At 72.8% G+C, this 115,343-nt stretch carries 102 protein-coding genes, 1 tRNA gene, 5 pseudogenes and 1 riboswitch (1 of these 109 running past the window's edge); of the genes and pseudogenes, 48 read left to right on the top strand and 60 right to left on the bottom strand.

All coding sequences use genetic code 11. From position 1 onward, the window contains the following. Together Athai_RS00530 and Athai_RS00525 are read right to left on the bottom strand one after the other, a co-directional pair. Positions 1-2,530 carry the 5' portion of an MFS transporter gene (locus Athai_RS00530; RefSeq protein ID WP_203959630.1) on the bottom strand. 74 nt of this gene lie to the left of the window's left edge, so only the first 2,530 of its 2,604 coding nucleotides appear in the window; the start codon lies at positions 2,528-2,530; the stop codon falls past the left edge of the window. Beyond that, the gene (locus Athai_RS00525) at positions 2,527-3,054 is read right to left on the bottom strand and encodes a MarR family winged helix-turn-helix transcriptional regulator (RefSeq protein ID WP_203959629.1); all 528 of its coding nucleotides are present in this window, start codon (positions 3,052-3,054) and stop codon (positions 2,527-2,529) included. Before Athai_RS00525 ends, Athai_RS00530 begins: the two co-directional genes overlap by 4 nt. Before the next feature lie 452 nt (positions 3,055-3,506). Between Athai_RS00525 and Athai_RS00520 the strand changes: the two genes are divergently transcribed. Beyond that, entirely contained in the window at positions 3,507-5,000 is a 1,494-nt protein-coding gene (locus tag Athai_RS00520) for a peptide MFS transporter (RefSeq protein WP_239156624.1), read from the top strand. A gap of 70 nt (positions 5,001-5,070) precedes the next feature. Here Athai_RS00520 and Athai_RS00515 read toward each other — a convergent pair whose 3' ends face one another. The 7 genes from Athai_RS00515 to Athai_RS00485 form a co-directional block, all read right to left on the bottom strand. After that, complete coding sequence (locus Athai_RS00515; RefSeq protein ID WP_203959627.1) at positions 5,071-6,414, bottom strand: ABC transporter substrate-binding protein; 1,344 nt, start codon at positions 6,412-6,414, stop codon at positions 5,071-5,073. Between the two features lie 2 nt (positions 6,415-6,416). Further along, a complete protein-coding gene (locus tag Athai_RS00510) occupies positions 6,417-7,232 on the bottom strand; it encodes a carbohydrate ABC transporter permease (RefSeq protein ID WP_203959626.1) in 816 nt (271 codons plus the stop codon). Beyond that, positions 7,229-8,179, bottom strand: coding sequence for a carbohydrate ABC transporter permease (locus tag Athai_RS00505; RefSeq protein ID WP_203959625.1), 951 nt, complete (start codon positions 8,177-8,179; stop codon positions 7,229-7,231). The genes Athai_RS00510 and Athai_RS00505 overlap by 4 nt, the downstream gene beginning before the upstream one ends. 209 nt (positions 8,180-8,388) lie before the next feature. Then, the gene (locus Athai_RS00500) at positions 8,389-12,225 is read right to left on the bottom strand and encodes an ABC transporter ATP-binding protein (RefSeq protein ID WP_239156623.1); all 3,837 of its coding nucleotides are present in this window, start codon (positions 12,223-12,225) and stop codon (positions 8,389-8,391) included. A gap of 35 nt (positions 12,226-12,260) precedes the next feature. Next, positions 12,261-12,485 (bottom strand): hypothetical protein, encoded by a 225-nt coding sequence (locus tag Athai_RS00495; protein ID WP_203959624.1) that lies wholly within the window; start codon positions 12,483-12,485, stop codon positions 12,261-12,263. An 82-nt stretch (positions 12,486-12,567) separates the two neighbouring features. Further along, positions 12,568-14,058, bottom strand: coding sequence for an MFS transporter (locus tag Athai_RS00490; protein WP_275422354.1), 1,491 nt, complete (start codon positions 14,056-14,058; stop codon positions 12,568-12,570). A gap of 80 nt (positions 14,059-14,138) precedes the next feature. Then, positions 14,139-14,327: a hypothetical protein gene (locus tag Athai_RS00485; protein ID WP_203959623.1), complete on the bottom strand. Its 189-nt coding sequence runs from the start codon at positions 14,325-14,327 to the stop codon at positions 14,139-14,141. Between the two features lie 165 nt (positions 14,328-14,492). Here Athai_RS00485 and egtD point away from each other — a divergent pair, with 165 nt between their 5' ends. The 7 genes from egtD to Athai_RS00450 all read left to right on the top strand — a co-directional run bounded on the left by egtD (position 14,493) and on the right by Athai_RS00450 (position 20,822). Continuing rightward, entirely contained in the window at positions 14,493-15,467 is a 975-nt protein-coding gene (egtD, locus tag Athai_RS00480) for an L-histidine N(alpha)-methyltransferase (RefSeq protein ID WP_203965237.1), read from the top strand. Positions 15,468-15,687: 220 nt separating this feature from the next. Beyond that, positions 15,688-16,524, top strand: coding sequence for a hypothetical protein (locus Athai_RS00475; RefSeq protein WP_203959622.1), 837 nt, complete (start codon positions 15,688-15,690; stop codon positions 16,522-16,524). A 128-nt stretch (positions 16,525-16,652) separates the two neighbouring features. Next, positions 16,653-17,975 (top strand): protoporphyrinogen/coproporphyrinogen oxidase, encoded by a 1,323-nt coding sequence (locus Athai_RS00470; protein WP_239156621.1) that lies wholly within the window; start codon positions 16,653-16,655, stop codon positions 17,973-17,975. 95 nt (positions 17,976-18,070) lie between these two features. Next, the gene (locus Athai_RS00465) at positions 18,071-18,787 is read left to right on the top strand and encodes a hypothetical protein (protein ID WP_203959620.1); all 717 of its coding nucleotides are present in this window, start codon (positions 18,071-18,073) and stop codon (positions 18,785-18,787) included. Positions 18,788-18,883: 96 nt separating this feature from the next. After that, on the top strand, positions 18,884-19,165 hold the full coding sequence (locus tag Athai_RS00460; protein WP_203959619.1) for a hypothetical protein: 282 nt from the start codon (positions 18,884-18,886) through the stop codon (positions 19,163-19,165). Between the two features lie 260 nt (positions 19,166-19,425). Further along, positions 19,426-19,501, top strand: a tRNA-Thr gene (locus Athai_RS00455). Between the two features lie 229 nt (positions 19,502-19,730). Beyond that, the gene (locus Athai_RS00450) at positions 19,731-20,822 is read left to right on the top strand and encodes an ABC transporter ATP-binding protein (RefSeq protein ID WP_203959618.1); all 1,092 of its coding nucleotides are present in this window, start codon (positions 19,731-19,733) and stop codon (positions 20,820-20,822) included. 285 nt (positions 20,823-21,107) lie between these two features. Here the strand turns inward: Athai_RS00450 and Athai_RS00445 are convergent, their stop codons facing one another. The 4 genes from Athai_RS00445 to cysS all read right to left on the bottom strand — a co-directional run bounded on the left by Athai_RS00445 (position 21,108) and on the right by cysS (position 26,492). Then, a complete protein-coding gene (locus Athai_RS00445) occupies positions 21,108-22,481 on the bottom strand; it encodes a hypothetical protein (protein ID WP_203959617.1) in 1,374 nt (457 codons plus the stop codon). Further along, positions 22,445-23,875: an Hsp70 family protein gene (locus Athai_RS00440; protein WP_203959616.1), complete on the bottom strand. Its 1,431-nt coding sequence runs from the start codon at positions 23,873-23,875 to the stop codon at positions 22,445-22,447. The genes Athai_RS00445 and Athai_RS00440 overlap by 37 nt, the downstream gene beginning before the upstream one ends. A gap of 137 nt (positions 23,876-24,012) precedes the next feature. Next, on the bottom strand, positions 24,013-25,077 hold the full coding sequence (rlmB, locus tag Athai_RS00435; RefSeq protein WP_203959615.1) for a 23S rRNA (guanosine(2251)-2'-O)-methyltransferase RlmB: 1,065 nt from the start codon (positions 25,075-25,077) through the stop codon (positions 24,013-24,015). Further along, a complete protein-coding gene (gene cysS / locus Athai_RS00430; protein WP_203959614.1) occupies positions 25,077-26,492 on the bottom strand; it encodes a cysteine--tRNA ligase in 1,416 nt (471 codons plus the stop codon). The genes rlmB and cysS overlap by 1 nt, the downstream gene beginning before the upstream one ends. Positions 26,493-26,691: 199 nt before the next feature. Between cysS and Athai_RS00425 the strand changes: the two are divergent. Beyond that, positions 26,692-27,329: pseudogene (locus tag Athai_RS00425) on the top strand (helix-turn-helix domain-containing protein). An 821-nt stretch (positions 27,330-28,150) separates the two neighbouring features. On the opposite strand, the gene Athai_RS00420 reads toward Athai_RS00425, so the two are convergent. Further along, a complete protein-coding gene (locus tag Athai_RS00420) occupies positions 28,151-29,542 on the bottom strand; it encodes a class II fumarate hydratase (protein ID WP_203959612.1) in 1,392 nt (463 codons plus the stop codon). Positions 29,543-29,669: 127 nt separating this feature from the next. Further along, on the bottom strand, positions 29,670-30,134 hold the full coding sequence (locus Athai_RS00415; protein ID WP_203959611.1) for an Lrp/AsnC family transcriptional regulator: 465 nt from the start codon (positions 30,132-30,134) through the stop codon (positions 29,670-29,672). Between the two features lie 385 nt (positions 30,135-30,519). Between Athai_RS00415 and Athai_RS00410 the strand changes: the two genes are divergently transcribed. Then, positions 30,520-30,765, top strand: coding sequence for a BldC family transcriptional regulator (locus tag Athai_RS00410; RefSeq protein ID WP_203959610.1), 246 nt, complete (start codon positions 30,520-30,522; stop codon positions 30,763-30,765). A gap of 169 nt (positions 30,766-30,934) precedes the next feature. Here the strand turns inward: Athai_RS00410 and Athai_RS00405 are convergent. The 4 genes and pseudogenes from Athai_RS00405 to Athai_RS00390 form a co-directional block, all read right to left on the bottom strand. Continuing rightward, positions 30,935-31,561: pseudogene (locus tag Athai_RS00405) on the bottom strand (UbiX family flavin prenyltransferase); the annotation flags it as partial. A 193-nt stretch (positions 31,562-31,754) separates the two neighbouring features. Further along, the gene (locus Athai_RS00400; protein ID WP_203959608.1) at positions 31,755-31,943 is read right to left on the bottom strand and encodes a hypothetical protein; all 189 of its coding nucleotides are present in this window, start codon (positions 31,941-31,943) and stop codon (positions 31,755-31,757) included. A gap of 280 nt (positions 31,944-32,223) precedes the next feature. Beyond that, entirely contained in the window at positions 32,224-33,171 is a 948-nt protein-coding gene (gene mqnP, locus Athai_RS00395) for a menaquinone biosynthesis prenyltransferase MqnP (protein WP_203959607.1), read from the bottom strand. Next, a pseudogene (locus tag Athai_RS00390) lies at positions 33,171-34,639 on the bottom strand (menaquinone biosynthesis decarboxylase). The gene mqnP and the pseudogene Athai_RS00390 overlap by 1 nt, the downstream one beginning before the upstream one ends. 202 nt (positions 34,640-34,841) lie before the next feature. Between Athai_RS00390 and Athai_RS00385 the strand changes: the two are divergent. Continuing rightward, on the top strand, positions 34,842-35,636 hold the full coding sequence (locus tag Athai_RS00385) for a TMEM175 family protein (RefSeq protein WP_203959606.1): 795 nt from the start codon (positions 34,842-34,844) through the stop codon (positions 35,634-35,636). 379 nt (positions 35,637-36,015) lie between these two features. Further along, positions 36,016-36,741, top strand: coding sequence for a hypothetical protein (locus Athai_RS00380; RefSeq protein WP_203959605.1), 726 nt, complete (start codon positions 36,016-36,018; stop codon positions 36,739-36,741). A gap of 671 nt (positions 36,742-37,412) precedes the next feature. On the opposite strand, the gene Athai_RS00375 is transcribed toward Athai_RS00380, so the two are convergent. After that, the gene (locus tag Athai_RS00375; protein WP_203959604.1) at positions 37,413-38,483 is read right to left on the bottom strand and encodes a UDP-N-acetylmuramate dehydrogenase; all 1,071 of its coding nucleotides are present in this window, start codon (positions 38,481-38,483) and stop codon (positions 37,413-37,415) included. 131 nt (positions 38,484-38,614) lie between these two features. Here Athai_RS00375 and Athai_RS00370 point away from each other — a divergent pair, with 131 nt between their 5' ends. The 3 genes from Athai_RS00370 (at position 38,615) to Athai_RS00360 (ending at position 41,352) form a co-directional block, all read left to right on the top strand. Further along, positions 38,615-39,385 carry a maleylpyruvate isomerase N-terminal domain-containing protein gene (locus tag Athai_RS00370; RefSeq protein ID WP_203959603.1) on the top strand — a complete coding sequence of 257 codons (771 nt, stop codon included), beginning with the start codon at positions 38,615-38,617 and terminating at the stop codon, positions 39,383-39,385. A 191-nt stretch (positions 39,386-39,576) separates the two neighbouring features. Further along, positions 39,577-40,338: a maleylpyruvate isomerase family mycothiol-dependent enzyme gene (locus Athai_RS00365; protein ID WP_203959602.1), complete on the top strand. Its 762-nt coding sequence runs from the start codon at positions 39,577-39,579 to the stop codon at positions 40,336-40,338. Positions 40,339-40,443: 105 nt separating this feature from the next. Next, positions 40,444-41,352, top strand: coding sequence for a MerR family transcriptional regulator (locus tag Athai_RS00360; RefSeq protein WP_203959601.1), 909 nt, complete (start codon positions 40,444-40,446; stop codon positions 41,350-41,352). An 18-nt stretch (positions 41,353-41,370) separates the two neighbouring features. Here Athai_RS00360 and Athai_RS00355 read toward each other — a convergent pair whose 3' ends face one another. From Athai_RS00355 to Athai_RS00325, 7 genes and pseudogenes are all read right to left on the bottom strand, one after another. Continuing rightward, positions 41,371-41,883, bottom strand: coding sequence for an O-acetyl-ADP-ribose deacetylase (locus Athai_RS00355; protein WP_203959600.1), 513 nt, complete (start codon positions 41,881-41,883; stop codon positions 41,371-41,373). 7 nt (positions 41,884-41,890) lie between these two features. Continuing rightward, on the bottom strand, positions 41,891-44,056 hold the full coding sequence (locus Athai_RS00350; protein ID WP_203959599.1) for an endonuclease/exonuclease/phosphatase family protein: 2,166 nt from the start codon (positions 44,054-44,056) through the stop codon (positions 41,891-41,893). Between the two features lie 90 nt (positions 44,057-44,146). After that, positions 44,147-44,923, bottom strand: a complete 777-nt coding sequence (locus tag Athai_RS00345; protein ID WP_203959598.1) for an EI24 domain-containing protein — start codon at positions 44,921-44,923, stop codon at positions 44,147-44,149. Positions 44,924-44,928: 5 nt separating this feature from the next. Continuing rightward, positions 44,929-45,738, bottom strand: coding sequence for an alpha/beta fold hydrolase (locus Athai_RS00340; RefSeq protein ID WP_239156620.1), 810 nt, complete (start codon positions 45,736-45,738; stop codon positions 44,929-44,931). Further along, positions 45,735-46,064, bottom strand: a complete 330-nt coding sequence (locus tag Athai_RS00335) for a DUF2516 family protein (RefSeq protein ID WP_239156619.1) — start codon at positions 46,062-46,064, stop codon at positions 45,735-45,737. Before Athai_RS00335 ends, Athai_RS00340 begins: the two co-directional genes overlap by 4 nt. A 236-nt stretch (positions 46,065-46,300) precedes the next feature. Beyond that, complete coding sequence (locus tag Athai_RS00330; protein ID WP_203959597.1) at positions 46,301-46,807, bottom strand: hypothetical protein; 507 nt, start codon at positions 46,805-46,807, stop codon at positions 46,301-46,303. 255 nt (positions 46,808-47,062) lie between these two features. Then, positions 47,063-47,620 (bottom strand): annotated as a pseudogene (locus tag Athai_RS00325) (helix-turn-helix domain-containing protein); the annotation flags it as partial. Positions 47,621-47,795: 175 nt separating this feature from the next. Here Athai_RS00325 and Athai_RS00320 point away from each other — a divergent pair. Next, positions 47,796-48,581: an SDR family oxidoreductase gene (locus Athai_RS00320; protein WP_203959596.1), complete on the top strand. Its 786-nt coding sequence runs from the start codon at positions 47,796-47,798 to the stop codon at positions 48,579-48,581. A gap of 198 nt (positions 48,582-48,779) precedes the next feature. Here Athai_RS00320 and Athai_RS00315 read toward each other — a convergent pair whose 3' ends face one another. The 4 genes from Athai_RS00315 to Athai_RS00300 all read right to left on the bottom strand — a co-directional run bounded on the left by Athai_RS00315 (position 48,780) and on the right by Athai_RS00300 (position 52,583). Then, positions 48,780-49,613 (bottom strand): beta-keto acid cleavage family enzyme, encoded by an 834-nt coding sequence (locus Athai_RS00315; RefSeq protein WP_203959595.1) that lies wholly within the window; start codon positions 49,611-49,613, stop codon positions 48,780-48,782. Positions 49,614-49,851: 238 nt separating this feature from the next. Beyond that, the gene (gene ygfZ, locus Athai_RS00310) at positions 49,852-50,958 is read right to left on the bottom strand and encodes a CAF17-like 4Fe-4S cluster assembly/insertion protein YgfZ (protein WP_203959594.1); all 1,107 of its coding nucleotides are present in this window, start codon (positions 50,956-50,958) and stop codon (positions 49,852-49,854) included. A gap of 82 nt (positions 50,959-51,040) precedes the next feature. Further along, entirely contained in the window at positions 51,041-51,475 is a 435-nt protein-coding gene (locus tag Athai_RS00305; protein WP_203959593.1) for a Fur family transcriptional regulator, read from the bottom strand. Then, a complete protein-coding gene (locus Athai_RS00300; RefSeq protein WP_203959592.1) occupies positions 51,465-52,583 on the bottom strand; it encodes a family 43 glycosylhydrolase in 1,119 nt (372 codons plus the stop codon). The genes Athai_RS00305 and Athai_RS00300 overlap by 11 nt, the downstream gene beginning before the upstream one ends. A gap of 232 nt (positions 52,584-52,815) precedes the next feature. Between Athai_RS00300 and Athai_RS00295 the strand changes: the two genes are divergently transcribed. Beyond that, complete coding sequence (locus tag Athai_RS00295; protein ID WP_203959591.1) at positions 52,816-53,655, top strand: aminotransferase class IV; 840 nt, start codon at positions 52,816-52,818, stop codon at positions 53,653-53,655. Positions 53,656-53,695: 40 nt separating this feature from the next. On the opposite strand, the gene Athai_RS00290 is transcribed toward Athai_RS00295, so the two are convergent. The 3 genes from Athai_RS00290 to Athai_RS00285 are packed head-to-tail and all read right to left on the bottom strand — an operon-like array spanning position 53,696 to position 55,263. Continuing rightward, positions 53,696-54,313, bottom strand: coding sequence for a heme-binding beta-barrel domain-containing protein (locus Athai_RS00290; protein WP_420829813.1), 618 nt, complete (start codon positions 54,311-54,313; stop codon positions 53,696-53,698). A gap of 32 nt (positions 54,314-54,345) precedes the next feature. Continuing rightward, a complete protein-coding gene (gene mtfM, locus Athai_RS34650) occupies positions 54,346-54,444 on the bottom strand; it encodes a small membrane protein MtfM (protein ID WP_030449476.1) in 99 nt (32 codons plus the stop codon). A 27-nt stretch (positions 54,445-54,471) separates the two neighbouring features. Continuing rightward, positions 54,472-55,263 (bottom strand): hypothetical protein, encoded by a 792-nt coding sequence (locus tag Athai_RS00285; RefSeq protein ID WP_203959590.1) that lies wholly within the window; start codon positions 55,261-55,263, stop codon positions 54,472-54,474. A 204-nt stretch (positions 55,264-55,467) separates the two neighbouring features. Here Athai_RS00285 and Athai_RS00280 point away from each other — a divergent pair, with 204 nt between their 5' ends. Beyond that, complete coding sequence (locus Athai_RS00280; RefSeq protein ID WP_203959589.1) at positions 55,468-57,051, top strand: cation:proton antiporter; 1,584 nt, start codon at positions 55,468-55,470, stop codon at positions 57,049-57,051. A gap of 224 nt (positions 57,052-57,275) precedes the next feature. Here the strand turns inward: Athai_RS00280 and Athai_RS00275 are convergent, their stop codons facing one another. The 3 genes from Athai_RS00275 to Athai_RS00265 all read right to left on the bottom strand — a co-directional run bounded on the left by Athai_RS00275 (position 57,276) and on the right by Athai_RS00265 (position 59,130). Continuing rightward, the gene (locus Athai_RS00275; RefSeq protein WP_203959588.1) at positions 57,276-57,581 is read right to left on the bottom strand and encodes a DUF1416 domain-containing protein; all 306 of its coding nucleotides are present in this window, start codon (positions 57,579-57,581) and stop codon (positions 57,276-57,278) included. 161 nt (positions 57,582-57,742) lie between these two features. Further along, positions 57,743-58,597: a sulfurtransferase gene (locus Athai_RS00270; protein WP_203959587.1), complete on the bottom strand. Its 855-nt coding sequence runs from the start codon at positions 58,595-58,597 to the stop codon at positions 57,743-57,745. A 32-nt stretch (positions 58,598-58,629) separates the two neighbouring features. Further along, positions 58,630-59,130, bottom strand: a complete 501-nt coding sequence (locus tag Athai_RS00265; RefSeq protein WP_239156618.1) for a DUF4395 domain-containing protein — start codon at positions 59,128-59,130, stop codon at positions 58,630-58,632. Between the two features lie 482 nt (positions 59,131-59,612). Between Athai_RS00265 and Athai_RS00260 the strand changes: the two genes are divergently transcribed. Both Athai_RS00260 and Athai_RS00255 read left to right on the top strand, forming a co-directional pair. Next, on the top strand, positions 59,613-59,822 hold the full coding sequence (locus Athai_RS00260) for a hypothetical protein (RefSeq protein WP_203959585.1): 210 nt from the start codon (positions 59,613-59,615) through the stop codon (positions 59,820-59,822). After that, positions 59,822-60,118: a hypothetical protein gene (locus Athai_RS00255; protein ID WP_203959584.1), complete on the top strand. Its 297-nt coding sequence runs from the start codon at positions 59,822-59,824 to the stop codon at positions 60,116-60,118. Before Athai_RS00260 ends, Athai_RS00255 begins: the two co-directional genes overlap by 1 nt. A gap of 18 nt (positions 60,119-60,136) precedes the next feature. Here the strand turns inward: Athai_RS00255 and Athai_RS00250 are convergent, their stop codons facing one another. The 3 genes from Athai_RS00250 to Athai_RS00240 all read right to left on the bottom strand — a co-directional run bounded on the left by Athai_RS00250 (position 60,137) and on the right by Athai_RS00240 (position 64,128). After that, positions 60,137-60,610, bottom strand: a complete 474-nt coding sequence (locus Athai_RS00250; RefSeq protein ID WP_239156617.1) for a TlpA family protein disulfide reductase — start codon at positions 60,608-60,610, stop codon at positions 60,137-60,139. Positions 60,611-60,710: 100 nt separating this feature from the next. Beyond that, complete coding sequence (locus Athai_RS00245) at positions 60,711-61,493, bottom strand: LmeA family phospholipid-binding protein (protein WP_203959583.1); 783 nt, start codon at positions 61,491-61,493, stop codon at positions 60,711-60,713. 262 nt (positions 61,494-61,755) lie between these two features. Beyond that, positions 61,756-64,128 carry a hypothetical protein gene (locus Athai_RS00240; RefSeq protein WP_203959582.1) on the bottom strand — a complete coding sequence of 791 codons (2,373 nt, stop codon included), beginning with the start codon at positions 64,126-64,128 and terminating at the stop codon, positions 61,756-61,758. Between the two features lie 193 nt (positions 64,129-64,321). Here Athai_RS00240 and Athai_RS00235 point away from each other — a divergent pair, with 193 nt between their 5' ends. The 8 genes from Athai_RS00235 to Athai_RS00200 all read left to right on the top strand — a co-directional run bounded on the left by Athai_RS00235 (position 64,322) and on the right by Athai_RS00200 (position 71,675). Beyond that, positions 64,322-65,068 carry a winged helix-turn-helix transcriptional regulator gene (locus Athai_RS00235; protein ID WP_420829753.1) on the top strand — a complete coding sequence of 249 codons (747 nt, stop codon included), beginning with the start codon at positions 64,322-64,324 and terminating at the stop codon, positions 65,066-65,068. A gap of 58 nt (positions 65,069-65,126) precedes the next feature. Then, on the top strand, positions 65,127-66,044 hold the full coding sequence (gene mshD, locus Athai_RS00230; protein ID WP_203959581.1) for a mycothiol synthase: 918 nt from the start codon (positions 65,127-65,129) through the stop codon (positions 66,042-66,044). A gap of 151 nt (positions 66,045-66,195) precedes the next feature. After that, positions 66,196-66,708, top strand: coding sequence for a SigE family RNA polymerase sigma factor (locus Athai_RS00225; RefSeq protein WP_203959580.1), 513 nt, complete (start codon positions 66,196-66,198; stop codon positions 66,706-66,708). A 79-nt stretch (positions 66,709-66,787) separates the two neighbouring features. Further along, the gene (locus Athai_RS00220) at positions 66,788-68,014 is read left to right on the top strand and encodes a hypothetical protein (RefSeq protein WP_203959579.1); all 1,227 of its coding nucleotides are present in this window, start codon (positions 66,788-66,790) and stop codon (positions 68,012-68,014) included. Between the two features lie 147 nt (positions 68,015-68,161). Continuing rightward, entirely contained in the window at positions 68,162-69,082 is a 921-nt protein-coding gene (locus Athai_RS00215) for an ABC transporter ATP-binding protein (protein ID WP_203959578.1), read from the top strand. Beyond that, positions 69,079-69,810 (top strand): ABC transporter permease, encoded by a 732-nt coding sequence (locus Athai_RS00210; RefSeq protein WP_203959577.1) that lies wholly within the window; start codon positions 69,079-69,081, stop codon positions 69,808-69,810. Before Athai_RS00215 ends, Athai_RS00210 begins: the two co-directional genes overlap by 4 nt. Before the next feature lie 21 nt (positions 69,811-69,831). Next, on the top strand, positions 69,832-71,073 hold the full coding sequence (locus Athai_RS00205) for a sensor histidine kinase (RefSeq protein ID WP_203959576.1): 1,242 nt from the start codon (positions 69,832-69,834) through the stop codon (positions 71,071-71,073). After that, positions 71,070-71,675 (top strand): response regulator transcription factor, encoded by a 606-nt coding sequence (locus tag Athai_RS00200; protein WP_203959575.1) that lies wholly within the window; start codon positions 71,070-71,072, stop codon positions 71,673-71,675. Before Athai_RS00205 ends, Athai_RS00200 begins: the two co-directional genes overlap by 4 nt. 73 nt (positions 71,676-71,748) lie before the next feature. Here the strand turns inward: Athai_RS00200 and Athai_RS00195 are convergent, their stop codons facing one another. Genes Athai_RS00195 through Athai_RS00170 form a run of 6 tightly spaced genes read right to left on the bottom strand, consistent with a single transcriptional unit; the run spans position 71,749 to position 75,010 of the window. Beyond that, positions 71,749-72,918, bottom strand: a complete 1,170-nt coding sequence (locus Athai_RS00195) for a methyltransferase domain-containing protein (protein ID WP_203959574.1) — start codon at positions 72,916-72,918, stop codon at positions 71,749-71,751. Continuing rightward, a complete protein-coding gene (tgmB, locus tag Athai_RS00190; RefSeq protein ID WP_203959573.1) occupies positions 72,911-73,897 on the bottom strand; it encodes an ATP-grasp ribosomal peptide maturase in 987 nt (328 codons plus the stop codon). The genes Athai_RS00195 and tgmB overlap by 8 nt, the downstream gene beginning before the upstream one ends. Before the next feature lie 2 nt (positions 73,898-73,899). Beyond that, positions 73,900-74,214 carry a putative ATP-grasp-modified RiPP gene (tgmA, locus tag Athai_RS00185; protein ID WP_239156616.1) on the bottom strand — a complete coding sequence of 105 codons (315 nt, stop codon included), beginning with the start codon at positions 74,212-74,214 and terminating at the stop codon, positions 73,900-73,902. A 57-nt stretch (positions 74,215-74,271) separates the two neighbouring features. Next, positions 74,272-74,514: a hypothetical protein gene (locus tag Athai_RS00180; protein ID WP_203959572.1), complete on the bottom strand. Its 243-nt coding sequence runs from the start codon at positions 74,512-74,514 to the stop codon at positions 74,272-74,274. Next, positions 74,502-74,750: a hypothetical protein gene (locus Athai_RS00175; protein WP_203959571.1), complete on the bottom strand. Its 249-nt coding sequence runs from the start codon at positions 74,748-74,750 to the stop codon at positions 74,502-74,504. Before Athai_RS00175 ends, Athai_RS00180 begins: the two co-directional genes overlap by 13 nt. After that, positions 74,750-75,010, bottom strand: a complete 261-nt coding sequence (locus Athai_RS00170; RefSeq protein ID WP_203959570.1) for a hypothetical protein — start codon at positions 75,008-75,010, stop codon at positions 74,750-74,752. Before Athai_RS00170 ends, Athai_RS00175 begins: the two co-directional genes overlap by 1 nt. On the opposite strand from Athai_RS00170, the pseudogene Athai_RS35010 reads away from it, so the two are divergent. Beyond that, a pseudogene (locus tag Athai_RS35010) lies at positions 74,898-75,524 on the top strand (helix-turn-helix domain-containing protein); the annotation flags it as partial. The gene Athai_RS00170 and the pseudogene Athai_RS35010 sit on opposite strands and share 113 nt — an antisense overlap. 849 nt (positions 75,525-76,373) lie before the next feature. Here Athai_RS35010 and Athai_RS00165 read toward each other — a convergent pair. After that, on the bottom strand, positions 76,374-77,327 hold the full coding sequence (locus Athai_RS00165; RefSeq protein ID WP_203965229.1) for an IS481 family transposase: 954 nt from the start codon (positions 77,325-77,327) through the stop codon (positions 76,374-76,376). Positions 77,328-77,605: 278 nt separating this feature from the next. Here Athai_RS00165 and Athai_RS00160 point away from each other — a divergent pair, with 278 nt between their 5' ends. Beyond that, complete coding sequence (locus tag Athai_RS00160; protein WP_203959569.1) at positions 77,606-78,076, top strand: hypothetical protein; 471 nt, start codon at positions 77,606-77,608, stop codon at positions 78,074-78,076. Between the two features lie 110 nt (positions 78,077-78,186). Here the strand turns inward: Athai_RS00160 and Athai_RS00155 are convergent, their stop codons facing one another. Together Athai_RS00155 and Athai_RS00150 are read right to left on the bottom strand one after the other, a co-directional pair. Then, positions 78,187-80,838, bottom strand: a complete 2,652-nt coding sequence (locus tag Athai_RS00155; protein ID WP_203959568.1) for an FHA domain-containing protein — start codon at positions 80,836-80,838, stop codon at positions 78,187-78,189. Next, the gene (locus Athai_RS00150) at positions 80,835-82,733 is read right to left on the bottom strand and encodes a serine/threonine protein kinase (protein ID WP_203959567.1); all 1,899 of its coding nucleotides are present in this window, start codon (positions 82,731-82,733) and stop codon (positions 80,835-80,837) included. Before Athai_RS00150 ends, Athai_RS00155 begins: the two co-directional genes overlap by 4 nt. Before the next feature lie 110 nt (positions 82,734-82,843). Between Athai_RS00150 and Athai_RS00145 the strand changes: the two genes are divergently transcribed. Then, positions 82,844-84,967, top strand: a complete 2,124-nt coding sequence (locus Athai_RS00145) for a S9 family peptidase (protein ID WP_420829752.1) — start codon at positions 82,844-82,846, stop codon at positions 84,965-84,967. Between the two features lie 258 nt (positions 84,968-85,225). Here the strand turns inward: Athai_RS00145 and Athai_RS00140 are convergent, their stop codons facing one another. After that, the gene (locus tag Athai_RS00140; protein ID WP_203959566.1) at positions 85,226-85,678 is read right to left on the bottom strand and encodes a MarR family winged helix-turn-helix transcriptional regulator; all 453 of its coding nucleotides are present in this window, start codon (positions 85,676-85,678) and stop codon (positions 85,226-85,228) included. An 85-nt stretch (positions 85,679-85,763) separates the two neighbouring features. Here Athai_RS00140 and Athai_RS00135 point away from each other — a divergent pair, with 85 nt between their 5' ends. Together Athai_RS00135 and Athai_RS00130 are read left to right on the top strand one after the other, a co-directional pair. Next, complete coding sequence (locus Athai_RS00135) at positions 85,764-86,453, top strand: dienelactone hydrolase family protein (RefSeq protein ID WP_203959565.1); 690 nt, start codon at positions 85,764-85,766, stop codon at positions 86,451-86,453. 137 nt (positions 86,454-86,590) lie between these two features. Further along, the gene (locus Athai_RS00130) at positions 86,591-87,523 is read left to right on the top strand and encodes an NADP-dependent oxidoreductase (RefSeq protein WP_203959564.1); all 933 of its coding nucleotides are present in this window, start codon (positions 86,591-86,593) and stop codon (positions 87,521-87,523) included. A gap of 1 nt (position 87,524) precedes the next feature. On the opposite strand, the gene Athai_RS00125 is transcribed toward Athai_RS00130, so the two are convergent. After that, positions 87,525-88,478, bottom strand: coding sequence for a threonine ammonia-lyase (locus Athai_RS00125; protein WP_203959563.1), 954 nt, complete (start codon positions 88,476-88,478; stop codon positions 87,525-87,527). Positions 88,479-88,615: 137 nt separating this feature from the next. On the opposite strand from Athai_RS00125, the gene Athai_RS00120 reads away from it, so the two are divergent. Genes Athai_RS00120 through Athai_RS00110 form a run of 3 tightly spaced genes read left to right on the top strand, consistent with a single transcriptional unit; the run spans position 88,616 to position 91,553 of the window. After that, positions 88,616-89,170 (top strand): PadR family transcriptional regulator, encoded by a 555-nt coding sequence (locus Athai_RS00120; RefSeq protein WP_203959562.1) that lies wholly within the window; start codon positions 88,616-88,618, stop codon positions 89,168-89,170. Then, entirely contained in the window at positions 89,167-89,919 is a 753-nt protein-coding gene (locus Athai_RS00115) for an ABC transporter ATP-binding protein (RefSeq protein ID WP_203959561.1), read from the top strand. The genes Athai_RS00120 and Athai_RS00115 overlap by 4 nt, the downstream gene beginning before the upstream one ends. Beyond that, positions 89,916-91,553: an FtsX-like permease family protein gene (locus Athai_RS00110; protein WP_203959560.1), complete on the top strand. Its 1,638-nt coding sequence runs from the start codon at positions 89,916-89,918 to the stop codon at positions 91,551-91,553. The genes Athai_RS00115 and Athai_RS00110 overlap by 4 nt, the downstream gene beginning before the upstream one ends. A gap of 93 nt (positions 91,554-91,646) precedes the next feature. On the opposite strand, the gene Athai_RS00105 is transcribed toward Athai_RS00110, so the two are convergent. Beyond that, positions 91,647-92,888, bottom strand: coding sequence for an aminotransferase family protein (locus tag Athai_RS00105; protein ID WP_203959559.1), 1,242 nt, complete (start codon positions 92,886-92,888; stop codon positions 91,647-91,649). Between the two features lie 69 nt (positions 92,889-92,957). Next, the gene (locus Athai_RS00100; protein WP_239156615.1) at positions 92,958-94,136 is read right to left on the bottom strand and encodes an aldo/keto reductase; all 1,179 of its coding nucleotides are present in this window, start codon (positions 94,134-94,136) and stop codon (positions 92,958-92,960) included. Between the two features lie 431 nt (positions 94,137-94,567). Continuing rightward, positions 94,568-94,739: riboswitch (cyclic di-AMP (ydaO/yuaA leader) on the top strand. 11 nt (positions 94,740-94,750) lie between these two features. On the opposite strand from Athai_RS00100, the gene Athai_RS00095 reads away from it, so the two are divergent. After that, complete coding sequence (locus tag Athai_RS00095; protein ID WP_203959558.1) at positions 94,751-95,749, top strand: C40 family peptidase; 999 nt, start codon at positions 94,751-94,753, stop codon at positions 95,747-95,749. A gap of 294 nt (positions 95,750-96,043) precedes the next feature. On the opposite strand, the gene Athai_RS00090 is transcribed toward Athai_RS00095, so the two are convergent. Further along, positions 96,044-98,338 carry a putative bifunctional diguanylate cyclase/phosphodiesterase gene (locus tag Athai_RS00090; protein WP_203959557.1) on the bottom strand — a complete coding sequence of 765 codons (2,295 nt, stop codon included), beginning with the start codon at positions 98,336-98,338 and terminating at the stop codon, positions 96,044-96,046. A 379-nt stretch (positions 98,339-98,717) separates the two neighbouring features. Here Athai_RS00090 and Athai_RS00085 point away from each other — a divergent pair, with 379 nt between their 5' ends. From Athai_RS00085 to Athai_RS00075, 3 genes are all read left to right on the top strand, one after another. Next, positions 98,718-98,927, top strand: a complete 210-nt coding sequence (locus tag Athai_RS00085) for a DUF5999 family protein (protein WP_203959556.1) — start codon at positions 98,718-98,720, stop codon at positions 98,925-98,927. A gap of 274 nt (positions 98,928-99,201) precedes the next feature. Next, positions 99,202-101,844: a DEAD/DEAH box helicase gene (locus Athai_RS00080; RefSeq protein ID WP_275422353.1), complete on the top strand. Its 2,643-nt coding sequence runs from the start codon at positions 99,202-99,204 to the stop codon at positions 101,842-101,844. Next, a complete protein-coding gene (locus Athai_RS00075) occupies positions 101,841-102,734 on the top strand; it encodes an SWIM zinc finger family protein (protein WP_203959554.1) in 894 nt (297 codons plus the stop codon). The genes Athai_RS00080 and Athai_RS00075 overlap by 4 nt, the downstream gene beginning before the upstream one ends. Before the next feature lie 133 nt (positions 102,735-102,867). Here Athai_RS00075 and Athai_RS00070 read toward each other — a convergent pair whose 3' ends face one another. Beyond that, positions 102,868-103,449: a sigma-70 family RNA polymerase sigma factor gene (locus tag Athai_RS00070; protein ID WP_239156614.1), complete on the bottom strand. Its 582-nt coding sequence runs from the start codon at positions 103,447-103,449 to the stop codon at positions 102,868-102,870. A 148-nt stretch (positions 103,450-103,597) separates the two neighbouring features. Here Athai_RS00070 and Athai_RS00065 point away from each other — a divergent pair, with 148 nt between their 5' ends. From Athai_RS00065 to Athai_RS00055, 3 genes are all read left to right on the top strand, one after another. Next, positions 103,598-104,335: a zf-HC2 domain-containing protein gene (locus Athai_RS00065; RefSeq protein WP_203959552.1), complete on the top strand. Its 738-nt coding sequence runs from the start codon at positions 103,598-103,600 to the stop codon at positions 104,333-104,335. Between the two features lie 175 nt (positions 104,336-104,510). After that, positions 104,511-105,203, top strand: coding sequence for a hypothetical protein (locus tag Athai_RS00060; protein WP_203959551.1), 693 nt, complete (start codon positions 104,511-104,513; stop codon positions 105,201-105,203). 266 nt (positions 105,204-105,469) lie between these two features. Beyond that, on the top strand, positions 105,470-106,321 hold the full coding sequence (locus Athai_RS00055) for a hypothetical protein (protein WP_203959550.1): 852 nt from the start codon (positions 105,470-105,472) through the stop codon (positions 106,319-106,321). 43 nt (positions 106,322-106,364) lie between these two features. On the opposite strand, the gene Athai_RS00050 is transcribed toward Athai_RS00055, so the two are convergent. The 5 genes from Athai_RS00050 to Athai_RS00030 all read right to left on the bottom strand — a co-directional run bounded on the left by Athai_RS00050 (position 106,365) and on the right by Athai_RS00030 (position 112,001). Then, positions 106,365-107,036 carry a glycerophosphodiester phosphodiesterase gene (locus Athai_RS00050; RefSeq protein ID WP_203959549.1) on the bottom strand — a complete coding sequence of 224 codons (672 nt, stop codon included), beginning with the start codon at positions 107,034-107,036 and terminating at the stop codon, positions 106,365-106,367. A gap of 87 nt (positions 107,037-107,123) precedes the next feature. Then, positions 107,124-108,479, bottom strand: coding sequence for an ABC transporter substrate-binding protein (locus Athai_RS00045; RefSeq protein WP_203959548.1), 1,356 nt, complete (start codon positions 108,477-108,479; stop codon positions 107,124-107,126). Positions 108,480-108,537: 58 nt separating this feature from the next. Then, on the bottom strand, positions 108,538-109,401 hold the full coding sequence (locus Athai_RS00040; protein ID WP_203959547.1) for a carbohydrate ABC transporter permease: 864 nt from the start codon (positions 109,399-109,401) through the stop codon (positions 108,538-108,540). After that, positions 109,398-110,360, bottom strand: a complete 963-nt coding sequence (locus tag Athai_RS00035) for a carbohydrate ABC transporter permease (RefSeq protein WP_203959546.1) — start codon at positions 110,358-110,360, stop codon at positions 109,398-109,400. The genes Athai_RS00040 and Athai_RS00035 overlap by 4 nt, the downstream gene beginning before the upstream one ends. Before the next feature lie 351 nt (positions 110,361-110,711). After that, positions 110,712-112,001 carry a Gfo/Idh/MocA family protein gene (locus Athai_RS00030; RefSeq protein ID WP_203959545.1) on the bottom strand — a complete coding sequence of 430 codons (1,290 nt, stop codon included), beginning with the start codon at positions 111,999-112,001 and terminating at the stop codon, positions 110,712-110,714. A gap of 335 nt (positions 112,002-112,336) precedes the next feature. On the opposite strand from Athai_RS00030, the gene nth reads away from it, so the two are divergent. The 5 genes from nth to Athai_RS00005 all read left to right on the top strand — a co-directional run. Continuing rightward, positions 112,337-113,026, top strand: a complete 690-nt coding sequence (nth, locus tag Athai_RS00025) for an endonuclease III (RefSeq protein WP_203965226.1) — start codon at positions 112,337-112,339, stop codon at positions 113,024-113,026. A gap of 50 nt (positions 113,027-113,076) precedes the next feature. Next, the gene (locus tag Athai_RS00020) at positions 113,077-113,676 is read left to right on the top strand and encodes a TlpA family protein disulfide reductase (protein ID WP_203959544.1); all 600 of its coding nucleotides are present in this window, start codon (positions 113,077-113,079) and stop codon (positions 113,674-113,676) included. Between the two features lie 43 nt (positions 113,677-113,719). Next, the gene (locus Athai_RS00015; RefSeq protein ID WP_203959543.1) at positions 113,720-114,367 is read left to right on the top strand and encodes an NUDIX hydrolase; all 648 of its coding nucleotides are present in this window, start codon (positions 113,720-113,722) and stop codon (positions 114,365-114,367) included. 93 nt (positions 114,368-114,460) lie between these two features. After that, positions 114,461-114,856, top strand: a complete 396-nt coding sequence (locus tag Athai_RS00010; protein WP_203959542.1) for a cupredoxin domain-containing protein — start codon at positions 114,461-114,463, stop codon at positions 114,854-114,856. A gap of 73 nt (positions 114,857-114,929) precedes the next feature. After that, positions 114,930-115,343: CvpA family protein (locus tag Athai_RS00005; RefSeq protein ID WP_203959541.1), on the top strand; the 414-nt coding region annotated here is incomplete at its 3' end.

Here is a 115,343-nt window from a genome sequence, read left to right as displayed (position 1 = left end):
CCGGCGCGTACCCGGACGCGACGACCGTGTAGTCGCCCTCCGGGACCTCGGTGAACGCGTACCGCCCGGCGTCGTCGGTGATGGTCGCCGCGATCTCCGTCCCGTCCGGCCGGCGCAGGCTGACCCGGGCGCCGGGCACCAGCCGCCCGTCGGAGGACCGGGCCACACCGCGCAGCTGGGCGCCACCGGCCAGCTCGATGTCCTGCCGGACCCGGCCCACGTCCGGCACCGTGACCAGCAGCGCCACCGGCTGGTACGACGGCGCGCTGACGGCCAGCGTGTACGACCCGGCGACCAGCTCGACGAACTCGTAGGAGCCGCCGGTGTCGGTGGACTGCGAGCCGACCACGTTGCCGTCGGCGTCCGCGAGGATCACCGCGGCGCCCGGGATCGGGCGGTCGCCGGTCTGCTTGACCGCACCGACCAGGCCGGCCGAGCCGGCCAGCGTCAGGTCCAGCTGCACCGGGTTGCCGTTCACCGTGACCATCGTGGCCTGCGGCTGGTGCGCCCGCGCGCGGGCGATCAGCACGTAGTTGCCGGGCCGGTCGACGGCGATCTGGTAGCCGCCGTCCTGCGCCGTGATGCCGCGGCCCATCTGCTGGCCGGCCGGGTCGATCAGGGTCAGCGCCGCGTCCGTGACGACCGCCCCGCCGGCCTGCCGGACGTACCCGCGGATCGGCGTGCCGATCACCGGTGCCGGCGCGGTCGGATCGGCGGCCAGCGCCGGGGCCGGGTCGGCCGGTGGCTCGGCGGCGGCGTCGGCGGCGTGCCGGCCGCCGGCCGAAACCGGGTCCTCGGTGTCCGGCACCATCGCGGTCGGCTCCGCCGCGGCGATCGCGGCCGGGTCGGCGCCCGCCTCCGCGCTCTCCGCGGACAGCCGCGCCGCGGTGCCGGACTGGCTGCGCAGCGGCACCTCCTTGGTGAACAGGAACACGAAGAACGCGATCGCCGCGACCCCGGCCGCGAGCAGGAACACCAGGTCCATCGAGTTGGAGAACCCGACCAGGAACGGCCGCGCCAGCCGGTCGTCGATCGCCGAGAGGAACGACGAGTCGCTCACCACCTTCTTCGCCGCCTGCGCGGGGTGCTTCAGCAGCTCCACGTTCAGCGGGTTCTTCAGTACCGACGGGTCCTGCGCGGCCTGCGCGATGCCGTGCTGGATCGACTTCTCCTTGAACGCGTTGGTGATCTTGTCACCGACCGTGCTGAACAGCACCGAGATGAACACCGCGGTACCCAGCGTGCCGCCCATCTGCCGGAAGAACGTGCTGGTCGCCGACGAGACGCCCATGTCCTTCGGCGGCGCGGCGTTCTGCACCGCGAGGGTCAGCGTCTGCATGCAGTTACCGAGGCCGAGGCCGAGCATCGCCATGAAGATGTTGACCTGCCACAGCGCGGTGTCCGCGCCGATGGTGTGCAACAGCAGCAGGGCGGCGACCATCAGCGCGGTACCGATGATCGGGAAGATCTTGTACCGACCGGTGCGGGCGGTGATCTGGCCGGACACGATCGAGCCGACCATCATGCCGAGCACCATCGGCAACATCAGGAAGCCCGACTTGGTGGCCGACGCGCCGTGCACGATCTGCAGGTACTGCGGCAGGATCGCGATGCCGCCGAACATCGCCATACCGACGATGAAGCCACCCACCGACATCAGCGAGATCACCGGGTTCCGGAACAGCCGGAGCGGGATCAGCGCCTCGTCCTTGGCGAACTTCTCCGCGATGATGAACGCGACGATGCCGAGCACGCCGATGCCGTAGGCGGCCAGCGACCGGGTCGAGGTCCAGCCCCATTCCCGGCCCTGCTCGGCCACGATCAGCAGCGGCACCAGCCCGACGATCAGGAACAGCGCGCCGGCCCAGTCGATCTTGTGCCGGCGCCCCGCGTGCGGCACGTTGAGCACCTTGGTCACCACGATCAGCGCGATCGCCGCGATCGGCACGTTGATCAGGAACACCCAGCGCCAGCCGGTCAGGCCCAGGATGCTGTGCTGCCCGGCCAGGTAGCCGCCCAGCACCGGCCCGAGCACGCTGGAGGTGCCGAACACGGCGAGGAAGTAACCCTGGTACTTGGCACGTTCGCGCGGGGCGACGATGTCACCGATGATCGCCAGCGCGAGCGACATCAGGCCACCACCGCCGAGGCCCTGGAACGCCCGGAACGCGGCCAGCTCGTACATCGAGGTGGCGAACGTGCAGGCGACCGAGCCGGCGATGAAGATCAGGATCGCGGCCAGGAAGAACGGCTTCCGGCCGTACATGTCGGACAGCTTGCCGTAGAGCGGCGTCGCGATCGTCGACGTGATCAGGTACGCGGTGGTCGCCCACGCCATCTGGTCCAGACCGTGCAGGTCGTCGGCGATCTTGCGGATCGCGGTGCTGACGATCGTCTGGTCGAGCGCGGCGAGGAACATGCCGAGCATCAGGCCGATCAGGATCGTCATGATCTGGCGGTGCGTCAGCACGCCGTTGGACGGGGACGCAGCCGCCTTGCTCGGTGCCGCGGCAGCAGCGGTATGACTCATCCGACCTTCTCTCCCCGTTGCTGTTTCTCGCCGCAGCCCTCGTGGACTCGCAGCAGGTATTCCTCGAAGTCGTCGTTGAGGCGGTCGAGCAGCGTCAGCAGTGCACGCCGCTCGTCGTCCCGCCAGCCCGCGAGCACGCAGGCCATGTGCTCGTTGCGCCGGCCACGGATGCGCCGGTAGACCCGCCGGCCCTCCTCGGTGGGCGCGAGCAGGTGGGCCCGGCCGTCCTCGGGGTCCTGGGTGCGCTCCACCCAGCCCTGTTTGACCAGCGCGGTGACCTGCCGGCTGATCGTCGAGATGTCCGAGTGCACGGCTTCGGCCAGGGCCGTGGTGCGTTGCGGGCCGTCCGCGGCGAGCCGCCACAGCAGCACGTAGCCGACCTTTTCGATGCCCGCCTGGTACAGCTCGGGCAGGTTGGTGTGGTTGCGACCCACCAGGCGCAGGAACCGGACAAGCTGATCGCCGAGGCGGTCGGCCAGCGCAAGCTCCTCGTCGGGCGGAGTCGCCGGCGTCGATCCGGACATGATCTCCAAGCTGCCTGCCGGCTCGACAGCCGGGCAGGCCCCACCGAGGATGGATAGTTGTTCCCTACAAGCATCAGTTTTGACGGCCGGCCAGGCAAGTTGATTAGCTGTGACGAAGAACCCAATTACTTGCCGGCCGGTCAAATGCGCCCGACAAACCACTCGTACGGTGACGAGACGGTGACGAGATCGCGCACCTGACCGGCGATCCCCGGTCGAGCCGGCCTCTTCGCCGAACCAGACACCGGTGCCGCGACCAGGGCGGCCGGCCCCGAGCTGGGCCCGCCCCAGCCTAAGCGCGACCACACCGACGGCTGGCGGCACCCCGCGCCGTTCCGAACCCACCGGTTCGCAGCTCGACGCTCGGTCGGGTCGGGGAAAAAAGCGGCAAATGCCCACCAAGCGGGTCGGTAGCGATGCAGCCTGAGAGGATCCCGGGGAAAGGGGCCACGGTGGCGCAGGCAGTCGACGACGACGCGGTACCGGACGCACCGCAGTACGGCTTCTTCGGCCATCCGCGCGGCCTCGCCACGCTGTTCTTCACCGAGCTGTGGGAGCGGGTCAGCTACTACGGCATGCGCGCCATCCTGCTGTACTACATGTACACGGCGGTCAGCAAGGGCGGCCTCGGCATCCCGCAGGGCACCGCGGCGTCGCTGATGTCGATCTACGGCTCGGCCGTGTTCATGTCCGGCATCATCGGCGGCTGGATCGCCGACCGGCTGCTCGGCTCCCGCCGGTCGATCTTCATCGGCGGCAGCCTGATCATGTGCGGGCACATCTGCCTGGCCATCCCCACCGGCGGCCTGCTCGCGCTCTACCTGTCGATGATCTTCATCGTGCTCGGCACCGGGCTGCTCAAGCCGAACATCTCCAACGTCGTCGGCGACCTCTACAGCCGGCGCGACGCCCGCCGGGACGCCGGCTTCTCGATCTTCTACATGAGCACCAACATCGGCGCGTTCATCGCGCCGATCGTGGTCGGCGCGCTGGCCAACGGGTACAACTACCACGCCGGGTTCAGCTTCGCCGCGTTCGGCATGGCACTGGCCCTGGTGCTCTACGTCGTGCTGGGCAGCTGGATGGGCACCGCCGGCACCAAGGCACACAACCCGATCACGCCCGACGAGCGGCGCCCGATCGCCACCCGACTCGGCATCGGCGCGATCGTCGTCGTCCTCGTGCTGGGTGGGATGGTGCTCGGCGGGGTGTTCACCGTCGGCTGGATCATCGACATCATCTCGCTGCTGTCGATCGCACTGCCGGTGGCGTACTTCGTGATCATGCTGCGCAGCCCGCGCACCACCGCGGACGAGCGGTCCCGGGTCCGGGCGTACATCCCGCTGTTCGTCGGGTCGATGTTCTTCTGGATGATCGAGGAGCAGGGCTCGGTGGTGCTCGCGACGTTCGCGAAGCAGCGCACCGACCTCAAGCTCGGCAGCTTCGACATCCCGCCGGCCTGGTTCCAGTCGATCAACCCGCTGGCGATCGTCCTGTTCGCGCCGCTGTTCGCGTTGCTGTGGACCAAACTCGGCGACCGGCAGCCACGGACGCCGCGCAAGTTCGCCGCCGGGATGTTCCTCGCCGGCCTGTCCTACCTGCTGATGACCGGGCCCGGGCTGATCAACGGAACCTCGGTACCGGCCAGCCCGTTCTGGCTGGTCGGCAGCTTCGTGCTGGTCATCTTCGGCGAACTGTGCCTGTCCCCGGTGGGGCTGTCGGCCACCACCAAGCTCGCGCCGGTCGCGTTCGCGTCCCAGACGATGAGCCTGTGGTTCCTGTCCGACGCCGCGGCGCAGGGCATCAGCGCCCAGATCGTCCCGGTGTTCGATCCGAGCACCGAGGTCGCCTACTTCGCCATCGTCGGCAGCGTGGTCGCACTGCTCGGCGTGGTCATGTACTTCGTCTCACCGCTGATCACCAAGCGGATGCGCGACGTCACCTGATCGGCTCCGGCGCGGCGAACCGAACACCACCCGGACGCCGCACGGTCCCCGCGCGGCGTCCGGGACAGCGTCAGTGGTAGTGCGAGTCGTAGGTCTCGCGGATCAGATCGGCGAGCGAGCTGAGCTTCTTGTCCAGCCGGCCGAAGACGTCCGGCACCGACGCGCCCGACGAGTACAGCTTGGTCAGCTGCTCGTCCATGGTGTCACCGGCGCTGGACACGATCAGTCGGATCAGGTCCTGCGGCTGGGTCTTCGGCAGCTGGTTCAACGCGGTCAGGTAGTTCTTGTCCTTGGTCGCCTTGACGAGTTCCTGCTGCTGCCGGGCCGCCTTCACCACCGGCAAATACCCGGTACCGACCGTCCAGTGCGCCGAGTTCACCGGCTGGGCCAGGAACTTCAGGAACTGCCAGGCGGCTTCCTTGCGCGACTTCGCCGCGTACTTGAGGATGCCGATGCCCGACCCGCCGGTGGGGCAGCCGAAGTTCCCGTCGTGCTGCGGCAGGAACGCGGTGCCGACCTGGTACTTGCCGCCCTCCGCGTTCAGGCTCGCCTGCTTCAGCCCGCCCGTCGAGGACAGGTAGCACGCGGTGATGCCGCTGCCCATGTCCTGGTCCGGCTTCTGCGACAGGTACGCGGCCCGGTGCTTGCGGATGAAGTCGACCATCCACTGACCGGCGGCGATCACCGGCCTGGTGTCGAACGTGACGTCCAACCCCTGCGAGTAGTGGCCGCCCCAGGTCCAGATGTTGCTCTGGAAGTACCAGCTGGAGTAGGTGCTGCCCAGCGCGAGCACCTTCGGATGCCCGGCGGCGGTCTTCTGCCGCATGATGGCCGGCGCCCACTGCTGCAGCTGCTCCCACGACTCGGGCCCGTCCGGGGACAGCCCGGCCTTCTCGAACAGCGTCTTGTTGTAGTAGAAGAGCGGCGTGCTGCGCGCGAACGGCAGCCACCACAGCTTCCCCTGGACGGTGCCTTCCTGGATGAACTGGTCGATGAACTGGTCCGGCCGCACGTCGCCGTCGAAGAAGTCGTCGTACGGCTCCAGCGCGTCGGCCAGGTGGATCTTGCGCCAGGTGATCTCGGACAGTACGCAGATGTCCGGGACCTGCTTGGCCACGATGGCGGTGGCGAGCTTCTGCATCGTCATCTCGTAGCTGCCCTGGAACTGGGCCTCCACGTAGATGTCCGACTGGCTGTCGTTGAACTTCGCCACCAGCTCGGTGAGCACCGCGAGCGGGGTACCGCCGAACGAGTGCCAGAACACCACGTGCTGCCGCTTGGCGTACTTGCCGGGGACCGATCCGGCGGTCTGCCGGAAGTCGCCGGCGCAGCCGGACATCGCCGCGGCGCCGGTCAGTCCCAGCGCGGCGAGCAGGGTGCGCCGGCTCAACGCGGCGCGTGCGTTCGCGTTCATTCTCAGCCCTTCGTCGCGCCGGCGGTGAGCCCGGCGATGATCTGGCGCTGGGCGATGAAGAAGACGATCAGCACCGGCACCACGATGAACACCGAGGAGGCCATCACCGCGCCCCAGTTCGTGAAGCCCTGCGCGTCCTTGATCATCAGCAGCCCGACCGGCAGTGTCCGCATCGAGTCGGTGCTGGTGGACACCAGCGGCCAGACGAAGTCGTTCCACTTCTCCACCAGCGCCACCACGATCACCGTGACCACCATCGGCCGCGACATCGGCAGCACCACGTGCCAGAGGATGCGCAGGTGGTTCGCCCCGTCGACCTTGGCCGCGTCGGTCACCTCGGAGGACAGCGTCAACATGTGCTGCCGCAGCAGGAACATCGCGAACACCGAGCCGACCCCGGGGATCACGATGCCGGCGTAGCTGTTGACCCAGCCGAGCGCCGCGATGGTGAGGAAGTTCGGCATCAGTACGACCGTGCCGGGGACCATCATCGCGCCGAGGAAGACCAGGAACACGATGCGCTTGCCCGGGAAGTCGAGGAACGCGAACGCGTACGCGCTGAGGATCGCCACGCAGATCTGGATCAGCGCGCCGGCCAGCGTGACGATGATCGAGTTCTTGTACATCGCGCCGAACGGCGCCGACTTCCAGCCGTCGACGTAGTTCTGCCAGTTCAGCCCGTCCGGGAACCACTGGAACTGGAAGATCTTCTCCGGCGAGGTGACCGAGGTGGACAGCAGCCAGTAGATCGGCACCGCGGCGAGCACCAGGACGACGATCAGCCCGAGGTATTTCAGGCCGGCACCCAGGGTCTTCATCGGTAGTGCACCTTCCGCTCCATGAACCGGGCCTGGGCCGCGGTGATCGCGATCAGGATCACGAACATCACGAGCGCACCGGCGCCCGCGTGGCCGGCGTCCAGAGCCTGGAAGGCCTCTTTGTAGATGTACCAGGAGATCGTGGTGGTGGCGTCGCCCGGACCGCCGTCGGTCATGATGGCGATGACGTCGAACGCCTGGAACGTCGCGACGATCGTGACCACCACGACGAAGAACGTCACCGGCGACAGCAGCGGGAACGTGATCTTGCGGAACAGCGTCCAGGCACCGGCGCCGTCCAGCTTCGCCGCCTCGTACAGGTCGGTCGGCATGCCCTGCAAGCCGGCCACGTACACCACCGCGACGAACCCGATCGTCTTCCACAGGTAGACGATGATCAGGCCGGCGAGCGCCCAGTTCGAGTCGGTCATCCAGGCCGGGCCGTCGGCGCCGATCTTGCCCAGCACCATCTTCATCAACCCGATCTGCGGGTCGAAGATGAACAGCCAGACGGTACCCATCGCGACGCCGGACAGGATGTGCGGCGCGAACGCCACGGTGCGGACCACGTTGCGGCCGCGCAGCTTCTGGTTCAGCAGGATCGCGACCGCCAGGCCGGCCACCACGCAGCCGATCACGACGGCGCCGGAGAACAGGATCGTCCGCAGGATGACCCACCAGAAGTCGGGGTCGGAGAACATGTCCCGGTAGTTGGCCAGACCAACGAACGGGATGTGCGGCGAGACCATGTCCCAGCTGGTCAGGCTGAGGATCCCGTTGAACACGATCGGCCAGTACGCGAAGGCCGCGAGCAGCACCGCGTTCGGCGCGATGAACAGCAGGAACAGCAGGTACTCGCGCCGTTTCCGGCGCGTCCTGCTGGCCGACCGCACCACCGGCGGATCAGCCTCGGCGGTAGCCGCCGATGATCGGTCAGTGACTGTCAACGTTCCCTCCCACCACGGCAACCGGCACGACGCCCAACGCGGTCGATGAAAGATATTTACGACAGCGTTCACGGGAAGATAGAGCAGCGTCTTGCCGTGCCGCAACCCGCAATACAGATGCCGTTAACCTGCCGGACACCTACAGGTCGCCAACGCGCACGCAGCGCGGCGGGGCGAGTACCGATCGCGATCGCGGCGGCGCGCTCGCCTCAGCGCGCGGCGGACGTGGTGCGGCCGGTGGTGAAGACTTCCCACTGCCGCGCGTAGTGGCCACCGGCGGCGAGCAGCTCGGCGTGCGTACCGGTCTCGACGACGCGGCCGCGGTCGAGCACCACGATCCGGTCCGCCCGCGCCGCGGTGGTCAGCCGGTGCGCCACCACCAGCGTGGTTCGCCGCCCCACCAGGCGATCGGTGGCCCGGGTGACCTCGGCCTCGGTGGCCAGGTCGAGCGCGGCGGTCGCCTCGTCCATCACCAGGATGTCCGGCTCCACCAGCTGCGCGCGGGCCAGCGCGAGCAGCTGCCGCTGACCGCTGGACAGGTTGCGGCCCCGCTCGGCCACCTCGTGGTAGTAGCCGCCGTCCAACCGGGCGATCATGTCGTGCGCGCCGACCGCCCGTGCCGCCCGTTCGACCTCGGCGTTGGTCGCCGCCGGCCGGCCGTAGGCGATCGTGTCCCGCACGGTGCCCGGGAACAGGTACGGCTCCTGCGGTACCACGCCCATCCGGTGCCGGTAGCCGGGCAGGTCGTAGTCGCGAACGTCCACGCCGTCGACCAGCACCGCGCCGCCGGTCACGTCGTAGTACCGGGAGACCAGTTTCACCAGCGTCGACTTGCCGGCACCGGTCTCCCCGACGACCGCCACCGTCTCCCCCGGCCGTACCGCAAGGTCCACATCGGACAGTGCCGGCGGCAGGTCCGGCGAGTAGCCGAAGGACACGTCGGCGAACGCGATCTCGCCGCGCAGCCGCGGCGGCACCGGGACCGGGTCGGCGGCCTGCGGCGTGCTGGTCGGCGTGCGCAGCAGCTCGACGATCCGGCGCAACCCCACCGCGGCCTGCTGGTAGCCGTCGAAGACCTGGGACAGCTGCTGCACCGGAGCGAAGAACATCTCGATGTAGAGCAGGTACGCGATCAGCGCGCCGGCGCTCAACGATCCACTGTGGACCAGCTGGCCGCCGACCACCAGCACCAGGGCACCGGCCACAGTGGACAGGAACTGCACGAACGGGAAGTAGGTGGCGATGTAGCGCTGGGCCCGGGTGCGGGTGCGCCGGTAGTCGTCCGAGCGGGCCGAGAACCGGGCCCGGTTGTGCCCCTCCCGCCGGTACGCCTGGGCGACCCGCATGCCCGCGACGTTCTCCTGCAGGTCGGCGTTGACGATGCCGACCTTCTCCCGCGCCTCGGTGTAGGCCCGCGACGACCGCGACCGGAACACCAGCGTGGCCAGCACCATCACCGGCAGCACCGAGCAGACCACCAGGCCGAGCTCGACGTTCAGGTAGAGCAGCGCACCGAGGATGCCGAAGAACGTCAGCACCGAGACCACCGCCTGCACCAGCCCGGTCTGCAGGAACGACGAGAACGCGTCCACGTCGGTGGTCATCCGGGTCATGATCCGGCCGGACAGCTCCTTCTCGTAGTAGTCCAGGCCCAGCCGCTGCAGGTGCGAGAACGTCTTGACCCGCAGCGCGTAGAGCATCCGCTCACCGGTACGGCCGGTGATCCGGGTCTGTCCGATCTGGACGATCCAGTCGATCAGCACGACGCCCAGGCCGAGGATCGACACGGTCGCGATCACCGTCATGTCCCGGTGCTGCACCCCGGAGTCGACGCCCGACCGGATCAGCGCCGGCAGGATCAGCGTCGCCGCCGCATCCACCGCCACCAGCAGCAGCGCCACCAGCAACGGGGTACGCATCGGGGCGATCAGCCGGCGCAGGCTGAACCGCGGGTCGGCCGCGCGGACCGCGTCGTCGTCCACGTCCGGGGTGTCGGTGGCCGGCGGCAACGCCGCGACCTTCGCCAGCAGGTCCGGCGTCGGCGGCATGCTGGCCAGCGCACCGCCCATCCGGCCCATCCCGCCACCACCGCCACCGCCACCACCGCCGCCACCGCCCCCGCCGCGGCCGGCAGCAGCGCCGCGCGACGCCGCGGCCGGATCGCCGGCCAGGCCCGGCAGGTACTCCGGCTCCGGCGCCCGGCTCGGATCCCACAGCCGCGCGGTCGTCCCGTCGTCGTTCAGCTCGTCCGCCGCCGAATCCGGTACCACCGGCGCCGGCTCGGCCGGCAGTTCCCCGGCGTCGATGCCCTCCGCGTCGTCGCCCGGCCCGGACAGCAGCAGGTTGTACAGCGGGCAGCGCCGGGCCAGCTCGTCCTCGGTACCGATGTCGACGACCCGGCCGCCGTCCAGCACCGCGATCCGGTCCGCCAGCGCCAGGGTGGAGCGGCGGTGCGCGATCAGCAGCGTGGTGCGCCCCTGCATGACCCGGTGCAGGGTCGCGTGGATCTCCGCCTCGACCTGCGCGTCCACCGCCGAGGTCGCGTCGTCGAGGACCAGGATCCGCGGATCGGTGATCAGCGCCCGGGCCAGCGCCACCCGCTGCCGCTGGCCACCGGACAGGGTCAGCCCCTTCTCCCCGATCATCGTGTCGTACCCGTCGCGCAGACCGAGGACGAACTCGTGCGCCTCCGCCGCCTTCGCCGCGGCGACCACCTGCTCGTCGGTGGCGTCCGGCCGCCCGTACGCGATGTTGTCCCGGATCGACTCGGAGAACAGGAAGCTGTCCTCCATCACCAGCCCGATCGAGGCGCGCAGCGAGTCGATGGTCAGCTCCCGGACGTCGTGCCCGGCGACCCGCACCGCGCCGCTCGCCACGTCGTAGAACCGGGGCAGCAGCAGCGACACCGTCGACTTGCCCGACCCGGACGAGCCGACCAGCGCGATCGTCTCGCCCGGCGCCGCGGACAGGGTCAGCCCGGACAGCACCGGCTGCGACGGCACGTACCCGAAGTGCACGTCGTCGAACTCGACGACCGGCGAGCCGGCCGCGGCCCGCGTCGACATCGCGCCCGCCGGTACGTCGATCGCGTCCGGCGCCTCGGTGACCAGCGGCTGCGAGTCGATCACCTCGAACACCCGGATGACGCTGGCGCGCGCCTGCTGGCCGATGGTCAGCAGCCCGGCGAGCATCCGTACCGGGCCGATCAGCTGGGCCAGGTAGCTGGAGAACGCGAGGAAGGTGCCGAGCGTGATGGACTGATGGACCGCGAGCCAGCCACCCAGGGCCAGCACACCGACCTGGCCGAGCGCCGGAATCGCCTGCAGCGCCGGGTTGTACCGACTGTTCAGCCGCACCGCGCGCAGCCGGGACGCGAACAACCGCCGGGCCACCCGCTCCAGCTTGGTCAGCTCCTGCGACTCCTGGCCGAAGCCCTTGACCACCCGGACCCCGGTGACCGCGTCGTCCACCTCGGCCGCGACCGCCGCCGCCTCCTGCTGCGCCGCCCAGGTCGCCGGGAACAGCTTGCGCCGGGACAGTACGGAGATCCAGTACAGCCCGGGGCCGACCGCCAGCGCGACGAGCGTCAGCAACGGCGACAGGGTGAGCATCACGACCAGCGAGATGCCGAACAGCAGGACGTTGCCGATCATGATCGGGAACATCCCGAGCAGGCCCTGCACCATGGTGATGTCCGAGGTGGCCCGGCCGACCACCTGCCCGGTCTGCAACTCGTCCTGGCGCGCGCCGTCCAGCCGGGACAGCGCCGCGAACAGCCCGGTACGCATGTCGTGCTGCACGTCCAGGGCGAGCCGGCCGCCGTGGTAGCGGCGCAGGAACGCGGTGCCGTACACGGCCAGCGCGGCCAGTACCAGCAGCCCCACCAGCGGCAGCAGCGGGCGCTTCGAGGACAGGATCGAATCGTCCACGATGGAGCGTTGGATCAGCGGCACCAGCGCGGTGACGGCCATCCCGACCACCGAGGCGCCGAACGCCACGATCACCCGGCCGCGGTAGCGCCAGCAGTACCCGAGCAGCCGGCGCAACCACCCGGTCTCGCTGGACGATCCGCCGGCGGAACCTACCGAGCCGGCAGCACCCGACGAACCGGCACCGCCGACAGCACCCGACGAACCGGCACCGCCGACAGCACCCGACGAACCGGCACCGCCGACAGCACCCGACGAACCGGCACCGCCGACAGCACCCGACGAACCGGCACCGCCGACAGCACCCGACGAACCGGCTCCGCCGACAGCACCCGACGAACCGGCTCCGCCGGCGTTGCGTCCCGTTCCGTCACCATCCGCGCTCATCGCTCGCCTCGTCGCACCACGACCACCACGCTAATACGGAGTCAGGCTCGCCAACTGTCGCGGCGGCGCAGGTCACACCCGGGCGCCACCCGTGCCGCCCGGCGCCACTCCGGCCCGCCGGCGCCGCCGGTCGAAGGCCAGATCGACCAGGCCGACCAGCAGTGCGACCAGCACCAACGCGATGGAGCCGCGGATACCGAGCGCCGCCGCCCGGTGGTAGTCGCCGTGCGTGGTGGCCAGGCTGCCGAAGAACAGCGCCCCGGCGACCGCGGTACCGATCGCCGAACCGATCCGCTGGCCGGTCTGCAACACGCCGGCGGCGGTGCCGCCCTCGGCCGGCGGCACCTCGGCGAGCGTCAGCGTCTGGTTCGGCGCGATCGTCAGGCCGCTGCCGATCCCGGCCAGCGCCAGCGGTACCGCCGTCACCAGCGCCACGTGCGCACCGCCGAACGCGCCCAGCACCAGATCGGTCCCGGCCAGGCCGACCGCCACCGCCAGCACCCCGAGCACCACCAGCGCCCGCCCGTACCGGGAGACGATGCGACCGCCGATCGCCGCGGCGCCGGCCGAACCGATCGCGAACGGCAGCATCGCGGCGCCCGCGGCGAGCGGCGTGTACCCCAGCCCGCGCTGGAAGAACAGCGTGATGACGAAGAAGATGCCGGTGAAACCGGCGAAGTAGGCCAGCCCGAGCGAGGTGCCCATCGCATAGCTGCGGGCACGCAGCAGGGCCAGGTCGACGAGCGGCTGCCGGCTACGCCTCCGGTACCGCACCTCCCAGCCGACGAAGCCGGCGAGCAACGCCGCACCGACCGCGAGCAGCCACCACGGCGCACCCGACGGGTCCTTCTCCGCCTCGATCAGCGGCAGCATGATCGACACCACCGCCGCGCCGAGCAGCAGCACCCCGACCAGGTCGAGGGTGTGCCGGGAACCGGTGCGGTCGACCCGGTCGTGCGGCAGCAGCCGCGCCCCGGCGAACAGGGCCAGCACCCCGATCGGCAGGTTCACGTAGAAGACGAACCGCCAGCCCTCCTGGTCACCGAACCCCTGCAGCAGCAACCCGCCCAGCAGCGGCCCGACCGCGGTCGAGATGCCGACCACGGCACCGAACAGGCCGAACGCGCGGCCCCGCTCCCGCCCCCGGAACAGCTGCTGGATCACGCCGATGACCTGCGGGTTCAGCAACCCGCCGGCGGCACCCTGGAACAGCCGCGCGAGCACCAGCCAGGTACCGGAGGTGGCCGCGCCGGCCAGCGCGCTGGTCGCGGTGAACAGCACCAGCCCGGCCAGGAACATCCGCTTCCGCCCGCGGTCGTCGCCCAGCCGGCCGGCGGTCACCAACACCAGCCCGAACGTCAGCGCGTACCCGGAGATCACCCAGGACAGATCGGAAGCGGTGGCGTGCAACCCGTCCTGCATCGACGGCAACGCGACATTGACGATGCTGACGTCCAACAGGGTCATGAACCCGGCGATCAGGCACACCGTGAGCGCGCGCCACCGGCGCGGATCCGGGGTGTACTCGCCGATCGCGGCGGCTCGGGCATCGACGGAGGTCACGGCTCCATCGTTCAACGCCGGGCCCGGTTTCGCCCGCCGACCCGAGCCCACGGTGGGCACTGTCACCCGGCCCGGTGCGGTCAGCCGGTGCCGCCCGCTTTCGCCCGCGCCAGCTCGAACCAGCCGGTGCCGAGGCACTCCGGGCAGCGGGTCGGCGCGGCCAGCGAGAACGTCTCCCGGCTGCCCCACTGCACGGCCATCTTCGGCGCCCAGACCACACCCGTACTCCGGCACAACTGGCACATCAGTCGGGTGCGGTGCGCAGACATGAGCCGAAGCCTACCGACGGCACAACCACGCACCGGCCGCAACCCGGCAGCCGGTGCACCGCGCCACCCCGGTACCACCCGCACGGTGGCCGCTCGTCCGCAACCGGCACCGCACCGCCGGGCCCCGCGATAGCGTGACTGGATGGCTGCGGCGGTGGCGGCGTGCTGAGCGAGCGGCCCACCTTCGACGTCCGGCTCGGTGCCGAGGAGAGGACCCGGGCGCTGCGCGCGGACGCGGTCGCCGGGCTGACCGCGAGCCCCAAGTGGCTGCGTCCCACCTGGTTCTACGACGCGCACGGCAGCATGCTGTTCGACGAGCTGACCCGGCTGCCCGGCTACTACCTGACCCGGGCCGAGGCGGCGGTACTCGCCGGGCACGCCGCGGAGGTGGTCGCGGCCACCGACGTGCACACCCTGATCGAGTTGGGCTCCGGGGCGTCGACCAAGACGCGGCTGATCATCGAGGCCGGGCACGAGCACGGCACGCTGCGCCGGTTCGTCGGGTTCGACGTGTCGGAGAGCGCGCTCGCGTCGGCCGCCGCGACGCTCTCCGCCCGGTACCCGTGGCTCGCCGTGCACGCCGTCGTCGGCGACTTCACCCGGCACCTGGACGCACTGCCGGCCGATCGGAACCGGCTGGTCCTGTTCCTCGGCGGCACCATCGGCAACCTGCTGCCACCGGACCGGGCCCAGCTGCTGTGCGGGCTCCGGGCGGTACTCGCGGCCGGCGACGCGCTGCTGCTCGGCGTCGGGCTGGTCACCGACCCGGACACGATGGTCCGCGCGTACCGGGACCCGGACGGCCGCACCGCCGAGTTCAACCGCAACGTGCTGCGGGTACTCAACCGCGCGCTCGGCGCCGACTTCCCGGTCGAGGCGTTCGACCACGTGGTGCGCTGGGACGCCGAGCACGAGTGGGTGCAACTGCTGCTGCGGGCGACCCGCGCGATCACGGTCACGCTCGGCGCGGTCGACCTGACCATCCCGTTCGCGTCCGGCGAGCTGCTGTGCACCGCGGTCTCCACCCGGTTCCACCGGGCCGGCATCACCGCGGAACTGGCCGCCGCCGGCTTCACCGTCGAGCAGTGGTGGCCGGACGACACCGACCGGTTCGCGGTCACCCTGGCCCGGGCCCGCTGAGGCACCCGCTCCGGCGCGGCGAGCGGTACCGGCCACGGCGTCGCCGGTTCACCGGCAGTATCGGTCCCGGCTACCCCGTGCGGGCGTCCTGTCGTACGCCTGTGCGAAGGTCTTTCCACACCTGTCGTACCGGAGGTCGGTCCCGCACCGGCCGTCCGGGCCGCGGAACGTCGCCGACGCCGTTCCGTCGTGCCACCACCGAAGGAAAGAAAGGACGAGCGTGAGCGCTGGTTCCACCGATCAGCTCAGCGATCGCGACCTGCATGCCCTGATCAGTGCGCTGGGGCGAGGCGAGCAGCCCAGGGTCTCGGTGCACACCGCACACGGTGAGATCCCCGCCGGCACCAAGGGTGTCCTGGTCGACTACGACCCGGACGCCGAGCTGCCCGGCACGGTGCGCATCACCCGGAACGGATCCGAGCAGGAGGTCCGGGTGCCGACCGCGGTGCTCGCCGTCGTGCCGCGCGGCCGCGCCGACGTCATCGCCCGGACCGCGGCGACCTTCTCCGACACCGACGGCGCGGCCACCGGCGCGGACGGCACCGAGCCGACCACGCCGGCCGCCGGGTCCACTCCGGCCACCGGCCCCGCGCCCGCCCCGGCCGCCGGCACCGAACGCGCCCGCACCGACGCGGAGGCCGGGCCGGCCGGCGGGGCCACACCGGCCCGGCGGGGCCGCCCCGCCAAGGCCGCGGCGAAGAAGGCGACCCGCGGCGGTGGCGCCGGCGACGTGGTCATCACGGTGACCGTCGCCGGCGACGGCGCGACGGTCGAGGCGAGCCACGGCTCGCGGAAGCTGGTCAAGCCGACCGCGCTGCCGGTGACCGCCGGGCACGCGGTCGCCCAGGCGATCGACATCGAGTCGATCACCGGTGCGGTCGAGGCGGTCATCGACGAGCACCGGTCCGCCAAGCAGGCCGAGGCGGAGGCGCTCCGGGCCCGGCTGGCCGAGCTGGAACGCGAGCTGGCCGACTACCCCGGCGCCGACGGCACCGAGCCGACCACCGAGTCGACCACCGAGTCGGCCGACGCGCCGGAGCCGGCCGCCGCGTCCTGAACGAGGGGGCGGGGAACCGTCGACCGGCCCGCCGGATCACGGTTCCCCGGCCCCGGCTGGTACGCCGGTGGTGGCACCGCGGCCGGGGCGTGCCCGGCCGGGTGCGCTGCCACGGCATGATGGGTGCCATGGCGGTACCTCGACGGGTGGTGGTGGTCGGCGCCGGCCCCGCCGGGCTGACCGCGGCGCGCGCCCTGACCACGGCCGGGGCCACGGTGACCGTGTTGGAGCGCGATCCCCGGCCCGGTGGCCGGTCCGGGCTCGCCGAACTCCGGGTCGACGGCCAGGTCTGGCGGTTCGACCAGGGCGCCGAGTTCGTCGCCTCCTTCTACCGCTCCACCCGCTACCTCGCCCGGCAGGTCGGCCTGGGGCGGCGTGATCTGGTCCGGCTGCCGATGGACGGCCGGGTCGTCCTGGACGGCCGGCGCCACCCGCTGCCCACCAGCATGGCGGCGCTGCTGCGCACACCGCTGCTGTCCGCGGCCAGCCGGCGACGGCTCGCCGCCGTCGGTACCCGGTTGACCGCGGCCGCGCCACGCTGGGGCAACCTGGCCGCCGCCGCCGACCTGGACGACGGCGACGCCGCGACCTGGTTCACCGCGCACGTCGGCCGCGACTACGCGGAGCGGATCCTGCCGGCCACGCTCGACGCGCTGACGCTCTCGCCGGCCGACCGCACGTCCCGGGTCGTCGGGATGGCGCAGCTCGCCGCCGCACCCGGCACCCACCTGTACTGCCCGCGCGGCGGCCTGAGCACGCTGTGGGAGTCGGTCGCCGCCGCCCTGGACGTGCGGTACGAGACGACCGCCGTGGCGCTGCGGCCGGACGGCGACCGGGTGCACGTGGACACCGCCGGCGGCGACACCCTCACCGCCGACGCGGTGCTGCTCGCCGGCCCGCCCTCGCTCGCCGGCGCGCTGCTGCCCGCCGACCACCCGGACCGCCGGCTCGCCGACGACGCGGAGTTCTCCCCGGCGGTACTGCTGCACGTCGCGCTCGCCGCACCGGCGCCGGTGCCGCACCGGGTGTGCCCGGTCGGGCCGGGCCGGCACCCGCTCGCCGGGGTCGAACCGCTGGAGATCCGCGGTACCGGCCAGGTACCGGACGGCCGCGGCGGCCTGGCGATCTGCGCCGCGCCGCAGCTGGGCGCGGAGCTGATCGACGAGCCGGACCGACCGATCCGGTCGTTGCTGCTGGCCGAGGCGGAGCGGCTGCTCGGTCAGCCGCTGGGCGACATCCTCGGCTGGTCGGTGGTCCGGCACCGGTACGGCGTGCCGCTGTTCGGCGTGGGTTGGCTGCGCCGGTTGCACGCGCGCGACGACGCGCTGCGCGCCGGTACCCACCGCGCCGGGCGCATTCAGCTGGCCGGCGACTGGCTCGCCAGCCCCAGCCTGGAAGGCGCCGTCCGCAGCGCCCTGCACGCCTGCGCCACCCTGCTGCGCACCCCCTGACCGCCACCGTACGGGGCAGCCGCGCGGCCGTCCTACCCGTACCGTGGCCCGGTGCCCCCGACTTCACCGCCCGGCTGCGTCGCGCCCGGCAGTTCGTGGCTGCGCTGGAACTCGTCCCGCCGCTCGCCGTCCTCGCGTTCTCGATCGCGGTCCGCGGCGTCGAGCCGGCCACGCTGCCGGCGCACGCCGTACTCGCCGGGTTGGTCGGCTACTGCGGCTGGCAACTGCACCGAAATCGCACCCGCACCCAACGCTGGGGCAGGGCCGGCCAGCTGATGGCCGCGCTGCTCGGCGTGCTGGTTCTCGGCAGCCCGACCGTGGCCCTGGTCCGGCCGGCGCACGAACCGGCGTGGGGGCCGCTGGTCCTGGTCGCGATCGTGGCCGGCGGGGCCGGTGGCTGGCTGCTGGCGGGCTGGCTGGCGGACCGGTGTGTCGGTTGGTTGCTGCGCGCCGACCCGGCCGACCTCGCCGCGTCGCCGCTGGCGGTGAGCTGGCCGACGACCGGGAAGGACCGGATCCTGGTCGAGCCGCACGCGCTGACACTCCTGCACCGCCAGCCCAGCCGGCACGGGCGGCCGGCACGCGCGGTCACCGTCCGCACGACACCACTCGCCCAGGTAGCGCCGTCGACGGTCACGGTGCGCGTCGTGGACCAGCCGGGCGGCGCCGGGCCGGAGCCGATGGTGCAGGTGGGTGCCGGCCCCGAGCCCTGGCTGCTGCCGGCCCGTGAGCCGGAACGGCTCGCCCGGTTGATCGCGCTGCGGGCCACCGCGAACCGGCCGCGGGCCACCGCGACACGCACCGAGGGGTGACTGGTGCCGACCGGCGACCGGACCATCCGGGTACGGGCCGGGCGGGCGACCACGAGCGTCGGTCACCGAGTGACAGCGGACCGTTACGATGGCCGAATGCGCCCCGCGTTTCGTACCACCTTGTTCTTCGTCAGGGCGTTCGTCGTGGTCCTGGAGTTACTCCCGCCGGTCGTGCTGATCGTCGTGCTGGCGCTGCTCGCCGACCAGAGGCTGATCCGCACGCCGGCGTTCGCCGGGGCGGTCGGGCTGCTGGTCATGGCGGCGGTGCAACTGGCCCGGCGCTGGAACGACACCGACGGATGGGGCCGCACCGGCCAGGGGATCGCCGCACGATCGCGCGAGCCGACTGGTCCGAGATCGGGGACGCGACCGCGGTGACGGTTGCCGAGCCCGGCACCCGGTGACGGTTGCCGAGCCCGGCACCCGGGCGTTCCCGCGCACGTGGTCCGGCCAGACCATCCCGGTCGGGCGGTCGGCGCTGCGGCTCTCGGTCCGGGACGCCTGCTGGTTCGTGCCGGCCAGATCGGCGGAGCGCATCGCCCGGGTGATCGACCTGCGCGCCGCCGGCCACCGCGACCGGCGGAGCGGCACCCAGGAGTACGACCGCACTGGTCCGAGGCCTTAGACTGGTCGCGTTTGCCGCCTTAGCTCAGTTGGTAGAGCGACGCTCTTGTAAAGCGTAGGTCGTCGGTTCGAGGCCGACAGGCGGCTCCAGGAGCGCGGCGGGGCATTCCGGTCATCCGGGGTCGAACGGCGCGTCGCGTGGCGCGCGGATCGGCGCGTCCGGCACGGCGGGTCAGCGCCGTGGCACCGCTCGTACGCGCTCTGTTCATTCACAGGACCAGCGGCTATGTTGGCCACAGCACACCGCCTTCGGCGCGGCTGTGCGGTCTTTCACTCGGATCGTCCGGCACGTACCTGCCGGTGAAAGGACGCCATCACCATGGCAACTGTCACCTACGACGCCGCTTCCCGGATCTACCCGGGCACCACGAAGCCGGCTGTCGATGCTCTCAACCTGGAGATCGAGGACGGCGAGTTCCTCGTGCTCGTCGGCCCGTCGGGCTGCGGCAAGTCCACCTCGCTGCGGATGCTCGCCGGCCTGGAGGACGTCGACCGCGGCGCCATCCTGATCGACGGCAAGGACGTCTCCAACCTTCCCCCCAAGGCGCGCGACATCGCCATGGTGTTCCAGAACTACGCGCTCTACCCGCACATGACGGTCTTCGACAACATGGCCTTCGCGCTGAAGCTGCGCAAGACGCCGAAGCCGGAGATCGAGCGCCGGGTCAAGGAGGCCGCGGCGCTGCTGAACCTCCAGGAGTACCTGGACCGCAAGCCGAAGGCGCTGTCCGGCGGTCAGCGGCAGCGGGTCGCGATGGGCCGCGCGATCGTGCGCGAGCCGCAGGTGTTCCTGATGGACGAGCCGCTGTCCAACCTGGACGCGAAGCTGCGTGTGCAGACCCGTTCCCAGATCGCCGCGCTGCAGGCCCGCCTCGGCACCACCACGGTGTACGTGACGCACGACCAGACCGAGGCCATGACCATGGGCCACCGGGTCGCCGTGCTCAAGGACGGCCTGCTGCAGCAGGTCGACACCCCGCGCACGCTGTACGACAAGCCGGCGAACGTGTTCGTGGCCGGCTTCATCGGTTCGCCGGCGATGAACATCAAGACCGTGAAGCTCGGTGACAACGGCGCGAACCTCGGCGGGCTGGCTGTGCCGCTGACCCGCGAGGCCGTCACCGCGGCCGGCGAGGGCGCCGACGGCCAGGTGACCGTCGGCTTCCGGCCGGAGGACGTGCAGCTGGTCGGCCAGGGTGACGGCGGCCTGTCGATGACCGTCGACCTGGTCGAGGAGCTCGGCTCCGACGCGTACGTCTACGGTCGCGCCGACCTGGACGGCACCGAGGAGCAGTTCGTGATCCGTACCGAGGGGCGCAACACGCCGAACATGGGCGACACCGTCTACCTCAAGCCGCAGAGCACGCCGCACATCTTCAACGCGGCGACCGGCGCGCGCATCGAGGCCTGAGTCGCACCGAACGTGGCGGGGCATCGGCCTTCGGGCCGGTGCCCCGCTTCCGTCTCCTGACCGCGACGTCACCGGCTCCGCCGGACGCGATGATGCCGGGGTTGCGGCAGACGACAAGGGAGGCACCGGCGGTTGCCGGTGCCTCCCTTGCTGTTCCTACACTCACTGTCGCGGTACCGGCATGCGCACGGACGGCGACCGTGCCACCCCGGTACCAGCGGGAAGTGCCTGGGTGCCCTCATTGTGTGCCGGACGACGGCGCCGTTGGGGCCGATTCGCGCAAGCTCAGCTCCGGAAACGCCAGAACTCGAACTTGCCGTCGCCCGAACAGGCGAGGTACGCGTCGCTGAACTCGCACGAGGAGAGGTCGACGGCGAGCGGACCGAGCAACTTCGTGGTGCCCGACTGCACGCCGTACCCGGTCATCGTCCAGTTCGGATCGGTCTCGTCGGTCCCCACGACGCCGTTGGCGAGCAGCATGGTGGCGTCGTCGACCCGGGCCGCGTCCGTCCCGGGCTGGGTGTCCTGCACGTCGCCGTCCTTGTCGTACACGGTGGTGGTGGCCTTGTCGTCGTGCGCGGTGACCACGACCCGGTTGCCCACCCCGATGGCGCCGTCGAGCCCCTTGACGTCCTTGTGCCACGCTTCGGTGCTGCCGTCGTCGAGCTTCAGCACGACCAGCCGGACGCCCTTCTCGGCGGAGCCGTCGGTGGTGTCGCCCCGGTGTTCCTTGATGCACAGCAGCGACTCGCCGCACGGCTGGATCCAGTCCGGGGTGTAGCCGCTGCCGCCGTGGTAGACCCACTTCTGGTCCAGCTTGTCGAGCGAGTACGCCCGGATCTGGAAGCCGGCCGTGCCGGTCATGTCCATCAGGAAGCCGTGGTAGACCAGCCGGGTGGAGGCGCTGTCGGTGCCGGCACCGCCGCCGGAGAGGCGCTGGCTGTTGCCGCCGGCGAGCTGGTGACCGGTCTCGAGGTCGACCAGCGTCGCGTTGTTGTCGGTGTCGAGCAGCACCCCGCGGGTGCCCTTCCCGGCGCCGTGCATCGGCCACGAGTCGTCGAACCGCGCCGGCCGGTCCAGGTCGTCCGGGGTGCTCTCGGCGTAGAGCAGGCCCTGGGCGTGCCACTTCGGGTGCCCGTCGGTCAGGCCGAGTGCGGTGGTCTTGGAGCCGTCGCTGGCCTGCCGCACGACGACACCGGCAGCGACCTCGACGTCGAAGTAGTCGTCGTTGCCGGCATCGGAGTGCCACGAGCTTCCGTCGTCGAGCCGGATCAGGTAGAACCGCCCCGGGGTGTCGCCGTCGGAGCCGTAGCGGATGGCGACGCCGCCCCCGTCGTACACCCGCATGCCCCAGTCGGTGTCCCAGTCGGAGCCGCCGGAGTCGAACCGCTTCGTCCACTTCGGCTTGCCGATCTTGCCGGACAGCGGGAACGCCCGCACGGTGGCCGTGCCGGAACTGGAGTAGGAGTCGCCCGAGTCGATCTCCATCGTGTACGCGGTGTCGCCCACCACCTGGATCCACGTCTTGTCGTCGCCGTGCGAGTACCCGACCGAGCCGACCGCCTTCAACGAGTCGAAGCCGCGTTCCTGGTACGGATTGCGGAGCAGGAGGTAGCCGCCGATCACGAGCAGCAACACCACCGCCGCCGCGGCCGGCACGACGACCTTCGGCCGCTTGTACCAGGGGGTCGGGCCGGGCGGCGGCACCGGGATCGGTGCCTGCGGGTGCTGGCCGAACTGCGCCTGCTGGTAGCCGCCCGGTGCACCCGGCGGCGGACCGCTCGGCGGGTACGGCCCGGGGGCGGCCCACCGAGCACCGGCCCGCCCGGCGACATCGGCGCCCCGGCCGCCGGCCCCGGCACCCCCGACACCGGCCCGGCCTGCCCCGGCACCGCGCTGACCGGCATGCCCGGCCCCGGGCTCGCCGGCATCGCGGACATCGGATACGGCATGGATTCGGTCATCGCGGCCGCCGGCACCAGCTCGGCCAGCGCGCCCTCGGCGACCGGCAGCTCCGGCTGCTCCAACACGGTCGGTGCGATGCCGAGCTTGGCGTGCAGCAGCCGCGCCACCATCGGTACCCGGCTCGACCCGCCCACCAGGAACAGCCCGGACAGCTGGTCGGCGCGCAGCCCGGCCTGCCCGATCGTCGCCTCGGTCGCCGCCACCGCCCGGTCGAGCAGCGGCGTGGTCAGCCGCTCCAGCTCCTCCCGGGTCAGGTGAATCGCCGCCTCCACGCCCGGCACCGGGATCGGCGCGTTGGTGGACCGGGACAGCATCTCCTTCGCCCCACCCACGTCCGCCCAGAACAGCCGGCGGTATCGCCGGTCGGCGGTGGAGGTCGGCTGCGACAGGTGCTGCCAGATCTGCGGGTACCGCTGGCCGATCTGGTCACCGGCGTGCCGCACCAGCGCCTCGTCCAGGTCGAGGCCGCCGAGCCGCTCGTCGCCACCCGAGCCGATCACGGTGAACCCGGTGCCCTCGTTGCGCACCACGGCGACGTCCAGGGTGCCGCCGCCGAAGTCGAACACGGCGAGCGCCGACCCGACCGGCACCGGCCGCCGCAGCACCTCGGCGAAGTACCGTGCGGCCGCGATCGGTTCCGGGACGAGCTTCACCGGCGGCCAGCCCGCCTGCCGGACCGCTTCGAGCAGCACGCCGCGGCGGGTCGGGCCCCAGGCGGCCGGGTGGGTCAGCGCGGCCGGCGGCAGGAAGCCGACCGCCTCGACGGCCTTGCCCGCGATCTCCTTCAGCAGCGCGGCGAGCAGCGCCACCACCGGCAGCTCGCGGTCGCCGAGCAGGACCGACTGCTCGTCGATCCGTCGCTTCGGGTTCGGCTCGCAGCGGGCCGGGTCGAGTTGCGCCATCCGCTGCGCGTCCCGGCCGACATGGATGTGACCGGACTCGTCCACGAACACCGTGGACGGCAGGATCGGCTGGCCGTCGAACAGCAGCGGTCGGGTTCGGCCGTCCGGTGAGCGCACCACCGCCACCGTGTTCGACGTACCGAGATCAATCCCGATAGCGAAGCCCGGCTGGAGTGGGGTGGTCACGGCGGATTCCTCCGAAGGTCGACGAGGCCGTCGCGGTTCGCGCGGCGACCGGACCCGATCGTACGAACGCCACCCAAGCGCGGCTGCCCGTCACCCACCGGGCGGCCGCAGCGTGCCGGCCCGGCTACCGAACGGGGTCAGGACTGCGTGGTTCGGATCCGGGCTATCTCGGCGAGCGCGACGGCCATCGCGACGGACGCGTTCAGCGACTCGACCTCGGACGCGATCGGGATCGACACCCGCAGGTCACAGGTCTCGCCGACCAGCCGGGACAGGCCACGCCCCTCGGAACCGGCGACCACCACGATCGGGTCGACCGACGCCTCCAGCTGGTACAGCGGAACGTCGCCGTCGGCGGCCAGCCCGGCCACCACGAACCCGGCCTGCTGGCACTGCTTGAGCGCCCGGGTCAGGTTGGTCACCTGCGCGACCGGCAGCCGCGCCGCCGCACCCGCGGAGGTGCGCCAGGCGGTCGCGGTCATCCCCGCCGCCCGCCGGGACGGCAGGAACACGCCCTGCGCGCCGAACGCCGCGGCGGACCGGATCACCGCACCCAGGTTCCGCGGGTCGGTCACCCCGTCCAGCGCGACCAGCAGCGGCGCCGCCGCCTCCCCGGACGCGGCCAGCAGGTCCTCGAACGACTCGTACTCGTACGGCGGGACCTGGATGCCGATGCCCTGGTGCAGCACACCGCCGGTGAGCCGGTCGAGTTCGGCGCGGGACACCTCCATGATCGCGATGCCCCGGTCGCCGGCGGTACGCACCGCCTCGGTGGTGCGGGCGTCCAGCTCGATGCCCTGCGCCACGTACAGCGCGGTCACCGGCACGTGCGCGCGCAGCGCCTCCACCACCGGGTTGCGGCCGACCAGCAGCTCCGGTGCGTCCTTCGGGGTGGCGCTGCGCCGGCCCGGCGCGACCCGCGGCCCGCGCCGCCCGGTTGCGCCCTGCTCGGGACGACCACCCGCCTTCGGCGCGCGCCCCTCGGCGGCCGCCTTGCGGCGCTCCTTCTCCTGCTTCCACTTGGTCCGCTTCGGCAGTTCCTCGTTCTCGCCGGGACGGAACTGCTTGTGCCACGGCCGCTCGTCGGCGGGCAGGGTGCGGCCCTTGCCGGCCAGCGAGTGCTTGTGGTGACCGCCGGAGCCGGTCGTGCGCCCCTTCTTCGACGAGGTACGACGGTTGCGGCGCTGCGAGTTGCCGGGCATCAGGGACCATCCGTTGCGTTTGCCGCGAGTGTCCACCGTGGACCGTGCGGGGTGTCTTCGATCAGGACGCCGGCCTGCTTGAGCTGGTCACGAACGGCGTCGGCGGCCGGCCAGTCGCGCCGCGCGCGGGCCGCCTCGCGCTGTTGCAGGGCCAGTGCGACGAGCGAGTCGACGGTGTCGGTGAGGCTGCTGCCGCCGGCGGCGGGTGCGCCGGCCAGCGGGTCGAGGCCGAGCACGCCGAGCATCGTGCACACCTCGCCGAGCGCCTGCCGGGTGGCCTCGTCGTCGCCGGCCGCGAGCGCCGTGTTGCCGGCCCGGACCGTCTCGTGCACCAGCGCGAACGCCTGCGGCGTGTTCAGGTCGTCGTCCATCACCGTCTCGAACCCGGCCGGCACCACGCCGTCGGTCTCGACCACACCGACCCGCTCGACGGCACGCTGCACGAAGCCCTCGATCCGCCGGTACGCGGCGGCCGCCTCGTCCAGCGCGGCCTCCGAGTAGTCGATGACCGACCGGTAGTGCGGCGCCGACAGGTAGTAGCGCACCTCCGCCGGACGCAGCCCGCGAGCGGCGAGCGACGGCAGGTCGACGACGTTGCCCAGCGACTTGCTCATCTTCTCGTCACCGAGGTTCAGCAGCGCGTTGTGCACCCAGTACCGGGCGAAGCCGAAGCCGGCCGCCCGGGACTGGGCGATCTCGTTCTCGTGGTGCGGGAACCGGATGTCCAGCCCGCCACCGTGGATGTCGAACTCCTCGCCGAGGTAGCGCCAGGTCATCGCGGAGCACTCGATGTGCCAGCCCGGCCGGCCGCGCCCCCACGGGGACGGCCAGTAGGCGTCGGCCGGCTCGGTCGGCTTGACGCCCTTCCACAGCGCGAAGTCGAGCGGGCTGCGCTTGCCCGGCGCGGTCTCCTCGCCGGAACGCATCTCGTCCGGACGCTGCCCGGACAGCGCACCGTAGTCGGCGTACGACGAGACGTCGAAGTAGACCTCGCCGGAGTCGGTGACGTACGCGTGGTCGCGGTCGATCAGCCGCTGGATCAGCGCCTGGATCTCCGGGATGTGCCCGGTGGCGCGCGGCTCGTAGGTGGGCAGCCGGACGCCGACCGCGTCGTACGCGTCGTCGAGCAGCCGCTCGTTGCGGTACGCGATCGACCAGTACGGCACCGCCTCGGCCACCGCGCGCGCCAGCACCTTGTCGTCGATGTCGGTGATGTTCCGGATGAACCGCACGTCCAGACCGCGGTACTCCAGCCAGCGGCGCAGCACGTCGTAGTTGACGCCGGAGCGCAGGTGGCCGATGTGCGGCGGACTCTGCACGGTGACACCACACAGGTAGATCCCGACCTTGCCGGCTTCTCGCGGGACGAAGTCCCGCACCGAACGGGTCGCGGTGTCGTACAGCTGCAGGCTCACCCTGAAAGCGTAACGGTCCGCCCACGCTCCCCGAACCCCGCGCCGCCCCACTCGGGCCGATCACGGCGCCCGCGGGTGTTGATCATGGCGCTCCACTCGGGTTGATCATGGCGTCGTCCGCGGGGTAAACGCTTCCCGCACCGGACAACGCCATGATCGACAGAGCGTGGTGGGCGCTGGTAGCCGGTAGGGTCCGGCTGTGGACAGGCCGACCGAGACCGCGCAGACGCTCGACCGCGGGCTGCGCCTGCTCGCCCTCGTCGCCGAGCATCCCGAGGGTGTCTCGGTCAGCGCCGCCGCGCAGCACCTGTCGGTCGGCCGTACCGTCGTCTACCGGCTGGCCGCCACCCTCGCCGCGCACGCCCTGCTCCAGCACGACCCCGGCGGGCCGCTGCGGCTCGGCATCGGCGTCCTGGCGCTGGCCCGCCGGGCCCAACCGCTGCTCGTCGAGGCGGCCCGGCCGATCCTGCGGTCCCTCGCCGACGACCTCGGCGCCACCGCCCACCTCACCGTCGAGGACGGCGGGGAGGCGCTCGCCCTGCTGGTCGTCGAACCGTCCTGGACGGCGCTGCACGTCGCGTACCGCACCGGGTCCCGGCATCCGCTGTCCGCCGCCGCCGGCGGCCAGGCCATCCTCGCCGGACGCCGCGGCGAGGACGGTTGGACCAGCTCGGCCGGCGGGTTCCAGTCCGGCGCGTACGGGGTCGCCGCGCCGGTCCGCGGCGTCGAAGGGCTGGAGGCGAGCGTGGGTGTGGTCGCCCTCGGCACCCTCGACGACAGCACCATCGGCCCCGGGTCCGCACCGCGGCCGCCGCGCTCGCCACGCGGCTCCACTGACCGGCCTGGCACCTCTTTGCGCCGAGGTGCGCCCGAGGCGCCGGGGCGCCGGGGCGCCGGGCGCGGCGGCGTTGCCCCGGGTTGGCGGGGTGAAGGCCATCTCCGTGTTCTGTGCGTTTGGGGTGCGGGTGTGAAGGCCACCTCTGTGCGTCGCTTGGACCCCGCGTGGGGGAATGTGGGGAGGGGACTTCGCCCCCTCCCCACACCCCTCCCCCGCCAAGGGGGCCGTCGCCCCTTAGCGATCCCCCGGCCGGACAAACAGAGACGAGATCCTGACCCCGCCTGACCCGCCTCGGAAGGTCGGGGCCCGGTGCCCGGACCCGGACCCCGCCTGACCCGCGTCGGAAGGTCGGGGCCCGGTGCCCGGGTCCAGACGCCGCCTGGCTCGCGTCGGAAGGTCGGGGTGCTGGTGCCCGGGGCCGGGCGCCGCCTGGCTCGTGTCGGAAGCTCGTGTGGTGCTGGTGGTCGGTCTGCGCGGCCTGGGCGCCGCGGTCGGCTCGACGCGGCGGGCGGTTGGCGTGGCGGGCGGTGTCGTGGTCGGAAGGCCGGGCCGAGACCCGCTCTTGTTCGACGCCTGCCCGGCGTCGAGGGGCAGCATCACCGGAGGCTGGGTGGGGGATCGCCAAGGGGGCTTCCCCCTTGGCGGGGAAGGAGCGCGAGGAGGGGGCGAAGCCCTCTCCTCGCATCCCCCCACGCGGGTCAAAGCGACGAACAGAGGTGGCCTTCACACCCGCACCCCGGACGCACAGAACACAGCGGCGGCCCGCACACGCCAACCCCAGCGCCCCGGGCACACCTCGGCGCAAAGAGGTGCCCGACCCTCAGGGGTGAGTCATGGAGAGCACGTCGAGGATCTCGTCGAGCTGCGCCTCGGTGAGCTTGCCCGAGGAGACGTGGCCACGCTCGATGACCACCTCGCGAATGGTCTTGCGCTCCTTCAGCGCCTGCTTCGCGATGGCGGCACCCTCCTCGTACCCGAGGTGGCGGTTGAGCGGCGTCACGATCGACGGCGAGGACTCGGCGAACTCGGTGCAGCGTGCCACGTTCGCGGTGATGCCGGCGACGCAGCGGTCGGCGAGCAGCCGGGACACGTTGGCGATCAGCCGGATCGATTCGAGCACGTTGACGGCGATGACCGGCAGCATCACGTTGAGTTCGAAGTCGCCGAGGGTGCCGCCGAACGCGACGGTCGCGTCGTTGCCGATCACCTGGGCGACGACCTGCCGTACCGCCTCGGGCAGCACCGGGTTCACCTTGCCCGGCATGATCGACGAGCCGGGCTGCAGGTCCGGCAGCGCGATCTCGCCCAGGCCGGTGCGCGGGCCGGAACCCATCCAGCGCAGGTCGTTGACGATCTTGTACAGCCCGGCCGCGATGGTGCGCAGCTGGCCGGACGTCTCGACGAGTCCGTCCCGGGCGCCCTGCGCCTCGAAGTGGTCGCGTGCCTCGGTGAGCGGCAGGTTGGTGGCCGCGGCGACCTCCTCGATCACCTTGGCGGAGAACCCGGCCGGCGTGTTGATCCCGGTACCGACGGCGGTGCCGCCCAGCGGCAGTTCGGCGAGCCGGGGCAGCGACGCCTGCAGCCGCTCGACCCCGTACCGGACCTGCGCCGCGTACCCGGCGAACTCCTGGCCGAGGGTGACCGGGGTGGCGTCCATCAGGTGGGTCCGGCCGGACTTGACCACGGTGGCGAACTCGGCGGACTTGGCCGCCAGCGCGTCCGCGAGGTGCGTCAGCGCCGGGATCAGGTCGCCGGTGACGGCGGCGGTCGCGGCGACGTGGATCGAGGACGGGAACACGTCGTTGGACGACTGCGACGCGTTGACGTGGTCGTTCGGGTGTACCGGCCGGCCGAGTCGCTCGGTGGCGAGGGTGGCGAGCACCTCGTTGGTGTTCATGTTCGACGAGGTGCCGGAGCCGGTCTGGAACACGTCGATCGGGAACTGGTCGTCCCAGGCGCCGTCGACGACCTCGACGGCGGCGGACCGGATCGCCTCGGCGACGTCCGCGTCGATCACCCCGAGTTCGGCATTGACCTTGGCGGCGGCCGCCTTGATCTGGGCCAGCGCGGCGATGTGCGCGTGTTCCAGGGTGCGGCCGGAGATCGGGAAGTTCTCCACCGCGCGCTGGGTCTGCGCCCGCCACTTCGCCGCGGCGGGTACCCGCACCTCGCCCATCGTGTCGTGCTCGATCCGGAACTCGTCCCCGCTCATCGGCCTTCCTCCTGCGTCGGAAGCCCGGTGAGGCTCCACGACACTCGACACCCGTGATTCGCTCGCTGCCGCTCGCTCATGTGGTACTCCGCTCGGTGCACTGATGTGATCGTCGACGTCTTCGACGTCATTGCTCGCCGTCCGGGTCGGTCAGGGGCTGGGGCCGGTTCTCCCACTTGGTGGACAACGCGATGGTCGAGTGGGTACGGGCCACCCCGGGCACCCGGTTGAGCCGGCCGATCAGCACTTCGAGCTGCGCGATCGTGCCGACCCGTACCTTGCACAGGAACGATTCCTGACCGGCCAGGTAGTAGCAGGACTCCACCTCGGGCAGCTTGGTCAGCTCGGCGGCGATGTCGTCGGCCTCGCTGCTGTCGGTCTGCACGATGCCGACCAGCGCGGTCACGCCGAGGCCGATGGTCTCGGGTTCGACCAGGGTCCGGTAGCCGAGGATCACGCCGGTGGATTCGAGTTTGGAAACCCGGTCGTGCACGGCGGGCGGGGAGAGACCTATCTGCCGACCGAGCTCCGCATACGACAGGCGGGCGTTGCTGCGCAGCAGGTCGAGGATCTGCCGGTCGGTCGAGTCCACCGCGACAGTTTAGGGCGTACCTAGTGGATCTTGATCGAGCGAGGCGGGCCGGCGGCCCGCGATCCACCGGGTCCGCCGTTCGTTTCCGTTCGACCGGCGCCGGGCGGCCGGAAGGGGCGCTCCGAAACTTGCCGGGAAAGAGGTAGCCGCTCGCCGCCGGTGACTGCGCTCAGTACACGCGAGCGGGCTCGATTGGCAGCGTTCGTCGGATCGGTGCGGTAACCCGATAGCGGATACCGACTGTTAAAAATCCCAACATCCACCCTTGTGCACAGCTCCGAGTGACAATATTCCTACAGGCGGTTGAAGAAGTGTGCGTCGCCACAACACCCCATCGGGTGGCGTTCCGACCATTTCCGGGACGGCGGGGGACGTCGATGCTGTAATGGATTCAGGGGAGTATGTACAAAGGGGGGTCGTGGAGAGTTCCGATCGGCTGCTCACACCGGGTGAGGTGGCCTCGTTGTTCCGAGTAGACCCGAAGACCGTGACCCGATGGGCCGCAGCCGGGCGGATCGGCAGCATCCGCACGCCGGGCGGGCACCGCAGGTTCCGGGAGTCGGAGGTTCGCGCGCTGCTCAGCGGCGACGAAGCAGGGTTCCCTGAGGAGAGCCAGGCAACGTCGCACTGACGCGGCACAACCGAGAGACAGCGATCCGGCGGCGCCGGGCAGACGCGGCACCGGAGTTCTACTCCGGGTCTGACCGACTCGCCGGATCGTTGCTGTCCACATCCGCCTCGACCCGCTCCGGCGCGATCTCGCCCAGCCCGGCCGCACCGATCCGATCCTTGGCCTCCAGCCGGGCCGCGCCCAACCGCCCTGACCAGCGCAGGTAGAGCGTGTGCGGGATCGCCAGCGCGTCCAGCACCCGGCCGGCCACGAAGTCGACCAGCTGCTGCACGTCGCGCGCACCCGCGTAGAACGCCGGGCTCGCCGGCAGCACCGTGGCGCCCGCGTCGTGCAACGCCAGCAGGTGCACCAGGTGGCTGCGCGGTACCGGCGTCTCCCGTGGCACCACCACGACCGGCCGGTGCTCCTTCAGGTTGACGTCCGCGGCCCGTTGCAGCAGGTCCTTCGACAGGCCGAGGGCGATGCCGGCGCAGGCCGCCGTGCTGGCCGGCACCACCACCATGCCGCGCGCCGGGTACGAACCGGAACTCGGTCCGGCGGCGAGGTCCGCCGCCGGCCAGTACCGCAGGTCGGCGTTTGTGAGGTCACGGCCGAGGAAGCCGGCCAGGTCGTCGCGCCAGCGCCCGTCCCGGAACGACTGGCCGGTCTCGTCCAGCATGGTCAGCCGGGCCGCCCGGGAGACGATCAGGTCCACCGGCTCACCGGCGTCGAGCAGCGCCGCGACCACCGCCCGCGTGTACGGGGTGCCGGACGCCCCGGACATCCCGACGATCCACGGTCGACGCTGCTTCGCCATGCCCCACTCTGCCGCACCGGCCGACGCCCCGGGCCGGCGGCGGGTACGGAGGTGCCCGCGGCGACCCCAGCGGGGCGCCGGGTCAGCCCGGGTCGACCGGCGATGTTCCGCGAGTGCGTCACCGTCGGTGAGGTGTACGGACACCGCGGGCCGGTGCGCGACGGTGCGCACCGGCCCACGGGGCCCGAGCCGCTCAGGGCTCGATGCTGAGGTACTCGTCGGTGTCGGTCCAGCTGTCCACCGGGCCGTCGCCGGTGACACGATCCATGATCACCCGGTCACCGGCTGCGTCGCCGGTGCGTTCTTCGGTGTCGTCGCTGGGCCGACGTGGTGCCGGGGGCTTCGTTGCCGCATCCAGCTCTCGCCATTTCGATCTGGTCACGCGCTACCTCCTCCCCCATCGCCGAGCGGCGGGGTCGGTCCGACACTCGGACAGAACCGGGGGCAGACATCCAGGATCGCGGAAGGTGAATGTACCGTCCACCCTCCGTACAGCCAGAGCCGGTTGCCGTGAATGTCACCTGGGCCACATCCGCCCGTTTCTGCTACCCACGCCGCCGGGTCCTACTCCAACCGACGCCGGAGTCGGACCGGTTGTGCCGGGATTTCCGCCCGGTGCGGATCGGGTTACCGGCTGGTTGCGGGCCGGGACGATCGCCCGGTCAGGCGCCCAGACCCTGCAGAAACACCAGGTCGGCGAGGGCGAAGACGAACAGCACGATGCTGACGACGCCGTTCGCGGTGAAGAACGCGCGGGTCATCCGGGACAGGTCGGACGGCCGGACGATGGCGTGCTCGTACCCGAGGATCACGGCGGTGATGCCGAGGCCCACCCACCAGATCGGGCCGTACCCGGCGCCCAGCCCGAATGCCACGAACAGCCCGAGCGTGACCAGGTGCACCACCGCGGAGGCGCGCAGCGCGTTGGCGACGCCGAACCGCACCGGCACGCTGCGCACCCCGATCCTGGCGTCCACCTCGACGTCCTGGCAGGCGTACATGCAGTCGAAGCCGCCGATCCAGGCGCCGACGGCGAGGCCGAGCAGCAGCGCGGTCCAGGACCAGTGGCCCGTCACGCCCAACCAGGCACCGATCGGGCCGATCGCCTGCGCCAGACCCAGGAACACCTGCGGGAAGTCGGTGAACCGCTTCGCGTACGAGTAGATGATCAGGAAGAACAGCGCGATCGGCGACAGCGCGAGGCAGAGCCAGTTCAGCAGGCCGGCGCTGACGAAGAAGACCACCAGCGAGATGCCGAGCCCCAGGTACGCCTTGCGCAGCGACAGCGCGCCGGTGACCAGTTCGCGGTGCGCGGTGCGCGGGTTCTGCGCGTCGATGTGCCGGTCGATGATGCGGTTCGCCGCCATCGCCACGGTACGGCCGGCGACCATCGCCACGGTGATCTCGATCAGCGTGAGCCACTGCACGTGGCCACCGTGCAGGCGCATCGCGGACAGCGCGGCGACGTACGCGAACGGCAGCGCGAAGATCGAGTGCTCGATCATCACCAGCCGCAGGAACGCGCGGGCGCCGTGCCCGGGGCGGACCACCGAGTCGCTGACCGCGTCCGCGGTGCCCTCGGTGGTGCCCGGCGCGCCGTCGGCGGACATCAGCGGCCCGTCCCGAGACCGTACTCCGACCAGCGTTTGTCCACAGTGGACACGATTTCCGGTGACATGGTCATCATCTCCGGCCAGTCGCGGGTGTACCCCTCGGTGGGCAGCTTGCGGGTCGCGTCGACCCCCAGCTTGCCGCCGAAGAACTGGTGGTACGACGAGTGGTCCAGGTGATCGACCGGGCCCTCGCTGACCACGATGTCGTGCAGGTAGTCCACGTTGCCGAAGGCCCGGAACGACACCTCGCGCAGGTCGTGCACGTCGCAGTCGGCGTCCACCACGATCACCAGCTTGGTCAGGGACAGCAGGTGCGCACCCCAGACCGCGTGCATCACCTTCTGCGCCTGCTTCGGGAACCGCTTGTCGATCGACACGACCAGGCAGTTGTGGAACACCCCCGGCTCGGGCATGTTCATGTCGACGATGTCCGGGATCAGGATCTTGATCAGCGGCAGGAAGATCCGCTCCGTCGCCTTGCCCAGGCCGTGGTCCTCCTGCGGCGGCTTCGAGGTCACGATCGACTGGTACACCGGGTCTTTCGCGGTCGTCATGCACTCGACGTGCAGCACCGGGAACGGCTCGACCGGTGTGTAGAAGCCGGTGTGGTCGCCGAACGGACCCTCCGGCGCCCGCTCCCCCGGCTCGATCCAGCCCTCCAGCACCACCTGCGCGTTCGCCGGTACCTGCAGCGGCACGGTCTTGCAGTCGACCATCTCGACCCGCTCGCCGCGCAGGAACCCGGCGAACAGGTACTCGTCGATGTCGGCCGGCAGCGGCGCGGACGCCGCGTACGACACGGCCGGGTCGCAGCCGAACGCGACCGCGACCGGCAGCCGCTGACCGAGCCGTTCCGCGACCGCATGGTGCGCGGTCGAGTCCTTGTGGATCTGCCAGTGCATGCCGAGCGTGTTGCGCGAGTGCTGTTGCAGCCGGTACAGGCCGAGGTTGCGCTTGCCGGTCTCCGGGTGCCTGGTGTGGGTGAGCCCGAAGTTGTGGTAGATCCCGCCGTCGCCGGGCCACACCTGCAGGCCGGGCAGCCGGTTCAGGTCGACCTCGTCGCCGGTGTACACCACCTGCTGGCACGACGCGCTCTTCACGTGCTTCGGCGGCACCGACTTGAGCTGGCCGAGCTTGCCCAGCGCGCCCCAGATGCCGCCCAGGCCGGTCGGCAGCTCCAGCCTGACCAGCTCGGCGATCCGGTCGCCGATCTCGTCGACGTCGCGTACCCCAGCGCCAGCGAGGTGCGCCGGCGGGTGCCGAACAGGTTCATCAGGACCGGCATGTCGCCCCGGGTCGGCCGCTCGAACAGCAGCGCCGGCCCGCCGGCCCGGACCACCCGCTGGGTGATCTCGCTGATCTCCAGGGTGGGATCGACCGGTACCGACACCCGCTTCAGCTCGCCGGCCTTCTCCAGGCGGCGCAGGAAGTCGGGCAGATCCGAGTACGGGTAGCCGTGTGCCATCCGCTCAGTCTGTCAACCGCGCCGCGGCCCGCCGCCACGACCTGACCAGATCGTGACCGGCGACCCGCGTGGTGACGCACCGTTCGGAACCCGGTACCGGTTTCGCCGGTCTGGCACACTCACGGCGTCGCCGGAGGTCACGGCGCCATGGCGGCGACGCCCGCCGAGCCGACCTCCCCAACCCGAGCTGTCGAGGCCATTCATGCTTGACGAAGCACAGTCCCGCTCCGGGTCTCCCGGCGCACCCGAGACCGCGGATCCGGCCGGGCCGGCCGCGGACTCCGCCACCGGCGTCGCGGACGCCGCCACCCGGGCCGAGGCGGAGGAGATCCGGCTGACCCGGGTGGAGGTGGAGTTCGCCGCGGCCGAGCGGCTCACCTTCTTCTCCGACGCGGTGGTGGCGATCGCGATCACCCTGCTCGCCCTGGAGCTCCCGGTCCCGCACCGGGGGACCAGCGCCGAGGTGCTGAGCTGGATGCTCGACCGCAAGATGGACTACATCGCGTTCTTCATCAGCTTCGCGGTGATCGGCGCGCACTGGATGAGCCACCACGCGGTGTTCCGCTGGATCCGCCGGCTGGGCGGCCGGGTACTGCGCTTCAACATGATCTGGCTGATGATCATCGTGCTGCTGCCGTACCTGACGAAGCTGCTCACCGAGAGCGACGACGACGGCGCGTTCATCGTCCGGTTCGGGCTGTACGCGCTGGCCCAGGCGGTCTCCGGGGTGCTGTTCCTGCTGATGGTGCGCGACATGTGGGCGTACGGCCTGTTCCGTCCGGGCGCCCCGGCGAAGTCGATCGACGGCGCGCAGATGCGTTCGCTGGTGATGGCCGGCATGTTCGCGATCTCCATCCCGGTCGCGCTGCTCGGATCGTGGTCGTACCTGGTGTGGATCGCCATGCCGGTGCCGCTGCGGGTGCTGGGCGGCCGGCTGCGGGGCTGGCTCGGGGCGCACCGGCCGTCGTCACCGACACCGGAGACCAACGTTATGTAGTCACGTGAATCCTCGGCGTTGCCGGTCCGGTACCGGCGTCCCCCCGCGCCCGCCCGCCCGCTGGTCGGCATCGCTGCTGCTGGTCGTGCTCGGCACCGCGGTACCGTTGCCGGCCGTGGCCGCCCCGGCACCCGGGTCGACGGCCAGCTCCGCCGGACCGCGTCCGACCCCCGCCGCCGGCGCCGGCCTCCCCGCGTGCCCGCCGCCCGGGCCGACCGCGCCGGACCGGGCGCCGACCGGCCCACCCGGCAACGGCGCCTGCCGGGCGGCCCCCACCCGCGTCGTCCCCGCCCGCACGGCCCCTGCCGGCCGGCCGACCACGCCGGAGGGCACGCCGGCGGCGGCCGCCGGTACGACACCCGACGGGGCCGGTACGGCGGTGCCGGGCAGCGATGCGGCGAAGGTCGGCCCGGCGGCCGGCGCCGGGATGACCGACCAGCCCGGCACCGGCATCGCCGCCGGCCGGCCGGCCGAGGACGCCGACGGGTACCGCCATCTCGGCGCGTACAGCGAGAACGACTACGCCGCGGTCGGCGCCACCCTGCAGGTCCGCGACACCGGTGTCCGGCGGCGCAGCAACGACTTCGTCGCCGCCCGGGTGATGGCGCGCGCCGACGTCGCCGGCCGGACCCGCTGGATCGAAGCGGGCTGGACCGAGGACGGCTGGCTCGACGACAACGGCCAGCACGTCTACACCTACGACAGCACCGGCGGCGACTGGACCTACTACGACCAGTACCCGGTGCACGACGGCGACCGGGTCTCCGTCGTCGTCCAGTCCGGACCCGCCGCGAACGGCGGCACCACCTGGCGTGCCTACCTGTGGTGGGACGACCGCTGGAACCTGCTCGCCGCACCCACCCTGCCGTTCGGCCCGCGCGCCCAACTGGAGCAGTACGTCGAGGTGTACGTCGATCCGCGGCGCGGCGGTCGCTACCCGGTACCGGCCGTCACCGTGTCCGCGAGCGTGGTGGCCGCCGATCCGGGCGGCGACGCCGTACCGTGGCGCGATCCCGGAGTACCGACCGACACGTCGCCCGACTATCCCGGGTACTGCGTCTCCTGGCAGCGGCGGTACGACTCCTGGGCCGCTGGGACCTGCTGAAGCACCCGGGGTGCCGAGGTAGCGGCAAGCTCCGCGCCTTGTCGTTTGGGGAGGTGAATGCCGCCTCGGTGTTCTGTGCGTCCGGGGTGCGGGGGTGAAGGCCACCTCTGTTCGCGCTTTGACCCCGCGTGGGGGATGCGAGGAGAGGGCTTCGCCCCCTCCTCGCGCTCCTTCCCCGCCAGGGGGGAAAGCCCCCTTGGCGATCCCCCACCCAGCCCCGGTGATGCTGCTCCTCGACGCCGAGCAGCCGTCGAACAAGAGCGGGTCCCGGCCCGGCCTTGCCCTCACGACACCGCCCGCCACGCCCAACCGCCCGCCGCGTCGAGCCGCCCGGGGCGCCCAGGCCGCGCAGACCGACCACCGGCGCCACACGAGCTTCCGACGCGGGTCAGGCGGCGTCCGGCCCCGGTCACCGGCACCCCGAGCTTCCGAGGCGGGTCAGGCGGAGTCCGGCCCCGGGCACCGGGCCCCGACCTTCCGAGGCGGGTCAGGCGGGGTCCGGGGCTCGTCTCTGTTTGTCCGGCCGGGGGATCGCTAAGGGGGCGACTGCCCCTTGGCGGGGAGGGGTGTGGGGAGGGGGCGAAGTCCCCCTCCCCACGTCCCCCACGCGGGGTCAAAGCGCGAACAGAGGTGGCCTTCACACCCCAACCCGGAACGCACCCAGGCACGCGTCAGAGGGCGGCGTTGACGAGGACCGGCTCGGGGTGCAGCGAGACGCCGAAGGTCTTGTGCACACCGGCGACGATCTCCCGAGCCAGGTCGAGCAGTTCCGCGGTGGTGCCGTGGTCGGCGTTGGTGAGCGCCAGCGTGTGCTTGGTGGAGATCCGCACCGGGCCGGGGCCGTACCCCTTGGTGAAACCGGCGCGCTCGATCAGCCAGGCGGCGGGCACCTTGACCCGGTCGCCCGTCTCGGGCCAGGACGGTACCGGCACGTCGGTGCCGAGCAGGTCCGCGCACCGGGCCGACAGCGCGGCGAACTCGTCCGCGGACAGGATCGGGTTGGTGAAGAACGAACCGGCGCTGCGGGTGTCCGGGTCCGCCGGGTCGAGCACCATCCCCTTGGTACGGCGCAGTTCCAGCACCGCCTCCCGGACCAGCGGCAGCGGTACCCGGTCGCCGACCTCGACGCCGAGGGCGCGGGCGAGTTGCTCGTACCGGATCGGCTCGGACTCGCCGCCCTCGCGCAGCACGAAACTCACCGACAGCACCACCCACCGGTCGTTGCCCTTGAACAGGCTGGACCGGTAGCCGAACGCGCAGTCGTCGGCCCGCATCGCGGCGGTCCGCTGCTCGACCCGGTCGTACACGGTGACCTCGACGATGGTGTGCGAGACCTCCTGGCCGTACGCCCCGACGTTCTGGATGGGCGTTGCGCCGGCCGCGCCGGGAATGCCGGACAGGCACTCGATTCCGGACCAGCCCTGCGCGACGGTGGCCTCGACCACCGCATCCCAGTCCATCCCGGCCGGCACGGTCACCGCGACCCGGCCGTCGCCGCCGCGGCCGAACCCCAGTCCGTCGCCGCCGGTGCGCAGCAGCACCGCGGTACCGGGGAACCCTTCGTCCGCGATGACCACGTTCGACCCGCCGCCGAGCAGCAGCAGGGGCTCGCCGGTGGCGTCCGCGGCGCGTACCGTCGCGACGATCTCGTCGGAATTGGTGACCTCGACCACACGTCGGGCCGGGCCGCCGAGGCCGAGCGTCGTGTAGCCACCCAGAAACTCTTGACTGACGTCTTGCACCCGGTCAGCCTAAGCTCGAAGTGTCGAACCATCCGCGCGGATGGGGGTGTGGACGATGAGCGCGCGTCAGCGAGCGGTCCATCGGTGCGGCGCGTGGGTCTCGTCGGGCTTCCGGCACGGGAGGCAGGCCGATGAGTAGGATTCCGGTCCGGCCGGGCAAGGACTTCTGGATGGCCGCGCTGCGCCACGACGGCGTGCTGCTCGGCGAGTCGGCGGTGGCCGACGCCCTGGAACTCCCGGTGCCCGGCCCCTCCGACCGGACGGTCGGCGACCTGCTCGGCACGCTCGGCGCCGAGTACCGCTGGGTGCGCGGGCACGTGACCCGCGGCGAGACGATTCGCCCCGAACTGCCGCTGCCCGAGCCGCCGCACGGGCTGGCGCTGCTCGACTGGTGGCTCGACGCGTACCGCGAGCTGCTCACCACCTTCGACGAACTCGATCCCGACCTGCCCGCGTGGAACTGGGCGCCGCAGCCGAAGCAGGCCAGGTTCTGGATGCGTCGGCTCGCCCACCTGACCGCGCTGGACCGCTGGGACGTGCAGCTCGCGACCGGTTCACCGGCACCGCTGGAGGCGAAGTCCGCTGCCGACGGGGTGACCGAACTGTTCGACACGATCCTGCCCGCGCGGCCCCTGCGCCGGCACGACCCGACCGGTACCGTGCGGCTGCTCGCCACCGACACCGGCGCCGAGTGGCTGGTCCGGCTGCGGGCGGAGGGCATGGCGCTGCTGGACAACAGCGGTCACACCACCCCGGCGGTGCGTGCCGTGGCCGCCGGCAGCAGCAGCGACCTGCTGCTCGCGCTGACCGGCCGGATCTCGTTCGACCTTCTCGGTACCGCCGGGGTGGCGGGACTGCTCGACCAGCTGCGGCCGGAGCAGCGCCCGACCGTGCAGCCCTGAGCGGTCGCCGGACCACCCGCGCGGTGCGCCCGGCCGGTCCCGTCGTGCCGGGCTGATCCGACACGGGTGCCCCGAGCGTGACGATCCGGGCCGCTTCTGCTATCCCTAGAGGGCCCTGGCGCAGCGATCCGTCGGGGCTGTCGCCGCGGCCCGCTCCGGGCCGGCGCGAAACGCACCGAACGGGGGACGCCATGACCTTGACCTCGGCCAGGCCGGACAAGGTGTTCTGGCTGTCGGCCATCCAGCGAGAGGCGGCCGCGCTGCGAGCCGTCACCGCGGTCGACGACGCGCTCGCCAGCCCGGTGCCGAGCTGCCCGGAGTGGACGGTGGCCGACCTGTTCCGGCACACCGGCGCCGGCCTGCGCTGGGTCGCCGGGCACGTCGGCCGGGGCGAGACCGGTTCCCCCGGGGCCCCGACGACGGACGGGGCACCGGCCGGTGCCGACCTGCTGCCGTGGTGGGACGGCGCGCTCGCCGACGCGGTGGCGGCGCTGGACCGTACCGAGCCGGACCTGCCGGCGTGGAACTGGGCGCCGCAGGACAAGGTGGCCCGGTTCTGGCACCGGCGGGTCGCGCACGAACTCGCCGTGCACCGTTGGGACGGCCAGGTGGCGGTCGGGCTGCCGGAACCGATCGAGACGGCGCTGGCACTCGACGGCGTCGACGAGGTGCTCGACACCTGGCTGCCGGCCGACGGCGGGCTGGCCAAGACCGGCGACGGGGTCGTCCAGCTGATCGCCGACGACTCCGAGGACAGCTGGATCGTGCGGGTCCGCGGCGGCGCGATCTCGCTGCTGGACACCGCCACCCTGCTGCCCGAGGAACACGCGCTGCAGACACAGGTCAGCGGTTCGGCCAGCGACCTGGAACTCGCACTGTACGGCCGGGTCCCGTTCGACATCCTCACCGTCACCGGTGACGAGGCGCTGCTGGACTGCCTGCGCGTCGGCTGACCGGTGCCGGGCCCCACGGCAGGGGTCAGCGTAGCCCGCGGCCCGTCCCCGCTCGCCGGTCCGCGGGCTTGCTCCTCCAGCAGGGGGAGCGGGCACAGTGACGGCATGACCAGCACGCACCTCTCGATCGGCGACCTGGCCCGGCTGGCCGGGCTGTCGGTCAAGACCGTCCGGTTCTACTCCGATCTCGGGTTGGTGCCGCCGACCGAACGGAGCCCGGCCGGGCAGCGCCGGTACGACGCCGCCGCGGTGACCCGGCTCCAGCTGGTCCGCACCCTGCGCGCGCTCGGGCTCGACCTCGCCACCGTCGACCGGGTGCTGCGCGGCCAGACCTCCCTCGCCGAGGTCGCCGCGGTACGGGTCGCGGCCCTCACCGAGCAGCTGCGCACGCTGCGCCGGCAGCGGGCGGTACTCGGCGCGGTGGCCGAACACGGCATCGACCCGAAGGAGACGAACCTGATGAGCATGCTGTCCGACGACGACCGCGCCGCCCTGATCGACGGCTTCCTGGACGCCGTCTTCGCCGGGCTCGGCCTGGCCGGCGTGGCGCGGTCGCTGACCCCGGAACTCCCCGACGACCCGGACGCGGCGCAGGCCGCGGCCTGGCTGGAGCTGACCGAGCTGCTCGCCGACGACGGGTTCCGCGCGGTGTTGCGCCGGACCGCCGAGCAGTTCGCCGCCGATCGCGACGCGGCCGTCGGCGACCGGACGCCCCGGCCGGACGCGGTCGCGCTGGCCATCGAGCAGGCCCGGCCCGCGCTCACCGCCGGTGTCACGCCGGACTCACCGGCCGCCGCTACCGTTGCCGCCACGCTGACCGAGCGGTACGCGGCGATGCTGGGGCGGGCCGCGGGCGCCGACGTCCGGACCCGGCTGGCGGAGCGGCTGGCGACCGCCGCGGACCCGCGACGGCAGCGCTACCTGGAGCTGCTGTCGGTGGTCAACGGCTGGCCGGCGGAGGAGTCGCAGGACGGGCCGATCGCGTGGTCCCGGGCGGCGCTCGCCGCATCGTGACCGGCGGCCGGGGGCCGGTCAGGGCTGGCGGAGAAGTCGTTCGGCCAGGGCGCGTTTGGCTTCGTCGAACAGGACGAGGGCGGCGCGTTCGACGGCGGTCTCGCTGTCTCGCAACGTGTCCAGCGCCTGCCGGATCGCGTCCTCGGCCGGCCAGCCGTACACGCCGGCCGAGATCAGCGGGAACGCGACGGTGGCGGCACCGAGTTCGTCGGCCACCCGCAGCGAGTTGCGGTAGCAGTCGCGCAGCAGCGACGACCGGTCAGTGCCAACCGCGTACACGGGGCCGACGGTGTGGATGACCCAGCGCGCCGGCAGCCGGCCGGCGGTGGTGGCGACCGCCTGCCCGGCGGGCAGCCCGCTGCCGTAGTGCGCGTCGCGCAGCGCGCGGCACTCGGCGAGGATCTCCGGACCGCCCCGGCGGTGGATCGCACCGTCCACCCCACCACCGCCGAGCAGTGACGAGTTCGCGGCGTTGACGATCGCATCGACCCGCTGTTCGGTGATGTCGCCCCGGATCGCGTCGATCTGCATCACCGCATCATCCCAGCCGTACCGTGGTGGCCAGCGGGAAGTGGTCGGACGCGGTGCTGGGCACGATGCGGAAGTCGTTGAAGGCCACGTCGTCGGAGCCGAAGATCCAGTCCGGACGGTACTTCGGGGTGTCGGTCGGCGAGGTCAGCTCGCCGGCGTGCCCGGTCGAGTCCTGCGCGCTGACCAACCCGGCCCGATCGAACTTCGCGATCTCCGGCCAGCCCGGCATCGAGTTGAAGTCGCCGGCGATGACCACCGGTGCGTGCTGCCCGCAGTGCCCGAGCAGCGCGTCGATCTCGGCGTCGCGGGTGGCGTGGTGTTCGGTGATGTTCTGCAGGTGCGCGGTGCACACGGTCAGGCCGGGGCCGCCGGGCAGCTGCACCGTCGCCTGCGCGTACGAGCGGCGCTGCGGGCCCTGGCCGTACGGCAGCCGGCCGGTGTGCACCTGCGACATCGGCAGACTGGACATGATCACGTTGCCGAACTGGCCGTCCGCCGCCGGCGACCACACGTACGGCATGGCCAGGCTGCGGGACAGCCACTCGGCGAGGTCGGTCCCGCCGCCGATCGGCCAGCCCCGGTTCACCTCCTGGAGCACGATCACGTCCGGATGTTGGCTGCGCAGCGTGGCGGCGATGGCGGCCGGGTCGACCGCGGCATCGTCGTTCACGCCGTAGTGCAGGTTCCAGGTGACCAGCCGGAGCGAGTTCGCGGTGGCGCTCGGGTGTGCCGGCGCCGGGGTGGTCAGCAGCAGCACGATCGGCACGATCAGCAGCACCGCCGGTACCCCCGCCAGCGGGGCGAGCAGCCCGCCCCGGCGGTCCGGCCCGGCCGGTTCGGTGTCCACTGTGGACCGATAGCCGACCGCTGCCGGCAGCGCGACCAGGACCGCGCCCGCCAGTGGCAGGAACCGGTTGTCGAACGGCAGCGGCAGGTCGTAGCTCGCCTGGTAGAGCAGGACCACGAGGACGAAGCCGAGGCCGGCACCGAGACCGGCCGCCGCGAACCCGATCGCCGGTGTCCGTCGCCGCACCGGTGACGGCGCCGGTGCCGGGGCCGGCCGGGCCCGGGGACGCATCCCGCCGCCAGGCACTCCGACCCGCGTCCCGCCGGGACGCCCGACCCGGTCCGCCACGACCCGCCTACCGCCCGCACCGGCGGCCGGCGCCGACCGTGCCCCACCCGTACCGGCTGCCTCCGTCGCCGGGCCCCGATCGGGTTCCGCCGGCCAGCTGTCGCCGTCGATCGGCTGGTACGCCGCGGGCAGCCGCGCCAGCAGCAGGGCGGCGGCGACCTGGCCGACCAGTACCGCGATCAGGGCGGGCACGCCGGGCAGGTAGAGCGCCGCGGCAACCGCGGCGAGCAGGACCAGGCCGACCACCCACAGGTACCGGCCCGGCAGCCGCCGGTCCCGGCCGATCGCCTCGATCGCCAGCAGCGCGCCGAACAGCAGCAGGACGGTCGCCCACGGCGCGCCGAGGCCACCCTGCGAGGCGACGAACGCCGGGCTGCCGAGGATCAGCACATAGAGCGCGAGGTAGGGGCCGAGCACGGCGAACGAGCGCACCTCGCCGGGCACCGGAGCGAACGCGCGGGCGGTGCGTGCCAGCAGCGCCACCAGGACCAGACAGGCCAGCGCGGTGTAGAGCCAGGGCAGCAGGCCGGGTTGCCACACCGGATCCCAGCTGCGAAACGCGGAGCGCACCGCGACGTCGAGGACACCGCCGAGCACGATGCCGAGCGCGAATCCGCGCCGGCCGGCCCGCGCCGTCTGCGCGGCCACCAGTACCAGCGCGCCGAGGCCGACGACGGTGGTGGCCAGCGCGGTACCGAAGCCGGGTGTCGGCACCGCCTGCTCCAGCAGCCGCAACGCCACGAGCAGCAGTACCGCCGCGGAGGTGGCGCGGCGCGCCCCGAGCCAGCCGACGAGCGGGCCGGCGAGGAGCGGAACCAGGTAGACCAGCAGCGCGACCAGCGCCGCGACGGCGACCCCGCCGACACCGGCGACGTGATCCAGCGGCGGTCCGCTGGCGCGCAGCCCCTCCACCGCGAACACGGTCACCACCGCCAGCAGCGCGACCAGCGGCGCCCGGCCGGCCGCACCCGTACCGCTGGCGGACTCGGCCGGGGCGGTGGCCTCGGGTCCCCGTGACGTCGATGCCGGCACATCCATGGCGGGCACACTAGCGCCTCCACCGAACCGGCCGTGCCCTGCGTCACCGACCGGGTACCGGCACCGACGGACCGTGCTGGCCGGCCCCGGTCAGCCGGGTACCGGGGCGGCGCCGCGAACGGTGATCGGGTCGCCCAGGGTGTGCCGGGCGAGCAGGGTGGCCCCGGCGACCGCGGCGGGGGTACCGATCAGGGCCCCGAACGGCACCAGGAACAGGACGAACACCGCCACCCCGAACCCGAGCGCCCGGGGCCGGTACCGGCGCAGCACCCGGCGGCGCTGCGCCAGCCGCAACCCGCGCCGCTCGTACGCCACGCCGGTCAGCTCCAACGCCAGGTACCAGCCGCCGATCAGGGCGCCGAGCACCGGCACCACGGTCTGCCCGACCGCCGGCAGGAACCCGGCGGCGAACAGCACGACGCCGGTCACCGCGGAGGCGACCAGCATCCGCAGCGCGTCCCGCGCCGACCGGCCGAGCGAGCGCCACCACGCCACCTCGACCTCGTCCGGCAACCCGCCGCACTGCCGCTCGGTGTGCCGCGAGATCGCCTCGTAGCAGGGGTCGCCGATGGTCAGCGCCAGCGTGGTGAACAGCAGCGCCGCCACCACCAGGCCGGCACCGGCAAGCGCGATCCCGGCGGCCACGTGCGCAGTGGTGCGCCACCCGGGCGACCAGCCGTCCGCGAACGGGGTCAGCAGGTCGGCCTCGTCACCGAGGAACACCAGCAGGAACGTGTACCCGGTGGCCAGCACCGCGAACGCCAGCAGTGCCGGCAGCGCGCCCAGCAGCAGCAGTCGCGGCGAGCGGAACAGCAGCACGATGCCCCGGCCGAGCAGGCCGGCCCCGGCCAGGAACTCGCGCAGCATCCGGATCACCCGTTCAGGAAGGCGCTGATCCGGCCGCGCAGGTCGGCCCGGTGGTGCCACAGCACCCCGGGCTCCGGGTACCGGTGCAGGGTGGCGTGCGGCAGCGCCGCGGCGAGCCGGTCGCCCACCTCCGCCGGATGCGCCGGGTCGCCGACGCAGGACAGTACGAGGGACGGCGCCGGCACCGCGGTCAACGCGTCCAGTCCGCCGGCCGACCCGGGTAGCGCCACCGCGTCGGCGAGCCCGGCGAGGCTGGCCCCCAGCCCCGGCCCGAGCAGCGCGCCGACCCGCTGCCGGACGAACGTCCGGGCGCTCACGCCGTCCCGCAGTTCGACCGGCACGTCCCCCTGGATCAGCTCGGTGGCGAGCTTCTCGTCGCCGGTGGCCGCCGCGGTCGCCAGGCCGACGATGCGTTCCCGGGCGGCGCCGTCGCGCGGCGTGTCCAGCACTGCCGGGAGGAAGAACACCAAACGTTCGAACCGGTCCGGTCGGTCGGCGAGCAGCCGGCACAGTGCGCCGGCGCCGAGGCTCACCCCGAGCGCCCGGGTGGCGCCGACCTCGTCGGCCACCGCGAGCAGGTCCGCGGCCAGGTCCCGGTAGGTCCACCGGCCCGGCGGCGCCGTCGACCCGCCGTGCCCGCGCTGGTGGTAGAAGACCTTCGTCCCGTCGACGGCGCTGCCCAGCGGGCGGGTGTCCGGGATGCCGCCGGCCAGCCCGTGCGCGAACAGCGTCACCGGCCGGCCGGATCCGACCGCCAGGTAGTCCAGGTCCGCGCCGTGCGCGGTGTGCAGGGTGCCGGCGACCCGGCCGGTCACCAGAGGCCGCCGCTGCGCAGGTCCTTCAGGCCGGGCTTGACGTCCAGCAGGTAGACGGACGCGGCGATCAGGCCGATCAGCCCGATCAGCCCGATCGGGCTGGATCCGAGCAGCAGCGTCAACAGGGTGGACCCACCTATCAGCAGCAGCCAGACCGGCTTGCTCAGCGTCCCGACCGCGCGGAACGCGTCGGACCGCTGGATGGCGCAGTGCACCAGCGCGACCAGCTCCAGCACCAGGGTGAACACGGTCAACAGCAGCTCGATGTAGTACTGCACCACCATCGCGAAGTTGCCGAGCATCGGCACCGGGAACTGGACCATCATGCGACGAGCGTAGCGCCGGGACGCGCGGCGCACCGCCTCGAACTGCCTCGGCATGGCGTGCGCCGGGCCGGCCGGCGGGTCGGGGGCGCCGGCGCCGCCCCGGGTGCCGCCGGGCAGGTCGACCGCGGGGCCGGGTACGGCGACGGGCGCGGCGGCCGGCGATGCTGCCGGTTGCCACGCCCGTACCGGGTGTGTCGGGATCTGCCGCACCGGGGCGCCACTCGCGCACCCGGTGCCTACTTGTCGACGCTCTTCCGGACCGCCGGACGGGTCGCCTTCTTCGCCATCTTCTTCGGCGCGGCCGTCGGCTCCGGTGCCGGAGCGGGACGCTCGGCGATCTCGCCGGGCTCGTCGACGGCGACGTCGGTGTCCAGCAGGGTGCTGCCCCGAGACACCAGGTCCTGGTATGCCTCGGCCGCGCGGACCTGTGCGGTCACCAGCCGGCGGCCCGCCTCGTCCGCCAGCTCGCCGGCCCGGCGACGGGCGTCGGCGCGCAGCTGGGTGCGGTCGGTCGCGGCGATGTCCTGCACCCGGTGCCGCCAGTTCGCGAGGCCGGCGCCGATCCTGCCGCCGAGGTCGGCCAGGTCGCCCTGCGCCTTCTCGCGGCCACCGGCGAACTCCTCGCGGGCCCACGACTGCAGGTCGGACACCCGGTCGGGCAGCTCGCGCAGCTTCTCCGCGGCGAGGTCACCGAACCCGGCCGCCGCGTACAGCGGGCCGGGGTACTTCTGCTTGTCCGTCATTTCTCCACCCCTCGACTGTGGTCACTGGTCACTCGGTCGGCCGCGCCCCCGCTTGCCGACCGCCGATCGAACTGCCTGGGCCGCCGCGGTGTCCGCGGCCCGCTGCGCGGCCCTGCCGGCCGAGCGCTGCGCCGCCTTGGCCGCCGGGCTGCCGGCGGCACGAGCGGCACCGTCCGCGGCCCGTTGCGCGGCCTTGCTCGCCGCCCGCCGGGCCGCGCTGGCCGCGGTGCGCGCCATCGGCACCGCGGTCGACCGCGCCGCACCGGGCGGATCGCCCGCCGGCCCGGCGTCGGAACTCCCTGCCGGATCGGCCGTTCCCACCGGATCGGTCGATCCCGCCGGGTCCGGCACTCCGGGCGGCTGCGGCGCCGCCTCGGCGGCCGGGGCCGGTGTCGTACCAGCCCCGGCCGCCGCACCCACCCCCGGGTCGTGCGGCTCCGATCCCCCTACCGACGTGGCGTCGGCGTCGGCGTGCGCGGACCGCAGGTTCTCCCGGCGGAACGCTTCGTAGATCTCGGCCAGGGACTGCTTCTGCCGGGTGGTGAGCACCTCGTCGGCGGCGATCGCCGTCAGCACGCCCTGGCCCTCGCCGTGTTCGAGCAGGCCGGCGCGCAGGTACATGGCCGGGGTCGAGACGCGCAGCGCGTTCGCGATCTGCTGCAGCACCTCGGCACTCGGCTTGCGCAGGCCTCGCTCGATCTGACTCAGGTACGGATTGCTGACGCCGGTCTGCTTCGCGAGCTGCCGCAGCGAGATCTGCGCGCTGCGCCGCTGCTCGCGAATGAAGTCTCCGACGTCGCGCAGTCCGGCCATGCAGACGACGGTAGCGCGCGGTGCTAACTCTTGCAAGCACATCGCTTGCAGCGGCACCACTCCGGCACCTTCGTACCATTCTCACCAGCCAAAACATCCAGCGCTGTGACTCGCGTCCTGCTAGCACGGCGGTATTCCGTTGCCACTGGCAGCGGCCACCCGGGACACTGCGCGCATGGTCGAGTCCACTCGCCGGGTCGCCCTCGTCACCGGTGTCAGCCGTACCAACGGGATCGCCGCGGCGGTCGCCCACCGCCTCGCCGCCGACGGGTACGACCTGTTCCTGTCCGGGCTGCCCGGCTACGACGCCACCGAGTACGGCACCGAGGACCGCACCACCGAGGTGATCACGGCCCTGCGGGACGCCGGCGCGGCCGTCGGGTACCGGCCCGGCGACTTCGCCGACCCGGCGGAACCGGCGGCGCTGGTGGACGCCGCGATCGCCCGGTACGGGCGGATCGACGCACTCGCCGCGGTGCACGCCTACTCGACCCACACCCCGCTCGCCGAGATCACCGCCGAGGAGATCGACCGGCACCTGAGCGTCAACACGCGCGGCTCGCTGCTGCTGGTCAAGCACTTCGCCGCGGCGTACCGGCAGCAGGTGGAGCTGGGCGGGCCCGGCGGCCGGGTGGTGCTGTTCAGCAGCGGCCAGCGGCTCGGCCCGATGCCGGACGAGCTGGCCTACATCGCCAGCAAGGGCGCGATCGAGGCGCTCACCCTGTCGCTGTCCGCATCGGTCGCCGGGCAGGGCATCACCGTCAACGCGATCAACCCCGGACCGTGCGACACCGGGTACGCCAGCGGCGAGGTGTACGAGCGGGTCGCCGCCGCGTTCCCGACCGGGCGGTGGGGCACCCCGGCCGACGTGGCGCCGGTGGTCGGCTGGCTCTGCTCGGCCGAAGCCGGCTGGATCACCGGCCAGGTCATCGACGTCGAAGGCGGCTTCCGCCGCGGCTGACACCGCCGGCCGCGGCACGTGCTCCGACCGTCCGCCGGCCGCGGCACGTGCTCCGAAAGTCGGCCGGCCGCGGCGCTTGCTCCGACCGTCCGGCCGCGGCACCTTGCCCCGGCCGTCGGCACCGGCTGCGGCACCTTGCCCCGGCCGTCGGCACCGGCCCCTTGCTCCCGCGGCGGTCGGCGCCGGTACCGGAGGTGCTCAGTCCCGGATGTGCAGCAAGGCGCGGGCCTCGGCGACCGGCATCGGCGGGCGCTGGGCGAGCCGGGCCAGCCCGGCGGCCCGCGCCACCAGCTGCATGTTGCTCTCCACCGGCTGCCGCCGCGCGTACGTCAGGGTGTCCTCCATGCCGACCCGCAGGTGACCGCCGGCGGCGAGCGAGGTGAGCAGCACCGGCAGGGTGGTCCGGCCGATGCCGGTCGCGGCGAACGTGGTGTCGGCCGGCAGCAGCGTGCGCACCTCGTTCGCGGCGGCGACCAGGGTCTGCGCGCTGCCGGACATGCCGCCCGGTACGCCCATCACGAAGTCGACGTGCACGTGCCCGCCGAACGGCAGGCCGTGCTTGTCCAGCAGCCGCGCCAGCGAGGCCAGGTGCCCGAGGTCGAAGATCTCGTACTCCGGGACGATCTTCGCGTCGCGCAGCCGGGTGTGCAGCTCGACGATGAACTCCCACCGGTTGGCGAACACGTCGTCGCCGAAGTTGACCGTACCCATGGTGCAGGAGGCCATGTCCGGCTCGGCTTCCAGCACCCGCAGCCGGTCGGACTCCGGGTCGGTCACCGCGCCGCCCGAGGACAGCTGCACGATCAGGTTCGTCTCGGCGCGCAGCGCCGCCACGGTGTCCTTCAGCCGGCCCAGGTCCAGCGTCGGCTCGGCATCCGCGCCACGGATGTGCACGTGCACCACGCTCGCGCCGAGCGCCTCGCACTCCTTCGCCGTGGAGACCAGCTCCGCCAGGGTCACCGGCAGCGCCGGCACCTCGGACTTCTTCGACTCGGCGCCCGTCGGCGCCACCGTGATCAACGTCCCCGCCATGACAGTCGATCCTGCCAGACCTGTCAGGGTCGCTGCACCTCGTGTCAGGGTCGCTGCACCGGCCCGATTCGTCCGCTGGCGGCGTCGTCGTCGGCTTGTGGGCACTCGCACACGGCGCCTTCTCCGCCTTGCCAGCGAACGAATCGGGCTCGGCTCGCTTCCGTGACCTCGCATCACCACCGACGAGACGCGAGAGCGAAACGACATGGGTGGCGGAACGGCGCAGCGACCCTGAGGACTACAGGTCGGGATCGATGGCGGCGTTGGCGTCGCCGACCTGCAGGGTGGCGTCGGCGGGGACGTTCTGCTTGACCAGGGCGAGGGTGACCGGGCCGAGCTCGTAGTGCCGGGCCGCGCTGCCGACGACACCGACCTGCCGGCCGTCCCGCAGCACCGGGGTACCGGGTTCCGGCAGCTGCTCGCCGATCCCGTCCAGGTGCAGCAGCACGGTGCGGCGTGGCGGCCGGCCCAGGTTGTGCACCCGCGCCACCGTCTCCTGGCCGCGGTAGCAGCCCTTGTCCAGGTGCACCGCCGAGGCGAGCAGGCCGCCCTCGGCCGGGATGGTGCGGTGGTCGGTGTCCAGCCCGAAGCGGGGCCGGCGGGCGGCGACCCGCAGCGCCTCGTACGCCCAGCTGCCGGCGACCGGGACGGCCAGCCGGTCGGGCAGCTCGGCCAGCGCCGGGCGGGGCAGCACCAGGTCGATCACCGCGGCGTCGCCGAAGTCCGGCATCCGCCGGGCGAACCCGCCGCCGGGCAGCCCGACCACCGGGTAGGCCGAGGTCGGCGCCGGCGGCACCGCGCCGGTGGCGAACTGGGCGGGCGGTACCGCGGCGACCCGGGCCGGCCCCAGCTCGGGCACCCCGAGCCGGGCCAGCGCCGCCGGTGCGTCCGGGCCGACCAGGCTGACCACCGCGTACCCGGCGGAGACGTCGGTCGGCTCGACCCGCAGCAGGAACCGCATCGAGGTGAGGAACTCCAGCAGCGCCGCGGCCCGGCCGGGTTCGGTGTCCAGCCACACGGCCTGGTCGAACTCGGCGAGCACCGCGTGGTGTTCGATGTGGCCGTGCGGCGACAGCAGCAGCAACTCGCTGCCGGTCGACTCGGCGACCCGCTCCAGGTGCTGGCTGCCCAGGGTGTGCAGCCAGCTGAGCCGGTCGGCGCCGGGCACCTGGAGGATGCCGCGGTTGCTCCGGTCGACCAGCCCGACCGTCTCGGCCAGGGTCCGCTGCTCGCGCATCGGGTCGCCGTACTGCGCGGCGACGCCGTCGTCCGGCCCGCTCGGGTCGGCGGCCACCGCGCCGGACAGCCGCAGCAGTGGCGAGGCGGTGTCGGTCGGTGCGTTCATCGGGCTGCCTGCCTTCCAGATGTCGGGTGCGCCGGTCGTACGCCAGCGGCGCCCGGGGGCGCCGGCACGGGGTGCCGGCAGGTCACGAGGTCTGCTCGGCGCAGTCGGCGCAGGTGCCGAACAGCGCCATGTGGCCGATGTCGAGCCGGAACCCGCGCTCGGACCGCAACTGCTCGGCGAGCGGGCCCATCAGCGACAGCGGCGCCTCGTCGATCGCACCGCACCGGTGGCAGACCAGGTGCAGGTGGGACCGCTCCCCCGGCACGTGGTAGGTCGGTGCGCCGTGCGACAGGTGGGTGTGCGTGACGAGCCCGAGCCCTTCGAGCAGCTCCAGGGTGCGGTAGATGGTGGTGATGTTCACGCCGGCGGCCGTCGCGCAGACCGCCTGGTGCACCTGCTCGGGGGTGGCGTGGCCGAGCCGCTGCACGGCCTCCAGCACGAGCTGCCGCTGGGCGGTGAGCCGGAGGCCCCGGGCACGCAGCACGTCGGCGAGCGATGGTGCGGTGTCAGCGGCCATGTGATCGATGATAGGCACGCGGCCCGGCGGTACGGTCAGGCCGGATCGAGGATCGAGTACACCTCCGGCGTTCCGTTCGACCAGGTGACGGTGCCCACGTACATCTTGAAGCTGGACGAGGCGTACGGATAGCGGCCGGAAAAGAAGATTCGCCAGGAGTTGTCCGGCAAGCCGGGGCGACCTGCGCGTCGCCGGTCGCGCAGGTGTTCGTGTTCGCCGGGAACGACAGCCGATGGCTCGTCGCCGGCCAGCTCCAGATGTGCGTCGACTGACGCCACTCGGTGTGGTAGTTGCACGTCGTGTAGCCGCCGACCGAGGTGAACAACGTGAACGTGGCGCCCCGCTGGACCAGGACGGGGTTCTCCTCGATCGGGTTGTCGGTGCGCTTGGTCAGCTGGTGGCTGTCGCCGAGTACCTCGGTGGCGTAGCTGGCGATGTTGACCCGTACCATCCGGATCGTCGAGTAGTAGTGCTTCTGACCGTTCGAGTCGACGTACGCGACGTGCTGGGTCTTGTACAAGAGGTAGAGCCGCCGCTGCCCGTCGATGGTGACGTAGCTGGCGGTCGGGTCGATGGTGGAGTCGGCCGCGACGGTCCCGGGCTCGGGATCGGCCGCGCCGTAACCGGCGATGCAGGAGATCGGCTTGTCCCGGGGCACGAAGGGCCCGGTCGGGCTCGACGACACGCCGGTACCGATGCAGCGCTTCGATGCCTGTCCGGCGAGCACCGCCGCGTAGAACACGACGTACCTGGTGCCGCTGCTGCCGTCGACGCGCACCTCGGACGGGGCCCAGACGCTGTGGTCGCCGCTCGACGCCCAGCCGGGTCGCCGGGTCAGCAACGCGTTCCCGACCCGGCTCCACGGCCCGGCTGCCTCGGTCGCGGTCGAGATGGTGTTGGTCGTACTCCAGGATCCGGTCGCCAGCACGACCCACTTGCCGCCGGCGTGCAGCACACCCGGGTCGCCGATCTTGTACGACGCCACCGGCGTGCGGTAGTCGGCCGCGGCGGCGGGAGCGGCGGTCAGCGTCGATGGCGCCACGACGGCGACCGCGGTGACCGCCACGGTCGCCGTACGGCGCAGGATCGATCGGACAGTGAAACTCATTGCCACCTCCATGGGAGTATCTGGAAGGTATCCGGCAAGCGCCCGATGATACGCAGATCGATCCGTGACAGTCGATACCGTCCGGCGAGCGCCGCCGGCAATGGACCGTTGGGCCCGAGGAGACGCACATGCCCGGCCGAAACCACGGAGGGTGATCATTTGGGCCTCCGAGGCCGGTAAAACGGCGGGTGCCATCGCGCAGAGTGCTACCCGTACCGGATAGGGTCGAGCTGTGGAACGAGTCGTCGCGGTCCTGGGCCGCGGAGTCATACCTGCGACCACGCCGATCCTCCGCGCCGACGATCTCGGCGCGGTGCGTGGTGACGGAGTGTTCGAGACCGCGCACGTGCGGTCCGGTCGCCCGTGGCTGTTCGACGAACACCTGGATCGGATGGCGCGCTCGGCGGCCCGGCTCGACCTCGACCTGCCGTCCCGCGCCGAGCTGGCCGGCCTCGCCGACCTGCTCTGCGCGCAGTGGCCCGCCGACACCGAGGGTGCGCTGAAGCTCATCTGCACCCGGGGCCCCGAGCACGGCAGCGGCGTCACCTGCTTCGGCACCCTGACCGAGGTGCCGGACAGCACCCGCGCCGTGCGCCGCACCGGGCTGCGGCTCGGCACCCTGAACCTCGGCCTGGCTGCCGACGCCCGGTCCGCCGCGCCGTGGCTGCTCGGCGGCGCGAAGACCCTGTCGTACGCGATGAACATGGCCTGCCAGCGTTGGGCCGCGGCGGCCGGGCTGGACGACGTGCTCTGGGTGTCGGCGGACGGCTACCTGCTGGAGGCGCCGACCTCGACGCTGGTCTGGCTGGAGCACGGCACGCTCTACACCGTGCCGCAGGCGACCGGCATCCTCTCCGGCACCACGGCGCGCTGGCTGCTCGACCACGTCGACGCGCTCGGCTGGCACGCCGGCGAGCGGATGGTCCGGCAGGACGAGCTGGAGCGCGCCACCGGAGTGTGGCTGACCTCCAGCGTCCGCGGCATCGTCGCGGTCCGCGAACTCGACGGCGTCAAGCTCGCCGACCCCGCCCACACCGACACCCTGCGCGACCTGCTGGGGTTCCCCGCCTAGGCATCGCTGGTTCCGGGTTCGACGGCGATGCGAGGTTCGATCAGCCCGCCACGCGCTCCAGCCGGGCCGACAGGTGCGGGCTCGACTCCTGGCCCATCGCGGTCATGTCGTACGCGTAGAGCAGGGCGCCCTCGACGATCCCGTACAGCCGGTGGCCGGCGGAGACGTCCTTCGCGCTGCCGGACCGCAGGACCGCGTCGGTGCCGACCTCGACCTGGGTGCCGGTCATCCGGCCCAGGTAGAGCTCCATGATGCCGGTGGGATGGGCCAGCTCGACCTCGATCTCGTCGCCGTCCCGGGCGCCGTTCGGGCCGACCTGCGGGCGCCACCAGCCGACCTCACGTGCCGCCGGCCGGATCGGTTTGCGCTCCGCATCCACCAGCCAGGACCGCGACTCGTAGTAGAGGAACGGCCGGCCGTCGTGGCTGAACCGGATCTCCTGGGCGAAGTCGAAGTCCTCGATCGTCGGGTAGCCGCCCTTGCCCCAGCCGCGCCACACCCCGACGTACGGCAGCAGGCCGAGCAGCGAGGGGTGCAGGTCCGGGCCGACCCGCAGGTCGTGCGTCTCCTCGTACGGGTAGGGCGGCGCGGTCTGGGTCGGGAAACCCGGCGGCAACCCCGGCTTCTCGGCCGACTGCTCCGTGCCGGACGGCGGCACGCCGCCCGCCCGCTCCGCGCCGCTGTCCTCGCTCACCGCGCCCTCCCGATCCGTACCGCGAGATATCCGAACGTGCCGGCGAGCACGCCGAACAGCACCACCAACAGGCTGACGAATCCCAGCTCGACCACGGTGCGTGAGTCTACGGGGCGAGCCGGTCAGCGGCACGGTGTGGTGGCCGTGACGGTGAGCCGGTCGCCGTGCGCGGTGACCACCAGGCCGCGCCCGTGGTCGAGGTAGACGTACCGCGAGTCGTCGTGCGTGACCAGCCGGCCCGGCTGCGGGTGGCCGTCCAGGGTGCGGCCGAGCGGCCCGACCGACGACGGCGCGGTCGCTGTCGCGGTGACGGTGGTCGCACCGCAGTCCAGCCCGGTCCGCCGCGTCGTCGCCGGTGTCGCGTCGAACAGCCCGAAGATCCGCGTCGCGGCGCCCTGCCGGGCCGCTCCGGCGGCGGCCAGGAACGCCGGGTACGGCCGGCCGGTGGTGGGCCGGCAGCCGGTGTCGACGGTGGCGATCAGGTGGCCCGGGTCGTTCTCGGCGGCGCGCACCGTCAGTTTCAGGAACGGCGTCGGGTGCCCGACGGTCATCCGGCCGCCGCCGGTGAACGACAGCACCGACTTCGCCCGGAAGCGGGCCGGGAGCCGGCCGGCGAGGCCGGCCAGCCGCGCGGTCGGCCCGTACACGTCGGCGACCAGGGACCACTCGACGCCCTGCCGGGCCGCGGTCAGCGAGCAGACCCCGACCTGCCGGTACGGCCCGACCGCGGTCACCGTGTCCGGCCCGGCAGCCGCCAGCACCGCGGCCATCGCCGCCTGCACCGACGGGCGGGCCGCGGCCGGGCTCTGCTGCTGTTTGACGGTGGGGTGACCGGCGGCCACGAACGCGAGCGCGACCAGCACCACCGCCCACACCGCGACCGTCGCCCACAGCCACCGCGCGCGCCTCGTCACGCGACCATGGTGGCAGCCGGGCGCTCGGGCCCGTCGAGTGGGGAACCACGGCGGGTCGCCCGGCGATCGCCCGGCCCGGCCGACCCGAACCGTTAGGGTCGCTGGCATGGCGGGGGACGCGGTGCCGGTCGGCGGTACGACGGGGCCGGCCGGTGCGCGTGGGTGGGCCCGGGTGGCCGGTGCGGGCGCGGCCGGGGGCGCCGGATGAGCCAGCTCGGCGTGGTGTTCCTGCTGGCCATCGCGACGATCCTGATCACCCCGCTGGCGGAGCGGCTGAAGCTGCCGTACCCGGTGCTGATCACGGTGTTCGGCCTGATCCTCGCGGTCATCCCGAACTCGGTCGTACCGGCGCTCAAGCTCGAACCGGACCTGATCCTGCCGCTGGTGCTGCCCCCGCTGCTGTACGCGGCGACCCAACGCAGCTCGTGGCGCAGCTTCCTGGCGAACGCGCGGCCGATCCTGCTGCTCGCGGTGGCCCTGGTGTTCGTCAGTACCGCCGTGGTCGCCGCGGTGGCGTCCGCGCTGATGCCCGGCCTGCCGTTGGCCGGTGCGATCGCGCTCGGTGCGATCGTCGCGGCACCCGACGCGGCCGCCGCCACCTCGGTCGCGAACCGGCTCAACCTGCCCCGCCGGCTGGTCGCGCTGATCGAGGGCGAGGGGCTGTTCAACGACGTCACCGCGCTGACGCTGTACCAGGTGGCGGTGGCCGGCGTGGTCACCGGCTCGTTCTCGGCGCTGCGGGTCGGCGGCCTGTTCGTCTTCTCGGCGGTCGCGGCCACCGTGATCGGGCTGCTCGTCGGCGTGCTCAGCCGGTACCTGCTGCGCTGGCTGCCGACCGCGACGCTGCAGAGCGGGCTGTCGCTGCTGGTCCCGTTCGTCTCGTACGTGGCGGCCGACCGGCTGGAGGCGTCCGGCGTGCTGGCGGTGCTCGCCACCGGCTTCTACCTGGGGCACTTCGCCGCCGACCCGGACGACGCCGAGGGGCGGCTGCAGAGCCGGTCGTTCTGGGAGGTGGTCGAGCTGCTGGTGACCGGGTTCGCGTTCGGGCTGATCGGCCTGGAGCTGACCGAGGTGTTGCCGCAGCTGCGGCACCACCTGCTCCATCCGCTCATCGACGCCGGGATCGTCTGCGTCGTGGTGATCGGGGTACGGATCGGCTGGATGCTGTTCGCCGGTCTGCTGTCCCGCACCCGGGAACGGATCCGCACCTCCGCCGGTGCCGAGCCGAGCGGCGTGCGCAGCTGGCGGGAGAGCGCGGTACTGGCCTGGTCCGGGATGCGCGGCGTGGTCACCGTCGCGACCGCGCTGGCGCTGCCGCTGGACTTCCCGCAGCGGGCGAACATCCTGCTCATCGCGTTCGCGGTGATCCTGGTGACGCTGGTACTGCAGGGGCTGACGCTGCCGGCGCTGGTCCGGGTGCTGGGCGTGCAGGCGAGCAGCGAGAAGCAGCGCCGGGCGCAGCGGCAGATCGTCGGCGCCGCGGCGAAGGCGGCGCTGCGCCGGTTGCAGGAGCTGACCGACTCCGGCGACGTCCCGCCGGAGCTGTACGACCGGCTGCAGTCCTGGTACCAGGCGGTGCTGAACCGGATGCGGGCCGGCGAGGACCGGGACGACGATCCCGAGCTGGCCCGGCGGCTCGCGATGCGGCACGAGCTGATCGGGTTGGAGGCCGAACTGCTGTCCGCCGCCCGCCGGTCGGTGCTGGAGGCCCGGCAGCAGGGCGCCGACCCGGAGGCCGCCGACCACGTACTGCGACGCCTCGACCTGCGCGCGATCCAGCGCGGCTGACCCGAGAGGCCCCCTTCGTGGCGGCCCTTTGCTCTGCGCACTCGGATGCACCGTCGATGGTGCGTTCAGGTGCCCAGAGCGGCTCTGCGCACTCACCTGCACCGTCGATGGTGCGCTCAGGTGCCCAGAGCGGCTCTGCGCACTCGGATGCACCCGGGTGTGTTGCGCCGACCGAGACACGACGCGGCCCCGGGACCGGGGTCCCGGGGCCGCGTCGTTGGTCGTCAGCGGGTGACGGCCACCTCGACCTCGTTGAGGCCGCGGTCGGCGGTCACCGGCACGTCGCCGTTGCCGGCGCGCGACAGCGCCCGTACGGTCCAGGTGCCGGGCGCGGCGAAGAACCGGAAGGCGCCGTCGTCGGAGGCCACCACCTCCGCGGTGAACTCCCCGGTGCCGTCCAGCAGTCGCACGTACGCGCCGGACACGGTGGCGCCGTCCGCGGTGACGGTACCGGCGATCACGGTCTCCTTGGTCAGGTCGACGCTCGCCGGCAGCGTCGCCGTCTGGTCGGGTGCACCGCAGCTACTCATGCGCTTTCCTCCTTCGTCGGAACCCGCATGAGGCACCAAGACACCCGATGCCCATGAATCGCTCGCTCCCGCTCACTCATGCGCTTTCCTCCTTCGTCGGAACCCGCATGAGGCACCAAGACACCCGATGCCCATGAATCGCTCGCTCCCGCTCGCTCATGTCAGGCCTCCTTGCTACCGGGCTCGTCGCCGAGGGCGACCGGCACGCCGACGAGCGAGCCGTACTCGGTCCACGAGCCGTCGTAGTTCTTCACGTCGGTCTGGCCGAGCAGCTCGTGCAGCGCGAACCAGGTGTGCGACGAGCGCTCCCCGATCCGGCAGTACGCGATGGTCGGCTTGCTGGTGTCGAGCCCGGCCTCGGTGTAGAGCGCGCGCAGCTCGTCGTCGGACTTGAAGGTGCCGTCCTCGTTGGCGGCCTTGCTCCACGGCACGTTCGCCGCGGTCGGTACGTGCCCGGCGCGCTGCGACTGCTCCTGCGGCAGGTGCGCGGGCGCGAGCAGCCGGCCGGCGTACTCGTCGGGCGAGCGGACGTCGATCAGGTTCTTGACGCCGATGGACCCGACGACCTCGTCGCGGAACGCGCGGATCGACAGGTCCTGCGGCTTCGCGGAGTACTGCGTGGCGGCGCGCTGCGGCGCTTCGGTGGTGAGCTGCCGGCCGTCCAGCTCCCACTTCTTCCGGCCACCGTCGAGCAGCTTCACGTCGCCGTGCCCGTACAGCGTGAAGTACCAGTAGGCGTAGGCGGCGAACCAGTTGTTGTTCCCGCCGTACAGCACGACGGTGTCGTCGTTGCCGATGCCCCGGCTGGACAGCAGCTGCTCGAACTGCTGCTGGTTCACGAAGTCGCGGCGTACCGGGTCCTGCAGGTCGGTCCTCCAGTCGAGCTTGATCGCGCCCGGCAGGTGACCGCCGTCGTAGGCGGTGGTGTCCTCGTCGACCTCGACGAAGACGATCCCCGGCTGTCCGAGGTTCTTTTCGGCCCAGTCGGCCGAGACGAGTGCGGTGTCGCGACTCATGATGCGTTCTCCCTAGGTGGTGCGTGCGGCGGTCATGGGGTCGATGGATGGACACGGGCGGCCAGCGGGCGGTGCGTGGCCCGCCGGTACAGCAGGTAGACCTCGCAGCCGAGGCACAACCCGAACGCGGCGTTCAGGAACGCCGCGACCAGCGCCAGGGCGGCGGCGATGACGCCCAACGCGACGACTCCGGTACCGAACCCGACGGTCGCGAGCAGCCCGAACACCAGCCCGACCGCCTGCGCGAACCGCACCGGCGCGACCGGCTCCAGCTCGCCCGGGCGACCCCGGCGCGGGGCGATCAGGTACCGGTAGACCAGTCCGTACGGTGCGGACCGAGGCCCGGCGAGCGCGCCGATCGCGAAGACGACGGTCTGCACCCCGGCCACGATCGCGGCGGCCAGCGGCGACGCGAACGCGAGCACGAGTACGGCGACGAACACCACGGTGGTCACCCAGGCGGCGAACCGCGGGCCCCGCGGGTCGAGCAGCCCGCCCCGCGGCGCCGGGGCCGGCGAGCCGGGTTCGGGCACGGGACGGGAGTCGAGCCCAGAAACGGACTCGGGTTCGGAAACGGACGAGGACGGCATGGCACACCTCCGGCAGACGAAGCAAGCGTCTTTGCGGCGACTATGCCGAAATCAGACCCGCGCATCCACCGCGAGTCAACAGATCGGTACCGATGGTTCGCACACCGTGCTCGAAACGGGCGGAACGATCACCCGGAAATCAGGAGTCGAGCAGCTGCGGGGTGCGCGAAGCGGTCGTCGCCGGTCAGGCCGGGCGGCGACAGAGGCAGGTAGCGACGCGGCAATGGTCGATCGGCCGGCGTCGGGTGAGCAGCGTGCCCATGCCGTGACGCTAACACGCCGGACCGCGGTCACTCACCCTCGAAGTGACCCCGCTCACCGTTCCTCGTCCATGGGCGGCGACCGGTCGGCGCCGGAGCAACGTACCCGTCCGCCCCGCCCCGAGCCGACTGACCGGTTCGGCTCGGATCGGTACGCTGCCCGCCATGACCGTCAAACGCACCATCGTGTTCGACGACGAAGCCGACTTCCTGCTCCGGCAGGTGGCCGCCCGGTCCGGCATCTCGGCGTCCGCCTGGCTGTCCGCCGTGACCCGGCGCGAGGCGCTGCGAACCTGCGCCGCCCCGCAACCCGACGCCGAGCAGCACTGCCGGTACGACGAGCAGGAGTTGTTGGCCGCCGAGGGCGCGGCGTGATGCGCGGCGCGATCTACCGGTACGAACCGAAGGGATCACCGCGCCGTCGCGATGTGCTGATCGTGTCGGCCGACGGCATCAACGACTCCACCCGTAGCTGGCTGTACGCGCTGGACGTGCACGACGGGGACTCCGGCGACCTGCTCACCGTGCGGCTGCCGGACGGCCGCTGGGCGGACGGGTGCTCGCTGACCCGGGTCTACCGGGACTGGCTGGCCGGCCCGCCGCAGGCGCACATCGGCGAGGAGACGCTGCGCGACGTCGAGGCGATGCTGCGCAGCGGCCTGGACCTCTGAGCGCCGCGCCCGGGGCGGTCAGGAGATCTGCGCCGCGCCCGCCGGCTCGGTGAGCAGCGGAGCGATCGCCGCGATCAGCTGCGGTTTGCTCGGCGCCCCGCTGGCGCGCTGCACGGTTCGCCGGCCGGCGCCGATCACGAACAGCGTCGGGGTGCGCAGCACATCCAGCGCCCGGACCTCGTCCAGGTGGCTCTCCGCGTCGACCTCGATGTGCACCACACCGTCGAGCTGGTCGCTCACCTCGGCGCAGATCCGCCGGGTGGCGCGGCACGGCGCGCAGAACGCGGACGAGAACTGCAGCAGCGTCACCGGCGCGTCCGCCGGCACCCCGAGCCGGGCCAGCACCTCGGCCTCGGCATCCTGTTCCGGCACCGGTCCGCCCCCTTGCACCGTCCGCAGCCGACCGTTGCGGCGCTGCCAGAGCAGACCGACGACGGTCGCGGCGGCAAGCACCACCACCGCGACCACGAGACCCATCATCCAGCTCGGCACGCTGTCGACCGTATCGCGCGAGGCGCGAACCGGACAGTGCCCGGACCAGCACCGTGCGCGGAGGCGCCGCCCGGTCGGCGACCGGGCCGGGCTCCCGGGCTCAGTTGGCGAGCGTGACGTCCTGGGCCGACGCGGTGACCTTCAGCCCGTCGGACTGCGGGTCGACGTGGGTCAGCTTCAGCCCGTACGGCAGGCTCGGCAGCTTGATCTGCAGGCCGAGCTGCTGAAGCACGCCGTTCAGCACGTTCTTCGCCGCAGGCGGCAGCTGACTGCCGGTGGTGTGCAGATCGGCGAAGCTGACCCGCAGGCTCTTGCCGTCGTCGCTGAGCGTCGGCTTGGCGGTACCGGTGAGCTTCAGCTCCTGGCCGAGCACGGTGACGGTCATCCGCACGTCGAGCGTGCCGTCCCGCCCGGCCAGCGTGACGTCCTTGACCTCGGACTGGTTGAGCTGCTCCTTGGCCGCCTGGTTGACGTAGCCCCAGCCGATCGTCGCGGTGCCGGACACCGTGTCGGCGGTGATCGGCCCGTTGCCGTTGAGCACGTCGCTGGTCTTGGCGTGCACGCCGCTGGCGGTGATGTCCAGCTTCGGGATGGCGTAGCTCTGCACGGTCAGATCCCGCATGTGCACCAGGATCTTGTCGTACTTCCCCGCCGCGACCTGGGTCAGGAACGGGAAACCGGTGATGTCGGCGGTCGGCTGCACGCCGAGCTTGACGTCCTTGCTCTGCGCCTGGGCGGCCACCTGATCGGCCAGCTTCTGGTTCGCGACCGAGCGACCGACCCGGTCGGCGGCGACGAGCAGCAGCACCACCACGATCAGCAGCACGAGCAGGACGATCGGCGCTTTCCGCCGGGTGCGCTTGGGCTTCGCGTACACAACCACGGGCCCAGGTTGCCAGATGGCCGCACGACCGCAACGCGCGGCATCCGACAAAACACGCAGATCGCCAACCAGGTGTCGATAATCTCGCCGATTCGTCGCCGGCAGCCGGGCTCGGCACGGCCACGCCACCGCCATCCACGCCGCCAACCGCAGCGCTGCCGCCGCGGCGCGGCACCTCAGCGCGGCACCTCGGCGCGGCACCTCGGCGCTGCCGCCGCGGCGCGGCACCTCGGCGCCGCCAGGTCACTGCGGCGCCGCCAGGTCACTGCGGCGGCAGGAGCACCAGCCAGCCCAGGACGAACGCGATCGGCGCGGCGAGGGCCGCCGCCACCGCCGGCCCCAGCACGAACCGAGCCGGCCAACGGTGCGGCGGCTCACCGGACAGCTCCCGGCCGGAGCTGCCGAAGCTGACCCCGATGTCGGCCAGCACCGCGGCCAACCCCATCAACAGCCCGGCCACCGCAGCATGCAGACCGGGCAGGCCGGCCTGCTGACCGGCGACGAAGCCGACGACGGTACCGGCCACCACCCCGCCGGCGACCACCCCGATCACGCCCCGGGCCACCGGCGCGCTGGCCCGCGGTACGTGCCAGATCAGGTCGACCAGCCGCGCCACGACCACCGCGGCGCCGGCCGCGCCGAGCAGCGGTACCAGCGCCTTCGTCCCCTGGTCCAGCCGGGCCAGCATCAGCACCGCCGGCACCGCGACCGTGCAGGTGACGGCGAACATGGTGGAGGCCAGCGAGTCGGTGATCCGGGTCCGGCCGGCACCGCGGGCGAGCTGCCCGGCGGCCGCGGCGAGCAGCCCGCCGGCCAGCACGTACCCGAACGGTGCGAGCGACACCGCCGCGCCGTACTGGCCGAACCAGTCGGCGACGAAGCCGGCGCCCAGCGCGACCACCGCGACCACCGCCGCCCCCGGCCGACGGGTACCGAACACCCAGCTCAGCACCAGCACGACCTGGACCAGAGCGCCCGCGGCAACGCCGATCGGCGCACCGAGCCGGCCCGCCGCGATCAGGGCACCGAACAGCACGACCGCGACGACCGCGTTGACCGCCGCAGCGGTCCGGTCCGCCGGCACCGGCTGCAGCGACGCCAGCGCGGCGGCTTCCTCCGCGGCGGGGCCGCCGGGCCCGGCCGGTGCTGCCGCGGGCCAGTCGTCCGCCCGCCGCGGGTCCGCACCGTACGGCTGCGGGGCACCGGCCCCCAGCGGCTCGCCGTACCGATCGCCTTCCTCGGCCGGTTCGCCGTAGGCATCGGGCCCGCCGTAGGCATCGGGCCCGCCATGGGCATCGCCCCCGCCGTAGGCATCGGGGCTGCCATGGGCATCGCGGCCGCCGTAGGCATCGGGCCCGCCGTAGGCATCGCGGCCGCCATGGGCATCGGGGCTGCCAAAGGCATCGCCCGGGTGGTAGGCATCGCCCGGATTGGGGCCCGCGCCGTACGGGTCCCCCGGCGACGGCCGCCCGCCACCGGGGTCGTCGGCTCCGGGCCGCCCGCCGTAGCCGTCGACCTGCCCGTACGGATCGGCCGAGCCGGCTGGCGAGGTGTACCCGTCGCCGGGGCGGGCCGCCGGGGAGTGCCGGTCGGCGGAACCCGGACCGGCACCGTACGGGTCGGGCCGGGCCGCGTCGCCGTACCCGTCGGGTGGGACCGGCTCCCCGTACCCGTCGGGTGCGACCGGCTCCCCGTACCGGTCGGGTGCGACCGGCTCCCCGTACCGGTCGGGTGGGACCGGCTCCCCGTACCGGTCGGGTGCGACCGGGTCCGCGTACCCGCCGTCGGGTGCGACCGGCTCGCCGTACCGGTCGGGCTCGCCCCGCCGATAACCCTCGGCCGGCCCCTGGGGCGCGCCGGCCCGGTACCGGTCGGGTGCCCCGGCGGCCCGGCCCGGCGCGTCCGACCAGCGGTCGGCGTACCGGTCGGGTTCGTCGTCGTACCGCGGCTGGGCGGCGGTCGGCGGGCCGGGCTCGTCGCGGTACGGCGGTCGGCCCGCAGCGACCGGGCCGGGCTCGTCGCGGTACCGCGGTTGTGCGGCGGTCGCCGGGCCAGGCTCGTCGTCGGACGGTGGTGGGACGAACCAGTCACCGCCGGCGTCCCGCCAGCCGCCCGGACCGGTATCCGGCGACACAGCGTCACCGTTGCGTCCCACCGGGTCAGCGCCCACGAGGCCAGCGTAGTGGCCGGGGCGGTCGGCGCCGGGCGGTTCCGCCTGGTAGCGGCCGGGCGAGCGCAGGTCGGCGAACGGGTCCGGCGCTCCGCGCGGCGAGTCCGGGCCGAGGTCCTCGCCCGGGCCCGCCGGCGCAGGCGGGCCCGGGTAGGTCGGGGCGCGGTCGGCGGGCGCGGCATCGAAGTACGGCGCGTTCGGGCCCGGCCCGCCGCCGGAGAACCGGCCGGAGGAGCCCGGGTCGGCGCCACCGGGCGCGGCCCCGAACCAGTCGACCCGGGACGCGTCGTCCGGCATCGGCAGGTCCCGCCGCCCGTCGTCCGCGGCGTCGTCGCGCAGCGAACCGGCAGCACCGTCGCGCAGCGAGTCGGCAGCACCGTCGTGGGACGAGCCGAACCAGTCGGGATCGTACTGGTATCGACCGGTTCCGTCGCCGGGTGGGCGGGATGGCGGGTTCGCGGACACGCAGCGATGGTGCCAGAGCCGCGCCGCCGGAGGCGAACCTGTGACAGATCACAACCTGCGTCGATGGACGGTTCCGGTAACCTTTGTCGACAGAGCACCCCGTCAGCGCCGTCGGGAGACCTGACCAGCCACGGCCCCTGGGCCGCCGTCCGAGCCGCTGCGCCCGGACGGACGAGCGGGAGGTGTCCACCCCGTGGAGATTCTCGTCCTGACCGACTCCGCCGATCCCACGAGCGCGCCGCAGGGCGACCGGGCCGGTGCCGGGCCGGTGCTGCCCGCCCTCGACCTGCTCCCGCACCAGGTGCGGGCCGCCGAACTCGGTGTGTCCGCGCTGCTGTCCGGTCCGACGCCGGACGCGGTGCTGGTCGACGCCCGGTCCGACCTGGCCGGCGCCCGCGCCACCTGCCGGCTGCTCGCCGCGGCAGGTCAGGGCGTGCCGCTGATCGCGGTCGTGACCGGCGCCGGGCTCATCGCGGTCGCCGCCGACTGGGGCATCGACGACGTGGTGCTGGCCGGCGCCGAGCCGGCCGAGGTGGAGGCGCGGCTGCGGCTCGCGGCCGGCCGGGCGGCGCTCGCCGCGGACGGCGACGCGGAGCTGGTGCGGTCCGGCGACCTGGTCATCGACCCGGCGACGTACTCGGTGCGGCTGCGCGGGACGCCGCTGGACCTGACGTACAAGGAGTTCGAGCTGCTGAAGTTCCTGGCCCAGCACCCGGGCCGGGTGTTCACCCGCGACCAGCTGTTGCGCGAGGTGTGGGGCTACGACTACTTCGGCGGTACCCGCACCGTCGACGTGCACGTCCGGCGGCTGCGGGCGAAGCTGGGCAGCGAGTACGAGTCGATGATCGGCACGGTGCGGCAGGTGGGCTACAAGTTCATCGCCGCGCAGCCACCGCGGCAGCTCCCGGACGTCGACCCGGCGCCCGCCCCGGTGCACTGACCTGACCCGGCGGCCGGTCCGGCGGGTGCTGCCGCCCCCGGCCTTCTACCGTAGGGCCATGAGTATCGGGGCCGCTGACATCGCGGTGACCACGGTCGGTCAGGTGTCCGTCGACGCCCGGGACGAGGTGCGGGAACTTGCCGACATCGCCGGGGTGGCCGACGGTGTCGCGCCGCTGTCCGAATCGTTCCAGCTGCGCCTGGCGCACGGCGGTACCGAGGTGCTGCACCTGCTGGCGCGCGCCGGCAGCGTGCTCGTCGGGTACGCGCAGCTCGACGTCGCCGGTGGCGAGGCGGAGCTGGTGGTGCACCCGGCGTACCGGCGGCGCGGGGTCGGCCGCACCCTGCTGCGGGCGCTGGTCGAGGCAGCCGGGCCGGACGCGCCGCTGTCGATGTGGGCGCACGGGGACCACCCGTCGGCCACCGCGCTGGGCTGGCCGGCGGGCTTTCGGCGGTACCGGGTGCTGTGGCAGCTGCGCCGCGATCTGACCGGGCCGCTGCCGGAGGTGCCGGTACCGGACGGGGTCCGGATCCGCGCGTTCGAGCCCGGCGTGGACGAGGACGCCTGGCTGCACGTCAACGCGCGGGCTTTCGCCGAGCATCCGGACCAGGGCCGGTGGACCCGGGAGGACCTGCTGCTGCGGGAGTCCGAGCCGTGGTTCGACCCGGCCGGGTTCCTGCTCGCCGAGGACGCCACCGGCCGGCTCGTCGGGTTCCACTGGACGAAGGTGCACGACGAGGGCGACCACCAGGTCGGCGAGGTGTACGTGCTGGGCATCGACCCGGACGCGCAGGGCGGCGGCCTCGGCGCGGCGCTGACCGCGGCCGGGCTGCGCTACCTGCGGGACGCCCGCGGCCTGGACACGGTGTTGCTGTACGTGGACGAGGACAACCCGCGCGCGGTGGCGCTCTACCGCAAGGCCGGCTTCACCCAGTGGGTCACCGACGTCGCCCTGCACCGCAACCCCACCCCCTGACCCACCACCCGTCCCGGCCACCGCGGGTCGATCATGGCGTTGTCTTGGTAGGCAAGCGCTCTCCCGACGGACAACGCCACGATCGACCCGGAGAGACGGCGGGGTCCCAACCTTTCGGGGCGTGGTTTGCGTTCTGGGGGTGGAGGTGGACGTGGGCGATCGGGAGCGGGACCGCGGTGAGTTCAGTGCCTTCGTGCAGCGCCGGCAGCACCGGCTGCTGCGCGCCGCGTACCTGATCGTCGGGGACGAACGGCTGGCCGAGGACCTGCTGCAGAACGCGCTGATCAAGCTCGCCGACCGCTGGCCGCGGGTGCGCGAGGGCAACCCGGAGGCGTACCTGCGCACCACCCTGTACCGCGACGCCGTGTCCTGGTGGCGCCGGCATCGGCGGGAACGGCTGGTGGCCGCGCCGCCGGAGCCGCCGGCCGGCGCCGATCCGGCGGACCGGGTCACGCTGCGGCTGCTGTTCGCGCAGGCGCTCGCCGCGCTCACCGCCAAGCAACGCGCGGTCCTGGTACTGCGGTACTTCGAGGACCGTTCCGAACGGGAGGCTGCCGAGATCCTCGGCGTGTCGGTCGGCACGGTCAAGAGCCAGACCAGCGCCGCGCTCCGGCGGATCGTCGAGCTGTCCCCCGACCTGGCCGCGGCGGTGGGACGTGACTGAGCGAGCAGGCCAGGGCCGTGGCGCCTCGTACCTCGTCGGCCTGCCGGCGAAGGAGGAGGGCGGCGAAGGAGGACGGGCGATGAGTGAACAGCAGTTGCGGGATCTGTTGCGGGACAAGGCAGCGCCGGTGGAACCGCCGGCGCTGGCGGAGTCGTCCTGGCGACTCGCCGCGCTACGCCGGCGCCGCCGCCACGCCACCATCGGCACCGTCGCCGCGGTATTGGCGGTCGCCCTGCTCGGCACCGGCGCGCTCGGCGGCGGCCTGCCCACCACGACCCAGCACCCGTCCCAGCCGGCGCACCGGTCCACCGGCGACAGCGCGGCGGACGCGCTGCCGCTGGCCGCGACCCGGTTGCCGCGCACCGTCGACACCGACCCGGCGCACGCCGAACCGCTGTCCACCCACCCGGTCAGGCACGCGCTCGGGCTGTTCGCCGCGTACCCGGCCGGCTGGCCGCAGGTGCTGCCCCGGACCTCGGTCGTGCTGGTACTGGGCGACGACGGCCGGATGCGCCGGATCGACACGGTGACCGTGCTCGGCAGCCGGGACGGGTACGAGCCGGCGCCGCTCGCCCCCGGCGCGCTGAACTCGGCCGGTACCCGGGCGGCGTTCCCGCAACCGGACGGCACCGTGCTGACCGTCGACCTGACCGGCACCGGGCACCGCTCGTACCGGTTGGAGACCGGCACGGTGGAGTCGCTGTGGTGGAACGGCGATGCCGAGATCGTGGTGAGCACCAGCGAGTTGACCCGGGTACTCGATCTGGCTACCGGGCACAGCCGGCTGCTGCCGTTCGGCGACGCGCTGATGCCGCGGTACCCGAAGCCCGGTGCCGGTTTCCTCGCCATGCCGGTGGACCATCCGGCCGGCTCCATCGGACCGTACAGCGTCGGGGTCGACGTGCAGAGCTACGACGAACGCGGCCACCGGAAGGGGTTCACCGGATCCTGGAACGGGTTGCACGGCTGGTACGGACCAGGCGTCACGAACGGCTCGTGGGCGGTCCGGGCGTCCACCGGCACTCGGGTCGATCCGAACGCTCAGGACGACTCCGTGGTCGCAGTGCCGGTGAACGGGAACAACAACCCGGGCCCGGTGGTGGTCACCTGCCCGGGCGGGAACGGGCGGCACCAGAAGGGATCCTGTGTACCGCTGGGCTGGGCCGGCACCGACCGGCTGCTGGTGCTCGACCACATGCACACCCGGCACCAGCTGCTCTCGGTGGACCTGCGTACCGAGAAGGTGTCCGCGGTGGCCCGGCTGACCGGCGACGCCCAGGTCGCCATCCGCCCCGGCGGGTACTGAACCGCCCGCAACGTCGCCGGTCGCCGAGCGGCCTCGGCCGAGCACGGCTGCCGAGCCGCGCCGGCACCTTCGGTAGGACATTTGTCCTGGCGGAGTGGGGACACGGCGGCCTGCCGGTGGGGTCGGCGGATTCGTAGCGTCGTAGCCATGCAGAACACGGATGCGGTGCGGTTTCGCGGAGTGTCCTTCCGCTACGGCCAGGTGCGGGCGGTGTCCGACCTGGACCTGACCATCCCTTGTGGACAGACAGTGGCGCTGCTCGGCCCGAACGGCGCCGGCAAGTCCACCACGATCGCGATGCTGCTCGGCCTGCTCGCACCGGCCGCCGGCCGGGTGGAGCTGTTCGGCACCAGCCCGAACGCCGCCAGCACCGCCGGCAAGGTCGGCGCCATGCTGCAGGAGACCGAGCTGCTGCCGCGGGTCACCGTGGCCGAGCTGCTCGCGTTCGTGCGGCGGCTCTACCCGCACCCGATGCCGCTCGACGAGCTGGTCCGGCTGGCCGACCTGGACGGGCTGCTCGGCCGGCGGCTGGAGAAGCTGTCCGGCGGCCAGTCGCAGCGGGTCAAGTTCGCCGCCGCCATCGCGGGCCGGCCCGACCTGCTGGTGCTGGACGAGCCGACCGCGGCGATGGACGTCGAGTCCCGGCACGGCTTCTGGCGCGCGATGCGCCGGTACGCCCGGGAGGGGCACACGGTGCTGTTCTCCACCCACTACGTCGAGGAGGCGGACGAGAGCGCCGACCGGGTCGTGGTCGTCGCCGGCGGGCGGCTGATCGCCGACGGCACGCCGGCCGCGATCCGCCGCTCGGTCGCCACCCACAACGTCGGAATCGCGGTACCGGTGGAGGGGACCGCGGGGCTGGACCGGCTGCCGGCGGTCACCGCGGTGGAGATCCGCGGTGACCGCGCCTACCTCAGTACCGACGACGCGGACGCCACCGTGCTGGCCCTCGCCGCGTCCGGCCTGCTGCACGAGCTGGAGGTCCGCGGCGCCCGGCTGGAGGACGCCTACCTCGCCCTGACCGCCGGCGACGGCACCGAACCGATCCTCGAAGGGGCACAGCGATGACCGGCTACCTGAAGCTCGAGATCCGCCGGCTGCTGCGCAGCCCCGGCTACCTGATGTCCAGCCTGGCCATGCCGCTGGTGATGTACCTGGTGATCTCCAACCTGTACGGCGGGTCCGGGGCGGAACGCCACCAGATCGCCGTGTACCTGATGGTCAGCATGGCCGGGTTCGGTGCGGTCGGGGCCGCGCTGACCAACGGCATGTCGGTGGTCGCCGACCGGGCGAACGGCTGGCTGCGCCAGCTGCGGATCACGCCGCTGGACGCGCGCCGGGTCGTGGTGGCCCGCGGGCTGACCGGGATGCTCGCCGGGCTGCCCGGCATCCTCGCGGTCTGCGTGGTCGGCGGCGCGCTCAACGGGGTACACCTGCCGATGATCCAGTGGGTCGGGGTGATCGCCCTGCTCTGGCTCGGGTTGGCCCCGTTCGCGCTGCTCGGCCTCGGCGTCGGCTACCTGGTGTCGGTTCCCGCGGCTGGTCCGGTCACGATGGTGCTCAACTTCGCGATGTCGATCCTCGGCGGCCTCTGGATGCCGGCCACGCTGTTCCCGCACACCCTGCGGACGATCAGCCGGTTCGTCCCGACCTTCGGATACGCGAACATCTCCCGGCAGATCGCGTTCCACTCGGCGCCACACCTCGCCGACGTCGCGGTACTCGCCGGCTGGCTGGTGGCGTTCGCCGCGCTGGCGATGCTCGCGTACCGGCGGGCCGGCCGCCGCGCCGCCTGAGGCACCGGGACGATGAGGGGCATGAACTTGCTGGCACGGCTGTCGCGGCGGGTCGACGCGATCGAGGCGCGGTCGCTGGCGCGGTCCCGGGAGCAGATCCGCAGCGGCACCGACCGCAAACCGGACGGCCGGGTCGGCCGCGGCGGCCTGCTCGTCTGGCTGGCGCTGCTGGTCTTCCCGATGGTCGTCGCGGTGAGCAACGCGCAGTGGCTCGCCGTGGTGGGGCTGTTGGTCCTCGGCGGCACGATGACCACCGCGATGCGGCTGGCCCCGGCCGGCCGGTCCCAGCTCGCCCGGTACCTGCTGCTGCTCCCGCTGCTGGCGCTGACGCTGGCCGTCGGACGGGTGGTGCCCGGCTCCGGCGGCCTGCTGGTGGTGCTGCCGGCACAGGCCGCGGCGATGATCCTGCCGATGGTGATCCCGTCGTTCGTCGGGGTCCTGGTGGTCTCGGTGCTGAGCATCGTCGTGCTCGGCGGGCACGGCGGCATGGACTACGCCAGCATCGCGCTCGCTGCCTGGATGTCCGGCCTGGTGATGTTCATCTTGCGGCGGTTCTTCACCACCATCGGGCTGCTGCGGGAGGCGCGGGAGGAGCTGGCCCGGGCCGCGGTCGCGGACGAGCGGACCCGGTTCGCCCGGGACCTGCACGACCTGCTCGGCCACACGCTGTCGGTGATCGTGGTCAAGGCGCAGGTGGTGCGGCGGCTGGTGGACCGGGACGCCACCCAGGCGGCGGCCGCCGCCGCCGACATCGAGACGATCGGCCGGCAGGCGCTGGTGGAGGTGCGGGAGACCGTCACCGGGTACCGGCAGCGCGGGCTCGCCGCCGAACTCGACGGCGCCCGCGCCGCGCTCGCCGACGCGGGCGTCACCGCCACCGTGCGGCGCGCCGCCGGCGACCTGGACGATGCGGCGGACGCCCTGCTCGGTTGGGCGGTACGGGAAGGCACCACCAACGTGATCCGGCACTCGGCGGCGACGCACTGCACGATCAGCCTGCGCTACGCCGACGGCCGGGCGGTCCTGCAGATCGCCGACGACGGTACCGGCGCCGCCCGCACCGAACCGGCCGGCGCCGACGGTGCACCGGCCGGGCCCGGTGCCGCTTCGGCCGGGCTCGGCGGGTTGGGCGGTGGGAACGGGCTGCGCGGCCTGGCCGAGCGGTTCGCGGCGGCCGGCGGCACCGTGCACACCGCCGGTGGCCGGCACGGGTTCACGCTGAGCGTGACCGTCCCGGTGACGGTTGGCAGGATGGACCCGTGATCCGGGTACTGCTGGCCGAGGACCAGGGCATGATGCGCGGCGCGCTGGCCACCCTGCTCGAGCTGGAAGACGACATCGACGTGGTCGGGCTGCTCGCCCGCGGTGACGAGGTGGTCGGGGCCTGCACCAGGCTGTCCCCGGACGTCGCCGTGCTCGACATCGAGATGCCGGGCCGCAGCGGGCTGGACGCCGCCGCCGAGCTGGCCACCGCGGTACCGTCCTGCCGGGTGCTGATCGTGACCACCTTCGGCCGCCCCGGTTACCTGCGCCGGGCGATGGACGCCGGCGCCCGCGGGTTCCTGATCAAGGACAGCCCGGTCGAGCAACTGGCCGACGCGATCCGCCGGGTCGTCGCGGGCGAGACGGTCGTCGACCCGACGCTCGCGGCCGCCGCGCTGCGGGCCGGCCCGAACCCGCTGTCCGCCCGGGAGCGCGACGTGCTCGCCGCCTCCGCGGACGGCGCCACGATCGCCGACATCGCCCGCGCGCTGCACCTGTCCGAGAGCACCGTGCGCAACTACCTGTCCGCCGCCATCGGCAAGACCAACACCCGCAACCGGATCGAAGCCCTCAACGCCGCCCGCACCAACGGCTGGCTCTGACCCGACCATCGCGTCCACGGTCCTTCCGCAACGGACCGCATCAAGACACCACCGCCGCCGGCAACGGCACCGGTCATGTCATGCCTTGCCTCAGTTGGTACCGGCCGGTGTCGATGGCGCGGTCCGGACCGTCCAGCCAGAGCCGCTGGCCTCCCCGGGTGATGGTCATGCCGAGGCGGTCTCTGCTAGGGCTGCCGAGCTCACGCCAGGTGCGATGTGCGTCGGCGAGTTCGCCCGCGAGGTGTCGGGGACCGTGTTCTTCGGTCGCGCCGTTGGTGTCGATCATGGCCCAGGCGTCCTCGGCGAGCAGCCACAGTTGTGTGGGCTCGCCATCGGGCATGAACCTGAGCCACCCGGTTGCGGGTACCAACAGCGCGGCGAACATGGCGAAGTCAAGGTCGTCGAGCGCGTTGGCAGCAACATCGACTTGGCCGCGCTCGCCAGCGGGGTCTCGCAGGGCCACGGTGAACCGTTCCTGGGTGGTGCGGTCGGGTTGCGCGTCGCGGGTGGGCATGAAGGCGCCGTAGTTCGCAAGAAACTTCCCCTCGGCCCGCCCGTCGCCAGCGGTGAGCAGCGCGAGCGCGCCACCGCCGAGTTCGGCGTACAGGTTGAGCAGGATCAGGCCACCGGGCCGGGTCTGCTGTATCCAGGCGGCCGGGACGGTGGGGGCACTGACCGTGGCGATGATCCGGTCGTACGGTGCACGATCGGGCACACCGTCACGACCGTCACCGGTGACGATGCTCGGCGCGCGGCCAACCGCGGCGAGTGTGGCGTGGGCTTGGTCGGCGAGGACAGGATCGACCTCGATACTGGTGACCAGGCTGTCGCCGAGCCGTTCGGCCAGCAGTGCGGCGTTGTAGCCGGTACCGGTACCGATCTCCAGCACGCTGTGCCCATCGTGGATGTCGAGCGCTTCGAGCATGGTGGCCATCAGGCCGGGATCGGAACTCGACGAGGTCGGCATACCGGGCCGCGAGGCTCGGCGTGCCTCAGCCCAGGCGTTGGGGTCGTTGTCGAGCTGGGTGACGATGCTGGTCACCGCGTACACGCGATCGATCCACTCCGGGTCGTCGGCATCGACCGCAGCCCAGTCGCCGGTGGGTGTGGGCCAGAACAACCGGGGCAGGAACACGTGCCGCGGAATCGTACGGAACGCGCGGATCCACGGCCCGGTGCGCAACTCGCCGGAGGCGACGAGTTGGTCGACCATGCGGGCGTGCGCGGTGGCCGGGTCAGTCATGGTCTCCTCGTTCCTGCTGGTCGGTCAGGGCGTCCGCGATGGCCGCTGCGATAGGCAGACCGGTGGCGTCTTCGATCCAGCCCCACTGGCCGTTGGGGTTCACCTCCAGGAACACGTGCCGCCCGTCAGGGGTGACGACCAGATCCAACGCCCCGAACCGTAGACCCAGGTCGTCCATGAGCCGGCCGATCGCGTCAGCGACCGGCGGGGGAAGCTCGGCCACGCTGTAGGTGAGGTTCTGGTAGTCGGCGCGCCAGTCGGTCCGGCCAGCGTCGCTGCCGGCGTCGATCCTCGCGACGAACAGATGTCCGTCGACGTAGGTGACACGCAACTCACACGCCTTCGGCACCAGCTCCTGGAACAGGTGAGTGGCGAGCCGGATCCCGGCCCGGCCGAGTTGCCCGACCGAGACCGGTGTGCTGTACAGGATGCGCGGTGCCTCTCCGTCGGTGCCGTGAACAATGCTGCTCGACAGCGATTTGTACACCACCTGGCCGCCCAGCTCGGCGGCAAACGTCGCGGCTCGTTCGGCGTCGTTGGTGATCAGGGTCCGCGGCAGCTCCAGACCGACGCGATGGGCGGCGTCGAGCTGAATCGGCTTGTACTCGGCGCGGCCAATCACCGCCGGGTGGTTGAGCCAGCACGGAATCAGCTGCAGCACTCCACCAAGCCCGCGCAGACTCTCCCGACTGGCCCACCGTTGGTCGGCCTCGGTGAGCCCGGTCGGATACCCGAATCCGGTCGGGCGCCGATAGTACGCGCAGCCCACCTCGGCAAGGTCGAGCGCGCGGCCGGTGTCGAGGCGAAGGCTGCCGGCCCATCCCTCGCCCAATTCCGCAGCGAACGTCAGGTGTTGCGGCAGGTCTCCCGGATCGCAGCGAAACACCGATACGCCACGCCGGTTCAGCTCCTCCACGACCATGTCAGCGGTCGGGTCGAACCACTGGGTGAGCACCAGAACCGTCCCGAGAGACCGCATCGTCAGTCCTCCCGCACGTCGGCGTCGCCGTCCTGCGGCGTGCCGTCCCGGCTCGCCGTCGTCGTACTGGTCCGACCATCGGTGTGCCGCGCGAGCGGCACCACCTGGTCACCGTCATGGATGAGGCCGATCTGCCGGTCAGCGTCGTAGCTGAGCGCGTCCAGCTCGATCGCCGCGGTCTCGGCCGGCGCGACCGCGAGCGTCGCCCCGAACGGCCGGCAGGCGGCCGAGCCAATACCGGTGGCAAGCGGCAGCGCTGAGCGGCCGAGCGGGAACTGATCTGGTGTAGTGGACAGGGAGTCGGTCGTGTTGGTCACGTGCACGTCATCCTCCAACAGTCGGGGGAACGGAATACGGGGATTCAGCCCTTCCTTTCACCACTGATCACCGGGGCGGATGATCAATCCAGCGACCAGCAGGTCGTAGGTGATCAGGGTCTGTGGGTTGGCGTCGAGGTCCCATCCGGTCAGCTCGCACCAGCCCGACTGGCCCGGCAACGCCTCTGCCCGCCAGACACGGAACCGTCGGATCTCCCGATCGGCGAACAGCCAGCTCGCGCCCTGCAGGATGTGCACCACGTCGCCAGGACGCGGGATCACCCCGGTCATCGCGACCACGGCGCCTCCCCGGCCCCGGTCGTGTTCGACCCCCAGATCGGATCGGGCAACAGCCTCAGGCGTGGCACCGGCACCAGGTACGAGCGCTCGACCCGCGGAACCTCGTCGATCGCGTACCCGCACACCCACACGTGCCCGGGGATAGCCGGGTCGCGCACCTCCAGCACCCGGTACGGCCGGTCCGGGAGCCATGGCGGCAGGCAAACCACGTCGCCGAGCGCCGGTGGCCGGTCCATCACCGCAGCCACCGGTCGGCGTCGACCGGGTACGCGGCGATCTCGTCCCGCCAGATGCGGATCCGCTCGGCTAGGCGGCGGACCGCGGTCACAGGGTGGCGATACAGCTTCATCGTCAGGCTCCGATCGTCGATGAGGGCGGCGCCGATGCGGGTCTTGCTCGGCCGCATCGAGCCGCTGGGCCCGGGCCGGTCGCCGGGTGCGGCGGCGACCGGCCCGCGGAACGGCCGTACCGCGGATCCGCGGTACGGGGAGTACACGGGCCGCGATCCGACCTGTGTGCCTGGTCGCCGCGTCCGGTGTCCGCAACGTCCACGTCCTGGTTTGACCGGCGTATATCGGTCACAATGCGGAGAGTGCCGCCATGTGTTCGCCGCGATCTACACGCGGGTGCATAGATCGACACCGTATGCGTGCAGGTATGGGCTACCGACAGAAGAGGAGAGCATGGTGGGGTCGGTGAGCTGCTCGGTCTGCGGCCGGCCGTTGAGTGGTTCCGCGACGGTCAGCCGGTGCACCGGGTGCACGCTGGCGCCCTCGAAGCAGGCAGCCGTCCCGGCTGATCTGTACCAGAGGCCCGACATGCGGGCCGCGCTCGCGGCCGGAGACTGGGCGACGGTGCTGACCACGGTGATCGGCACGGTCGGGCTGAGCCAGACCGCGATCGCGGCCCGCGTCGGGATGTCCCAACCGCAGATCTCCCGGCTCGCATCCGGGCAGACCCGGGACCCGGGTCTGCGCACCATCCGGGCGTTGTGCGACGGGCTGGAGATCCCACGCCAGCTTGCCGGGCTGGCCGACCCGCAGGAGGAAACCACGGACCGTCGACACTTCCTGGCCACCGGACTCGGCGTGGCCGCCGGAGCCACCATGGTGCCGGCGATGACCGCGAAGCCGGCCGACGCCGAACATGCGCTGATGCTGTCCTCGGCCACGTACCGGCGGATGGAGCAGCTCACCCCGGCACGGATGCTGACCGGTCCGGTCAGGGCGCACCTGACACTGACGCGGCAGCTCGCAGACCGGGCCGGCGGCAACGACCGGTCCCTGCACGCGGTAGTGGCAGAAACGGCCGGGCTCGCCGCGTGGCTGTATGCAGACCTGGCCGAGGCCGAATCGGCGCGGCGCTACTACCGGCTGGCCGTGACGGCGGCGCGTCGGTCGGGGCATCCGCTACTGCCGGTGTACATGCAAGCGTCGCTCGGCCAGTACGCCGTCGGCGCCGGCGACCCGGGGCCCGGCCTGACACTGATCCGCGACGCGGCGGCACGACTTCCCCGATCGGCGCCCCCGATCGCCCGCGCCTGGCTGGACGTACTGGAGGGCGTCGCACTGGCCTACCTGGGTAACCGCGACGGTATGGCGTTGCTGACCCGTGCCGAGCGACGCGTCGAGGCTGCTCCGGACTCGGCGCCGGTGTGGCCTTGGCTGATGCGATTCGACGCGCCGAAGATCGCCGCGTACCGGGCGACCGCCGCGGCGCGCCTGGGACTGGCCCGCACCGCGATCTCCGCGTACCGGGTGGCCTCGGCGGTGTCCCGAAGCCCGAAGCAGGAAGCTCTGGCCACCGTCGAACAAGCCGGCGTCATCGCGTCCATCGGCCAGCTGGACGAGGCGTGCGCGCTAGGTGTTCTGTCCTGTGAGGTTGGGGACGCGGGTGGCGGGGGGTTGGCCGCCGAGTGCGGTGTGTCGGCGGTGGTGATTGTAGGTGTGGAGCCAGGCTGGGTAGGCGGCGCGGCGGTCGGTTTCGGTCTGGTAGGGCTGGGCGTAGGCCCATTCGTCGAGCAGGGTGCGGTTGAACCGTTCGACTTTCCCGTTGGTTTGGGGCCGGTAAGGGCGGGTGCGTTTGTGGGAGATCTGTTGCGCGGCAAGGGTGTCACGCCACAGGAGACTCTTGTAGCAGGAACCGTTGTCGGTCAGGACGGCTTCGACGGTGATCCCGGCGTGGGTGAAGAAGGTGTGCGCGCGCTGCCAGAACGCCACGGCGGTGTGTTGGGTTTCGTCGGGCAGGATCTCGCTGTAGGCCAGGCGGGAGTGGTCGTCGACGGCGTTGTGCAGGTAGCTGTAGCCGGCGCCGGATCGGGTCTTACGCCCCTGTTGACGTCCGAGGATCTTGTGTCCGCCGCCGTCGGGGATGTTGCCGAGTTTCTTGATGTCGACATGCACCAGCTCGCCGGGCCGGTCACGCTCGTAGCGGCGCACGACCCGGCCGGTGGCCCGATCCAGATGGGTCAGGCGGGCCAGCCGGTAGCGGGTCAGGACCCGGTGCACGGTGGCGGGGTTGAGGCCCAGCAGATACCCGATACGGGCCGGCCCCCACCGTCGCAGGACACGCACCTTGATGATGCGGCGTTCGGTGCGGGTCGGTGTCCGGGCCGGGCTGGTGCGCGGGCGGCTGGACCGGTCCTGCATGCCCTGCTCGCCCGTCTCGCGGTACCGGTCGGCCCACCGCTTGGCCGTGGTCACCGACACCTGGAAGCGTTCCGCGGCCCGCCGGAGCGGCCACCCGTCCTCGACCACCACACGAGCCAGACGCAGCCTGCCTGTCGGTGTCAAGGGTGCGTTAGCGTGAACCATCGAGGGCCTTCCTGGGATCGTCTGGTGTGTCGTTTCGTCGCTTCACACCGAACCCGGAAGGCCCTCACCTGTTCAAGATCATCAGCCCGTGGCTTCCGTCACCAACCTCTGTGGTCAGTACAGCTAGGCTGCGCCGCGTTCGACACGGCAGCCGGCCTCGGCTCCGAGCGCACCCTGCAGGCGGTCCGGCGGTTCCGCAACACGCTCGGAAGCAACTCCGCGGCGCCGGTACGCGAACTTGACGAGCGACTGACCACCGCCTACGCGACAGGATTGTGATGAGGACGATCGGGATCACCGGGCACCAGGGGCTGCCGGAAGCTGTCGCAGCCGAAGTCGATGCCCGGATTCGGCGCCGGCTCAACGAACCCGTGCTCGGTGTCAGCTGCCTCGCGGACGGTGCCGACCAGATCTTCGCCCGGGCCGTCCTCGACGCCGGCGGCCGCATCACGGTCATCGTCCCCGCCGACCAGTACCGGGACGGGCTCGCCGAGCACGCCCGACCCGGCTACGACCAACTGCTGGCCCGCGCCGACTCGATACATCAGCTCCACCACGTCGAATCGACCGAGCAGTCGCACCTGGACGCCAGCGCCGAGATGCTCGACCGGGTCGACGAACTGTGGGCGGTCTGGGACGGCCAGCCCGCCCGCGGGTACGGCGGAACCGCCGACGTCGTCGCGCTGGCCCGCGAGCGCGGCCTACCGGTGACCGTGTTCTGGCCGGACGGAGCAAGTCGCGACCGGTGACGGCCCCCGAGACGACCGACGCCGGACCAGCAAACCACCAGTCACAAGGCCGGATGGAGCGGCGAGGCGCTCCAGAAGCGGCCGGCGGCTCCGGCGCTCGCCCGGGTCGGTCAGCGGCCGGGTTCGTGGCGGCGCAGGGCCAGGCGGGTGGCGATCAGCAGCAGGACGGTCTGGCCGACCAGCACCCCGACCGCGACCAGCCAGCGGCCGGAACTGTGGTCCCACAGCGCGTCGTCCGGCGGGTCGGGCATCACCCGCTTGAGGTCGACGGTCGCCGCGGCGGCCGCGTACGCCCAGCGGGCCGGGGTGAGCCAGGACAGTTGGCTGACCACCGCCCGCCCGGCGACCGCGAACAGCCCGCCGCTGAGCACCAGCTGCGCCATCACCAGCCCGACCAGCACCGGCATGGTCTGCTCCGAGGTCGACACGTAGCCACTGATCAGCAGGCCGAGCACGGTCGAGGCGAGGGCGACCAGCGCCACCGCGGCGATCAGCTCGACGGTCGGTGACCCGAGCACCAGGGCGCCCGCCGGGCGTTTCGCGCCCCACAGCGCCACCAGCACGAACACCGTCGCCTGCGCGGCGTTCAGCACCGCGAACACCGCCAGCTTGGCACCCAGGTACGCCCCGGGTGACAGGCCCACCGCGCGTTCTCGCCGGTAGATGGCGCGCTCCGCGACGAGCTCGCGGATGCCGCCGGCCAGCCCCATGAACACCCCGCCGATCACCAGGATGGTCAGCAGCTGACCGGCCTCGGCGGAGCGGTGCAGCGCGTTCGCCGGCCGCGCCAGGCCGTCGTCGCCGGGTACCAGGTGGGCCAGCAGGGCCAGCCCGAGCGGCAGGCCGACCAGCAGGGACGCGTACAGCCGGTCGGCGAGGGTGACCGCGACGGTGCGCCGGGCGACGATGGACAGCTGCCGCCAGAAACCCTGCCGGGAGGCGGCGGCCCCGGGCGCGCCCGCATCGTCGGCGTGCGGCGGTGCGATCCGGGCCGTCGGCTCGACCGGCGTGGCACGCTCCGCGGAGTATCGCCGGAACTGCTCCGCCCACGCCTCCGGCTCGCTGCCGACCTGCTCGAACACCTCGGCATACTCCTTGGCGCCGAAGAAGGCGAGCAGCCCGTCGGGCGGGCCGAAGTAGCAGACCCGGCCGCCGCGGCCGAGCACCAGGATCCGGTCGCACAGGTTCAGGTGCAGCACGCTGTGGGTGACCACGCAGACGGTCCGGCCACCGTCGGCGAGGTCACGCAGCGCCAGCATCACGTCCCGGTCCAGCGCCGGGTCCAGCCCGGACGTCGGCTCGTCCAGGAACAGCAGGGACGGCTCGGTGAGCAGCTCCAACGCCACCGAGGTGCGCTTGCGCTGGCCGCCGGACAGGGTGCTGATCCGCTGGTCGGCCCGCTCGGTCAGGCCCAGCTTCGCGAGCACCTCGTCGATCCGCTGGTCACGTTCGCGGGCCGAGACGTCGGCACCGAACCGGAGTGCCGCGGCGTACCGCAGGGCGCGCCGCACGGTCAGCTGCCGGTGCAGGATGTCGTCCTGCGGCACCAGGCCGATCCGGTGCCGCAGGTCGTCGTACTCCGCGTACAGGTCGCGTTCCTGGTAGCGGACGGTGCCCCGGGTGGCCGGGCGGATGCCGGTGAGCGCGCCGAGCAGGGTGGACTTGCCCGCGCCGCTCGGCCCGACGACCGCGAGCAGGCTCGACTCGGGCAGTTCGAAGCCGACGTCCGCGAGCAGCGTGTGCGAGCCGGCGGTGACCGTCAGCGACTCCGCACGCAGCGACACCCGGCCGGTGTCCACGTACTCGTGCAGCATGGCGCCGTCGAAGACCAGCTGGTGGTGCCCGGCGCCGACGACGTCGCCCGGCCGCAGTACCGCCCGGGTCACCCGCTGGCCGTCGACGAACGTGCCGTTGCGGGTGCCGAGGTCGACCACCTCGTACTCGTGGCCGATCCGGCGCAGCTCCGCGTGCCGGCGGGACACCAGCAGGTCGGTCAGCACGATGTCGTTGGCCGCGTCGCGGCCGATCCGCACCACCTCGCCGGCCCGGTACGACCCGGACGGGGTGCGGCCGACCACCGACGCCGGTACCGGCGCCACCGGCCGAACCGCCCCTCCGGTCGGCACCGCGTGCGGCGGCGGGACCGGCGCGGCCGGCGGCGCGGCGTTCGGGCCCGGCACGAGGTTCGAGAACGCGTTCGGGGCGGGCACGTCAGGCCGCGCGGCGTTCGGGAACGCGTTCGGCGCCGGCAGGTCCGGCCGCACGGCGTTCGGCGCCGGCACGGCGTTCGGCGCCGGCGTCGGTGCACCACCGGGAACGCCGGCCGGTGCCGGAGCATCCGGTGCCCCGGCCGGCGACGGGGCGCCGGGCGGGCGGGCCGCGGGCGGGAGCATGCCGAGGGCGGGGTGCGGGACGGTCGGCGGGGCGCCGGCCGGCCGGCCCGGGATCACCGTCGGCGGCACGACCGACACCGGCTGGACCCGCACCGGAACGCCGGTGGTGGCGTCGCCCAGCAGCAACGCCACCGGCTGCTCCACCGGGATCCGTTGCATCCGGCGACCATCGAGGAACGTACCGTTGCTGCTGCCCAGGTCACGGGCCCACCAGCGGCCGTCGGACCACTCCAGCGCCAGGTGCTGCCGGGACACCAGCGGATCGTCGACGACGACCTGGCAGAGCGGATCCCGGCCCACGACGGCGGCCGGGCCACCGGAGTCGAACCGGCGCTGCGCGCCACCGGTGTCGACCAGCAGCTCGGTCACTTCGCCTCCGGCAGGTACTTGGCCATCGCGGTGGCCATCTGTTCCGCCTCGACCTGGGCGCCGCCCGCCTCGACGGTGAGGGTCAACTCGTACACGACCTGGCCGGACCGGACCAGCACCAGCGTCGTCGGGCCGTCCTCGTACTCGTCCAGGTGGCGGGTGTAGCCGACCGACTGCTGGCCGATCTTGCCGATCGCGAAGGTGCTCCAGCCGCAGCGCTGCAGCGACCGCTTGGCCGCGGTGTAGAACGTGCTCGACGCGGTGCCGTAGAAACCGACCACCGAGGACGACGCGTACCCGGTCTCGTGGCCGTCGTAGTACGAGAAGCCGTTGCTGGTCTGCGAGCCGATCGCGGCACCGTCGACGGTGCCCTCCGCGCACGGCTGGAACTGGTCGAGCCCGCCGAGCAGCCGGTCCTTGTCCTCGCTGGCCTGGATCTCGTCGGACGGCGCGCCGGTCGCCTTCTCGATCTGCCCGACCGACACCTGGATCTGCTTGAGCCGGGCGGCGGTCGGCGGCGGATGCTTGTGGTCGATCGAGGCGCTGGAGTCCGGGTGGCCGCCCGAGCCGGACTGTTCCTGCTCCTTCCGGTAGCCGAGGATGCCCAGGCCGACACAGCTGGCCACCATCAGCAGGCCGACGGAGCCGGCGACGATTCCGGCGATCTTGCCGCCGGACAGCCGCCGCTTCTTGCCCGGCTGCCACGGCTGCGGGGTGCCGGGGAACGGCGCGGCCGGCGGCGCGCTGCGCGGCGGGCCGGGCCGGTAGCCGGGCGGCGGGCCGGCGGCGTTCGGCATCCGGGCCGCGGGCGGGGCGCCGAGCGAGGTCGGTGCCCCGGTCACGGACGGCGGAACGGGCCCGGCCGCGGCCGACGGCGGCACCGGGGCGGCGGACCGCATCGGCGGCGCCGACCTCGGCGGCGACCCGGGCGTGCCGGTGGCCGGCCCGCCGCCGAAGACCGTCTCGGCGGTGATGCGCGGCGGGGCGGGGGCCGCGGGCGGCGCCGGCGGCGCGCCGAGGGTGGTCTCGGCGACCGGGGTCCGCAGCGCGTGCAGCCACTGCTGGGCGGACGCCGGGCGGTGCGTGGGGCTGACCGCCATCATCGACAGGATGCCCTGCACCATGCGCTCCTGGCCGGCGCCGAGCGCGGTCGCCAGCCGTTGCTGCATCGCCTCGGTGTCGCCGGGAACCGGCAGCTCCCGGGTGAGCATGTAGTAGAGGCTGGCACCCAGCGAGTAACGGTCGCTGGCCGGACCGTACTCGCCGCGGTGCAGCGACTCCGGCGCCATGAACGGCACGGTGCCGGACACCTTCGACATGGTGGCCGCGCCGGCGAACCGGACCAGGCCGAAGTCGACCAGGTAGACCCGGCCGTCGTCGGCGCGCAGGATGTTCGCCGGTTTGATGTCGCGGTGCAGCACCGGCTGGCCCTCGGTGTCCCGGCCGCTGTGCAGGTAGTCGATGGCCTCGGCGACCGGCGCGAGCGGGTCGAGCGCGGCCGGACCGGCCAGCTCACCCGCCTCCAGCAGCTCCTGCAGGCTGCGCCCCTCGATCCACTTCATCACCAGGTACAGCCGGGACTCCGCCGCGGCGTCGCTCGCCCCGTGCAGATGTGGCGGCGCACCGACGAAGACCTCGCGCACCTTCACCAGGGACGGGTGCTCCAGCTGGGTGAGCAGCGCCGACTGCAGCCGCAGGTTCTCCAGCCAGCGGCCGGAGTCGTCCTGATGGCCGGCGTGAATGATCTTGACGGCGTACCGGAAGGAGAAGTTGGCGTGCTGCTCGACAGCGCTCCAGATCTCGCCCTCACCGCCGCTGGAGCGCCGTTCGCGCAGCAGGTAGCGGTCCGGGGCGTCCGGGGGGCCGCAGAAACGATCCGAGAGCTGCTCGGGCATGCGGATATGGTGCCAGACGCCCGCATCCCGACAGCTCCGCGCTTCGCCGACAGCCGGCGGCGTACCGCCCACGGCCGCGAATCCGGGGCGCCGACGGTAGCGTGGCGCAGATGAGCGAGGGTGCGATGGCGGAGCCGCCGGCGGCGAAGCGGGTGGCGAGCGAACGGACGCAGCACGGCGACACCGTGGTGGACGAGTACGCCTGGTTGGCCGAGAAGGACAATCCAGACACGATCGCCTATCTGACCGCGGAGAACGCCTGGACCGAGCGGGCCACCGCGGGGCAGGCGAGCCTGCGGGACGAGATCTTCACCGAGATCAAGAACCGGGTGCAGGAGACCGACCTGTCGGTGCCGGCCCGCCGGCACGGCTGGTGGTACTACACCCGCACGGTGGAGGGCCAGCAGTACCCGATCCGGTGCCGGGTCGCGGCCGGTGACGACCCGACACCGCCGGTGATCGAGCCGGGCGTGCCGGTGCCCGGCGAGCAGGTGCTGCTGGACGAGAACGAGCTCGCCGACGGCCACGACTTCTTCGCGCTCGGTACCTTCACCGTCACCGCGGACGGCCGGTACCTCGCCTACGCGGACGACTACGCCGGTGACGAGCGGTTCACCCTGCGGGTCAAGGACCTGCCCAGCGGCGAACTGCTGGACGACGAGGTGCCGAACACGTCGTACGGCGCGGCCTGGTCGGCCGACTCGACGCACCTGTTCTACCTGACCGTCGACGACGCGTGGCGGCCGGACACGGTGTGGCGGCACCGGATCGGTACCAAGGCGTCCGAGGACGTGGTGGTCTACCGGGAGCCGGACGAGCGGTTCTGGGTCGGGGTGGGGCTCACCCGCTCCGAGCGGTACCTGCTGATCGAGTCGCACAGCAAGGTCACCAGCGAGGTGCGGTTCCTCGCCGCGGACGACCCGACCGGCACGCCGAGCCTGGTGCGGGCCCGCAAGCAGGATGTCGAGTACGAGGTCGACCACCAGATCGTCCACAATGGACAAGACCGGTTCCTGGTGCTGCACAACGACTCCGACGTCGGTGGCGGGGAGAACTTCGCGCTCGCGGCGGCCCCGGTGGAGGCGCCCGCCGACTGGACGCCGGTGATCGAGCACGCGGCCGACACCCGGCTGCTCGACTTCGATGTGTTCGCCGACCACCTCGTCGTGCACCGCCGGCACGACGTGCTCACCGGCCTGCGGGTGTACCCGCTCGGCGCCGACGGCGCGCTCGGCACACCGCACGACATCGCCTTCACGGAGCCGATCTACACGGTCGAACCGGACGCCAACCTGGAGTACGACACCGGCACGTTCCGGCTCACCTACACCTCGCTGGTGACGCCGCGCTCGGTGTACGACTACGACCTCGGGCAGCGGCACCTGGTGCTGCGCAAGCGGCAGCCGGTGCTCGGCGGCTACGACCCGGACCAGTACGAGCAGTTCCGCGAGTGGGCGACCGCGCCGGACGGCACGAAGGTGCCGATCTCGGTGGTGGCGCGCAAGGACCTGGTGCGCGACGGCAGCGCGCCGTGCCTGCTCTACGGCTACGGCTCGTACGAGATCTCCATCGACCCCGGCTTCCAGATCGACCGGCTGTCCCTTCTGGACAGGGGCTTCGTCTACGCCATCGCGCACGTCCGCGGCGGCGGCGAGCTGGGCCGCCGGTGGTACGAGGACGGCAAGATGCTGCGCAAGCGGAACACCTTCACCGACTTCGTCGCGGCGGCCCGGCGGATGGTCGAGGCAGGGTGGACCTCGACCCCGCGGCTGGCCGCGCTGGGCGGCTCGGCCGGTGGGCTGCTGATGGGTGCGGTGGTCAACGAGGCGCCGGACGCGTTCGGCGCGATCTACGCGGCGGTGCCGTTCGTCGACGCGCTCAACTCGATCCTCGACCCGTCGCTGCCGCTGACGGTGATCGAGTGGGACGAGTGGGGTGACCCGCTGCACGACGCCGAGGTCTACCGCTACATGAAGTCGTACTCGCCGTACGAGAACGTTGCGGCCGACGCGTCGAACTACCCGCCGATCTACGTCGAGACCAGCCTGAACGACACCCGGGTGCTCTACCACGAGCCGGCCAAGTGGGTGTCCCGGCTGCGCGCGAACGGCGCGCCGGACGTGCTGCTGTGGACGGAGATGGAGGCGGGGCACGGTGGGCGGTCCGGCCGGTACCAGGCCTGGCACGATCGGGCCCGCTGCTACGCCTGGATCATCGACACCGTGGCCCGCTGAGCCGCATCGCCGGCGCGGGTCGCCTGACCCGCGCCGGCGCGGTCGATCGTCACCGCACCAGCGACGGACGCGCCCTGCTCCGGCGTGGGGCGTGGGCGTGGGGCGTGGGCGTGGGCGTGGGGCGTGGGGCGTGGGGGCGGTGGCGCGCCGCCGTCGGGTGGCGCGGCCGGCGAGGATGTCGACGTCACCGTCGGGTGGCGCGGCCGGCGAGGATGTCGACGTCATCGGCGGGTGACGCGGCCGGCCAGGATGTCGACGTCACGGGCGGGTGGCGCGGCCGGCCAGGACGTCGGCCAGTGGGCCGTCGGCGAAGACGGCGTGCAGCGTGGCCACTGCGGCGGGCACGTCGTGGCCGGCAAGCCGATCGGCCCCCCAGTCGAGTAGTTTCCGTTGCGCTGCAAGGATTTCGGGCACCAACTCGCGGCCGGATGCGGTCAGGGTGAGCTCGACCCGGCGCCGATCGTCGGCAGCGCGTCGGTCGACGTGGCCGGCCGCGACCAGCCGGTCGACCAGCCGGCTGGGGTGGCCGGACTCGGCGATGATCAGTGCGCCGAGTTCCCGGAGCGCGAGCGGCTCCCGCGCTCCGATGATCAGGATCGCCTCGGCCTGCGCGTTGGTCACCCCCAACGGCCGGTAGGCCTCGTTCGCGCGGCGGTCGATCTCCCGGTACGCCGCCTTGACCGCCTGGGCCAACTCCAGCACCTCAACCATGGTTCCGATCGTACTTGCGACCGGTGACTGGTCATGCTTTACTCATGACTAGTCATCAATTCACACATCATCAATTGGACATGGCATGAGTGTCGAACCCACCGGCGAGCTGGCCATCCCGTCCGGCCAGGGCCCCTGGCCCGGCGTCGTCGTGATCCACGAGGCGTACGGGCTGAACGACGACATCCGGGCCTGTTGCGAGCGGCTGGCCGGCGCTGGCTACCTGACCTTCGCGCCCGACCTGTACCGCGGTGGTCGGTTACGCTGCCTGGTCCGCGCCTTCCGCGACCTCTCCGCCCGGCGCGGCCAGACGTTCACCGACGTCGAGCAGTCGCGGCGCTGGCTGCTCGACCACCCGGACTGCACCGGCCGGGTCGGCATCATCGGGTTCTGCCTGGGCGGCGGGTTCGCGTTGCTCGCCGCTGCCCAGTCCGACTACGCGGTCGCCGCGGTCAACTACGGCCAGGTACCGAAGAACGCGGCCGACGTACTCACCGGCGCCTGCCCGATCGTCGCCTCGTACGGGGGCCGGGACCGCACCCTGGCCGGCGCGGCCGGCAAGCTCAGCGGGACGCTCACCGAGATCGGCGTGACACACGACGTCCGGGAGTACCCGGCAGCCGGGCACGGCTTCCTCAACCACCACACGCCGGTACTGCCGGCCCGGATCGTGGCCCGGGCCGGGTTCCGCGGGCCGGAGGCCGCCGACGCGTGGCGGCGCATCGAGACGTTCTTCGCCACGCACCTACCGGTGGAGCGGGCCGGCGTCGACTGACCTCGACCCCGCTCACCAGCTCGGCCATGGCCCCGCAACCGGGCCTGCCGCCGCCGCGGGGCTGGTTCGACGAGCCGGATGTCCCGGGGCCGGGCACGCGCCACGGCACCCATCCCTGCCAACGAAGGAGAGACGACATGCGCATCGTGACCCAACAGGTGTTCGGCGGCCCGGAGGTACTGGAGGTCGCCGAGGCCGAGCCGCCCACGCCGTTGCCGACCGAGGTGCTGGTGCAGGTGCGCGCCGCGGGGGTGAACCCGGTCGACGCGAACATCCGAGCCGGGCGCTTCCCGCAGTACGGGCAGCCACCTTTCACGCTGGGCTGGGACGTATCCGGTGTGGTCACTGCGAGGGCACCCGGGGTGACCCGGTTCGCGGTCGGTGACGAGGTGTTCGGCCTGCCGCTGTTCCCCCGCAGCACCAACGCGTACGCGGAGTACGTGGCGGTGCCGGCACGGCAACTCGTCCGCAAACCGCCCGCCCTGGACCACGTGACGGCCGCCGGGCTGCCGCTGGCCGGGTTGACCGCATGGCAGAGCCTGGTCGACACCGCACACCTGGCCGCAGGCGAGCGGGTACTGGTGCACGCCGGCGGCGGTGGGGTCGGACACCTGGCGGTACAGATCGCGAAGGCGCACGGTGGTTACGTGATCGCGACCGCCAGCGGCGCCAAGCGCGACTTCGTCGCGTCGCTGGGCGCGGACGAGGTGATCGACTACCGCGGGGTGAACTTCGAGAGCGCGGTCAAGGACGTCGACGTGGTGCTGGACTGTGTCGGTGGGACCACCGCCGAGCGGTCCATCGACGCGCTTCGCCCGGGAGGACTGTTGCTGACCATCGTCGGCCACCACGACGCCGCCTTGGCGGAGCGTACCGAGCGGGCCGGCCGGCGATTCGCCGGAGTCGGCGTGGAACCCGACAGTACCGGGCTCGACCGGCTGGTCGAGCTGGTCGAGGCGGACCGGCTGCGGGTGCACGCGGAGCACGTCTTTCCGTTCGACCGGGCCGGGGACGCACACCGGCTGATCGAGACCGGCAGCGCTACCGGGAAGATCGTCCTGACGCCATGAGTCACCCGCGCACGAGGGTGGCCAGCTGGGCCGGGTCGAGGTTGCCGCCGGACACGACGGCGACGGTGCGACCGGCCGGCAGTTCGTCGGCATGGTGCAGGTAGGCGGCGAGCGTGGTCGCACCGGAGGGCTCCGCGACCAGGTTGGCCTGGCGCGCGAGCACGCCGACCGCGTCGCGGATCTCGTCCTCGGCCACCGTGACGATGCCGTCCAGGTGCGCGGTCAGGTGCGCCAGGGTCAGTTCGGACAGCCCGGTCCGCATCCCGTCGGCGATCGTCGCGTACCGCTGCTCGTCCGGGTAGGGCACCAGCCGGCCGGCGGCGAGCGAGTCTCGGGCGTCCGGCGCGACGGCGGGTTCGACGCCGTACACCGCGGTGCGCGGGGACAGTGCCTTGATCGCGGTACTCACCCCGGAGGCGAGGCCACCGCCGCCGACCTGCACGAGTACCAGGTCGGCGTCCGCGGCGTCGGCGAGGATCTCCAGGCCGACGGTGCCCTGGCCGGCGATCACGTCCCGGTGGTCGAACGGCGGGATCACGGTCATCCCGCGCTCGGCGGCGATGCGCGCGGTGGCGTCGGCGCGCTCGCCGCCGGGGACCAGGACGACCTCGGCGCCGAGTTCCCGGACCGCCTCGATCTTGATCGGCGGCGCCACGTCCGGGATGACGACGACGGCCGGCACCCCGAACACGGCGGCGGCGTACGCGACGGCGCGGCCGTGGTTGCCGGACGAGTGGGTGACCACGCCGGCCTTGCGCGCCTCGTCCGGCAGCACGGCGATGGCGTGGTACGCGCCGCGCAGCTTGAAGGCGCCGACCGGCTGCAGGTTCTCCGGCTTGAGCCACAGCTGCCGGCCGGGCTGCGCCCACGGCTGCGGCAGCAGCGGGGTACGGACCGCGACGCCGGTGAGGACCTCCGCGGCGGCGCGGATGTCGTCGATGGTCACCAGTTCCATGGCGCGGCCCCCTCCTCGTCCCGTTCGCCGTCGATCCTGCCGTGCCGGCGGCGCCGCCGGGCCGGACCGCGGCAGATCTCACAGCCCGACGGGACCGCGACTTGACGTAGCTATTCTCTGAGAGAATAGTGCTGGCCATGTCCGCGGTACACGTCCTGCTCGGCATCCTCGCCGACGGCACCCCCAGACACGGTTACGACCTCAAACAGGCATACGACGCGCTGCTGCCCCGGGCGCGCCCGCTCGCCTTCGGCCAGGCGTACGCCACGCTCGGCCGGATGGTGCGCGACGAACTCGTCGAGGAAGCCGGGCACGACTCCGCCGGCGGCCCGGAACGCACCAGCTACACCATCACCGACACCGGCCACGTCACGCTCCGCACCTGGCTCGGTACCGTCGAGCGGCCCGCCCCGTTCGTCACCGACGCGCTGTTCACCAAGGTCGTCGTCGCGTTGCGGACCGGCTCCGACGGCGCCACCGCCCGCGCGTACCTGACCGCGCAACGCGCGGCGCACGCCGAGCGGATGCGCGAGCTGACCCGGGCCAAGACCGAACCCGGGGCCAACATGTCCGACGTCGTCTCGGCCGACTACCTGCTCGGGCACCTCGACGCCGACCTGGCCTGGATGCAGACCACGCTGACCCGACTCGGTGCGCTCCGCGCCGAACTGCACGAAGGAGACCACCGATGACCGACGCAGAACCCCCGGCTCACGGCGGCGGGACCACCAGCCCGGCGCTGCTGACCGCCGAGGCCCTGACCCGGTCGTACGGGCCGACGCCGGCGTTGAGCGGCGTTCACCTGGCCATCGCGCGCGGCGAGATCGTCGCCGTCACCGGGCCGAGCGGCTGCGGCAAGTCGACCCTGCTGCACTGCCTCGCCGGCATCCTGCGGCCCGACGCCGGCGAGGTCCGGTACGCCGGCCACCGCATCGACACCCTCAGCGAGGCCGAGCGGTCCCGGCTGCGGCGGACCGAGTTCGGGGTGCTGTTCCAGTTCGGTCAGCTGGTCGCCGAGCTGTCCGCGCTGGAGAACGTCGCCCTGCCGCTGCTGCTCGGCGGCGCCCGCCGCACCGGGGCGTACGCGACGGCGCGCGAGCGGCTCGACCGGCTCGGTGTCGAGGACGTCGCCACGCTGCTGCCCGGCGAACTGTCCGGCGGCCAGCAGCAGCGGGTCGCGCTCGCCCGCGCGCTGGTCACCGACCCGGCCGTCCTGTTCGCCGACGAACCGACCGGCGCGCTGGACAGCCTCACCGGCGAACAGGTGCTCACCGAACTCGTCCGCGAGTCGACCGAACGCGGTACCACCGTCGTGCTCGTCACCCACGACAGCAAGGTCGCCGCGTACGCGCACCGCGAGATCGCGCTGCGCGACGGCGCCCTGGACGCGACCGGCCTCGGCGTGTTCACGGTCGGCGCCGACCGGGGGGACCGGCGATGACCGCGGCCACCGGGGCCCCGGGCGCGGCGTCGGCCGGCACCATGTCACCGCACACCCTGCTGCGGCTGGCCCGGGCCGGCACCCGGACCGACACCGTGCGGATCGCGCTGACCGTGCTCGGCTCGGCCGCCGCCACCCTCGGCCTACTCGCCGTCGGTACGGTGCTGTCCATCCCGGTGGTGGCCAGCCGCACCGACAGCACCTTCAGCACCGCGCACTACACCAACGAACTGCTCGCCGAGTACGGGCTGCGCAAGGGGCTGTCCGTCGGCCTGCTGCTGGTGACCATCCCGGTGCTGCTGTTCGTGGTGCAGTGCGCCCGGCTCGGCGCCCCGGCCCGGGAACGCCGGCTGGCCGCGCTGCGGATGGCCGGCGCCACCCCGGCCGACGTGGTCCGGGTGGTCGCCACCGAGAGCGGCCTCGCCGCCTGCGCCGGTGCCGCGCTGGGCGCCGTCGTCTACCTCGTCGGCCGGGTCCTCGCCGACGCGCCGGACTCGCACGGTTACCGGCCGCTGCCCACCGACGTACTGCCGCCCTGGTGGGCGCTGGTCGTGCTGATCGCGCTGGTACCGGTACTGGTGGTCGCGCTGTCCGTGCTCCTGCTGCGCCGGGTCGTCGCCACCCCGCACGGCATCACCAGGAAGGCCCGAACCGGCCGGCCGGCCACTTGGCCGGTGGTGCTGCTGGCGATCGGGGCTGCCATGGTGATCAGCGCGGTCTCGATCGCCAACTGGACCAGCGCGACGCTGCTACGGAGCACCGACAATGCGGCGATACAGCACGAGGCCCAGCGGATCGCCAACTGGGCGTTCCAGGGGTCGCTGGTGGTTGGTGTCGGGCTGATCCTGGTCGGGCTGGTCTTCGGTGCCGCGCGGCTCAGCCATCTGGCCGGAGTGGTCGTACGCCGCTTCGCGCGCCGTCCGGCCGTGCTGCTCGCCGCCGGGCGCGCGGCGAGCGACCCGTGGCTGGGTGGCCGCAGCCTGTCCGTCCTGTTCGCCGCGGTCCTGTTCGGCGCCGGCGCCGCGGCGCTGCGCCAGGGGTTCCGGCTCAACGACCGGGCGAACAACGCGATGGCGGACCTCGACGCGCGCTACGCCGGCACCCATCCGGAGCACTACGTCGACGCGTTCTACGGCCGCGCGTTCGACATCGTCGATCTGGGTGTCCGGGTGGTCCTGGTGGTCGCGGCGGCCGCGCTGCTGACCGCGCTGGTGGAGCGGGTCGTCGGGCAGCGCCGGCAGCTCGCCGCCGCGACCGCGGCCGGAGTACCGCGCCGGACGCTGGGTGCCGCCCTCGTGCTGCACGCGCTGGTCACCACGGCACCGGGGGTCGTGATCGCGGCGCTGGTCGGGATGTTCACCGGGCGCGCCATCGTCCCGAGCTACGACGTCACCCAAGCGGCCGGCGTCTACTGCGTGGACCACGGCTCCGTCGAGCCGTGCTACGGCGCCGACTCGAAGCAGCTCCGGCACCTCACGCTGCCGGAGCTGCACGTGCACGTCACGGCGGCGGTGCCGTGGGGGCAGGTCGGCCTCATCGTGGGGATCGCCCTGGCCGCCGTGGCCGGTACCGCACTGCTGAGCCTGTCGTTCCTGCGCGTCAGCACCCGGATCGAGGACCTCCGGACCGGGTGATGCTCCGGCCGGGTCGCCGCCGTCCGGTGGCCCGGTCACAGCTGGCCGCCTCCGGACCGCCTGGCTACAGCCGGCCAGCCACCGGGCACCGGGTCAGCGGCGGAGGTCGGTGAGGGCGGCCCAGATGCCGTCGGTGAGCAGGTGCACCTCGTCGTCGGACATCACGAAGGCCGGGGAGACCTGGATCGCGCCGGCGCCGACGGCCCGGGTCGACACCGCCTGCTTGCGCAGCCCCTTGACCAGCTGCGGGGCCAGCGCCGGCTCGGTCAGCTGGACCGCGGCGACCGCGCCGACGCCGGCCCGTACCTCGGCGACCAGGTCGTGCTCGGTCAACCGGGCGAGCTGCTTGGCCAGGGTGGACTCCAGCCGCTTCGACTCGCTGAGCAGCTGCTCGCGCTCCACCAGGTCCAGGTTGCGCAGCGCCACCGCGCACGCCGCCGGATGCCCCGAGTACGTGTAGCCGTGCCGCCACCAGACCCCGGCGCCGGGGCGGAAGAACGGCTCGGCGACGTGCTCGGCGGCGATCACCGCGCCGAGCGGCAGATAACCGGAGGTGATGCCCTTCGCGCAGGTGATCAGGTCGGGTTCCAGGTGGAACCGGGTACTCGCGAACCAGTCGCCGCCGATCCGGCCGAACCCGGTGACCACCTCGTCGGCGACGAACAGCACGCCGTACTCGCGGCAGACCTGCCGGGCGGCGGCGAGGTAGCCCTCGGCCGGCGGGTACACGCCGCCGGCGCCGATCACCGGCTCGCAGAAGAACGCGGCGACCCGGCCGGGGCCGATCCGTTCGATGGTGGCCCGCAGCTCGTCCACCGAGTCCCGGTCGACCACCGCGGTGTCGGGCATCAGCTCGCCGTAGTCGGCCCGGTTGCCCGCGATGCCGGCGAGCGCGGTACCGGCCACGTGCATCCCGTGGTACGCGTTGGTCCGGGAGATGAGCACCGTGCGCTCGGGCGCGCCCAGCTCGTGCCAGTAGCGGCGGACGAGCTTGGCCGCGGTGTCGACCGAGTCCGAACCGCCGGAGGTGAAGAAGACCTTCGCGTTCGGCATCGGCGCGAGCGAGGCGACCCGCTCGGCCGCCTCGATGGTGGTACGCACCGCGATGTCGCCGAACGACGAGTACGCGGCGAGGCTGCGCAGCTGGTCGGCCGCCGCCTCGGCCAGCTCGCGCCGGCCGTGCCCGACGTTGGCGAACCACAGGCCGGCGGTCGCGTCCAGGTAGCGGCGGTCGTTCTCGTCGAACACCCACACGCCCTCGCCGCGGGAGAGCACGAACTCCCCCGCCGACTCGACGTCGCCCATGTCCGCGAACGGATGCCAGAACGCGCCCATCGTCATCCCCCTCGTGCCCGGCGTTGCGGCCGACCGTACCGCGCGACCGGCGCCGTGCTGCGGGACGGGTTACGACGGCTCGGCGAGCAGGTCGCCGCGCGGCTGGTCCACGGTGACCTGGTACGCCCCGCCCTCGACCGGCACCGGGCGTTCCGTCGCCGGCGCCCCGGGCGGATCCGGCGGTACCGGCGCGGTCCCGGGCGCCGCGGCCGGCGGGTCCGGGTCGGCCGGCAACGGTGGCCGGGTCGGGCCGGTACCGGCGCCGGACCGTTCGATCGCCTCGGCGATCTCGTCCAGGTCCTCGGCGTCCAGCGTCTCGGTGGCCGCCGGCAGCCACCCCGCCACCTGGTCGGGCCGGCGGGCGCCGACGATCGCGGCGGTCACCCCGGGCCACGCCAGCGTCCAGGCGACCGCGACGGTGGCGAGGGTACGGCCCCGGCGGTGCGCGACGTCGCCCATCCGGCGGCCCAGGTCGAGGTTGCGGTCCAGCGCGGCGCCGATGAAGTCGCCGTCGCCGCGGCGCCAGTCGTCGGCGGGCAACGCGGCCACCCGTTCCCGGGTGAACGTGCCGGTCAGCAACCCGCACTGCATCGGGCTGGCGGCGAGCACCCCGACCTCGTTCGCGGCGCACCAGTCGAGCAGGCCGTCGGCGGCCTCCCGGTCGATCGCGGAGAACGGCGGCTGCGCCGCGTCCGGCCGGCCCAGCGCGGCGGCGGCGGTCAGCCCGGCGGTGTGCTGGCTGCACAGCCCGATCGCCCGGACCTTGCCCTCGCGGCGCAGGTCGAGCAGCGTCTGCCAGGTCTCGGCGAGCGGCACCCCGGCCGCGCGGGGCCAGTGCAGCTGGTACAGGTCGATGCGCTCGACGCCGAGCCGGCGCAGCGAACCCTCCAGGTCACGCCGCAGGTGCTTCGGCGCACCGGCGGCGCGCGGCGGGCGGGTCCGGTCCGTCTCGTCCCAGCTCAGGCCGCACTTGGTGAACAGGTACGGCCGGTCCGCCTCGGGGTACGGGGCGAGCGCGGCGGCCACGACCTGCTCGGCGTGGCCCAGCCCGTACACCGGTGCGGTGTCGATCCAGTTGACGCCGTGGTCGACGGCGTACCGGATCGCCGCGACCGAGTCGTCGTCGTCCTGCCGCCCCCAGCCGTACGCGTAGCCCGCGCCGCCGAGCGCCCAGGTGCCGAAGCCCACCCGGGTGACGTGCAGGTCGGTACGACCCAGCCGGCGGGTCGGCAGATCGCTGGCGGGCATCGAGTGCCACCTCCTCGCCCCGGACGCCGCCGCGTGCCCCACGTCGCCGCGTCGCCGTCACCCCCTCACCCTGGCGCACCGGGGCGCCTGTCGTACCGGGATTCTGCGGATCGGCAAACGGTTGGTGGTACGGCCATCGCGGAGCGCAGCATCGCCCGGAGTGCTGTGGCGCTTCCCACATGGCGGACCGCGGGCCGGCCGCAGCGGCCGGTGATTTACCTGGTGGTGGCGGTCTCCTGGGCAGCTTCTCGGCCGGCCACTCGTAACGGCACGATAACGGGTTCGTTACCCAAGGTGTCCGCACACGGGAGCACGGCCCACCGCCGACAGGCCGACGAAGCCAAACAGATCACGCAGGGTTGAACGGCACTCGGCGGTATCCGTACTCTTGGGCGGTCCGGTCGGGAGTCTGCCACCAAACCGGTGGCGCCGAACGGGCACCGCCGAGTCGTCACTCGGCGAGCCGGGGATCCAACGGGCGCCGTTCGCGGCGCCCATCCGGGGTGAATCGGCCAGCTCTCGGTGAGAGCCGGCGGTAGGGCGAACTCACTTCTTCCCGCCCGAACCCGTCAGCTAACCCGGTAGGCGGTTGCGGGAGAAGGAGTGAGCTACTGGTGTCAGTAGCGGGGACTGTTGCGCGCCCAACCCGGCGCGCGCTTGCTTTGCTCGCCGCCGCCCTCTGCGCCACCGTCGGCGTCGGCCTGATCGGCCCGACCGCCGCGCACGCGGACCCGTCCGCCTCGCAGCTGGAACACGGCATGGACTCGACCTGGTCCAAGTTGGAGGCCAACGGCGAGAAGCTGAAGCAGAACGAGGACGCGCTCGCGAAGAACGAGAAGAAGTCCCGTGAGCTGAGCAAGCAGATCGCGCCGCTGAAGAAGAAGGTCGACGCGATGTACAAGGAGGTCGGCACCTACGCGGCCGCCGCCTACCGGGGCGGCAACCTGTCCGCCCTCAACTCGATGCTGAAGTACGGCTCGCCCACCACCATGCTCGACCAGATGGCGACGCTGGACCGGATGGCCGCCGACCAGCACGCCAAGGTCGCGAGGTACGAGTCGGCGAAGAAGAAGCTGGACGCCTCGAAGGCGAAGTACGACAAGCTCATCGCGAGCAACAAGGCGCAGGCCAAGAAGCTCTCCGCGGAGAAGAAGAAGCTCAAGTCCGACATGGACACCATGGAGAAGCAGTGGATGAAGACGGCGGCGGCCCGGAAGAACACCGGGACCCAGCTGCCGCAGATGCCGTACATCCCCGGGCCGGGCGGCGTCGCCGTGCGCTACGCGATCAACCACCTCGGCGACCCGTACGTGTGGGCGACGGCGGGGCCGAACACCTTCGACTGCTCCGGCCTGACCTCGGCCTCCTGGGCCGCGGCCGGCGTGCACATGCGGGCGTACACCTACAGCCAGTACGCGGCCTTCCCGCACGTCACCCGCGACCAGTTGCAGCCCGGTGACCTGGTGTTCTACAACGGCGGCGAGCACGTCGCCATCTACATCGGCCGGTACGACGGCACGAGCTACGTGATCCACGCACCGCAGCCCGGTGAGTACGTCAAGGTGTCCACGCTCGACTACCCCGGTTCCTGGTACGGGGCGGTTCGACCCTGACGCCGCGACACACGACTCGGTAGCCACCGAGGAGGGCCGTCCCCGCCACCACGTGGGGGTCGGCCCTCACCCTTTCCACGGCCGGACCAGCGTGTCCGGTGGCCCCGGCGGGCCGCCCTGCTGACCGGCGGCCCTGCTGACCGGCGCATCCCGCGGCCCTCCCGAGCCGGAGGCATCCCGCGGCCGTCCCGGGCCGGCGCATCCCACGGCCGTCCCGGGCCGGGGAATCCTGCGGCCCCCTGGGCCGGAGGCAACCCTCGGCACTCCCGTCCGGGGGTCGGCGGCGTCGTCGGGTCAGCGCTGGCCGTTGCGTTCCGCGACGAGCCGGGCGGTGATCGCCTCCGGGGCACCGGGGCGGGCGAAGTGCCACCCCTGCCCGACGTCGCAGCCGAACTCGCGGAGCCGGCTGGCCTGCCCGACGGTCTCCACGCCCTCGGCGATCACGGTGAGGTCGAGCGCGTGCGCCAACTCCACCAGCGTCTCCACGATGCGTTCGTCCACCGGGTCCGGCCCACCGACACCGTTGTCGGTCGCGTCGGCCATCCCGGACACGAACGAGCCGGCGATCTTGAGCGCGTGCACCGGCAGCCGGCGCAGGTAGGCGAGGTTGGAGTAGCCGGTACCGAAGTCGTCGATGGCGAGCCGGACACCCATGTCGGTCAGCGCGTGCAGGGCCCGCAGCGGCTCCGCGGCCGGCCCCATGATCGCGCTCTCGGTCAGCTCCAGCACGAGCCGGTCGGCCGGCAGGCCGGTACTCGACAGCACCTCGGACACCTCGTCGGTCAGGTGCTTCTCGTGCGCCTGCCGGACCGCGAGGTTGACGCTGACGAAGAAGTCGTCGGCGGCGATCTCCTGCCAGCGCTGCGCCTGCTCGCAGGCCGAGCGCAGCACCCAGCGGCCGAGCGGCACGATCGCCCCGGTCTCCTCGGCCAGGTTGATGAACCGGTCCGGCGGCAGCCAGCCGAGTTCCGGGTGCCGCCAGCGGACCAGCGCCTCCACCCCGCGCAGCCGGTCGTCGGCCAACCCCACGAGCGGCTGGTACTCGACCACGAACTCGCCGTGCTCGACGGCGGCGGGCATCGCGGCGGCGAGCGAGTAGCGGGCCACCTCCCGCGCGTGCCGGTCCGGGTCGAACACCGCGAGCCGATCGGTGCCCTCCGACTTCGCCCAGTACAGGGTGGTGTCGGCGGCCTGCATCAGGTCGGCCGCGGTGAACCGGTCGGCGATCCGGTCTACCACCCCGACGCAGGCGGACACCGACAGTTCGTGCCCGCCGACCCGCAGCGGATCGTGCAGCGCGGCGAGGGCCCGTTCGGCACACCGCACCGGCTCGGAGTCCGGGTCGTCGATGAGGATGACGAACTCGTCCCCGCCGGTCCGGGCGACGAGGCAGCCGGTCTGCCGCAGCGCCAGGTCGAGCCGCTGGGCGACCGCGACGAGCACCCCGTCACCGGTCTCGTGCCCGTACGAGTCGTTGACCGCCTTGAAGCCGTCCAGGTCGAGGTAGCAGAGCCCGACACCGCCGGCGGAGCCGGCCAAGCCAGTGCCGCCGGCGGAGCCGGCCAGCCCAGTACCGCCGGCGGAGCCGGCCAGCCCAGTACCGCCGGCGGAGCCGGCCAAGCCAGTGCCGCCGGCGGAGCCGGCCAGCCCAGTGCCGCCGGCCGACCCGGTACCGCCGTTCCGGCCGGGGTCGCCGGTGCCGCCCTCCTTGCCGGTGAGCATCTCGTCCAGCCGCTTGAGCAGCAGTTCCCGGTTCGCCAGCCCGGTCAGCGGGTCGTGCCAGGCCTGGTACTCCAGCCTCGCCTCCAGCAGCCGCCGCTCGGTGGAGTCCTCGATCATGGCGACCGCGTACTGGTGCCCGGCCGGCGCCTCGATCATGGTCAGCGTGATCCGACCCCAGACCAGCGCGCCGTCCCGGCCGGAGAACCGCCGCTCCAGCTGCACCGGGGTCGGCGCGCCGGCGAACAGCCCGGCCACCGCGGAGCGGACCGCCGCGGCGTCCTGCGGGTGGGCGTACTCGTCGAGGTCGTGGCCGGCGAGCTGGTCGGGTTCGCGGCCGAGCAGGTCGGCGAGCGCCTGGTTGGCGTCCGCGATGTGGTGCTCGTCGTCGATCAGCGCGATGCCGATCGCCGCCTCGCTGAACACCGCCTGGAACCGGGCCTGGCTGACCGACAGCGCCTGTTCGGCCTGCCGGCGCGCGTCGACCAGGGCCAGCCGGATCGACTCCTGTTCGGCGAGGGTGCGCTCGCGCAGCGCGGCGGCGAACCCGTCGGCGAGCGCGGCGCGGATCTCCCGGCGCCGTTTGGGGGTACCGGCGGTCGCGGTGAGCGGGTCGGCGGTGAGCAGCGTGAGGGTGAGGCCGAGCGCGCCGGAGTCGGTGACGTCCGCGGCGACCAGTGCGGCGCCGACCTGCCGGGCCTGCTCCGGGTCGAACGTGTCGGCGTGGTGCAGCGCGACGATCCGATCGGACAGGTCGGCGAGGTAGCCGACCAGTTCGTCGGACGACATCGGGACAAACGCGCGGTCGGCGATGCCCCGGGCCCAACGCTTGGTGAACCGGGTTCGCCGCGCGTCGACCTCCCTCGTCACGCCGAGCACCCCCCTGCGACCGGCTCGGTGCGGGTCGCGTGTGAATGAGAATACGACCGGAAACGAACCATGGAATGTCACAAGGGTTTACCGATCGATCCGATGGTTGAACGGGCGCTACGCGCAGAAGTGGCACGCGCGCGCACCGGTACCACCCTCACCGTGTGCGGGTTTTCGGCCCCGCAGGGCACCGGCCGGTCGGCGCCGGGGCATCGGCCGTACGGCGGGGAGCCGGGGACCGGCTTGGTAACGCTCCGGATACGAACAGGGGAAATATTCTCCTCGGCCGGTGATTTGCTTGAAGCTTCCGTACCAGCGGAGCAGACTTGATCCGACCGGGGATGGCTCCCATCCCACCACGACCGCAGATGGAGGAGCTATGTGCCTCCATACGCCGGAATGCCCCTCGGCACAGGCCCTCGACCGGGAGGCGGCGCATGTCGTCTCGGCTCATCCGGAGCAGGGCTGGAGCCTGCTGTGCAACGGCGTCATCCTGTTCGAGGACGACGGGGAGATCCTCCCCGACGGCCACACCCTCGCACCGCCGGACACACGCTCAGTGATCGCTGGCGCCGGCGCGAAGCCCTGACGACCGCCGGCCGGAACCGGCCGCGGAAGCATGATCCTCATGGAATGTCCCGGGGCTCTGCCCCGGGATTCGTCGTTTCGGCGAAAGGCCGGCCACCCCTGTTTGGGTAGCCTTCAATGCCATGGGTGACCACGCGGTACACGTGACGTTTCGACCGGGCGATCCGGCGCGACGTGGCACCTTCGCATTCTGGCGCTCGGATGGTCGGATATCCGACACCAATTCGGAGCTGGTTGTCGCTCAATCGGCGTACGGTCGGATTCGGCGACGACGGGTGCCCGCGCACACCCTGGCGGTCGAGGCCGCCGTCCACCGGCTGCTCGACGGCGCCGACGACACCGACTCGGCGCGGCTCTGGCGGGCTGTCGTGCTCTCCGGGCTGGCCCAGCTCGCCGCCGGCCGGATGGCCCCCGGTCGCAGCGCCACCGGCACCGCGGCCTGGCGGCTACTGCCGGATCCGGGCGCGGTCGACTGGCTGCACCGGTGCGCGGCGGCGATGCCGGTGCAGGCGTACGCGGCGACCACCACGGACACCGGGCGGCTGCTGCTGCACGCCCCCGGATCCCTGATCACCGCCTGCTGGGACGCGCTCGCCGACGCCCTCACCCGTACCTCCCCCGGCGGGCCGCCGGAAGCCGCGAGCACCGCGGCGGCGGATCCCGGTGCGGTGGCCGGCTATGCCCGGGACGAGCCGCTGCCGGCGGAGCCGTACCGGCGGCTGCTCGCCGCGATCGACACCGAGCTGGCCGGATCGGTACGGCTGGTGCTGCGGCTCTGCCTGCCCACCGCGGTACCGCCGGGCGACGGCGCCGGGCCGGACGATGCGGCGGAGGCGGCCGGCGGGTTCTCGGTGGCGCTCGCGATGCGTAGTGCCGGCGATCCGAGCCTGGTGGTGGAGCTGGCCCAGCTGTGGTCGGCGCCGACCGAGGTGCTGGACCGGTTCGGCGCCGACGCGGAGACCGACGTCCTGCTGGCGCTGCGCCGCGCGGCCCGAACCTGGCCGCCGCTGTCGGCCGCCCTCGCCGAACACGCACCCAGCGTGCTGCCGCTTGCGGACGAGGAGGTGGACGGGCTGTTCGAGGCGGCGGAGGCGCTCGGCGCCGCCGGGGCCGACGTGCTGTGGCCGGCCGAGCTGACCGACCACTCGCCGCGGCTGGCGGCGACCACGAAACGGCCGGCGGCGACCGGCCCGGCCGCGTTCGGCCTCGACGAGCTGCTCGACTTCCAGTGGCAGGCCACCCTGGACGGGACCGCGCTGACCCAGCAGGAGCTGACCGCGCTGGCCGAGGCGAAGCGGCCGCTGGTCCGGCTGCGGGGCCGGTGGGTACGGGTGGACCGGTCGCTGGTCGCCCGGCTGCGGCGGCGACGGTCCCGGCTCGACGGCGCTCAGGCACTCGCCGCCGCCCTCACCGGCACGCTGTCCACAGCGGACGGTGACGTGCCGTTCACGCCGGACCGGCCGCTGGCCGAGCTGGTCGACCGGCTGGCCGGCGCTGCTTCGGAGGTCCCGCCGCCGGACGGCCTGGACGCGACGCTGCGGCCGTACCAGCGGCGGGGGCTCGGCTGGCTCGCCGCGATGACCGGTGCCGGCCTCGGCGGCTGCCTCGCCGACGACATGGGGCTGGGCAAGACGGTGCAGATCATCGCGCTGCACCTGCACCGCCGTACCCTGCACCGCGGACCGACGCTGGTCTGCTGCCCGGCCTCGCTGCTGGGCAACTGGGAGCGCGAGGTGCACCGGTTCGCGCCCGGCGTCCCGGTGCGCCGGTTCCACGGAGCCAGCCGGGATCTCGGCGCGCTCGCCGGCGACGAGATCGTGCTCGCCAGCTACGGCGTGCTGCGCGCCGACACCGCCACGCTCGCCGGGGTGCGGTGGGGGTTGGTCGTCGCCGACGAGGCGCAGGCGGCCAAGAATCCGCTGTCTCGTACCGCGAAGGCGCTCCGGGCGGTGCCGGCGGCGGCCCGGATCGCGCTGACCGGTACCCCGGTGGAGAACCGGCTCACCGACCTGTGGTCCATCGTGGACTGGACCACGCCGGGGTTGCTCGGGCCGCTGGCGGACTTCCGGCGGCGGATCGCGATCCCGGTCGAGCGGTACGCCGACGCCGACGCCACCCGCCGCCTCGCCGCGCTGACCCGGCCGTTCCTGCTGCGCCGGCGCAAGATCGACCCCGGCATCGCGCCGGAGCTGCCGCCGAAGACCGAGACCGACGAGCTGGTGCCGCTGACCGCCGAGCAGACCACGCTGTACGAGGCGGTGGTGCGCGACACGATGGCCGAGATCGAGGCCGCCGAGGGCGTCGCCCGGCGCGGGCTGGTGCTGAAGCTGCTGACCGCGCTGAAGCAGATCTGCAACCATCCCGCGCAGTACCTCGGGGAGCCGGGTCCGCTCGCCGGCCGTTCCGGCAAGCTGGCCGCGCTGGACGAGCTGCTCGACGTCATCCTCGCGGAGGGCGACTCGGTGCTGGTGTTCAGCCAGTACGTGCAGATGTGCCGGCTGCTGGAGCGGCACCTGGCCGACCGGGGTGTGGACACCCTGCTGGTGCACGGCGGGGTCGGGGTGCGGCAACGAGAGGAGCGGGTGCGCCGGTTCGACGAGGGCGCGGCACCGGTGTTCCTGCTGTCGCTCAAGGCCGCCGGCACCGGGCTCAACCTCACGCGGGCCAGCCACGTCATCCACGTCGACCGGTGGTGGAACCCGGCGGTGGAGGACCAGGCGACCGACCGCGCGTACCGGATCGGGCAGGACCGGCCGGTGCAGGTGCACCGGCTCGTCACCGAGCACACCGTCGAGGACAGGGTGGCGAAGCTGATCGCGGACAAGCGGGCGCTGGCCGACGCGGTCGTCGGTACCGGCGAGACCTGGCTGACCGAGCTGTCCGACGACGAGCTCGCCGACCTGGTGGCGCTGGCGTGACGCGGTACCGCAACGCGACGGCGGGTGACCCCGAGGCCCGGGAACCCGGGGCAGCGGGTGACCCCGAGGCCCGGGGCCGCCGGGCGGGCCCGGCCGGCGGTGACACTCCGGGCGAGCGGATCGTGCTCGGCGACGTGCCGCCCGCCGCGCGCCGCCGGTTCGGCGCGACGTGGTGGTCCCGCGCCTGGCTGGATGCGTTGCAGCAGCAGGCACTGATCGACCCGAACCGGTTGCCGCGGGGCCGCACGTACGCCCGGTCCGGCGCGGTGCGCGATGCGGTGGTGACCGCCGGTGCGGCCTCGGCCCGGGTGCGCGGCAGCCGGCCCACGGCGTACCGGGTGGAGGTTCGGGTGGCGACGTTCGACGACGCCGGGTGGGCCCGGGTGCTGGACGCGATCGGTGGCCAGCTCGCGCACACCGCCGCGCTGCTGGACGGCGAGCTGCCACCGTCCATCGTGGACGACGTCGCGGCGGCCGGATTGTCGCTGCTGCCGGGGCCGCGCGAGCTGACCGTGTCCTGCGACTGCCCGGACCGGGCCGTACCGTGCAAGCACGCCGCCGCGCTCTGCTACGTGCTCGCCGACCTGCTCGACACCGATCCGTTCGCGCTGCTGCTGCTGCGCGGCCGGCACCGTACCGCGGTCCTCGCGGCGCTGCGCGATCGGCGCGGGGCCGCGTCCGGCACCGACGGACCGGCACCACCCGCGGCGGAGACCGTACCGGCGACCGAGGCCTACGCCCGCACGCCGGTCCCGCCGCCGGCGCCGCTGCCGCCGCCGGCCGAGCCGGGCACCCCGGTACCGCTGCCCGCCGTCGCTGGTGTCGACCTCCCGGCGCTGACCGCGCTCGCCAGCCGCGCCGCCCAGCGTGCCCACGAGCTGTTGTCCTGACCCTCCGGGCGCTGGTGGCTGCGCCGGCCGGGCGCTGCGGATCGACGGCGTGCGCGGTCGGCGGCACCGGACGGTTCGGACCGACCGGGACAGCCGGCTCTCGTCCTCGCGGCCGAAAGAGGTGCGGGGCCGGTCAGCCGGTGTGCGACGTGGTGGCCGGCTGGTCGGCCCGGGCGGCGATCAGGTCGGCGCGGGCCCGGGCGACCCGGGACCGGATCGTCCCGACCGGGCAGCCGCAGACGGCCGCCGCCTCCGCGTAGTCCAGGCCGAGGATCTGGGTCAGCACCAGCGCCTCGCGCCGGTCCGGGTCGAGCCCCGCGAGCAGCTGAACGGTCTCCACCAGCTCGACGAACCCGGCCGCGTCGTGGTACGCGCGCAGCTGCTGGTGTTCCGCGGCGCGGACCCAGTCGGCGTCGACCGTGCGGGGCCGGCGGTACCGGGAGCGGATGTGGTCGGTGACCACGTGCCGCGCGATCGCCAGCAGCCAGGTGCGGGCGGTGGACCGGCCGGCGAAACGGCCCAGGGCGCCGAAGGCACGCAGGTAGGTCTCCTGGGCGAGGTCGTCGGCGCGCTGCGGGTCGGTGAGGTGCGCGACGAGCTGCCAGACGTCTCGCTGGGTGGCCCGGATGAACGCGTCCGCGGCCTGCCGGTCACCGGCGCCGGCGGCCAGCGCCCACGCGGTGAGCTGCGCATCGTCGCGCGCCGGGTGTGCCACGTCGCTCCCTCCGCGACCGGTCGGGCCGGACTGTCGCCGCCCCGGGCAGCAGTTCGACGAAACGTAGAACATGGTACGGGGGTGGCCGCCGGCCCACGCCCGCGGGGCGCCGGGAACTCCACGGCCACCGCCGACGACTGTCAGGAGCATGGAGTGTGAGCAGTGTCGTACGGCGCTGTCGGCACGGCTGGACGGCGAGGCCGAGCCGGCACCGGCCGGGTCGCCCGACCAGCACCTGGCCGGCTGCGCGGCGTGCCGGTCATGGTACGAGCAGGCGACCCGGCTGAGCCGCCGGCTGCGGGTGCGCCCGGCGGTGTCCGGGCCGGACCTGACCGACCGGGTCCTGACCGCCGCGTGGCCGCCCGGCGGCGGCTCCCGCCGGCGCTGGCGGATCGCACTCGCCGTGGTGGCCGCCGCCCAGCTGGCGCTGGGGCTGGCCCAGCTGCTCGGCTGGCACGCCGGCATGATGCCCGCCGCCGGGCACGACCTGAGCACCCACCTGTTCGACGAGAGTACGGCGTGGAACCTGGCACTGGGCCTGGGCATGGCATCGGTGGCCTGGCGGGCCCGCGCCGCCGCCGGACTGATTCCGGTGGTCGGTGGGTTCCTGGTGGTACTGACCGCCTTCTGCGTCCGTGACCTGGCCGCCGGCACCGTGACCGCGATGCGCGTCTCCGAGCACGGCCTGCTGCTGCTCGGCTTCACCCTGATGCTCCTGGTTCGCCGGGCCGCCACTTCCGGCACCCGCGGCCCGACCGCCCAGCCGGGCGACACGACCGGTGCCGGGCCGCACCGCCCGGCCGGCCCCGACCGGCCCACCCCGCTGGTGCCGCCGGCGGCCCCGGGCCGCGGCCTCCGCTCGGTGAACCACCGCCGCGCGGCCTGACCGGCCCCGGGCGGCCGGACCGGCCCCGGCGGCGCGGCCTGACCCGCGCCGAGCGGCGCGGCACGTGGCCCGACCGCGCCGGGTCGCCCAGCATCCGGCGCAGAGCAGCACAGTTGCGGACGACTGAGACACTCTGCTGCGTTGCCGACACCGCGCCCAGCCGGAGACCATCGAAATGTCCGCTCCCGCCCCGTCACCCATCCGGTCCCGCCGCGGGCGGTGGTGGCTCGGCTCGGCCGCCGCGATCCTGATCGTCGCGGTCGCGATCGGCGTCGTGCACTGGACCGGCACCGGGCGGTACCACCCGGTGGGCCGGCCGTGCGACCTGGTCGACGGGTCGCCGCCGCGCACCGCCGACCCGTTCGCGACCAGCCGCTCCCGATCGGCCACGACGCACGACGACGGGACCGGCGCCGCGACCGGACTGCGGGTCGGCTACTGCGTCACCGGGTACCACCTGGACGCCCGGCCCGGCGAGGCCTTCAGCCTGGTCCGGGTCGCGTTCGCGGTGTATCCGTCGGCGCGCCAGTCGGCGCGGGCGTACCTGCAGAGCCGGCGCGGCGACCTCCGCGGCGATACCGGCGACACGCCGCTGCCGACGCCGCGATGGGACGAACCGGTCACGTTCACCGACGCCATCGGGCTCGGTGCGCCGACCGCCTTCTGCACGGCAAGGGTCACCGGCCCCGCCGCACTACGGCCCGGGACCGGTTTCCTCGTCGGCGTGCGCGACTCGAACCTGCTGCTGGAGGTGTACGTCAAGCTGAGCGGACAGCGAATGACGCAGGCCCGGCACCGGTGGGCCGCCGCCGCGATCACCCGGGCCACCCTCACCGCGCTGCGCTCTCGCACCGGAGCTGGCTCGTGACCACCCCCGACTCCCCCGACCCGGCCGGGCCGGAGGGAACCGAGCCCGGCGGAGTGCCCCCGGCCGGGCCGGACGGACCCGAGCCCGCCGCCACATCCCCGGCCGGGCCGGACGGACCCGAGCCCGGCGGAGCGTCCCCGGCCGGGGCCGGCGGGCCGATCCCGCCCGAGCCGGGCGGCCCGAGCGAGCCGGGTCACGCGGCTGCGGCCGGGCCGGTGAACCCGCCGGCCGGTCCGACCCCGAGCAGCAGCCGGCGGCGGTGGCTGTTGCTCGGCCTGGCCGGCGTCGCGGTGCTGGCGTTGGTGGCGGTGTCGGTGGTCGGCGCGTACCGGTGGAACGATCCGACGATCCCACCCACCGCGACCCGGCAGAACCTCGCATCGTTGCCCAGCCCGGGCCCGATCTGCCAGGTCGAGGTCACCGGCCAGGGCTGGTCGGTGGACCGGCGGAAGGGCCAACTCCGGTACGCCGTGATCCTCCGCAATCCCTGCCCGGACGGCGCCTACGGCGTCTCCGTGCGGGTCCGGCTCCGCCCGGCGCCACCGGCGTCCGCGGACCTCGCCGGGTCGGGCACGAACGTCGAGCGGGTGCAGACCCTCGCGCCGGGCGCCGAGACGGCCGTCGCCGGAAGCTTCGTCGGCGCGGACGACCCGGACCGCAGCTGGCTCGACTCGGTGACCGGGATCAGCGTGCGGGTCCTCGACGCCGGGTGGATCCCGCTGGACCAGATCGCCGCTGCCGGCACGCGGTACGCGATGCTCGACGCACCGCTGCACACCCGCGCCACGATCCGACACCTGCGGGTGATCGAGCGGGAGAAGGGGACCGACGGGTACCTGCCGACCGCGCGGATCGGCTACCAGCTGCACCTCGATCACCGGCTCGACGAGCGCAACCAGGGCGTCGTCCTGGTGTTCCGGGACCGGCAGGGGCGGGTGCTGGGCGGCGACGTCGACCCGGGGGTGCGGGCCGATCTGCCGGTGTGCGAGACGTACGACGAACACTGCCTGCACGAGGTGTTCGCCGGGCGCCGCGCCCTCCCGGACCGGGTGGAACTCCCGCCCGGCACCGACCTGTCCCGGCTCCAGGCGTACTGGCAGCCTCGGGTCGCCGCCTGAGAACATCTCCGCGCGGCCGGGCCGGCGCCTCCCGCGCCGGCCGTCAGGCGAGCAGGTGCGGGTTGTCGGTGGTGACGGCGGCGACGCCGAGGGCGCGGGCCCGGTCCAGGGTCGCCGGGTCCGGCACCGGCCAGGCGTCGATGGCGATGCCGGCGTCGTGCACCGCGTCCACGAGGTCCGCGGTGAGGTTGCGGATGCCGAGGGCGAGCCAGCGGGCGTCGACGGCGCGGGCCTGCTCGACCGCGTCGGCCGGCGAGGACGGCAGGATCAGCGCCCGTGGCACCTCCGGTACCGCGGCGCGCACCGCGGCGAGGATCTCGGCGTGGTGTGAGGCGGCGTACACGCGGCCGGTGAGGTCCTGCTCGCGCACCAGCGCGGCGAACGCGGGTACCGCCTCGATCGCCTTGATCTCGGTCTGTACCGGGAGGTCGATCGCCGCGAGCACCTCGGCGTAGGTGGGTATGCGTTCGCCGTCGCCGGCGTCCAGCGACCGTAGCTGGGCGAGGGTGAGGTCGGCGACGGGGCCGGTGCCGTCGGTGGTGCGGTCGACCGTGGCGTCGTGCACGACGACGAGCCGGCCGTCGGCGGAGAGCCGGATGTCGAGTTCCACCTCGTCGGCGCCGGCCTGCTGGGCCCGGCGGAAGGAGCGCAGCGTGTTCTCCGGCTCCAGGCCGAGCGCGCCGCGGTGGCCGATGATCCGGATCCGGTCAGACATGCTTGCCGCCCTCTTCCTCGCTCGACCTGCCGGCGCCGGCGCGACGACCGGCGACGGCCGTCGCGCCGTACCGTCCACAGTGGAACATCAGACGTGCTTCTCGATGTTCTTGCGTACCTTGTCGGTGGCCTTCTTGAGCTGGCCCGCCACGTCGGCGAAGACCTGCTTGGCCGGCGTGTTGTTGGTCCAGATCTTCTGCAGCCCGGTGTAGATGAGGATGTTGGCGTTCGGCACCATCAGCCGCACCTCGTCCTCCTTGCGGACGATGTCGAGCTGCTTGACGGCGGTGGAGAAGTTCGGGTCGTCGGCCAGCCGCTTCTTCAGGTCGGGCTCGTCGACGGCGGCGTCGATCACCGGCAGGTAGCCGGTGGTCAGCGTCCAGTAGGCCGAGTTCGCCGGCTTGCCGCAGAACTCGACGAACTTCCACGCCGCCTGCTTGCGGTCCTTCGGCGAGTACGCGAGCATCCCGAAGCCGCCGCCGCCGGTCGGCACGACCTGCTGCTCCTTCTTGGGTACGAACGCGGTGCCGACCTCCCACTTGCCCTGCTTCGCCGCCTCCGTCATGCTCTGCAGCCCGCCGGTGGAGGTGACCAGGGTGGCGATCAGCTGGTTCTGGAAGTCGACGCTGGGGCTGTCGGCCATGTAGGCCAGCTTGTCCTGGAAGATCAGCTTGCGCTGCCACTCGCCGGCGGCGACGGCGGGATCCTGGTCGATCGCGACGTTCAGACCGTTGGAGTACGCGCCGCCCCACTGCCAGACCGACCCCTGGAACTGCCAGTCCCCGTCGATCTTCTGGTACGCCTCCATCTTGACCTGCTTGCCCTTGACCTTCAGGCCCTTGATCTGCTTGGCCCAGCCGTACCACTCGTCCCAGCTGGCGGGCCCGCGGTCGGGCAGGCCCGCCTTGTGGAACAGCGTCTTGTTGTAGTAGAAGATCGGCGTCGAGCGGGCCAGCGGCAGCCACCACAGCTTGTCCTTGAGCACGCCCTCGGACAGCAGCTTCTGGTTGTAGGCGGAGCGCTTCAGCCCCGACCCGAAGTAGCCGTCCAGCGGCTCCAGCAGGTCGTTGAGGTAGAAGTTGTGCCAGTTGACCTCGGAGAAGGTGACCAGGTCGGGGATCTTCCTGGCCTGCACCGCGGCGGTCACCTTCTGCGCCGTCTCGTCGTAGCTGCCCTGGAACTGGGCCTCCACGTACACGTCGGACTGCGACTCGTTGAACCGCTTCGCCAGCTCGGCCAGCGCGGTACCGGGGTTCCCGGAGTACGCGTGCCAGACCACCACGCGGGTGCGCTTGGCGTACTCGTCCGGGACCTTGTCGCCGGACGCCTGGGCGAAGCCGTTGCCGCCGCTACCACCACCGCAACCGGCGGCGGTCAGGGCGAGTGCCGCACCGCCGGACGCGGCCAGCAGCGTGCGTCGGCTCAGCCGGGCAGGAGCAACCATGGTGTTCTCCGTTTCCGTACCCACGTCGATGGTGGGAGTCCAATGTGGATGGTGGCGCTCAGCCCTTGGTGGCGCCCTGGGTGAGGCCGGCGACGATCTGTCGCTGCGCGAAGAAGAAGACGACCAGCACGGGCACGATGACCAGGACGGTGGCGGCCATGATCGCTCCCCAGTTGTTGTAGCCCTCCTGGGTCTTGAGGAACAACAGTCCGATGGGGACGGTGCGCATGTTGGTCGAGTTGGTGACGATCAGCGGCCAGATGAAGTCGTTCCACTTGGCCACCAGGGTGATCACGCCGGCGGTGATCAGCATCGGCCTGGACAGCGGCAGTACCACCCGGAACATGGTGCGCAGGTGGCCGGCACCGTCGACCTTCGCCGCGTCCAGCACCTCCCCCGGCAGCGTCAGCATGTGCTGCCGCAACAGGAACGTGGCGAACACCGACCCCAGGCCGGGGAAGATCAGACCCTGGTAGGTGTTGATCCAGCCGAGGTCGGAGATGGTCAGGTAGTTCGGCAGCAGCGTCACGTGGCCGGGCACCATCATCGCGCCGAGCAGGATCCCGAACAGCACCTTCTTGAACGGGAACCGCAGGAACGCGAAGGCGTACGCGCAGAGCGTGGCGCACAGCATCTCGCCGGCGGTGCCGATCGCGGTGACGATCAGCGAGTTGAGGAAGAACCGGCCGAACGGCGCCGCGTGCCAGGCGTCCGCGAAGTTCGCCCAGCGCAGGTGCAGCGGGTTCGGCAGCCAGGTGGGCGGGTAGGTGTAGATGTCCGCGGTCGGTTTGAGCGCCGAGGTGACGAGCCAGTAGATCGGCCCCAGCACCACGCAGGCCAGCACCACGAGCAGCACGTACCGGACCACCCGGCCGCCGCGGCTGGGCCGCCGCGCCGGACTGTCCACAGTGGAGGTCGTCACCGGTAGTGCACCTTCCGTTCGAGGAACCGGGCCTGCAGCGCGGTGATGATGATCAGGACGACGAACATCAGCATCGCGGCGGCTGCCGCGTGGCCGGCGTCGAACGCCTTGAACGCCTGCTGGTAGATGAACCAGCTCAGGATCGTGGTCGAGTTGCCCGGCCCGCCGCCGGTCATCAGGGCGATGATGTCGAAGGCCTGGAAGGTGCCGATCGTCGTGGTGATCACCAGGAAGAACGTGACCGGCGACAGCATCGGGAAGGTGATCTTCCGGAACGTGTGCCACGGGCCGGATCCGTCGATCGCCGCCGCCTCGTACAGCTCGCGCGGCACGTTCTGCAGGCCGGCGAGGTACACGGTGGCGATGAACCCCATGTTCTTCCACAGGTAGACGATGATCAGACCGGGCAGCGCCCACGTGGAGCTGGTCATCCAGTTCGGCGAGGCGAGTCCGGCCACCCCGAAGATCGGCCGCAGCAGGCCGTAGTTCGGGTCGAAGATGAACAGCCAGATGGTGCCGATCGCCGCGCCGGACAGGATGTGCGGCGCGAACGCCATGGTCCGGACGAAGCCGCGACCGACCAGCCGCTCGTTGAGCAGGACCGCGATCGCCAGGCCCAGCACCATGCTGCCGAGCACGATCCCGAGCACGAAGACCACGGTGATCCGCAGCGTGTCCAGGAAGTCGCCGTCGGTCAGCAGGTCGGTGTAGTTGGCCAGCCCGACGAACTCCTTCACCGGCGCCAACATGTTCCAGCTGGTCAGGCTCAGGTACGCGTTGTAGAGGACCGGCCAGTAGGCGAACACGATGACGAAGAAGAAGTTCGGCACGATGAACGCGAGGAACAGCAGGTACTCGCGGAGGTGCCGGGGCCGCCGCCGGCGGGGCGGGGGCGGCCGGTCGCCGGCACCGGCCGTGTCGCCGGAACGGGCACCGGCCGGGGCGTCGACCGCTGACATCCGAGCCCTCCGTCGCTCTCAGGTCCGGCCGCCAGAGCCGAGACGACCGGCCCCGGGGACGCTGACCGCAGCCGAGACGTACCCCTGACGACCAGCGTTCTTGAGACTTCTAACACGAGAATCCGTTTGGATCACGCAAAGTTAACATCGCCGAAACCGGCGAGCAAGACCCTTCCCAGCGCCACTTCGGCGAGCGCTCCGCCACCCGCGCCGGACGGCCGCCGCGGCCCACGGTGCGCGACCCGGGATGCACGCAGCACGAAACGCACCAGCGCCGTGGCCGCTTCGATCGGAAGCGGGCACGGCGCTGGTGGCAGCTGTCCCGGGCTGGCGCGAAGATCGCGCCGGACGTCAGCCGACGATGAGTTCCAGCGGCGGCGACACCGGCTCGACGCTGCCGCGCAGCCGCGCCCGCTCCGCCGCGAACACGGTCAGATGGCTGGTCAACGAGTCACGCGGGCCGGACGCGATCCGCGACGCGTCCCCGGTCTCCAGCGCCGAGACGAACGCGTCCATCAGGCCGGCGTCCCCGCCGCCGTGCCCGCCGGCCGCGCTGGCGTCCCCGATCGTGGTGGTGTCGATGACGCGATGCGTGTCGGTGAGGAAGTCGTACACGTCGAGCTTCTCGCCGTCGCCGGTCAGCTCGCCCCGGGTACCGAACAGCTTGGTCTGCCGGTGACCGTGCGCGCTGAACCCGGTCATGGTGAACACCGCGGTCGCACCCGACGGGTACTCCATGTTCACCACCTGGTGGTCCACCACGTCGTTGTCGCTGTCGTACACGCACCGGCCGTACGGGCCGTGCCGCAGCGCGTCGCCGAGCGCGTCGGCGGTGAACTCGTCGACCAGCACGTCGATCGGCCAACCCCGGTCGCCCTGCACGAGCCGGTCGAAGTAGAACCGCTTCGCCGAGAACGGGCAGTCCGGCTCGACCGCGCAGTCCAGGCACCGGTCGGCGGCCCCGGCCGGCTTGTGCTCCGGGGTGAAGTGCGACAGCCGGCCGAAGCTGGACACCCGCGTCGGCGCCTCGCCCAGCACGTACTGCAGCCAGTCGATGTCGTGGCAGGACTTGGCCAGCAGCATGAACGTCGACTCGTCGGCACGCCGCCAGTTGCCCCGGACGTACGAGTGGGCCTGGTGCCAGTACCCGACCGGCTCCAGGTGCTGCACACTCATCACCTCACCGAGCAGCCCGTCGTCGACGACCCGCTTCACCGCCTGGGTGTAGGGCGTGTAGCGCATCACGTGGCCGACCGCGAACAGCACGCCGGCCGCCTCGGCGGCGCCGACCAGCTGCCGGCACTCCGTCTCGGTCGGCGCGAGCGGCTTCTCCACCAGCACGTGCCGGCCGTGCTTCAGGAATTCGAGTACCGGCTCGGTGTGCATCCGGTCCTGGGTGCAGACCAGGACGGCATCGACGAGCGACGGGTCGGCGGCGAGCCGGCGGGCCAGGGACTGCCAGTCGGGGTAGGCATGCTCGGCCGGGATCTGGTGTTCGGCGGCGAACCGTTCGCGGCGCGCGTCGCGGGGCTCGGCCACCGCGACCACGCGGGCCCGGTCGGGGTGCTCCAGCGCCCAGCGGGCGTACGCGTTGCCGCGGCTTCCGGCGCCGACGACGGCGAGGGTGACAGGTGAGGACACACGGCGACGCTACTGTCGGCCCGTACGGGCAGGGAAGGGGCCCGCGCCACCTTCACGCTCCGTGCCCGGTGATCTCCACGACTGGCATCCCGCTTCGGCGGCGCCGTCGGCCCGGCCCGGTGGTGCCGGCCCGGCGCCCGGCGCCCGGCCGGCACGGCGGTCCCCGGGCCGGCGCCCGGCCGGCATGGCGGTACCCGGCCCGGCGCACTGCCGGCACCCGACCCGGCGGTGCTGTCGGTGCCTCGACGTAGGCTCGGCGGGTGACCCGAGAGACGAAGGCCGACCCGGCGGCCGACGCGGAGAGCCCGCTGTCACTGAAGCGGCGAGCCCGGCGAATGGGGCGCATCCTCGCCGAGACGCACCCGGACGCGCACTGCGAGCTCGACTTCACCAACCCGCTGCAGCTCGCGGTGGCCACCATCCTGTCCGCGCAGTCGACCGACAAGAAGATCAACGAGGTCACGCCGAAGCTGTTCGCGCGCTACCCGACGGCGGCCGACTACGCCGGCGCCGACCGGGCCGAGCTGGAGGAGCTGATCCGGCCGACCGGTTTCTACCGGAACAAGACGACCTCGCTGATCAAGCTCGGTGCCGCGCTGGTGGAGAAGTACGACGGCGAGGTGCCGGGCCGGCTGACCGACCTGGTGGCGCTGCCCGGGATGGGCCGCAAGACCGCGAACGTGATCCTCGGCAACGCGTTCGACGTTCCCGGCATCACCGTCGACACGCACTTCGCCCGGCTGGTCGGCCGCTGGCGGTGGACCGCCGAGACCGACCCGGTCAAGATCGAGTTCGCGGTCGGCGACCTGTTCGAGAAGCGCGACTGGACGATGCTGTCGCACCGGGTGATCTTCCACGGCCGGCGGGTCTGCCACGCCCGCAAGCCGGCCTGCGGCGCGTGCACGTTGGCCAAGCTCTGCCCGTCGTACGGCGCCGGGCCGACCGACCCGGTGGCGGCCGGGAAGCTGCTGAAGGGCCCGCGGGTCGCCGAGCTCGCCGCCGCCGCCGGCGTCCCGGCACCGTGACCGCTGGTCGACCGACCGGCCGGCGACCCGTACGCCGGTGGACGTCCGCGGTGCCCGGCGGCGCCGGGCGCGGCCTGCTGCTGTCGGGTGCGGTGTTCGTGCTGCTCGCGGCGTTGGCGGCGTGCGGCGGCAACGACCGGAGCGGGTCCGGCGGGCAGCCGGCGAAGCAGTCGTCCGCCAGCGGTTCGGCGGCCGGCTGGTTCACCGCCTGCCCGACCCCGCGCGGCCCGGCCACCGGCACGCCGAAGCCACCGGCGGTGACGCTGACCTGCGCGCACGACGGCCGCTCGATGCGGCTGGACCGGGCGTACGGCAAGCCGACGGTGATCAACGTGTGGGCGTCCTGGTGCCCGCCGTGCCGGCAGGAGCTGCCGCAGATCCAGGCGTACGCGAAGAAGCACCCCGAGGTCGTGGTGCTCACCGTGGACACCCGGGACACCACCGACGCCGGGCTGTCGTTCGCGCAGGCCGCGGGCGTCCGGCTGCCCACCCTGTACGACCCGAAGCAGCGGCTGCTCGCCGGCGTGCACCGGTCCGCGTTGCCGCTGACCCTGCTGCTGCGCGCCGACGGCACCCTGGCCTACACGTACAACTCGACCGCGCTGACCGCCGGCTCGCTCGCCGCGCTGGTCCGCAAGGAGCTGGGATGATCGCCCGGGGCAGCAGGATCGGCCCGACCGGCCGGCGGCGGCGATGAGCGCGGTGGCGGGCGACCCCGCGACGGAGCTGCCGGGCTGGTGGCAGCCGCTGCTGACCCGGGTCGGGGCGCTGCGGCCGGAGACGTTCGGCTCGCCGGTCTCGTCCGCCCGGCGCAGCGCGGTGCTGATCCTGCTCGCGGACGGCCCGGCCGGGCCGGACGTGGTGATCCTGCAACGCGCCAGCACGCTGCGGCACCACCCCGGCCAGTGCGCGTTCCCGGGCGGTGGCGCCGAACCGGCCGACGGCGGCCCCGCCGGTACCGCGCTGCGGGAGGCCGCCGAGGAGGTCGGCGTCCGGCCCGACACCGTGCAGGTGGTCGGCACCATGCCGGAGCTGTACCTGAACGTCTCGGACTTCCGGGTCACCCCGGTGCTGGCCTGGTGGCGGTCGCCGCACGGGTTCGCCGAACTCGACCCGGGCGAGGTGGCCCGGGTGGCGCGGTTGCCGCTGGCCGGGCTGGCCGATCCGACCAACCGGCTGCGGGTGCGCCATCCGAGCGGGTACGTGGGTGCCGCGTTCCGGCTGGACGGGATGCTGGTGTGGGGGTTCACCGGCGGCGTGCTGTCCCGGTTGCTCGACCTCGGCGGCTGGTCCCGGCCGTGGGACACCGCCCGCGTCGAGCCGCTGCCGCCGGGCTTCTGACCCGGGCCCCGGTCGCAGCGACCGGCTCCGACCCGCGTCGGGGCGCCCCGACCCGGCTTCTAGGCTGGGCTGATGCGGAAGATGGTGATCCCGGTGGCGCTGCTCGGTGCGGTGCTCACGGCCGGCGGATGCGGGTTCGCGGGGGCGCACGGCAGCGGCGTGCACGGCGGCTCGTCGGCCGGCGACCGGGTCGGTACGGCGACCGCCGGCTCGGGCGGCGTCCAGCACATCACGGTCAAGGGTGACGAGAACATGCAGTTCACCCCGAACGTGATCAAGGCGCATCCGGGGAAGTTGGAGATCAGGCTGGTCACGACGGGTGCGACCCCGCACGATCTGGAAGTCACGAAACTGCACGCCACCACCGGAATGGTAAAAAAGGGCAAGCCGGGCGAGGTCGAGGTGGATCTTTCGTCGGCCGGACGGTATGACTTCGTGTGCACCTATCACACGAGGCAGCACATGACCGGGGTCATCGAGGTCTCCTAGCGGATCTCGCCCGGCCGGCACCTGGTCGGCCCGGCACCCCACGACCGGGACGCCAAGGCGAGGGGGACCCAGGGTGTACGGCAGCGTCGTCGACATCGTGGTCGTGGTGTTGGCGATCCTGTTCGCCATCAACGGCTACCGGCAGGGCTTCGTGGTCGGCATCCTGTCGTTCGTCGGCTTCATCGGCGGCGCGCTGATCGGCCTGCAGCTGACCCCGATCACCGCCGACCACTTCCACACCCCGGCGATGCGGGTCGTCGTCTCGCTCGCCACCGTACTGATCCTCGCCGTGCTGCTGCAGGCGCTCGCCGCGATGCTCGGTACCCGGATCCGCCGCTCGATCCTGAGCCGCGGGGTGCAGGTGGTCGACGACCTCGGCGGCGCCGCCGTGTCGATCATCGCGGTGCTGGTCGTCTCCTGGATGATCGCGGTACCGCTGGGCTCGTCGTCGGTGCCGTGGCTGGCGAAGAGCGTGCGGACCTCCGCG

The sequence above is a fragment of the Actinocatenispora thailandica genome (assembly GCF_016865425.1).
In the GTDB taxonomy this organism is placed as follows: Bacteria; Actinomycetota; Actinomycetes; order Mycobacteriales; family Micromonosporaceae; genus Actinocatenispora; species Actinocatenispora thailandica.
Note: the sequence above shows the minus strand (reverse complement) of the source record. Positions and strands in the feature narration are given on the sequence as shown.

Coding starts and splice junctions, on each gene's coding strand:
- Athai_RS00525 (WP_203959629.1), bottom strand. CDS start 3,054: ATGTCCGGATCGACGCCGGCGACTCCGCCCGACGAGGAGCTTGCGCTG.
- Athai_RS00515 (WP_203959627.1), bottom strand. CDS start 6,414: ATGAACGCGAACGCACGCGCCGCGTTGAGCCGGCGCACCCTGCTCGCC.
- Athai_RS00510 (WP_203959626.1), bottom strand. CDS start 7,232: ATGAAGACCCTGGGTGCCGGCCTGAAATACCTCGGGCTGATCGTCGTC.
- Athai_RS00495 (WP_203959624.1), bottom strand. CDS start 12,485: ATGGTGACGGAACGGGACGCAACGCCGGCGGAGCCGGTTCGTCGGGTG.
- Athai_RS00485 (WP_203959623.1), bottom strand. CDS start 14,327: ATGTCTGCGCACCGCACCCGACTGATGTGCCAGTTGTGCCGGAGTACG.
- Athai_RS00470 (WP_239156621.1), top strand. CDS start 16,653: ATGGCGGTACCTCGACGGGTGGTGGTGGTCGGCGCCGGCCCCGCCGGG.
- Athai_RS00460 (WP_203959619.1), top strand. CDS start 18,884: ATGCGCCCCGCGTTTCGTACCACCTTGTTCTTCGTCAGGGCGTTCGTC.
- Athai_RS00450 (WP_203959618.1), top strand. CDS start 19,731: ATGGCAACTGTCACCTACGACGCCGCTTCCCGGATCTACCCGGGCACC.
- rlmB (WP_203959615.1), bottom strand. CDS start 25,077: ATGCCCGGCAACTCGCAGCGCCGCAACCGTCGTACCTCGTCGAAGAAG.
- Athai_RS00420 (WP_203959612.1), bottom strand. CDS start 29,542: ATGAGCGGGGACGAGTTCCGGATCGAGCACGACACGATGGGCGAGGTG.
- Athai_RS00410 (WP_203959610.1), top strand. CDS start 30,520: ATGGATTCAGGGGAGTATGTACAAAGGGGGGTCGTGGAGAGTTCCGAT.
- mqnP (WP_203959607.1), bottom strand. CDS start 33,171: ATGTCCGCCGACGGCGCGCCGGGCACCACCGAGGGCACCGCGGACGCG.
- Athai_RS00385 (WP_203959606.1), top strand. CDS start 34,842: ATGCTTGACGAAGCACAGTCCCGCTCCGGGTCTCCCGGCGCACCCGAG.
- Athai_RS00370 (WP_203959603.1), top strand. CDS start 38,615: ATGAGTAGGATTCCGGTCCGGCCGGGCAAGGACTTCTGGATGGCCGCG.
- Athai_RS00365 (WP_203959602.1), top strand. CDS start 39,577: ATGACCTTGACCTCGGCCAGGCCGGACAAGGTGTTCTGGCTGTCGGCC.
- Athai_RS00360 (WP_203959601.1), top strand. CDS start 40,444: ATGACCAGCACGCACCTCTCGATCGGCGACCTGGCCCGGCTGGCCGGG.
- Athai_RS00355 (WP_203959600.1), bottom strand. CDS start 41,883: ATGCAGATCGACGCGATCCGGGGCGACATCACCGAACAGCGGGTCGAT.
- Athai_RS00350 (WP_203959599.1), bottom strand. CDS start 44,056: ATGGATGTGCCGGCATCGACGTCACGGGGACCCGAGGCCACCGCCCCG.
- Athai_RS00345 (WP_203959598.1), bottom strand. CDS start 44,923: ATGCTGCGCGAGTTCCTGGCCGGGGCCGGCCTGCTCGGCCGGGGCATC.
- Athai_RS00335 (WP_239156619.1), bottom strand. CDS start 46,064: ATGATGGTCCAGTTCCCGGTGCCGATGCTCGGCAACTTCGCGATGGTG.
- Athai_RS00330 (WP_203959597.1), bottom strand. CDS start 46,807: ATGACGGACAAGCAGAAGTACCCCGGCCCGCTGTACGCGGCGGCCGGG.
- Athai_RS00320 (WP_203959596.1), top strand. CDS start 47,796: ATGGTCGAGTCCACTCGCCGGGTCGCCCTCGTCACCGGTGTCAGCCGT.
- Athai_RS00315 (WP_203959595.1), bottom strand. CDS start 49,613: ATGGCGGGGACGTTGATCACGGTGGCGCCGACGGGCGCCGAGTCGAAG.
- ygfZ (WP_203959594.1), bottom strand. CDS start 50,958: ATGAACGCACCGACCGACACCGCCTCGCCACTGCTGCGGCTGTCCGGC.
- Athai_RS00305 (WP_203959593.1), bottom strand. CDS start 51,475: ATGGCCGCTGACACCGCACCATCGCTCGCCGACGTGCTGCGTGCCCGG.
- Athai_RS00300 (WP_203959592.1), bottom strand. CDS start 52,583: ATGAGTTTCACTGTCCGATCGATCCTGCGCCGTACGGCGACCGTGGCG.
- Athai_RS00280 (WP_203959589.1), top strand. CDS start 55,468: ATGAGCCAGCTCGGCGTGGTGTTCCTGCTGGCCATCGCGACGATCCTG.
- Athai_RS00275 (WP_203959588.1), bottom strand. CDS start 57,581: ATGAGTAGCTGCGGTGCACCCGACCAGACGGCGACGCTGCCGGCGAGC.
- Athai_RS00270 (WP_203959587.1), bottom strand. CDS start 58,597: ATGAGTCGCGACACCGCACTCGTCTCGGCCGACTGGGCCGAAAAGAAC.
- Athai_RS00260 (WP_203959585.1), top strand. CDS start 59,613: ATGACCGTCAAACGCACCATCGTGTTCGACGACGAAGCCGACTTCCTG.
- Athai_RS00255 (WP_203959584.1), top strand. CDS start 59,822: ATGCGCGGCGCGATCTACCGGTACGAACCGAAGGGATCACCGCGCCGT.
- mshD (WP_203959581.1), top strand. CDS start 65,127: ATGAGTATCGGGGCCGCTGACATCGCGGTGACCACGGTCGGTCAGGTG.
- Athai_RS00220 (WP_203959579.1), top strand. CDS start 66,788: ATGAGTGAACAGCAGTTGCGGGATCTGTTGCGGGACAAGGCAGCGCCG.
- Athai_RS00215 (WP_203959578.1), top strand. CDS start 68,162: ATGCAGAACACGGATGCGGTGCGGTTTCGCGGAGTGTCCTTCCGCTAC.
- Athai_RS00210 (WP_203959577.1), top strand. CDS start 69,079: ATGACCGGCTACCTGAAGCTCGAGATCCGCCGGCTGCTGCGCAGCCCC.
- Athai_RS00205 (WP_203959576.1), top strand. CDS start 69,832: ATGAACTTGCTGGCACGGCTGTCGCGGCGGGTCGACGCGATCGAGGCG.
- Athai_RS00195 (WP_203959574.1), bottom strand. CDS start 72,918: ATGACTGACCCGGCCACCGCGCACGCCCGCATGGTCGACCAACTCGTC.
- tgmB (WP_203959573.1), bottom strand. CDS start 73,897: ATGCGGTCTCTCGGGACGGTTCTGGTGCTCACCCAGTGGTTCGACCCG.
- Athai_RS00175 (WP_203959571.1), bottom strand. CDS start 74,750: ATGGACCGGCCACCGGCGCTCGGCGACGTGGTTTGCCTGCCGCCATGG.
- Athai_RS00165 (WP_203965229.1), bottom strand. CDS start 77,327: ATGGTTCACGCTAACGCACCCTTGACACCGACAGGCAGGCTGCGTCTG.
- Athai_RS00160 (WP_203959569.1), top strand. CDS start 77,606: ATGAGGACGATCGGGATCACCGGGCACCAGGGGCTGCCGGAAGCTGTC.
- Athai_RS00150 (WP_203959567.1), bottom strand. CDS start 82,733: ATGCCCGAGCAGCTCTCGGATCGTTTCTGCGGCCCCCCGGACGCCCCG.
- Athai_RS00145 (WP_420829752.1), top strand. CDS start 82,844: ATGAGCGAGGGTGCGATGGCGGAGCCGCCGGCGGCGAAGCGGGTGGCG.
- Athai_RS00140 (WP_203959566.1), bottom strand. CDS start 85,678: ATGGTTGAGGTGCTGGAGTTGGCCCAGGCGGTCAAGGCGGCGTACCGG.
- Athai_RS00135 (WP_203959565.1), top strand. CDS start 85,764: ATGAGTGTCGAACCCACCGGCGAGCTGGCCATCCCGTCCGGCCAGGGC.
- Athai_RS00130 (WP_203959564.1), top strand. CDS start 86,591: ATGCGCATCGTGACCCAACAGGTGTTCGGCGGCCCGGAGGTACTGGAG.
- Athai_RS00125 (WP_203959563.1), bottom strand. CDS start 88,478: ATGGAACTGGTGACCATCGACGACATCCGCGCCGCCGCGGAGGTCCTC.
- Athai_RS00120 (WP_203959562.1), top strand. CDS start 88,616: ATGTCCGCGGTACACGTCCTGCTCGGCATCCTCGCCGACGGCACCCCC.
- Athai_RS00115 (WP_203959561.1), top strand. CDS start 89,167: ATGACCGACGCAGAACCCCCGGCTCACGGCGGCGGGACCACCAGCCCG.
- Athai_RS00110 (WP_203959560.1), top strand. CDS start 89,916: ATGACCGCGGCCACCGGGGCCCCGGGCGCGGCGTCGGCCGGCACCATG.
- Athai_RS00105 (WP_203959559.1), bottom strand. CDS start 92,888: ATGGGCGCGTTCTGGCATCCGTTCGCGGACATGGGCGACGTCGAGTCG.
- Athai_RS00100 (WP_239156615.1), bottom strand. CDS start 94,136: ATGCCCGCCAGCGATCTGCCGACCCGCCGGCTGGGTCGTACCGACCTG.
- Athai_RS00085 (WP_203959556.1), top strand. CDS start 98,718: ATGTGCCTCCATACGCCGGAATGCCCCTCGGCACAGGCCCTCGACCGG.
- Athai_RS00065 (WP_203959552.1), top strand. CDS start 103,598: ATGGAGTGTGAGCAGTGTCGTACGGCGCTGTCGGCACGGCTGGACGGC.
- Athai_RS00060 (WP_203959551.1), top strand. CDS start 104,511: ATGTCCGCTCCCGCCCCGTCACCCATCCGGTCCCGCCGCGGGCGGTGG.
- Athai_RS00050 (WP_203959549.1), bottom strand. CDS start 107,036: ATGTCTGACCGGATCCGGATCATCGGCCACCGCGGCGCGCTCGGCCTG.
- Athai_RS00045 (WP_203959548.1), bottom strand. CDS start 108,479: ATGGTTGCTCCTGCCCGGCTGAGCCGACGCACGCTGCTGGCCGCGTCC.
- Athai_RS00035 (WP_203959546.1), bottom strand. CDS start 110,360: ATGTCAGCGGTCGACGCCCCGGCCGGTGCCCGTTCCGGCGACACGGCC.
- nth (WP_203965226.1), top strand. CDS start 112,337: ATGGGGCGCATCCTCGCCGAGACGCACCCGGACGCGCACTGCGAGCTC.
- Athai_RS00015 (WP_203959543.1), top strand. CDS start 113,720: ATGAGCGCGGTGGCGGGCGACCCCGCGACGGAGCTGCCGGGCTGGTGG.